The following is a 115,343-nucleotide window of genomic DNA, read 5'->3' on the forward strand; positions in this document are numbered from 1 at the left end:
GATTTCCTCATAGATCGCTTTTTCGATAAACGCGCATACGTCGGCATCGTTCATCGCCTCGCCCACCGTATCCAGTCCCGCCTGGAACGCCACCGGCACCAGCGCCGTGTGCGCGCCGTTGAGAATTGCCACTTTGCGCTCTTTGTACGGCTTAATGTCATCCACAATCCGCACGTTTAGCGGGAATTTGTCCAGCCGCAGTTCGCTGGCCAGAGATTCAGGCCCCTGAATAACAAACAGGTAGAAATGTTCCGCGGTATCAAGGAATCCGTCGTGATAGCCTAACTCAGCTTCCAGCACAGCCGCTTCGTCGCGCGGATAACCCGTTACAATCCGGTCAACCAGCGTGGAGCAGAAGCTGTTATGCGCATTCAGCCATTGAATAAATTCCGCTGGCAGTGCCCATGCCTGGGCATAGCGCAGCACCAGTTCACGCAGCGCTTCGCCGTTGTAGTCAATCAACTCGCACGGAATAACGACCCAGCCTTTGTCCGCGGCGCCGTTAAAATGGCTGAAGCGCTCAAACAGCAGCCGCGTCAGCTTCGCCGGATAGCTCACCGCTGGTGCATCTTCAAAACGATCGCCCGCGTGCCAGCTAATCCCCGCCTCGGTGGTGTTGGAGAAGACAAAACGCATCTCAGGATTATGTGCCAGTTTCAGAAACTCATCGTACTGGCTGTAAACGCTGATCTCACGATTTACAGAGCGGATAAGGCGCGCTTCGCTGACCGCCTCGCCCTGCTCATTCAGACCACGAATGATCGTGGTATACAGACCATCCTGAGTGCTTAATGAAGGCGGGAAGTCGCTTTGAATGGGGCGAACCACCACGACACCAGCATTGAGATCGGTATATTCGTTTAACAGGTCGATTTGCCAGTCGACAAACGCACGCAGGAAATTGCCCTCACCAAACTGAATGATACGTTCAGGGTAGAGAGCACCGGGGAAATCACGACGGTTAAGTGTGTTCACAATGGGGTCCTTTTATGATTAGTCGTACAGCCTGATAAGATTGGTATGATAACTTATCAAAGGTTTTCGACCAGAACCCCGCTTTTGATCAATTCATCACGTCATTGAGGGAAATAATCACAAGAACTTATAGAAGACAGATGTGGCGGTCATTGCGCCATCCGGCATCAGCGCATAGCGCGGGATCTCCCCGACCTTTTGCCAGCCTGCCCGCTGGTAGAAGGTCTCCGCTCCGCTACCGGTTGAGGTATCCAGCACCAGCACCGAGATGCCTCTGGCTCTGGCCTGCACTTCCAGTTCCTCCATCAGCGCCATCGCGGCCCCTTTACGGCGCGCTTTTTCATGAACCAGCAGCTTTGCCACATCGGCACGATGCGGCTGGTTTTCCGGCTGATCGGTAATCAGTTGCACGGTGCCAATCACGCCATCCTGCGAATCGATGCAGGCCAGCACGACGCGTTCGTTACGCTCTACGCTCCCGGCAATCCCCTGCCAGAACGCGCGGGCTTTTTCGGTACTGAAAGGCAACATAAAACTGACGGAAGCGCCACCGTTGACACAGTTTTCAAGGATATCGGCCAGCGCATCGAGGTGGGTGAGAATATCGTCCCGGGTGAGGGTTTTGATCTGCAGTGAGGTATTCATTCTTTTTCCTTACGTTGAATATCCTCACTTTGCATTTAACATCTTTGTAACGCAATCATGTCAGACATAGGCTTTTGTTATGTCATTTTGTATGCTTACGCTGCTGCTTCATGGCATACATTTTTTCATCCGCGTCTTTCATCCACTGCTGCAGATCGTTGCCGTTATGATCGAACTCGCTCAATCCCCAGGAAAAATGGAGAGACCAGGGATGCAGCTTGCGGGCATTGTAGTGTTCAACCTGCTCGGCAAGATACTGCATGGCAATCCAGGCCCCCTGCTCATCTGTATCGGCAAACAGCACGGCAAACTCATCGCCGCCAAAGCGAACCAGCAAATCCGCTTCACGGAAAGAGGTGCGCATCAATTCCGCCATGACTTTCAGCGCGTTGTCACCTTCCTCATGCCCGTAGCGATCGTTAATCTCTTTGAAGCGATCCAGATCCAGCCAGCCAAGGGTTAACGGCTCCGCCCGGCGTCTGGCCACGGACAGCGTGAAGCGGAGAAGCTGGTTAAAGCCCCGACGGTTGAACAGTCCGGTTAATTCATCAGTTGTCGCCGCACTGACGGCAGCAAATTCGTCTTCCGCCAGCGCGCCGAGGTCACCCAGCACGGCCAGATCGGCCGCCGAAAATTCACGGGGAGAATAATCAATCAGACAGAGCGATCCCACGCTCGCCCCGTCACGTAAACGCAGTGGAAAACCGGCATAGAATCTTACGCCGGGCTCACCGGCCACCAGCGGGTTATCGGCAAAACGATCGTCCTGACGCATATCGGCGACCACCAGCGGCGCTTCGCTGAGGATCGTATGACCGCAAAACGAGATATTACGCGGAACGGAACCAGGTGCCTGGCCGTCGGCCGACTTCACAATCAGCGAATGTTCATCAATCAGATTGACCATCGCCAGCGGGACCTGGAAGAAGCGTTTTGCCAGACGTGTCAGTCGGTCAAACGCCGGGGAGCCGTCGATCTCAAGCAGGCCTGACTCGCGCAGCGAGTTCAGACGTTCCATTTCATTTGCAGGGGTTGCAGGTGTTTTCATAACGTCTCCTGACGCAAAGCGTTACTCAAAGCGTAGCCTAAACAGAGACATTGTCAGTGCGCGAATATTCTGTTCTTACCGTCCCGCTTGGCGCGGTACAGGGCGTTGTCCGCGGCCTGTAACCAGTCGGTTACGCTTTTCATCTCTCTTGTGGCACAGGCAATACCGATGCTGAGCGTGCAATGCACCGTCTCCTGAGCCACCTCCTTTTTCATTGCAGCCGCATCCATAATGCGCCTGGCGACAACATGAGCCTCTTCCAGGGTGGTATCCGGCAGCAGAACCACAAACTCATCGCCGCCAAGGCGTGCGGGGGTATCGCTCGGGCGCGTCGACAGATGCAAAATTTGCGAGACGGTCGCCAGCAATGCATCCCCGACCTTATGACCAAAACGATCGTTAACGTCTTTAAAATTGTCGATATCGATAAACATCAGGGCCGATTCACGGCACGTCTGACGCAGTTTATTCAGTTCGTGGTCAATCCGCTTTTCAAGCAGACGCCGGTTAGCAATATCCAGCAGCGGATCCATCATCGCGATCCGCTCAAGCTCCCGACTCTTGATCCGCAGACGCAGCGCAATGCTGTCCGTCAATATGCTCAGTGCCAGCAGATAAATCGCAATCAGCGGCAGCGTGGCAAACATGGTGCGCTGCGAAACGTACATCTCTACCGCCATCCCCTGCGTCAGCCAGCTCACCAGGAAAACGCCCAGCATGGTGATGGCCGCCTTTTTCATCAGCGTAATCCCCCCTGCCGAGAGCCGGTCGGTCAGCATAATGGTGGCAATGACTACCGACGGCAGCGGATTGACCGCCATCATGGCGATCCAGAACCCCCCGGCTCCGGCGTCCAGCACCAGATTCTGATGCTCAGTCACCAGAGGCATCGCCGAATTTCGCGCCCGATACCAGGCAAGCGTAGGCCAGATAAATGCGTTTATTGCCAGTAAACACATCAGCCAGACTGAACGATTCTGTTCAATCAGCACGGAGAGGATGGGGATAAAACAGAGAAACGTGCCGAGAATACGCATCAGATACATACGTTTGACAAACCGGCTTCCTGGTACACGAGGGCTTCTACTGAGTTTGTCAGCTGCATTCATTCTGCGAATTTTCCGATAGCTTTCTTCCGGTATCTTATTGACGTTAAAAATACCTAGCAAGCAATTTATCCGCTATTCGTTATGATTCATTCCCGGCAGAATGCAGGCTGCGCTCAGGTTTCACTCTCCGGTGTCGGGATAATGGGTTCGTCTGACACACGCGCACTGGTGCGATTTCTCCCCGCTTTTTTGGATCGATAAAGATGATCGTCTGCTTCGGCCATCAGCTTGTTGAAAATCTCAGTCAGTTGCCAGGACTCCGCCTTCCCGCATCCAAGGCCGATACTGACGGTCAGATAGAGGGTTTGCTGGCGCCAGCTAAACGGATGACCGGCAATGGTGACTCTGATACGTTCCGCCAGCGCAAAGCCGTGTTGCGCGTCACCGGTATTCACCACAACCGCGAACTCTTCCCCGCCCATACGCGCCACCATGCCGTCGTCTCCGACAACCTGCTGCACCTCGCGGGCAAACGACGCCAGCACGCGGTCGCCACACTCGTGCCCATAGTTATCATTGATGCTTTTGAAGTAATCGATATCCAGCAGCATCACGGTCAGAAAACGTGAATGCCGGTGCGCCTCTTCCCGCTTTAACGCCTCATAGAGCCCGGAGCGCGAATACACGTGGGTCAGAAAATCATAATCCGCACGCAACGACACCTGGTGGATCAGCGAATTAATGGCCGCCATACTGACGGAGACCATAACCGGACAGATAGCCATGGTGGCAATCCCCAGCCGGGCGGAGAACATCATCGGAGTCGAGAGCGGCGTGCCCACGGCGATATTGATAAAGGAGTTGGCGACCAGGACGATCTCCACGCCTCCGGTCAGAAACGTCAGCAGACAGGTCGCGGGCAAGGAGTAGCGGACCGCACACCAGATCAGCGCCGGTAGCGGAAAGGCAAGGCTTCCCGCCCCGCCAATCACCACCGATGCCATCACCGAGACAATCAACGCAATGACCGGTAAAAGTTGCTCCAGACGCAGCCTGAATGCCCGCGTCGGCATACTGACCGTGAGCATACACGGCAAAATGAGCACGCCCGTTGAGAACTGCTCGCTAAACCAGTCGGCAAACAGCGGCCAGAAGGTATGGCTGTCGATCCCCACCGACCCGGTCGCGCCGAGCAGCGCGCACAGTAAGGCGGCGATCAGACAGTAATTGAACAGCCGCAGCGCATTGATAGGATCGGGGGTTTTCTTCATCAATCGCTTATCACGCACCACCAGCAACGCGACAACGACGATAAAGATCATATTCGACAGGTTAATGACCACCGAGGCCATTCCCCAGTTGGTAGTGACGGCGTCGTACATCAGCATGGCAACATACGACACCGCATAGTAATGCAGACGATTAAGATAGGTATAACGGGCAAAGACGCCTGCCATCACGCCGTTCAGCGGCCAGAACAGCGACAAGGCTTCGACCAGACGTAACTCCGCACCAATAAAATAGAACAAGGTGGTGAGAATAAAGATACCCGCCGCATTACGCAGCGGCGATTCAGGTCGAAAGAGCGTGAAGGCAGAGGGGTCTGAACGCATTAAATATCATTCCATATAATAACTTATGGCAACTAACTGACCCGTCACCACGAGGGGAAATCACTTAACGTGCATCTATAACACAATTACAACAGGATCAGCACTCGTCAACTTTTGGTGTTCATTTGCAACACCAGCCAGTGATGGATCACGCCCACGATATAATGCTGTTGCTGCGCGGTGAGCTGAACACCTTGCGGAATGTTGTGCCATTTCGCCAGACAGCCGCGACAGCAGGTGGCGGTCGCATGCTGGGCTATAAACACCGGATGGCCGCGCATCGGCGTCTGTTTTCCGTCATTGGCGGGGTGAGCGGGCGCAAGACGCTGAGCAATAAAATCGGCGGCATGCCGATCAATGGTATCGGCACCCTTGTCCCAGCAGTACTGCCGTTCTTTGGTGCCTAAGCGAAAGCGCGACCGAAAGGTCGATCGCGCCAGGCGAGAAAAAAGCGGATCCAGATCAGACATCAGTAAACGGAACGTCCCAGGCGTTGGGTCAGTTGCTCCAGAACCGCCACACCGGCCAGTGAATTTCCCGTCTCATCCAGCTCCGGGCTCCAGACGGCGATTGCCATCTCATGCGGTACAATGGCGACCACCCCGCCACCGACGCCCGACTTGGCCGGAAGACCGACACGCCAGGCAAATTCTCCCGCGTTCTGATACATCCCGCTTGTCGCCATCAGGGCATTGACCTGACGCGCCTGCAGCGGTGAAACAACGTCCTGATTAAGATGCGGAGCATGTCCCTGGTGGGCAAGAAACAGGAAAGTCTGCGCCAGCTCCACACAGCTCATTTTCAGCGCGCAGTAGTGGAAATAGTTTTGCAGTACGGTCGCCACATCATTATGGAAATTGCCGAAGGATTTCATCAGCCAGGCGATGGCCGCGTTCCGCGCAGAGTGATCAAACTCCGAGCGAGCCACCACCGGATCGTAGGCAATGTCGTCAACGCCTGAAAGCTGACGAACGATTTCAAGCATGCGCTGACGTGGCGCGCTGAGACGGCTTTGCAGCATATCGCAGACCACCAGCGCCCCGGCATTGATAAAGGGGTTACGCGGTTTACCCTGTTCAATCTCAAGCTGAAGCAGCGAGTTAAACGGCTGCCCGGAGGGATCTTTACCTACCCGCTGCCAGATCTCCTCTTCCTCGTACTGCCGCATGGCCGCGACCAGACTCAACACTTTCGAAATAGACTGGATGGAAAAACGTTCCGTGGCGTCACCGGCCTGGTAACGCTGTCCATCGATCGTACAAATTGCAATACCCAGCTTATTCCCGCTGACCGAGGCAAGGGCCGGAATGTAATCGGCAACCTTCCCTTTTCCAAGTAACGGACGAACCTGCGCCAGAATCTCGTCCAGCATCTCATTATGGATGACCGCAGCCACTCTCTTTGCTCCTTGCCCTCAGGCTAAAACGGGCTGCGAGTATAACAGACGCTTATGAGTTGCGTCAGGCACTGAGACGAAAACGCGAAACGGCCTGCAATAAAAGATCCGACTGCTTGTGCAGGCGCTCAGAGGCATCGGACGCGTCAGAAACGAGGCTGTCGGTCTGCCGCGACACCTGATTCAGCGCCTGAAGCTGGCGCGTCATCTGATGAATACTCTCCCCCTGACTCAGCGTGGCCGCCGAGATCTCATTCAGCAAACTGCTTAATGTTCCCACCAGCCCCGTGACCTGCTGCAGGTTGTCTTCCAGACGGTTAACGGCCCGGGAACCGTCTTCGATCCCCTGAAGGGAACGGTTGATAAGCTCCTGAATGGTCTGCGTCGAGTGGCTGCTCTTTCTCGCCAGCAGCCCCACTTCCCGGGCGACAACGGCAAACCCGCGCCCCTGGTTTCCCGCATGGGCCGCTTCAATTGCCGCATTCAGCGCCAGAATGTTGGTCTGAAACGCGACGCTGTCGATCATCGCCACGATCCCCCGCATCTCTGAGGATCGGTCGACGATCGCCTGCATCGACGCATTGACGGTCAACATCATCTGATCCCCTCCCGCAGCGACCTGGCGCGCCTCATCCGCCCGCGAGCTGGCAAGCTTCGCATAGCCCGTGTTGCCTTCCACGTGGGTTTCCAGGGTCGCGATATGCGCCGTCACGTCTTCCAGCTCTTTGGCCTGACGCGCCGACTGGTGATACAGCTTTTGATTGCCCTGCGCCAGCGCACCAATGTTTTCCACCATGGAGGTGGTGGCATCGCTGACCTGGGTCACCAGCTGCTGTAGCCCGTGCTGCATGGTGGCAATACTGTCGCTGAGCTGTGCAATTTCACGGTTAAAACGCGTCACGCCAGGAGGGGTACCGGAAAGATCGCCTGCGGCCAGCCGGTTGATATGCGCAATCAAGCGCCGCAACGGGGTAATCACCCATCGGGACATCCCGAACCAGACGGCAACTGCAATAGCGAGCAACAGAACAGGCGCAAGCAGGAACAACGTTTGCAGACCGGAGAGCTGCGCCATCAACGACTGACGCCCTTTGAGCGCCTGCTTCTCGCTTGCTTGCTGATAGCGGGCATAGTTGTCATTAAAGTCGGTCTGAAACGCCTGCGCCGGCACGGCAAAAAACGCATCGATGGTGTTGGTTTTCACCAGCCCTTCCGCCTGCTCTTTTATCGCGCCGTAAAAAAGCTGATAGCTGTTCACCAGGGCGTCATCTTTTGGCGGATTAAGCGCCAGCCAGGCATTCCACGCCTGCTGCGACACGGCCAGCGCCTGTTGCGCGTCGTCCATCAGGCTGTGCCAACTGCCCTCGGAGCCGGTCTCTTTATCCTGCATAAACCAGACGCCGGAGCGGTTAAGCAGATCGCTTGCAGCCAGCAGGGATACGCGAGCCAGATCCAGCTTGCTCTGCTGCTGGTACGCCAGCAGGTTTTGCTGCTCGTTGCGTTGCGCTTCTTTCAGGGAGGCATTGAGCAGGAACGACGAGGAGAGTTGCAGGGCGGAAAAGAGGCCGATAATACAAAAGATACCGGTCAGCAGGCCAAACTGGCGGGGGATAATGTGCTGCGCAATACGACGATAAATTTGCGTTAGGTTCATAATTTTCTTCAGTAACAAGACGTTAGACGCGTGCGAGTCTACGAAACGAAAATGACAGAACCATTGCAGAGAAATGACAGAGACCCTCGTCGTCAGGGTCTCTGTAAGGAGGGCGGGTTACACTCTGTTCTTCCACACCGTCTGCACGTTACAGAATTCGTGCAAACCAAAGTGGGAAAGCTCGCGGCCAAAACCACTCTTCTTCACGCCGCCAAAGGCCACGCGCGCATCGCTGGCGCTAAAGCCATTGATAAACACCCCGCCGCACTCCAGCTCGCGGGAGAATCTCCCGGCCAGCGCTTCGTCGGCGGTAAACACCGTGGCAGAGAGACCAAAGTCGCTGTCGTTGGCAAGCTGCAGGGCATGTTCCGCATCCTTCGCCACCGTAATCGCCGCCACCGGGCCAAACAGCTCCTGACGGAAGGCGGTCATTGTCGGGGTGACATGGCTCAGCACGGTTGGCGCGTAATAGTTGCCCTCCCCGCTGATTTTCTCGCCGCCCAGCAGCAGCGTGGCCCCTTGCGCGTGCGTGGCCTGCACCTGCTGATGCAGTTCGTCACGCAGATCGAAACGCGCCATCGGACCAATATCATTCTCTTCCCGATCCGGTGCTCCCATCTTCAGCGCCGCCACCGCCGCAACAAAACGCCGGGTAAAGTCATCGGCAATACCCTCTTCGATAATAAAGCGCTTTGCCGCCGCGCAAACCTGTCCGGTGTTCTGATAACGTCCCGTGACGGCCGCGCGAACCGCCAGATCCAGATCGGCATCATTCAGCACGATAAACGGATCGGAGCCGCCCAGCTCCAGAACGCATTTTTTCAGCGCCGCTCCCGCCTGAGCCCCTATCGCCGCACCTGCACGCACGCTACCGGTGACGGTTACCGCTGCGATACGACGATCGTTGATCGCCTGACTCACGCCATCATTGGTGGCATTCACCCAGCCAAAGACGCCTTGCGCAATACCGGCATCAGCAAAGATTTGCTCAATCAGCTCTGCAGAACCGAGGACGTTCGGTGCGTGTTTGAGCAGATAGCTGTTACCTGCCAGCAGGATCGGCACCGCACCACGCAGCACCTGCCAGAGCGGGAAGTTCCACGGCATCACCGCAAGAATCGGCCCCAGCGGACGGTATTCAATGACCGCGTTTTGATTTTCCACCAGCGTGGGCTCCGCACGCAGCATCGCCGGGCCATGTTCCGCATACCAGTCGCACAGACCCGCAGATTTGGCCACTTCCGCCCGCGCCTGCACAATCGGCTTGCCCATTTCCCGGGAGATCATCTGCGCCATCTCTTCCCCACGCTGGCGCAGTGCTGCCCCCAGGTCGCGCAGCTTTTGTGCCCGGTGTGAAACGCTTTCCCCGCGCCACTGGCGAAAACCGGCCTCAGCCAGGGTGATTGCCTGTTCGACCTCTTCGGATGTGGCCCAGGGATATGCGGCCAGCGTCTCGCCTGTTGCCGGGTTAACAGAGAGGGCATGCGTAGCAGATGAATAAGTCATGATGTTCTCCACGTAATATCGGTTGATTGATTGTGGCCCACTCTGCTATTTCTTAAAAATGAATAATACTAACCACCTTATTCACGAATCGAGAATGCTATGGATTTAACTCAGCTTGAAATGTTTAACGCCGTTGCCCTGACCGGCAGCATCACCCAGGCGGCGCAGAAGGTGCATCGCGTGCCGTCTAACCTCACCACCCGCATCCGCCAGCTTGAGGCCGATCTCGGCGTTGAGCTGTTTATCCGGGAGAGCCAGCGTTTGCGGTTATCTCCCGCCGGGCACAACTTTCTGCGCTACAGCAAGCAGATCCTGGCGCTGGTTGACGAGGCGCGGATGGTCGTCGCTGGTGATGAGCCGCAGGGGTTATTTGCCCTTGGCGCCCTGGAGAGCACCGCCGCCGTGCGGATCCCGGAAAGTCTGGCGGCGTTTAACCAGCGCTATCCGCGCATTCAATTCGCGCTCTCTACCGGCCCGTCCGGAACCATGATTGACGGCGTTCTGGAAGGCACCTTAAGTGCGGCGTTTGTCGACGGGCCACTTTCTCACCCGGAACTGGAAGGCATGCCGGTTTACCGGGAAGAGATGATGCTGGTCACTCCTGCCGGGCATGCGGCGGTGACGCGCGCCGCGCAGGTAAGCGGCAGCGACGTCTACGCGTTTCGCGCAAACTGTTCGTATCGACGTCATCTGGAAAGCTGGTTTCACGCCGACCGCGCCACGCCCGGGCGGATCCATGAGATGGAGTCGTATCACGGTATGCTCGCCTGCGTGATTGCAGGGGCGGGTATTGCGTTGATGCCCCGCTCAATGCTGGAGAGCATGCCGGGGCATCATCAGGTAGAGTCGTGGCCGCTGGCGGAGAACTGGCGCTGGCTGACCACCTGGCTGGTGTGGCGTCGTGGGGCGATGACCCGCCAGCTCGAAGCGTTTATAGCGCTGCTAAACGAACGTCGACAACCAGAGCCTTCTCCATAAACAGGCTCAGCGGATCGTCGACATACGGCGCAAACGCCGGACGGCGTTCATATCCGCACTGCTCATACAGGCGAATGGCGGCATTTTGCTTGATCCCTGTCTCCAGACGCACGGTGTGGCAGTGACGGCTCAGGGCTTCATCTTCGAGGGCGGCCAGCAGCGTCTCGCCCAGATGTTGCCCGCGATGGGCCGGATCAATATAGACCCGCTTCATTTCTCCGGTACCGTCGCCATTCAGCACCACGGCACCACATCCCACGGCCTGCAGCTGCGGGTCGCGAATGATCATCAGGATAAGCGAGGCTTCAGGCAGCGCAGCCAGATCGAGCAGATGATTGCTTTCAGCGGGATAGAGCTCGCTCTGATAGCGGTCAAGCGCCGCAATCAGCTTGAGGATATCCGGATGACGGGCAGATTCAGAGGTAATGGAATACATGGCAGGCTCCTTGCTTTTTTTGTGACACCAGATTTCAACATAGCGTCTGCCATCTGTTCGGACTTCATAGTTTTAACTTATGTCATGACGCCAGCGTCAGGCGGGTCTCAAGCTGTTCCAGCTGGGCCCGGGCGGCTTCATCCAGCCTGCTGTCGGTGACGATATCCGTCAGGGTGTTCAGGTGCGCCACATTAAACAGCGACCAAGCACCGTATTTAGAACTGTCCGCCAGCAGCACCCGACGTTTGGCATTGGCAATCAAATCCCGCTTCAGCGCGGCCTTCTCTTCCGTGGGCGACGTGATACCGCGGGTAATATCCCAGCCATTACAGCTGACGAAAGCCACATCAGGCCAGACATTCTGCAACAGCCGACGCCCGTGTTCCCCGATACAGGACTGGCTCGAATCATCGATACGGCCGCCAATGATCGTCACTTCAATCTGTTTAAACTCAGAGAGAAACAGCGCAATGTGCAGATCGCTGGTGATGACGCGAAGCGGCAGATGCGTGAGCTGACGCGCGAGTTCAATCATTGTGGTACCGGCATCAAGCACAATGGCATCCCCCGCGTTAACAAAGCTCGCTGCCGCGCAGGCGATGGCATGTTTTTCTGCCAGACTACGCTGCATTTTTTCGGACGTGGTCGGCTGGGAAGGAATAAACCGGTTAAGGGTAACGCCGCCGTGGGTTCGGCTGATGACGCCCTCCTGGTCAAGCTTAATCAGGTCGCGGCGGATCGTCGCCGGTGAGGCATCGGTGATCGCCACCAGCTGATCCACCGTGACCAGGTTGTGCCCTTTGAGGTAATCCATTATCTGCTCTAACCGGTTATATCCCTTCATATTATTCCCGTGTAATTTGCATAGCCAACTGAATAGACACCGTCATGCTCTCCGACCTGGCTTTACCGGTCCATGCAATATCGAACGCGGTTCCGTGGTCTGCAGAGGTGCGGATAAACGGCAATCCGGCGGTGATATTCACCCCGTCGTAAAAGCCGAGCAATTTTAGCGGAATATGCCCCTGATCGTGATACATCGCAACGACCATGTCATACATTCCTTCGTGGCATTGCATAAATACCGTATCCGGCGGGCACGGTCCGGTGACGGTAACCCCCTGCGCCTTCATCGCCGCAACGGCCGGGCCGACGATTGTGATCTCTTCATCGCCAAACAGGCCATTTTCTCCCGCATGCGGGTTCACACCCGCGACCGCAATACGAGGTGCGCTAAAGCCCACCCGCTTCAGGAAGGTATCCGCAATGCCGATGACGGTTTTTACCCGATCCTGATTGAGCGTATCAAGGAATTTACGCAGCGCAATATGGGTCGTGATATGAATGACCTTCAGCCGATCGGTGTACAGCACCATAGCGTAGTCTTTGCTGTGCGTCAGATGGGCCAGCAGCTCGGTATGCCCGGGGTAGTGATGTCCGGCCAGATGCAGCGCTTCTTTATTCAGTGGCGCCGTGGCAACCGCTTTCACGTCCCCCGCCATCGCCAGTTCCGTCGCGCGCTTCACGCAGCGATAGGCTAAATCCCCCGCCTGAGCCTGAACCACGCCGGGCTTCAGGGCATCAGGGTCGGCCAGCGGTTCGTCCAGCACGTTAATCACGTTGGGTGCGAAACGAGCCTCGCTGACCTGCTTGATGATATGGATGTCAGCCTGTCCCACGATCCCATCATCCAGCACCCGCCTGAGCGTGCGGGCACAGCCCACCACGACAACCGGGGCTCCCGTTAATTCGCTCCCGGTGAGGGATTTGATAATGATCTCCGGGCCAATGCCCGCCGGGTCACCCATGGTTACAGCAATAATGTTAGTCACTCAGTCTCTCCTCGATAAAATGCAACACCTCAAGCAGCGTCTCTTCTTTTCCGAAGCCCCCTGCTTTGGTCATTACCGGCTGGTGCCAGGCACAACCCAGAAATTTGCCGTAAGGGACGCATCCTGCGACGCGCCCTGTAATTTCAAATCCTTGCGCATCAAGCGCGCTGGCGACGGCCATTGCCACATCGCCGCCTGAGACATACAACGCATCCGGCGGACATGCCGTCAGTGCCTCTCGGGTAATCTCTCCCAGAAAGGCGCAGATCGTTTCACCCAGTTCGGTCCGGGTCATTTGATACTGCGCGCAAAGCCGCTCAACCTGATGTCGCGCCTCATGGTCCGGGCAGATATGAACGAGGCAGTGACGGCCCGCCTTCAGGGCCTGCGTGATGCGCATGAGCGCCTTCGCCGTCTCCCCCTTCAGCACATCATTAACATCAATGAACACCGACGAAACCGCAGGCTCAGCAGCGGCCAGCGCAATCTGGCGCTGAGCGATCTCACTCATTGATCCCACCACCGCCAGCAGCTGCTGACGCTTCACGGGGGCGAGATGGCGTGCCAGCGCATCACATAACCCGGCAGACCCGACCAGCAGCGGTGTCTGCGGACAGGTCAGCGCGGCGCCAATAATGGCGTCCAGATCCTCGTCACACTGGGCATCGACGATGAGCCACTCCGTTCCCTGCGCCAGTTCGGCTGCCAGCGTGTTCACGGTCACGGATTGACAACTCACGTTGGTAAACAGGTCAGCAATAGTGGCAGACGGGACGGGCGTTTTCGGATCGCTGGCAAATTCGGTTTCATCCACCGGAATGCCGTTCACCAGACACCTGCCGTGGCGCGTGATCCGCCCTGCCGCGGGATACGCTGGCGCCACAATCACCTGCCGTTTGCCGCTTACTGCCTTAAGGACCCCTGTTTCTGCCCCTACATTGCCGCGCAGCGTGGAATCAATCTTTTTGATGAGCCAGCGCGCCTCCGCAATATCCGCCCCCAGTACGGCCACTTTTTCGGCCGCCTCTGCTGCCCTCAGCGCACGGGAATCGGTATTAATGACCAGTGCATCCACCATCTGGGTAAAGGGTGTGTGGAATGCCACGCTGACCTTCTTACCGCTCAGCGCCAGGCTGACACCCGCATCGTTTGCACCGGTAAAGTCATCTGCGACGACAACGACGTCTCTGAACAGGTTGTTTTCTTTCATTCCCACTCCGGGCTCGTTTTTCCTGTTAATGATTATATTCAATCATGATTGATTATATGTGAGCAAGATCAAGTTAATCAGTTTGCGAATAAATTATAAATTTAGCCACACGATGACCATGAAGCGTCTTAATTGAGCGAAATCAATCATGGACACACAGACAGGAGAAAAGCGTGGTTACCCTCAACAGCACCATTATTAGCGGCGCAAATGCGCTCGCCGCCATCAGGCCATTACTCACCGATAACGCGCAGCTCTTGCTGGTCACGGACGGCAACATTGCGCGTCTGGAGGCGGCAAAACAGATCCGTTCAATTCTTGAAGAGGACAACCGCCGCGTCACGGTGATTGACACGGTGCCACCTGAACCCTCCCACCACGATGTCAGCCAGTTGCTCGCGGGGTTAAACGGCGGATCGTTTGATGTTGTGGTCGGGATCGGCGGCGGTAGCGTACTGGATGTGGCGAAACTGCTCTCCGTGCTCTGTCACCCGCTGTCGCCGGGGCTGGACAGCCTGCTGGCAGGGGTAAAACCGATGGCACGTATCTCCTCACTTCTGATCCCCGCCACCGCCGGAACCGGGTCGGAGGCCACGCCGAACGCTATTCTGGCGATACCGGAGCAAAACACGAAGGTTGGTATTATCTCCCCGGTCCTGCTGCCCGATTACGTCGCCCTGCTGCCGGAACTGACCACCAGCATGCCCGCGCATATTGCCTCCTCTACCGGAATCGATGCCCTGTGCCATCTGATTGAGTGCTTCACCGCCACGGTCGCCAACCCGGTCAGCGATAACGCGGCGTTGACCGGGCTCGCTAAGCTGCTGAAGAACATTGAAACGGCCTGCGCTGAGCCGGGTAACCTGCTGGCAAAGCTGGAAATGCTGTGGGCCTCTTATTATGGCGGGGTCGCGATTGCGCATGCCGGCACACATCTGGTTCACGCCCTGTCTTATCCGCTTGGCGGGAAATATCACCTGCCGCACGGCGTGGCCAACGCCATTCTTCTGGCGCCCTGCATGCGTGTGGTTCGTCCCCACTGCGTGACAAAATTTGCGCAGGTCTGGGATCTCGTGCCAGGCGCGGACAGCAGCCTGTCCGATGACGAAAAATCTCACGCGCTGGTGGAGTACTTTGCCGCGCTGGTTCGTCGTCTCAACCTGCCGGACAACCTTGAGTCCCTGGGCGTGCCGCGCGAAGACATCGCTTCCCTGAGCGATGCCGCCCTGAACGTTAAACGGTTAATGAACAATGCCCCCTGTCAGGTGAATCACGACGAGGTGCAGGCGATTTACCGGACACTGTTTCCTGAACATGCATAGTCAAGGAGTAAGAAATGCGTAACAACATCAAGGGCGTGCTGACGGCCATCGTCACCCCCTTTGACGCGGAAGGCGAACTCAACCTTCCCGGCTTAACGCGGCAGATCGCCCGCCAGCTGGACGCCGGAAACGGCATTTTTTGCGGCGGAACCAACGGCGAGTTCTTTGTCCTGAACGAAGCGGAAAAAATCGCGGTCACCCGGACCTGTGTGGAAACCGTCGCCGGACGCGCGCCCGTCGTGGCGCATATTGGCGAAATCTCCACCCGCGACACTATCCGGCTGGGAAAACAGATCGCTGCGCTGGGTGTGGATGCGGTTTCCGTCATCACCCCTTACTTCGTGCCGCTGAAACAGGCTGAGCTCATCGCACACTACACCGCCGTCGCTGACGCGCTAACCGTACCGGTCTTTCTGTACAACATTCCGGCGAGGACCGGCAACACACTTGAGCCCGCCACGGTACGGGCGCTGGCCGAACACCCCAACATTTCAGGTATTAAAGACAGTGCCGGGAGCTATGAAAGCCTGCGCGGTTTCCTCAACGCGGTAAGCGACATTGATGGGTTTGACGTGCTGAACGGACCGGATTCACTGATCCATCAGGGCTTCGTCGACGGATGTTCAGCCTGTATTTCCGGGCTGGCGAACGTGGCACCAGCGGCGATCAACGCCATCTGGTCACGCTTTAACGCGGGTGATGTTGAAGGTTCCCGGCAGGCGCAGGAGCGCGTCACCCGACTGCGCACCGGGCTCTACAGCGTGGCGTTTTCCCCTGCCGCCGTTAAAAAGGCCCTGCAAATCATGGGCGAGGATGTCGGAGAGAGTCGCTATGCCGTGGCGTTTAGCGAGCAGCAGTGCCAACAGATTCGCCAGATAGTGACAACGTCACTTAGCTAAACGGCGTTGGTTTCGTCAATAAGAATACCGGGTACCTGAGGTGCCCAGGATTCACTCGCCCTGAAGAGAGGCAAAGATGAATAATTTTACCGCTGAAGATACCCTGATCATTGTGGGCATAGTCATTGCCTACATCCTGTTCACCACCTGGCTGACCTTCCGGATCCGCAGTAAAAACTCCGGGGACTTTATGGAAGGCTCCCGTGCGATGCCGGCGTTTATTGTCGGGATCCTGCTGATGTCTGAGTATATCGGCGCTAAATCCACCATCGGCACCGCGCAGGCGGCGTTTGAGGACGGGTTTGCTGCGTCATGGTCCGTCATCGGGGCCGCGATTGGCTTCCCGCTTTTTGGTCTGTTGCTGGTAAAACGCATATACAACACCGGGAAAATCACCATCTCGGGTGCGATTGCTGAAAAATACGGTAACAGCACCAAAAACATTATCTCCCTGATCATGATCTATGCCCTGCTGCTGGTTAACGTGGGGAATTACGTCAGCGGCGCAGCAGCCATTTCCACCGTACTGAAAGTCAATCTGCCCGTTGCCGCCTTCATTACGGCTATCGTCAGTACCTTCTATTTCGCCTTCGGCGGCATGAAGGGGGTGGCGTGGGTAACCGTGCTGCACAGTGCGCTGAAATACTTCGGCATTCTGGCCATCATGGGTTTTGCATTATCCAAAACCGGCGGTTTCACGCCGATGATCGAAAACATGCCTGACTTCTACTGGACCTGGGATGGCAACATCGGCGCGTCGACCATTTTCGCATGGCTCATCGGCACCATTGGCTCCATCTTCTGCACCCAGTTTGTGATCCAGGCCATCTCCTCCACCAAAGATGTTAAATCGGCTAAACGCTCCACCTGGGTCGCGTTCTTCTTCTGCCTGCCGATCGCGCTGGCCATTGCGGTGATTGGCGTGGCGGCAAAATACCTGCATCCGGAGATCGACAGCCTGTATGCGATGCCGATTTTCCTGCAGGATATGAACCCGTGGATGGCCGGTCTGGTAACCACCTCTCTGGTGGCGTCCATCTTCGTCAGCGTCAGTACCGTGGCGCTCGCCATTGCCTCCCTGGTGGTAAAAGATTTTTATGTACCGATGCGCAACCCGACGCCCGAGCAGGAGTTTAAGGCCACCCGCTGGATCTCCCTGCTGATTGGTTTCCTGCCGCTGATTTTTGTTCTGCTGGTGCCTGAAGTGCTGAAGCTGTCGTTCTTTACCCGTGCCATTCGTCTGTCAATTTCCGTCGTGGCGGTCATCGCATTCTACGCCCCGTTCTTCCGCAGCACCCGCGGAGCCAATGCAGGGCTGATCGGCGCCTGCGTTGTAACCTCCGTCTGGTATCTGCTGGGCGATCCGTTTGGCATTAACAATATGTACATCGCCCTGCTGACCCCTGCGGTCATCATGGTCATCGACCGTCTCATTCCGGGAAAGGCACAGGGTAAAGCGCCAACCCCCGTTGAAAACAATGGAGTCTGATATGTCTGTAACCGTAACCCGCGACGGGATTATTCGCCCACAACAGGATACTCGCGTGGAGGCGGCGATGCTGCCTTCTGCCTGCCCACAAAACCACGCGGCAAATCTGCTGCCGCTGCCGGATGGTTCGCTGATGTGCGTCTGGTTTGGCGGTACCCAGGAGGGTATAGCGGATATCTCCGTCTGGGGTTCGCGCCTGTCACCGGGAAGCCAGCAGTGGAGTGAGGCAGAAAAACTGTCGGACGATGCCACGCGCTCCGAACAGAACCCGGTTCTGTTCCTGGCGCCAGATAACGTGCTGTGGCTGCTGTGGACCGCGCAGGTGTCCGGCAACCAGGACACCGCTATTGTGCGCTATCGCCAGTCCCGGGATCTGGGTAAAACCTGGGGGGAGATCGCGACCCTGCTCGATAAACCCGGCACCTTTATTCGTCAGCCGATTGTCGTGCTGGAAAACGGGAACTGGCTGCTGCCGGTGTTTTACTGCCGCACCCGGCCGGGTGAGAAATGGGTCGGAAACGATGATATCAGCGCGGTGAAAATCTCCGAAGACGGGGGCAAAACCTGGCGTGATGTCGAGGTACCGGACAGCCTGGGCTGCGTCCATATGAACATCACCCCGCTGCGCAATGGCACCCTGGTTGCCCTGTTCCGTAGCCGCTGGGCGGATAACATTTATTACAGCCAGTCAACGGACAACGGCGAAAGCTGGTCCGTGCCGGAGCCCACGGTATTACCCAACAACAACTCCTCTATCCAGGTGACAACGCTTGCCAGTGGCGAGCTGGCGCTGGTGTTTAACTTCATGAGCGCCGCCGGGGCGCAGGAGCGTCGCACCTCGCTGTACGACGAAATTGACGATGGCGATGGCCGTAAAGAGCCGGTTGTGACCCACGGTCGGGCCGCCTTCTGGGGTGCCCCGCGTGCGCCGATGACCGTCGCCATTTCGCCGGACGGAGGCAAAAGCTGGCCGTGGCAACGGCATCTGGACGAGGGAGACGGCTACTGCATGACTAACAACTCCCTGGAGAAACTGAATCGTGAGTTTTCCTATCCGAGCATTAAACAGAGCCCGGATGGCAGCCTGCATATCGCCTACACCTACTTTCGTCAGGCCATAAAATACGTACGGGTGACGCCCGAGTGGGTCAAGGAGTCAGCATGATTATCGGACATCTCAACGCCCTGCCGCTGGCAGGGTTACCGCCAGTGTTGTATGCCCTGCTGTCCCGCCCGGACTGCACGCTGCAGGCGCTTAGCGAACGCGACGACGGCCGCTGGCAGCCGGACAATGCCCCCTGGTTTTGCCAGATTGGTCCGGCGCAGACGCAACCGCGCGCGGAGCGGCATACGGAGTACCATCACCAGTGGGCGGATATTCAGGTTGTGCTGGCGGGGGAAGAACTCATCTATGCCGGCGCGCGCCCTATCGGCAAGCCGAATGACGAAGAGCGTAAAGCGGACCTGTTCATTGCCCGCTCACCGGCACACAGCGTCGGCATCCGCCTTGGCGCGGGTGACTTTGCGGTCTTTTATCCTGGAGAACCACACCAGGCGCTGTGCGCCAGCGGCGCACCGATGACCGTGCGCAAAGCGGTGTTTAAAGTTCCTCGTTCAATGCTGGAGGTCTGACATGCGTCACGCCGTCGTGACCGGAGCCAGCTCCGGAATTGGTGAGGCCATCGTTAAGCGTTTACTGGCGGAAGGCTGGCAGGTCACCGGACTCAGCCGCCGTGCCGTGATGCCGGATACCCCTGGCTTTACGGGGTTACGCGTGGATATCACCGACCCTGAGGCGCTGAACAGCGCCCTGCACGCCATCGCGACACCGCAGGCGGTGATCCACGCCGCCGGAATGATGGCCGCCGCCCCACTGGGGCAACTGGACAGCAGGGTTGGCGCGTCACTGTGGCAACTGCACGTTCAGGCCTGCGAAGCCCTGTTTAACCATTTCGCGCCCGCTATGGCCGCCGGTGGACGATTTGTGGCGATTGGCAGCAGAACCTCCCGCGGGGCGGCAGGCCGTTCGCAGTATGTTGCCACCAAGGCGGCGATGATAGGGATGGTCAGAAGCTGGGCGGCGGAACTGGCCCCGCGTGGGATCACCGCGAACGTGGTCGCGCCGGGGGCCACCCAAACGCCGATGCTTAGCGCTCCGGGGCGAGAAAGCTCACCGCCCACGTGTCCGCCCATCGGCCGTCTCATCACGCCAGAAGAGGTCGCGGGGCTGGTGAATTTCTTGCTCAGCGATGAAGCCGCCGCCATCACGGGCCAGGAGATGGTGATATGCGGCGGCGCCTCGCTCAGCTAGCGCAGGAAGATTCGCCCTTTCAGATAGAGCGTCGCCTGGCCGCCAATCAGCACACGGTCGCCCTTCAGTTCGCAGCGCAGATCCCCGCCACGGTACGAAACCTGGCGGGCGTTCATCGACGTTTTGCCCAGCTTCTCGCTCCAGTACGGTATCAGCATGCTGTGCGTGGATCCGGTGACCGGATCTTCCGGTACCCCTTCGCCCGGGCAGAAGAAGCGGCTGACGAAGTCATACTCCTCCCCCGGAGCCGTCACGCAGACCATTTTCCCCAGCGGCGCCATCGCTGCAATATCCGGGGTTAAGGCTTCCACCTGTTGCTGGCTCTCCAGCACCACCATGTAATCCCGTCCGACGCGGACCTCTTTAGCCTGGGCTATCCCCAGCGCGCTGAACAGGCCTGGCGGTGGATTGTCAACCATCTCGGTCGACCACGCAGGGAAATTGAGCGTCAGCCAGTCGCCGCTGCGTTTCACCGTCAGCTCACCCACGAAGCGCGTGGTGAAGGTGATTTCGGTATGCGGATAATCAAGGTATTCGAAAATCACGTGGGACGCCGCCAGCGTGGCGTGGCCGCACAGATTAATTTCATGCAGCGTAGTGAACCAGCGCAGCTCGAAGCCGGTGTCGGTACGCACGAAGAAAGCTGTTTCGGACTGGTTATGCTGCTGCGCCATTTTGAGCAGCGTCTCATCCGAAAGCCACTCTTCCAGCGGGCATACCGCCGCGGCATTGCCGCCAAACGCCCTGTCGCTGAAGGCATCCACCAGATAAAAATCAATTTCCTGCATTGTCTTTTCCTCTGTTGTTATAGGTATTTAGCGCAGAAAAACTGTGCCTTTCAAATAGAGTGACGCCTGCCCGCTCATCAGCACGCGCGAACCTTTCAGCTCGCACCGCACATCGCCACCCCGCGCGGACACCTGACGGGCAAACAGCGTGGTTTTACCCAACGTCTCACTCCAGTAGGGAATGAGCATCGTGTGTGCAGAGCCGGTCACCGGATCTTCCCAGACGGCAACGCCGGGTGAGAAGAAACGGCTGACGAAGTCATAATCCCCGTCGCCCCGCGCCGTAACGGCAACTTTATGTTCGCCTGGCGTCATGGCCGAAATAGTCGGTGTGAGCGCTTCAACCTGCTGGCGATCCTCCAGCACCACCACCCAGGCACGCCCTTTTCGGGCTTCGATGTAGTGGCTTATCCCCAGCGCCGCCAGCATCTCCGGCGGGGGCGTCTCTTCCTGTGTCGGGCATGCCGGGAAATCCAGCGTCAGCCAGTCCCCCTCCCGGCTCACCGTCAGGCGACCGGAAGCCGTTTCAAAATGGATACGCGGGTCTGGATAGTCCAGCTCACTGAACAGGACGTGAGCCGCAGCAAGGGTGGCGTGACCGCACAGGTTGACTTCGGTGAGCGTGGTAAACCAGCGTAGCTCAATGCCCCCTTTCGTACAGACGAAAAATGCGGTTTCCGACTGATTATGCTGTTGCGCCATTTTCAGTAACGTTTCGTCCGGCAGCCACGCTTTCAGCGGGCAAACGGCAGCCGGATTTCCGCCAAATGACACATTGCTGAACGCATCGACCAGATAAAAATCAATCTCCTGCACTGTCTTACCGCCTGTTTTTATTGGAGTGTTCCTTTATATTCAATGAAAACCACGCCCCCGGCTACCGCTTTGATAAGGTAAATATTGAGATCTGCATCACATAATGGTTGAGTTCTCGCCGTTCAAGGCTTTAAGATCGTCTCCTCTTCTTTAGCAACGAATCTCCGACATCCCTATGACAACGAACACAGTTTCCCGCAGGGTTGCGTGGCTACGCGTGGTCACGCTGGCTATCGCCGCGTTTATTTTCAACACCACAGAATTTGTTCCGGTTGGGCTGTTGTCTGACATCGCAGAAAGTTTCCAGATGGAAACGGCGCAGGTGGGCATTATGTTGACCATTTACGCCTGGGTGGTGGCATTGATGTCGCTGCCGTTTATGCTGCTGACCAGCCAGATGGAGCGCCGTAAGCTGCTGATCGGGCTGTTTGCGTTGTTTATCGCCAGCCACGTGCTGTCGTTCCTGGCGTGGAATTTTACGGTGCTGGTGTTAAGCCGCGTCGGGATTGCCTTTGCTCACGCCGTTTTCTGGTCGATCACCGCGTCACTGGCTATCCGGCTGGCGCCCGCGGGGAAACGCGCTCAGGCGCTGAGCCTGATTGCCACCGGGACCGCTCTGGCGATGGTGCTGGGCCTGCCGATTGGCCGCATCGTGGGGCAATACTTCGGCTGGCGTACCACGTTCTTCGCCATCGGTATGGGGGCGCTGATTACCCTGGTTTGCCTGATGAAACTGCTGCCGAAGCTGCCGAGCGAACATTCCGGCTCGCTGAAAAGCCTGCCGCTGTTGATGCGTCGTCCGGCACTGCTGAGCATTTATCTGCTTACCGTCATCGTGGTCACCGCCCACTATACGGCCTACAGCTACATTGAGCCGTTCGTTCAGGTCGTGGCCGGCTTCAGCGCCAACTTTGCCACCCTCCTGCTGCTGCTCCTTGGCGGGGCAGGCATTATCGGCAGTATTCTGTTTGGTAAGCTCGGCAATAAACACGCTTCAACGCTGGTGAGCAGCGCCATCGGTTTGCTGCTGGCGTGTCTGCTACTGCTGATGCCCGCGGCGGGCAGTGAAAGCCAGCTGGCGATCCTCAGCCTGTTCTGGGGCGTGGCGATCATGATTATTGGTCTCGGGATGCAGGTGAAGGTGCTGGCCCTCGCGCCGGATGCCACTGATGTGGCGATGTCGCTGTTCTCGGGCATTTTTAATCTGGGGATTGGCGCGGGTGCGCTGGTGGGCAATCAGGTGATCCTGCATGTCTCCATGTCGGCGATTGGCTATCTGGGGGCCATTCCGGCCGTGGTGGCGCTTATCTGGTCGGTGTTGATCTTCCGTAAATGGCCGGTGGCGCTGGAGGAACAGGCTCACCACGGGTGATGTCTGTTTGTGCCGGGTAAGCGCAGCGCCACCCGGCAAACACATCAATGATAGGTCTTAATAATCTCCAGCACGCCGTTAATAATAAACTGCACGCCCATACACACCAGCAAGAACCCCATCAGCCGGGAAATCGCCTCGATACCGCCCTTGCCTACCCAGCGCATAATCGCCCCGGAGCTGCGCAAGGAGGCCCAGACAATTACGCCGACCAGGGCAAAAATAAGCGGGGGTGCAACGGTCAGTACCCAGTCCGGGAACGTAGCGCTGTCACGCACCGTCGAGGCGGAACTGATGATCATCGCAATAGTCCCCGGCCCCGCTGTGCTCGGCATGGCTAACGGCACAAAGGCGATATTCGCGCTGGGTTCGCTTTCCAGCTCTTCGGATTTGCTTTTCGCTTCAGGCGATTCATGCGCTTTTTGCGCCGGGAACAGCATGCGGAAACCGATAAAGGCCACAATCAGCCCCCCGGCGATGCGCAGACCAGGAATGGAGATCCCGAAGGTATTCATCACCAGCTGACCGGCGTAGTAAGCAACCATCATGATGGCGAACACATACACGGAGGCCATCATCGACTGATGATTGCGCTCTGCGCTGTTCATATTCCCTGCCAGCCCCAGAAAGAGCGCTACCGTCGTTAACGGGTTAGCCAACGGCAGTAACACCACCAGCCCAAGACCAATTGCTTTAATCAAATCCACCATAATGTGTCGTTGTCCTTATCCATATTTACCACCGCAATTATAGGGTGAAAGTGTGACGTTGAGCCATGCACTCAACGTAACGATTATTTTCATCCGGGAACGATAACCCTGCGTTATCTGTATGATTTGAAAGACCCCAACAAAAGTTCATGAAACGTTTTAGCAATTCGTGGCATCCGCAGATCCATTCAGTTGACTTATACTTGCCTGAGCAATAATATCTGCCGTGACTAAACTACTTGCCAGGGCAACCATTGTGAAAAGCACCAGTGATATCTTCAACGACGTTGTTCCACTGGGTCGTCTTATTCATCTGGTTAACCAGAAAAAAGACCGCCTGCTGAATGACTATCTGTCGCCGCTGGATATCACCGCAACACAGTTTAAAGTGCTGTGCTCCATTCGCTGTCAGGTGTGCATCACCCCGGTTGAATTAAAAAAGGTGCTCTCTGTCGATCTGGGCGCGCTGACCCGCATGCTGGATCGTCTCGTCTGTAAAGGATGGATAGAACGAAGCCCTAACCCGAATGACAAGCGCGGCGTCCTGGTGACACTCACCAGCGACGGTGCGGATATGTGTGAGCAATGTCATCAATTAGTAGGACAAACACTGCATCAGGAACTAACAAAAAACTTAACGGCAGATGAAGTGGCAACGCTTGAGCTTTTGCTTAAGAAAATACTGCCGTAAACAGAAAAAGAGGTATGACGATGTCCAGACGCAATACTGACGCTATCACCATTCATAGCATTTTGGACTGGATCGAAGATAACCTGGAATCGCCGCTCTCCCTTGAAAAAGTGTCAGAGCGTTCAGGTTACTCCAAATGGCACCTGCAACGGATGTTCAAAAAAGAGACCGGTCATTCATTAGGTCAATATATTCGCAGCCGCAAGCTGACGGAAATTGCCCAAAAACTGAAAGAAAGCAATGAACCGATCCTTTATCTGGCGGAGCGTTACGGATTTGAATCGCAACAAACCCTGACGCGTACGTTTAAGAACTACTTCGACGTGCCGCCTCATAAGTATCGAATCACCAGCGTGCCGGGTGAATCCCGATACCTGTATCCGCTAAAACATTGTAGTTAATCATCGCCTGTAAAGACGTAACCGAGGAAATCATGAACCTTACCGCCTCCGCCGCCCTCGCCTTGCTGGTGCTGTTTTCCAGCCAGACCTTCGCGGAGCAAACACCCCGTGCAACGCAGCAAAATAATCATGATACGATGATTTTGCCGTCAGCACATGACCGGTCTCCCTATGATTTCAACCACATGGGGACTGGTAGCGACAAATCCGACGAATTAGGCGTGCCTTATTATAATCAGCACGGCTTCTGATTCGTTTTGCCCCGCCGATGCGGGGCTTTTTTCTGCCCTATCCCCGCACCCGCGTCGCCCGACGCACGCGCAAGCCAAACACGTTGATATACAGTCCGGCCATGATCAACACCGCCCCCAGCAGCTGTAATGCACTTAGCTTCTCATCCAGCAGGATTGCAGCGCTGGCCAGCCCGACGACCGGCACTAGCAGCGATAACGGCGCCACGCGCCAGGTTTCGTACCGCCCCAGCAGTGAACCCCAGATACCGTAGCCCACAATGGTGGCGACAAACGCCAGATAAACCAGCGACAGAATGGTGGTAAGGTCGATTTCAACCAGACTCTTCAGCATCACCGCGTGGCCGTCAAAAATCAGCGACGCGACCATAAACGGCACCACCGGGATCAGTGCGCTCCAGACCACCAGCGACATCACCTGCGGGCGTGCCTCATGCTGCATAATCAGCTTGTTGAAGATATTGCCGCAGGCCCAGCTCAGACCCGCCGCCAGCGTCAGCATAAAGCCCAGTAACGCCACATGCTGACCGTTCAGGCTGGCCTCAATCAGCACCAGCACGCCAAACACGGCTAAAGTGATCCCCGCCAGTTGTTTACCCTGCAAACGCTCGCCGAAGACAAATGCGCCAAGAATGATGGTAAAGAACGCCTGCGCCTGCAGTACCAGCGAGGCCAGCCCGGCCGGCATCCCGAATTTGATGGCACAGAACAGAAACGCAAACTGGCCAAAGCTGATGGTCAGGCCATAACCCAGCAGCAAGGTAAACGGAATTTTCGGGCGGGCAACAAAGAACAGTGCCGGGAACGCCACCAGCATAAAACGCAAGCCTGCCAACATCAGTGGGGGCATGTTATGCAATCCCACTTTAATGACCACAAAATTGAGTCCCCATACGATGACCACCAGCAATGCCAGCAGTCCGTCTTTACGCGTCATACCCTGCCCCTGATTTATTAATAATTTGTTAACACTTGAAGGTAACAGAAAAAAGCGCGTTACGAGAAGATCATTAATTCTGGCAGGCAGCTGAAGCACTTACGGATAAATTAGCCGCTATACAAGCCTCTTATGTCGTGATACTCCTTTTAGGACACAACTAAAAAAAGCATAAGCATTTGTCGGGCAGGAATATGAAACCATCTCTCAGGCGCTCAACCGCAGCGCTGCTGGCATCGTCATTGTTGTTAACCATCGGTCGTGGGGCCACGCTGCCGTTCATGACGATTTATCTCACGCGTGTGTTTAACATGAGCGTCGGGAATATTGGTTATGCCCTGACCATTGCGTTAACCATCGGCGTGGTATTCAGTCTGGGATTTGGCATTCTGGCCGATAAGTTTGATAAAAAGCGCTACATGCTGATCGCCATCGTGGCGTTTATCGCCGGTTTTGTGGCGATCCCGCTGGTCAATAACGTCACGCTGGTGGTGCTCTTCTTTTCGCTGATCAACTGCGCCTATTCCGTGTTTTCGACGGTGCTGAAAGCCTGGTTCTCTGACGTGCTGACCTCCAGTGAAAAAGCCCGCGTGTTTTCGCTGAACTACAGCTTTCTGAATATCGGCTGGACGGTCGGGCCGCCTCTCGGCACGTTTCTGGTGATGTACAGCCTGCAGCTGCCGTTCTGGCTGGCCGCGTTCTGTGCCGCCCTGCCGCTGGGGTTTATCCATTTCTTTGTGCAAAAAAGCGTTGCGTTAGATACCGCTGAGCAGAAGACAACGTGGCAGCCGTCGGTATTGCTGAAAGATCGGGCGTTATTCTGGTATACGCTCTCTGGCCTGCTCGCGTCATACGTCGGCGGGTCGTTTGCGAGCTGCATTTCGCAGTATGTCCTGGCCGCGCATGCAGACAGTGATTTCGCCGAAAAGGTGGTCGCCGTGGTCCTGCCCGTCAACGCCGCCGTGGTGGTGACGCTGCAGTACGCACTCGGTCGTAAGATCTCTGCCAGCAATATTCGCCCGCTGATGACCGCCGCGACGCTGTTTTTTATCGTGGGGCTGGGGGGCTTTATGCTCTCCGGGGAAAACCTGATTTACTGGGGCATCGCTGCCGCCATCTTTACGCTGGGTGAGATTATTTATGCGCCGGGTGAATACATGCTGATCGACAACATCGCCCCGCCGGGAATGAAAGCAAGCTACTTCTCCGCCCAGGCGCTGGGCTGGCTTGGCGCGGCAGCTAACCCGATGATCACCGGCATTATCCTGACCAACCTGCCGCACTGGTCATTGTTCGTGATTATGATGGCCGCCATTGTCGTTGCATGGTTGATGATTTTGCGTGGCATGAGCGTGAAAAATGAAGATAGCGTGTCGGGTGGCGCTGCGCTTACCCGACCGACAAAACCCTAATCGCAGGCCGGGTATGGCGTAGCCGTCACCCGGCCTGCAATAAAGCATCAGTGGTGCAACATCTCCTCCACCACCTGCTCTTTGTACATCTCGTTTGGATAATAGGTCGGCCAGTTATCCATCTCTTTCAGCAGCGCCTCGTGAGAGGTATTGCCCATAAAGATGTGGAAGTGGGAAGAGGCTTTTGGCGCAATGGTGTGGTCGCTGAACTGAACAAACTTCGGCGCCTTGCTGCCCGCGTCCTTACACTCAAACAGATAGCGAACACCTTTTTTGCCTGACGCGTAGGTCAGAATTTTGTAGCCGCTGTAATCATACTCACAGCGGCTGACCTCTTTACCTTTGTGGAATTCCATGACGTTATTTTCGATGCTGATAGCCTCCACGTCGGTGGCGTACCCCGTGCGGTAATAGGCTTTGATCTCGTCGAAGGTTTTATTGTCCTTCTGCGCCTTCTTTCTGAAGACCGGGTCCAGCGAGCCATCCAGCAGGAAGGGATAAACGGACTGCCAGGTGCCATCCCAGTCGGACAGTTTCCGGTCCTTAACGTCTTTATCTGCAAACACGCCGTTTGCCGCCTTTTGCTCCGCTTCGGTCATCTGGTGACCGTGTGAGTGGGCAAACAGTTGGCCGCTGACCAGCAGCGCCCCCAGAGTCATCGCAAATTTTCCAATATGTGCAGCCACAACAGTATCCTCACTCCGTTTTTATAAGAATGAGGATGTTATATTATAACATTTCAGATCGCAACCCGTCCGCGAACGCCCTCCTGCGCCATGTTTTCTCCCCGTCCTCGCTGGATAATAGTGCCGCGAGACATCAGCAGATAGCTGTCTGCCAGCGCTGCCGCAAAGTCATAAAACTGCTCAACAAGCAGGATCGCCATGTCCCCCCGGTCTGCAAGCTGGCGGATCACGTGGCCAATCTCTTTGATTACCGAGGGCTGAATGCCTTCGGTGGGTTCATCGAGGATCAACAGCTGCGGACGGCTCGCCAGGGCGCGTCCAATCGCCAGCTGCTGCTGTTGTCCGCCAGAGAGATCGCCTCCGCGTCGGTGCTTCATCTCTTTTAATACCGGGAAAAGCTGCCAGATCTCCTCCGGGACATGCTTTGCATCGCGGGCTGAGAAGCGCGACAGCCCCATGAGCAGATTCTCCTCCACGGTTAAGCGCGGGAAAATCTCACGTCCCTGCGGCACATACGCGACCCCAGACTGTACCCGCTGGTGCGGCTTGCTGTGGGTGATCTTTTTCCCCTGCCAGATAACCTCACCCGTTTTCGCCGGGATCAGCCCCATCAGACACTTCAGCAGCGTGGTTTTCCCCACGCCGTTGCGCCCCAGCAGGCAGGTCACTTCGCCGGTAATGGCCTCAAAGCTCACGCCGCGCAGAATATGGCTTCCACCGTAGTATTGATTCAGTTCGTTAACCTGTAACATCAAGGCTCCTTAGCGTCCCAGATAGACTTCAATTACCTGCTCGTTGGCCTGTACCTCGCGCAGCGAGCCTTCTGCCAGCACCTGTCCCTGATGCAGTACGGTCACGCGATCGGCAATGGTTTCAACAAACCCCATGTCATGCTCAACCACCATCAACGAGTGCTTGCCTGCCAGGGTCCGGAAAAGCTCGGCGGTATACTCGGTCTCCGCGTCCGTCATCCCGGCGGCGGGTTCATCCAGCAACAGCAGATGCGGATCCTGGACCAGCAGCATACCGATCTCGAGGAACTGTTTTTGCCCGTGCGACAGAAGCCCGGCGCGGCGGTCGCGTTCACCGGCCAGCCGCAGCAGGCCCAGCATCTCATCAATACGATCGCGCTGTTCGCCGTTGAGTTTGGCCCGCAGGCTTGTCCAGACGGACTTGTCGGTTTTCATGGCGATCTCAAGGTTTTCCCATACCGTCAGCGCTTCAAAGACCGTCGGTTTCTGAAACTTGCGGCCAATCCCCTGGCGGGCAATGGCGGCCGGTTCAAGCAGGGTCAGGTCTACGGACTGGTCATACACGGCTTTACCGCTTTTTGGCCGCGTTTTGCCGGTGATCACGTCCATCAGGGTGGTTTTCCCCGCGCCGTTTGGGCCAATCACGCAGCGCAACTCCCCCACGCCAATGTTCAGCGTGAGATCCGTCAGCGCCTGAAATCCATCGAAGTTCACGTTGATCTTATCCAGCTGCAGCACCGGGTCCGTCTGCTCGCGATAGCGATCTCCGGGCAGCTGGCGAGTAAATAATCCTTCGGCTGGCTGCATTATTTCTCTCCTTTACGAAACAGGCCGTAGACGCCGCGCGGTAAAAACAGCGTAACCGCGATAAAAATCAGCCCGAGAAACAGCTGCCAGTACTCCGGCATCGCGACGGTGAAGAAACTCTTCGCGCCGTTCACCAGCGCCGCGCCAATCACCGGGCCAACCAGCGTGCCACGGCCGCCCAGCGCCACCCAGATAGCGGCTTCAATGGAGTTGGTCGGCGACATTTCACCCGGGTTAATAATCCCGACCTGGGGGACATAGAGCGCCCCCGCCAGACCACACAGCACGGCGGAAAGCGTCCACACCAGCAGCTTAAACCCCTTCGGATCGTAGCCACAAAACGTCAGGCGGTTTTCAGCATCGCGTACGGCGGTCAGAATGCGGCCAAATTTACTCCTGGCGAGGGCAAAACCGGTGCCGAGCGTCAGGAGCAGCAGCATCACGGTCGCCAGAAACAGCGCGATACGGGTTGTGGTTGCGGTGACGGAAAAGCCCAGCAGCGTGGTGAAACCGGTAAAGCCGTTATTGCCGCCAAACCCGGTTTCGTTGCGAAAGAACAGCAACATCCCCGCGTAGGTCAGGGCCTGCGTCATGATCGAAAAATAGACCCCTTTGATTTTGGAGCGAAAGGCAAACCAGCCAAACACCAGCGCCAGCAGTCCCGGCACCATCACAATCAGTACCAGCGCCCAGGCAAAGTGCTGCGTCCCCCACCAGAACCACGGCAGTTCGCTCCAGGAGAGAAACGACATAAACGCGGGCAGGCCATCACCCGCGGCCTGGCGCATCAGGTACATGCCCATCGCATATCCGCCCAGCGCGAAGAAGATCCCGTGGCCCAGCGAGAGCATGCCGGCGTATCCCCATACCAGATCGAGCGCCACCGCAACGATGGCGTAGCACAGGATTTTGCCGATCAGCGTCAGCATCCAGGTCGACAGCGCCAGCGGATGGGTGGCGGGCAACATCGCAAAGAACGGCAATACCAGCAGACACGCCACCAGCAGGCTGCCTGCAATCTGCGTGGTGCGTGGCGCTTTTCGCGCCAGTTTTAAGGTAAGTGGCTGGCTCATCAGTCAGTGGCCCTCCCTTTCAGCGCAAACAATCCCTGCGGACGTTTCTGGATAAACAGAATGATGGCCACCAGAATGACGATTTTGCCCAGCACGGCCCCCATCTGCGGTTCAAGAATTTTGTTGAAGATCCCAAGGCCAAAGGCCGCCGCCACGCTCCCCGCCAGCTGTCCGACGCCGCCGAGCACCACCACCAGGAAAGAGTCGATAATGTAACCCTGGCCCAGTTCCGGCCCGACGTTGCCCAGCTGGGAGAGCGCCACGCCGCCTAAACCGGCAATGCCGGAGCCCAGACCAAACGCCAGCATATCGACGCGCCCGGTCGGCACCCCGCAACAGGCCGCCATGCTGCGGTTTTGCGTTACCGCACGCACGTTCAGGCCCAGACGAGTTTTATTCAGGACCAGCCAGGTAAAGAACAGCACCAGCAGCACGAAGCCCAGTACCACAATGCGGTTCCACGGCAGCGTCAGGTTGGTAAATACCTGCACCCCGCCGGACAGCCAGGCCGGGTTTGCCACCTCCAGGTTCTGTGCGCCAAACGTCATGCGTACCAGCTGGATCAGCATCAGGCTGATACCCCAGGTGGCGAGTAATGTCTCCAGCGGACGACCGTAGAGATGGCGGATCACGGTGCGTTCCAGAATCATCCCGATGCCGGCGGTCAGGCAGAAGGCGATGGGCAGCGCGACAACCGGATACAGCGCCAGCCACTGAGGCGTCAATCCGGCCATCACCTGCTGAACCATCCACGTGGCGTACGCCCCCAGCATCAGCATCTCGCCGTGCGCCATGTTGATGACCCCCAGCAGCCCATAGGTGATCGCCAGCCCCAGCGCCGCCAGCAGCAGGACCGAGCCCAGCGACAGCCCCATAAACGCCTGCCCAAGCAGATCGCCCCACATCAGTCGGTGCTGGATTTGACTCAGGCTCTCCCCGGCAGCGGCTCGCACGCGGGCATCCGGTTCGGTTTGCGTCTGGGTATACGGCATGAGTCGGGATGGCACGTCCGGGTCGTCAGATTGCCCGAGTCGTTCAATAGCCTGAAGACGCACGTCAGCCTGCGGGCTGGCGAGCTGGAGATTAGCCAGCGCCAGCAGCAGCGACTGGCGCGCCACATCGTCCGTTTCACTGTTTACCCGCGTTTGCAGGAGGCCGATCATTTCCGGCTGCGCATCCCGCTGTAACTGGCGCGCGGCGGCCCGCCGCTGCGTGACGTTGTCACTGATAAGTTGATGCGTAGCGTTGGCCGTGGCGGCCAGCACCCGCAGCCGGTTGGTCAGGCGTACGGCTTTGGTTTGCCCTTCTGCAGAAGGGGAATCTCCCAGCGCCACCATCTCGCCATTGCGTCGCGCAAAGGCATGCTTCTGGCTGTCGGCAAACAGATTTTCGTTTTGCAGCGCCTGCAGTAACGGCAGCCTTGCGGCATCCGGCGCGATGGCCCAGCGGGTCAGCATCTCAGCCTGCTGGCTGCGGCTGGCGGCAACAAATTGATCGGCATCCGATGCCTGCGCCATCCCTGGCAGCAGTCCGGTAAGCCATACAATAGCGATCATCATGCGCATGGCGTTCATGACTTTTCTCCCTGCGGTAATGGCTTAGTTGCTGGCGGTCTTCATCGGCTGGTCGGGCTTTTTATCGTTCCCGGCGATGAACGGGCTCCACGGCTGAGCGCGTACCGGCTCTTCCGTCTGCCAGACCACATTGAACTGACCGTTACCTTCGATTTCACCGATCATGACCGGCTTATGCAGGTGATGGTTGGTGGCATCCATGGTGAGCGTAAAGCCGGATGGCGCTTTAAAGGACTGTCCGGCCATGGCCGCGCGCACTTTATCCACGTCGGTGGTGCCTGCTTTCTCTACCGCCTGCGCCCACATATGGATCCCGACATAGGTGGCTTCCATCGGGTCGTTGGTGACCACGGTATCGGCGTTCGGCAGCTTATGGGCTTTGGCATAGGCTTTATAGTCCGCCACGAAGGCCTGGTTGGTCGGGTTATCGACGGACTCGAAGTAGTTCCATGCGGCCAGGTTGCCGACCAGCGGTTTGGTGTCAATCCCGCGCAGCTCCTCTTCGCCAACGGAGAATGCCACCACCGGGACATCGGTTGCTTTCAGCCCCTGGTTAGCCAGTTCTTTATAGAACGGGACGTTAGAATCGCCGTTGATAGTGGAGACCACAGCGGTTTTACCGCCTGTGGAGAATTTCTTGATGTTGGCGACGATGGTCTGGTAATCGCTATGCCCGAACGGGGTGTAGACCTCTTCGATATCTTTGTCTTCCACCCCTTTGGAGTGCAGGAAGGCGCGCAGGATCTTGTTGGTGGTTCGAGGGTAGACGTAATCCGTACCCAACAGGAAGAAGCGTTTGGCGCTACCGCCGTCTTCGCTCATCAGGTACTCCACCGCCGGAATAGCCTGCTGGTTTGGTGCCGCACCGGTATAGAAGACGTTCGGCGACATCTCTTCGCCCTCGTATTGCACCGGATAGAACAGCAGCCCGTTCAGCTCCTCAAACACCGGCAGTACGGATTTACGTGACACCGAGGTCCAGCAGCCAAACACCACGGCCACTTTATCCTGGCTCAGCAGCTGGCGGGCTTTTTCGGCAAACAGCGGCCAGTTAGAGGCCGGGTCAACCACCACCGGCTCCAGTTTTTTACCCAGCACCCCGCCTTTGGCGTTGATCTCGTCAATCGTCATCAGGGCGACATCTTTCAGCGGCGTTTCTGAGATCGCCATCGTGCCGGAGAGCGAATGCATAATCCCCACTTTGATGGTATCGGCCGCCTGTGCGCCAAAACTCATCCCCATAGCAACGACTGACGCAGACAACGCGAAGGCTTTTAATAATGTACGACGGTGCATATTTTCACTCCTGAAAAAGAACGCTGTGCGAAGACGTCCGTTACGGCATGGACGCGGAAAAATGTCTCAGCGAAGCAGGAGCAAAAAGGATGCCAGGATGAATAACGTGCTATTGCAGGATGTGTAACGCGGGATGTAAAGAGAACGACTCAGAATGGTACAGCGCTGCACTTTTATAATGCAGCGCTGTGACGACGGGGTTACCAGACTTCGCTGGCGATCTGCGTGACCAGACGCACTTTGTCCCACTGCTGGGCTTCACTCAGGGTGTTGCCCTCTTCAGTGGAGGCAAAGCCGCACTGCGGGCTGAGGCAGATCTGCTCTTTCGCCACGTATCTGGCCGCCTCCTCCAGGCGCGCCTTCACCCCTTCAGGGTTTTCCAGCTCGCCATTTTTGGTGGTGATCAGGCCAAGCACCACCTGCTGCTTGCCCGGGCGGACAAAGCGCAGCGGCGCGAAATCACCGCTACGGTCGTTGTCATACTCCAGGAAGAAGGCATCGACGTTCACCGTGCCGAACAGCACCTGGGCCACCGGCTCATAGCCGCCTTCGGAAATCCAGGTTGAGCGGAAGTTACCGCGACAGACATGCAGACCGATGGTCAGATCGTCTGGTTTACCTTCCAGCGCTTTGTTCAGCACGCGGGCATAGGTACGCGCCAGCTCATCGGCATCTTCCCCGCGCTCGCGGATCTGACGACGCTGGTCATCCGAACAGAGGTAGGCCCAGACGGTATCATCCAGCTGCAGATAGCGGCAGCCCGCGTCGTAAAATGCCCGGATGGCATCGCGCCAGGTGGTGGCCAGATCGTCAAAATAGTCTTTCAGATCCGGATACACCGTGGCATCAATGTCTTTGCGACCACCACGGAAGTGCAGCACGCTCGGGCTGGGAATGGTCATTTTCGGCTGCGCGTTGCCGCTGATGCTTTTCAGGTAGCGGAAGTCTTCCAGCATCGGATGATCGCCAAAGCCCAGCTTGCCAGTGACGCGCACGCCGTGCGCTTTGGTCTGCACGCCGTTGAACTGAATGCCCTGCTGTGAATCGTAACGCTCAACCCCCTGCAGACCATCAAAGAAATCGAAGTGCCACCAGGCGCGACGGAACTCACCGTCGGTGACCACGTGCAGGCCGCAGGCGCACTGTTGTTCGACCACCTGGCGGATCGCGTCATCTTCCACCGCGCGAAGCTGCCCGGCATCAATCTCACCGCGGGCAAACTGCTGGCGCGCCTGTTTGATGGCATCCGGGCGTAAAAAACTGCCGACTACATCGGCGCGGTATGGGGCGTGCTGTCGCTGCATGGAAATCTCCTCTGTCTGCCGGCGATAATTGCCAGCAGTGATAATTCATCTCTTGAAGATTTAGACTTCTGGATGTCTAAATGTCCAAAAAAAGATGACATACCTGCTGTATCCCGGCAAACGAGAAAATTTCACGACAGTTGAAAATTATTCATGTTCATAGCGCGGCAGCGGTTTCGCTACTGGCAAACGCGTACTGTTCGTCCTCCCAGCCGGTGATGCCGCCAATCATGATTTTCACCGGCAGTCCGAGACGCGCCAGCTTCAGCGCGGCTCTGTCCGCGCCGTTACAGTGCGGCCCGGCGCAGTACACCACGAACAGCGTATCGGCCGGCCACTGCGCCATGCGCGCCTCGGTGATCTGGCTCCAGGGCATATGTATCGCGCCAGGCACATGACGACGGGCAAACTGCTCAGGTTTCCCGACAACATGCAGCAACACAAAGTCCTGCTCGTTATTCGTCAGCGCATGGTGCACATCGGCACAGTCCGTTTCGACGCTCAGGCGACGCAGAAAATGGGTAACGGCTTCCTGCGGCTCGGCAGCCGGAAATTCAGTAACATAACTCATGATCCTTCCTCATCTTTGGCGTTTGTGTTAACACTACTCTATCCAGAAATTGATCACGTGAATGCGTCCGCTTATGCCAGAAAACAGCAAAAAGATGACAAACTTAAGACAGGTTTCCCGCCCGCAGGTGGTGGTACTGGCCTATGACGGTTTGTGTACCTTTGAATTCGGCGTGGCGGTGGAAATCTTCGGTTTGCCACGTCCCGAGCTGGGCGACGATTGGTATCGTTTTGCGGTGGCGGGCATTGATGACGGTGAGCTTCGGGCAACCGGTGGGATCCGCATCCTGACCGACGGGGGGCTTGATCTGCTGGCGTCGGCAGACCTGATCGTTGTGCCGGGCTGGCGAGGGATGGATGCGCCTGTTCCCGCGTCGTTGTGCGAGGCATTACGCCGGGCCAACGCGCGCGGTTGCCAGCTGCTTTCTATCTGTTCCGGGGTGTTTGTTCTGGCCGCGTCGGGTCTGCTGAACGGGCGCAAAGCCACCACCCACTGGCGCTATATTGAGGCGCTGAAAGCCCGTTATCCGGCGATCGGCGTGGTCGACGATGTGTTGTATCAGGATGAAGGCGATATTCTGACCTCTGCAGGAAGCGCGGCAGGCATCGATCTCTGTCTGCACGTGGTGCGACGGGATTACGGTATGGAAACCGCCAACAGTGTCGCGCGCCGTCTGGTGATTCCTCCCCACCGGGATGGCTCCCAGCCGCAGCAGCTGAGTCGCCCGGTGGCACAACTGCGGGAGAGCCAGCGTCTGGGACAGTTGTTCGACTTCCTGCACAATCACCTGAGCGTTTCTCACAGCGTGGATTCGCTGGCGCGTCGCGTCGGCATGAGCCAGCGCACCTTTCTGCGCCGCTTTCAGGCTGCCACAGGCACCACGCCTGCGCGCTGGCTGCTTAATGAACGACTCTTACGGGCGAAAGATTATCTGGAGAGCAGCCGTCTCAGCATCGACAGCATTGCTGAACAAACCGGTTTTGGTCAGGCAGCGACCCTGCGACACCATTTCCGCCAGCAGTTCGCGCTTTCCCCTGCCCAGTACCGTAAACAGTTTGCCCGCCCGCCACGCTGATGGCCGGTTCGCAGGCAAAAAAAACCGCCATTATCTGGCGGTAAATGCTTGCATGGATAGATTTGTATTTTCATGTCTACGTCCCGACACTCCATGCCGGGCAACGGATCAATAACAACCTAACATGCCTGAACTCAACAAAAGCTAAACAGAGCCATTAACCCGCTTTGGTATTAATTTGCAGGTAGCGCATCAGGCCCTGTTCCGCGCTCTGTTTTGCATCATCGTTAATCGCTTCCAGATAGAATGGACGCGAGACGCCATACGGTGCTTTATCTGCTGAGAAAACAGCAAACTGGAATGTTTTACCTTTCGACGGATTGGTACAGCCTAATTCCCAACGCTGGTCATCAATTTGCTTGCTATTACACGCCACGCGTCCGTAGTCGCTGGTTAAATAAGAACCGACCCGAGCTTCCGCTGACTGAATATAATCCGGTTCGCCACTCCAGTTAACGTTCATACCTACAACAGCCCCAACGGCAACCACCAGAAGCGCTATTGACATGACTTTTTTCATTGAATCAGATCCATTCCTTTGTCAGAGAAATCTTATTATATAAGATTAATACTTAAACCTCTGCCATATTTTGATACCAAATTTTAGGGTATGACAAAGATAATTCTTTTTTAGGAAAAATCTCACCAAGCGCAAAATATATCCTGTTCGCGCAACATGACATATTCTTTGCGCTAATTTGAAAATGCCAATAATAACCCTACGAAACTACATTCATGCTAGCGTGGCATTTTTATTGAAGGGGAAGTCCATGTTCAAAAAGGGGTTAACGCTTATTATGCTGGTCTGCGCCCTGTTTTCCGGCCAGCTGATGGCAGGACACAAAGGCCATGAATATTTGTGGGTCAGGAATGTTGATCATCAACTTCGGCACGAGGCAGACAGTGATGAATTACGCAGCGCAGCGGAGGAATCAGCGGAGGGTTTGCGCGAACATCACCTGTGGCAAAAATCGCGCAAACCGGGTACACACTTTCGTTAATTAATTACCCTTACGTTTCGGCAGGGTTTTCATCAGTTCGTCGGGGCTCACGGAGGCAACAATACTGCCCGGTGGTGGCATTTTGAATATATGGTTTTTCATTTTGCCGATAACGTGCATTTCACACGGACGACAATCAAATTTGAGGGTCAGCACCTCGTCACCATTCACCAGCTGCATTGGCGTGGCTTTCCAGCTCTTAATATTACCTTTCGCCTGTTTCGGGCAAAGATTAAAGGCAAAACGCAGACAATGTTTGGTGATCATCACCGGCACATCACCCTTCTCTTCATGCGCTTCATAGGCGGCATCAATTAACTGCACGCCGTGGCGATGATAAAACTCACGCGCTTTATGGTTATACACGTTCGCCAGGAAGGATAAATGTGACTCGGGGTAAACGGGCGCCGGCACGGTTTCCGCTTTGCGGCTGCCGCGCGGATAATTCGCCAGTCGCGCGTCATCCAGCATCTCTGCCGTTTCCCGGCGGAACTGGTTCAGCAGGCTATTTGGCACGAACAGCGCATCCGGCAGATTTACCGCAATGTTGCGCGCATAGTAAATGGTCTGCCCCAGCTTCGCCACGCCATCCTTCAGGCTATTGAGCGCTTTTTCTGCATTGTTCGCCACCTCAAACAGACCGTCGAGGGTATGCGTAACGCTGATGCCGTCTTCACAGGTCATGCTCAGGATCAGCTGCTCTTCCCAGCCACCTAACTCGATATCCACCGCAATGCGACGCTCGCTGGAAGTTTTCAGCAGCGCCTGCTGCCAGTTGTGATCGAGGTTACGGTTCAGCGCGGCGTTAGGACGTGCTTTATAGAGATCTGCAGGCATCTCGTTTGGCCAGACGCGATAGTGGTTTTCACCGGTCTTTTCGACCGTATTAGCACGGAAGCCCACGACTTCACGTTTGATCATCACGTTCAGACCATCCCCGTTCGCCAGCGGTTCGGTCACCGACACGTCGAGATAATCTTTGGCGACCTTCAGCACCTCACCCACCGGTAAACCGATAAACTTCGGTGAATCAAACGCGCCAATATCGCCTTTGCGGGCATTGACGAAGTAGTCTGTGCTGCCACGGTGGAAGGTTTTATCCGTCGACGGAATAAAGAAATGCTCGGTGCGACCGGCAGACGCGCGCGCCAGGTCACCGCGATCTTCAATGATGGCGTCCAGCATCTGACGATAATGGGCGGTAATGTTCTTCACGTAGCTCATGTCTTTGTAGCGCCCTTCAATCTTGAAGGAACGCACACCGGCATCAATCAGCGCGCCCAGGTTGGCGGTTTGATCGTTGTCCTTCATTGACAGCAGGTGTTTTTCGAACGCGACCACGCGGCCCTGATCGTCTTTCAGGGTATACGGCAGACGGCAGGCCTGAGAGCAGTCACCGCGGTTGGCGCTGCGGCCCGTCTGCGCATGGGAGATATTGCACTGCCCGGAATACGCCACGCACAGCGCACCGTGGATAAAGAACTCAATGGTGGCATCCGTCGCCTGGTGAATATCGCGGATTTGATTCAGGTTCAGCTCGCGCGCCAGCACGATCTGGGAAAAGCCCGCATCAGAGAGAAACTTTGCCTTCTCGACGGTGCGAATATCGCACTGGGTACTGGCGTGCAGTTCAATTGGTGGAATATCCAGCTCCAGTACGCCCATGTCCTGGACAATCAGGGCGTCCACGCCGGTGTGGTAGAGATCGGTGATCAGACGTTGCGCAGGCTCCAGTTCATCATCATGCAGAATGGTGTTCAGGGTCACGAACACTTTCGCCCCAAAACGGTGGGCGAACGGCACCAGCTCGGCAATATCGCTCAGGCTGTTGCTGGCGTTATGGCGGGCACCGAAGCCAGGACCGCCAATGTAGACGGCATCAGCCCCATGAAGGATCGCTTCACGGGCGATGGCGGCGTCGCGGGCCGGGCTTAAAAGTTCAAGATGATGGGATTGCAGGCGCATACTTCGTCGTTATCCGTTATGGTCAAAATGGCGGCTATTGTAGTCAGAAGTATGCATCAGCGAAACAGTTTTGCGAGGCTTTAGCGGGGATAATGAATCAGGGAGTGAAAATGCACCGGTCGGCTGCTGCTGTTGCGGTAGGCATGCGGTTTATCCCCGGCAAAACGCACGCCCTGGTCGGCGTAAAGGGTTCGCCATTCGCCGTCAATTTTCATCTCCAGTTCACCGCTTATCACCACCACGTGTTCAATCACCCCCGCCTCGTGCGGCGTGGATTCACTCAGGGCGTCGGGCGCCAGGGTGATGGAGAAATGATCGAACTTCAGCGTCTCGTCCCACGGGAACAGCGGTTTCACCACCATCGCCTGCTGCTGCGGGTCGAACACCGCCTGCCGGTCTGCTTCCGGCGTGATAAACGCCGAGAACGGAACATTCAGCCCCGTGGCAATTTTCCACAGCGTCGACACCGTTGGGCTGGATTCATTACGCTCGATCTGTCCCAGCATGGCTTTTGACACCCCCGTCTCTTCTGCCAGCTTTGACAGGCTCCAGCCGCGCGCCTGGCGCTGCGTCTTCAGTGTTGTAGCAAGATGTTGTGTGATGTCCATGATTCCTCCCGAGGCGGATAAGCATACCACTTGTACGCTATAACGCACAGTGTTACCTTAGTGCGGACGTTATAACGCACAACGGAGATTTTATGCGCCAGTCAGCCCCTCTTTTTCCCGCCATTCTTGCCGGATTCGTTGCCGTTCTGGTCGGTTATGCCAGCTCGGCCGCTATCATCTGGCAGGCTGCTGCCGCGGCAGGCGCGAGCGCACAGCAGATCGCCGGCTGGATGACCGCGCTGGGGTTCGGCATGGGGATCAGTACGCTCGCCCTGTCATGGTGGTATAAAGCCCCGGTGCTCACCGCCTGGTCAACCCCCGGCGCGGCGCTACTGGCTACCAGTCTGCACGGGATAACACTTGCAGAAACCATCGGCATTTTCATTTTCGCGAATGGGCTGATCTTACTGTGCGGCCTGACCGGACTCTTCGCCCGCCTGATGAAACTCATTCCCCATTCGCTTGCCGCCGCGATGCTGGCAGGCGTATTGCTGCGCTTTGGCCTGCAGACGTTCAGTCACCTTGACGGCCATTTTCTGCTCTGCGGCAGCATGATTGCGGCATGGCTGGTCGCCAAAGCGCTGGCTCCACGCTACGCCATTGTGGCGACGCTGGTCACCGGGAGCGTGGTGGCCTGGGCAAGCGGTGACGTTGTCACAAACAATCTCACCCTCTCCCTCGTCATGCCACAGTTTATTGCACCGGCGTTTAGCCTCACCAGCCTGGTCAGTATCGGCTTGCCCTTTTTCCTCGTGACCATGGCGTCGCAAAATGCGCCAGGCATTGCCACGATGAAAGCGTCGGGCTATCCGCTGGCGGTATCTCCGCTGATGATCGCAACCGGCGGGCTGGCGCTGCTGCTTTCGCCCTTCGGCGTCTACTCCATCTGCATTGCAGCCATTACCGCCGCCATTTGCCAGAGCCCGGATGCACATCCGGATGCCAGTAAACGCTGGCTGGCAGCGATGGCGGCAGGCGGCTTTTACCTGCTGGCGGGCGTATTCGGTGGATCCCTTACCGGGCTGATGGCGGCCCTGCCGCCGAGCTGGATCCAGACGCTGGCAGGCCTGGCGCTGCTGGGCACCATCAGCGGGAGTTTGTATCAGGCATTGCATAACGAAACGGAGCGTGACGCAGCGATTGTCACGTTTCTGATGACCGCCAGCGGTGTGACGCTGCTCGGGATTGGCTCGGCATTCTGGGGGCTGGTGCTGGGGGGCGTGTGCTTCGCCGTTTTATCACGCCTTCGCCGCGCGTAGCTGGGAAGGCGTCATCCCCATCACGCTGCGAAAGCGGTTGCTGAAATGGCTAGCGGAGTTAAAGCCACAGGCGAGTGCAATATCCGTCAGTGGCGTCGCCGTATGCTGCACCAGCGTTTTGGCTTTCTCCATGCGGCGCTGCATCACGTACTGGTGCGGTGCCAGCCCGGTTGACTGGCGGAACATGCGGGCAAAATGGTACTCGCTGAGCGCGGCCTGCGCCGCCAGTTCAGCCAGCGTCAGCGGCTGCGCCAGGTTCTCTTCGATAAAGGCCAGCACGTTGCGCAGCACAAACGGCGACAGCCCGCCGGTGACCACCGGCAGCTTCCACTGCACATTCGAATAGTTCTGCAGCAGATGGGTCAGCAGCAGTGTCGAGGCCGTGCTGAGCGTCAGCTGGTTGGCTTTTTGCTGCCAGTCGCAGCCGAGCAAAAACTGACGATAGAGCGCAGTAATTTTTGCATCGCTGCCAAAGATTTTTTCATCCAGCGTCAACGACAGCGGGCGTTTGTCCCAGATTTTTTCACCCACATCGCGCAGATGGTCATCGGTGCAGTAGAGATGGACAAACGACAGGTCATCGCGAATATCCCACGTCGATTCACTCTCTTTCGGCATCAGACAAAAACGATCCGGCCCACCGCCGTTTTTCCAGCCGCCCGGCGTTTTTTGATAGCTCTCGTAACCGTCCGCCACGTACAGGCTCAGGGTGTGATGATTGCTTTTCACGGTGATCGTGTCGCGCTTGTTGTACCACGCCGCCAGCTGGATACCGGAATTGAGCGCAACGGTTTCCCGCAGCACGGCGTTCTGTTGGCGGAGCGTTTCAAAGGTATCGTAAGCGTGTGACATAACCGTTAGCGCGTCTGTGAATCAGACTGTCAGTCTAAGAATTGTTGTCTTCCGTTGCCAGACCCCGGAACAGAAAAAAGCGCAAGATTTTGCAAGTCCACCGCAGGACGGTGAAAGCCTGTCGTTGCCCCCGTCGCCATACTCTGGGTTTCCGTGGTTTGAGAAGAGAGAAAACATGAACGCATTGTTATACGGACTGGTGGTGGTTATCTGGGGGACGACCTGGATTGCGATTTTTCTGCAGCAGGGTCCCGTGGCGGCTCCGGTGTCCATTTTCTGGCGTTTCGCGCTGGCCAGCGCCACGATGATGGTGGTTCTGCTTGCGCTGCGTCGCCTGCGTAAACTGGCGCTGCGGGATCATCTGTTCTGCGTGCTGCAGGGATGCTGCGTGTTTTGCTTCAACTTCTGGTGTTTTTACACGGCCGCGGCGCATATCAACACTGGCCTGGAGTCGGTGATATTTTCCATGGCGGTGCTCTATAACGCCATCAACAGCTTTATTTTCTTCGGGCAACGCCCGCCGGCACGTTTCTGGACGGCAGCCGCACTCGGTCTGGTGGGGATCATCACCCTCTTCTGGGACGATCTGCTGGCCAGCGGCTGGAGCGTATCGCTGCTGACGGGCATTGGCCTTTCCGCACTCGGCACCTATGGCTTCTCGCTGGGCAATATGATCAGCATGCGTCATCAGCGCAGAGGGCTTGAAACCATGACCACCAATGCCTGGGCGATGCTCTACGGCACGCTGGTGATGGGCTGCATTGCGCTGTTCAGAGGCGACAGCTTCGCGCCGCAATGGACCATGAGCTATATGGGAGCGCTGGTCTATCTGGCGCTGTTTGGTTCGGTGATAGCGTTTGGCGCCTACTTCACCCTGGTCGGACGCATTGGTCCGGGCAAAGCGGCCTACAGCACGCTGCTCTTCCCGCTGGTGGCGCTGTCCATCTCCACGGTGTATGAAGGCTACGTCTGGCACATTAACGGCATTATCGGGTTACTGCTGATTCTGGGCGGGAACATGGTGATGTTCACCAGGCCGGAAACCTGGTTCAGACGGTTGCGGACGGCATAAAAAAAACGGCCTGCGCTTGCAGGCCGTATGTGATTATTTCGCTGTTTTATGCACATCAAACATGGTGGCGTCCGTCGCCATGTCATCCACAACCTGTTTCAGCGTCGCAAAGCCCATTGGCGTATTTTCGTTCGCCAGTTCTTTGCCCTCACCTTTACGAACCACCTTCATGACCGGTTTGTTGGTCGCCGCATCAATCAACTCACCCTCGAAAAAGAGATGGGTATCCATGGTGCGATGGCCGGTTGCCATCTGCGTACCTGCCACCACCAGCGCAACAGGCACCACTTCATAGAACTGCAGACCTTCTTTCTGCGAGCTCACCCCGGTGATCGCCCCGCGGAAAATCAGGCTGTGTTTGCCCGGCGTCGTCACAATAGGCTTACGTTGGCCAATAGCCGTTTTCATTTTGGTGTTGGTATAAGCCAGAAGCTCATCCAGTGTTTTTTGACCAATCTGAGTCGTCGGTTTTGGTGCCGGATAATAGGTAATTGGCGTCCAGATAATACTGTCGTAATTCGCCTCGTTATAAGCAGGATCAACCCAACGCAGGGTTGGTTTACCCGTTGCGGATGTCGTTTGCTGTAATCCTGAATAGTCTTTTAAAAAGCCAGAATACTGCTCTGGCGCGGCGACTTTTGATGAACACCCCGCCAGCGCCAACAGACCAGAAAGCACTGCAACTTTAAAAAAAGTGTGAGTACGCATGATGGTTTTCCATGTTATCTGCAAGTATGCATTTGAAGTTATAGCAAAAGTCTGGTGGGTGCGTTGTGACAAAAAATGATGCTGAGAGCACAAATTGCGAAAAGTCTGCCCGGAGACGGTCCGGGCAGTGAAAAATTACTGATTAATATCCACCTGCCAGAAGATATGCTTGCCAAACGGATCGATTTCGTAGCCTGTCACCTCTTTGCGCACCGGTTCGAAAATCGTGGAGTGGGCAATCATCACCGCAGGCATCTGGTCATGCATCATTTGCTGCGCCTGTTTATACAGCGCCACGCGTTTATCATGATCGGTTATCGATTTAGCCTCGGCGATGATGTTATCAAACGGCTTGTAGCACCATTTGGCCGAGTTAGAACCGCCGTTTGCCGAGGTGCAGGTAAAGAGCGGACCAAAGAAGTTGTCCGGATCGCCGGTGGCCGTTGTCCAGCCCATCAGCGCGGCCTGGTGCTCACCGCCCTTCACCCGCTTCAGGTACTCGCCCCACTCGTAGGTGACGATTTTGGCCTGCACGCCCACCTTCGCCCAGTCCGCCTGAATCATTTCCGCCATGCGTTTCGCATTCGGATTATAGGGCCGCTGGACCGGCATCGCCCATAAATCGATGCTGACGCCGTTGGCAAAGCCGGCCTCTTTCAACAACGCTTTGGCTTTTTCGGGATCGTATTCGTAATCCTTCAGCTCGCTGTCGGCCCCCCATACCCCCGGCGGCAGCAGGTTTTTCGCCGCCGTGCCGGTGCCGTGGAACACGGCGTCAATAATGGCCGGTTTGTTGATGGCCATCGCCAGCGCCTGGCGCACTTTCACATTATCCAGCGGAGGCTTCTGGGTATTGAAGGCCAGGAAGCCGGTATTCAGCCCCGCCTTGCTCATGAGATTGATATCGTTGTTCGCCTTCATCCGCGGCAAATCGGCCGGGTTCGGGAACGGCATCACCTGACATTCGTTTTTCTCGATTTTGGCAAAACGGACCGACGCATCCGGCGTAATGGTAAACACCAGCCGATCCAGCTTCGATTTCCCCTGCCAGTAGCCCGGGAAGGCGGTGAACAGGATACGGGAGTCTTTCTGATACTGCGCCAGCTTAAAGGGGCCGGTGCCGATGGGCTCCATATCCACCTTCTCCGGCGTGCCCGCCTTGAGCATCGCGTCGGCATATTCCGCCGAAAGAATGGAGGCAAAATACCACGCCAGATCGGCGACAAACGGCGCTTCCGGGTGCGCCAGGGTAAAGCGCACGGTATGGTCATCCACTTTATCAATTGCCGTGATCAAGCTGCCAAATTCCAGACTTTCGAAGTTGGAATAGCTGCCGTTAGAGACGTTGTGGTACGGATGATTAACATCCTTCTGGCGCATAAACGAGAAGATCACGTCATCGGCGTTAAAGTCGCGCGTCGGCGTAAAGGACTTGTTACTCTGGAATTTCACCCCTTTGCGCAGATGGAAGGTATAGACCTTGCCGTCATCGCTCACGTCCCAGCGCTCTGCCAGGCTCGGCACCAGCTCAGTGGTGCCGGGTTTGAAATCGACCAGCCGGTTATAGACCGGCACCGCGCTGGCGTCCACGCTGGTACCCGAGGTGTATAACTGAGGATTAAAGTTTTCCGGTGACCCTTCGGAGCAATACACCAGCGTTTTCGCGGCCACGGTGGAACTGACCGTGAGCGCAGCGAGTGCCAGCGTTAACGTTGTGAGTTTGCTTTTCATCATTTATTCCTGTCTTTTAATTCGACGGCTAATTAATTCTTTTGCCATTTCATAAATAACATTAAAGTGATGTGGCAAACACCCGAAAAATAAATAAGGAAGAAAACACTATGGGCTCGTCGCTTTCCAGACAATTAACACAACGCTTTTTCCGTTATCTCGCCATCACCAGCCAGAGCGATCCAAAAGTCAGCACTCTCCCTTCCACACCAGGCCAGCACGAGATGGCGCGGGAACTGGCGAAAGAGCTGACACAGCTGGGCTTAGACGACATTGTGATTGATGAATTCGCCACGGTCACCGCGGTAAAAAAAGGCAATGTACCCGGCGCACCACGGATCGGATTTATTACCCATATTGATACCGTCGACGTAGGTTTATCACCGGATATTCATCCACAAATATTAACGTTCCGTGGTGAAGACCTCTGTCTGAATAAAGAGAAAGAGATCTGGCTCCGCGTTAAGGAGCATCCGGAAATTCTGGCCTATCCTGGCGAAGAGATTATTTTCAGCGATGGAACCAGCGTATTAGGCGCAGATAATAAAGCCGCCGTGACCGTGGTCATGACCCTGCTGGAAAACCTGACGTCGGCGCATCAGCACGGTGATATCGTGGTCGCGTTTGTGCCGGATGAAGAAATTGGCCTGAATGGTGCAAAAGCGCTGGACCTGAAGCGCTTCGACGTTGATTTCGCCTGGACGATAGACTGCTGCGAGCTGGGAGAGATCGTGTACGAAAACTTTAACGCGGCAGCGGCGGAGATTCGTTTTACCGGCGTCACGGCGCACCCCATGTCTGCCAGGGGCGTACTGGTGAACCCGCTGTTGATGGCGACAGACTTCATCAACCATTTCGACCGTCAGCAAACCCCGGAGTGCACCGAGGGGCGTGAGGGCTATATCTGGTTTAACGGAATGCAGGCCGGGCAAAACGAGGCCATACTGAAGGCAAACATCCGCGACTTCGATCAGGCACGTTTTGCCGCCCGTAAGCAGCAGATTGCCGACGTCGCGGCGCTGATTGCCGCCCGACACCCCACCGCAAACGTTGAGTTTCACATTGAGGATACCTACAGCAATATCAGCAATGCGATTGGGGAAGATCGCCGCGCCATCGATCTGATGTTTGCGGCTATGGAATCCCTCGGGATCACGCCGAAACCCATCCCGATGCGCGGCGGTACAGATGGCGCAGCGCTGTCCGCAAAAGGGTTACTCACCCCGAACTTCTTCACCGGCGCGCATAACTTCCACTCCAGATTTGAGTTTCTGCCGCTGTCGTCGTTCGAGGCCTCTTACCACACCGCCCTGCAACTCTGTCTGCTGGCCGCCCGTTAAGCGGGTTTACGCGCCAGCAGGGTGGCGAAGCGCAGCTTGATGCGGTTACCGTTCGCGTCGGTGCGGTGAAGTTCGCCGGGATCTTCGTTGTACTTAAGCAGATCCCAGCCTTCGTAATAGCGGCTCAGTTCGCCGGTTTTAAACGCAAACGGGAAGCCGACGGTGCAGGGATAATCCGCGGTGTCCATCGCCGCCACAATCAGGTTGTAGCCGCCCGGTTGCGTACAGCGCTGCATATTGGCGATCAAACCAGGGATGGTTTTCGCTTCAAGGAACATCAGCACCACGGTGGAAAGGATGAAATCGTATGCACCGTCAAAGCTGAGGTTGTTCAGGTCTTTGATTGCCGTCTGCAGATTCGCAATCCCTTCTGCCGCTTTGATGCGCTCGATGTTATCGATACTCATTGGGTTTTTATCCCACGCTGTCACATCGTAACCGTTGGCGGCCAGGTAAAGGCTGTTGCGGCCATTGCCGCAGCCGAGATCGAGCGTTTTGCCTGGCTTAACGATCCCTGCGCTGTACAGCACCTCTGAGTGGGTTCGGGTGAGTCCATATTTCTCTGTGAAGTAATTCTCATCAACTGTCATTGTTTTTCCTGAGTGCGCCAGTATTAAGATGCATTATAGATGCCATTTTAAGGAGTTTGCCCTGCGGTTGCCACCCTTTCGACAGGCGAAAAGTTTGCTACGTTTAACAGGATGCTTATCAGAGAGAACAGCATGAACAAATATCGCCTTAGCGACGAAACACGCCTGTGGCACTGGCAAAATGGGGAAACCAAATCCGTCACCCCCCTCAGGCAAATCATCGCCACCACCGATTTTAACGACGTGCTTTGCGGCACGAAAGGCGGATGGGTTGAGGATGAGCGCGCTCTGGCGCAGGACGGCCAGTGCTGGATCTACGACGAAAACAGCGTGGTCTTCGCCGGTGCGACCATCTCCGGTAATGCCCGACTCACCCTGCCGTGTGTGGTCAGCCATCACGCTCATATCAGTGGGAACAGTTGGCTGGACGGCGCGGAAGTGAGTCATGGTGCGCGCATAAGTGACAACGTCACCATTCAGAACTCCAGCGTGCGGGGTGAATGCCATATTTACGGTAATGCCCGTGTGCTGCATAACAGCATGATTATCGCGGCCAAAGGCCTGACACCAGACCAGGAGCAGATCCTTAAAATCTACGATAACGCCACCGTCAGCCAGTCGCGCGTGGTGCACCAGGCGCAAATCTACGGCGAAGCCATCGTCAATTATGCGTTTATCGAGCACCGCGCCGAGGTCTTCGACAAGGCCATTCTTGAAGGCAACGATCTCAACAACGTGTGGGTGTGCGACTGTGCAAAAGTGTACGGCAACGCGCGCCTGATTGCCGGGTTTGACGAGGATGCCATCCCTACCGTGCGTTACAGCTCTCAGGTGGCTGAGAATGCCGTTGTGGAAGGCAACTGCGTGATTAAACATCATGTGCTGATTGGCGGTCAGGCGTGGCTTCGCGGCGGCCCCATCATGGTTGATGACAAGGTGGTCATTCAGGGGCGGGCGCGGATCAGTGGCGATGTGCTTATCGAGCACCAGGTTGAAATCACCGACGATGCGGTCATTGAAGCCTTTGACGGCGAGAGCATTCATCTGCGCGGCGAAAAAGTGGTAAACGGGGAGAGTCGAATCACCCGCACGCCCCTGCTGGGCGCGCTATAGGGGGAAGATACCGGGATAATTTCGGATTTTGCTGCGGTCATTGCCCGTCACCCAAGCCCTCTCCCGGAGGGCGGATCCCCAGTAATTCATAAACAGAAGCAGCAACGCTGCCCTCAAATAACTGTGGGCATTCAGCGACGCCCTGGGTCCGGCTGTAAATCGCTGAGGCGTTTCCTGCAGGCCGGGGCGAGGCGCATGGATGCGCCGAGAGGGCGGCTTTACAGGGACGTTACATCCGCCCGTCCCCGATAAGCCGGAAGGAATAAGCCGAGGGCACCGCGAAGCGGCGATTTACCGCCGGGAGCCCGGGTCGCCAGGGTGGTGGCGACTGAGCCACCCTGGCACGTTCACAGGTTATGTCGTAACAGAGTAGCAAGGAACATAAAGTGAACGGAATGACCTCCACAGCCGTATGTTCCCCCTCACCCCAGCCCTCTCCCACAGGGAAAGGGGGCCGTCTGTGCAGGCATTATTTATGGGGATCCCTCAGCCCACAGGGAGAGGGAATCGATCGTTAACGCATTACCCGGTCGTCAACGTAATTACGTTTGTCCGGCGCCGGCGGGAAATACTGATACAGCCAGGTTTCACTGATGGCGTCGCCCTGACAGCGCAGGAACAGGCGCATATCCACGGGCTCTGTCGAATCCGACGTTGGATACCAGTCAAACAGAATGCGGTATCCGTCAAACGGCTCAACGTAAAGGATTTCCACCTGCTTCGCTTCACCGCTGGAGAGCGTGATCACCGGCTCAATTCCCTTCGGCGCAGCCGCTTTCAGATCGCCGCCCACAAAGTCGATGGCAAAGCGACGGGCCCACACTTTCGGGTAATGTTCACCCGGCGCCCAGCCTTCCGGGAACCCGCCCATACCGGTACGGGTGGCGAAGACATTGGCCAGCGGCGAACGCACCGGCGGCATAGCGCTCCAGTACAGGCGATATTTGAAGTCCAGCTCATCGCCCGCTTTAACCGCTTTTTCCGGCTGCCAGAAGCAGACCACGTTATCCAGCGTTTCACCCGTGGTCGGGATCTCCATCAGGCCAACGGCACCTTTACCCCAGTCGTTGCGCGGCTCAACCCACAGGCTTGGGCGTTTGTTGTACCAGCCCATCACGTCCTGATAGTGTGAGAAATCCCGGTCAAGCTGCAACAGACCAAACCCTTTCGGGTTTTTATCGACAAAGGCATTGAACTGCAGTTTCTGCGGGTTGTTTAGCGGACGACAAATCCACTCGCCGTTGCCCCGCCACATGGCCAGACGGTCAGAGTCATGGATCTGCGGATGAATGGTGTCGCACATGCGGCGTTCGTTATTGCCGCAGCTGAACATACTGGTCATCGGCGCGATGCCAAGCTGTTTGATCGCTTTACGCGCATAGAGATGGTTTTCCACCTCCATGATCACCTGGCTCTTCTCGCAGTGGATCACGAACTTATAGGCACCGGTAATGCTCGGGCTGTCCAGCAGCGTATAAACGGTAAAGGTGGTGTCGCCCGGTTTGACGGTTTCAAACCAGAAGGCGGTAAAATCAGGAAACTCTTCCGGCGTGTCGGTGAAGGTATCCACCGCCAGACCGCGCGCAGACAGGCCGTACTGGTACGTGTCGTCAACCGCACGGAAATAGCTCGCCCCGAGGAAAGAGACGATATCGCGGCGCGCCAGCTCTGGCGCTTTGAAGGCGCGGAAACCGGCAAAACCAAGGTCGCTCTGCCCTTCAAGCTGTTTGGTATCCACCCCGGTATCCCCGTAGCTGAACAGCTCCGGGCGGAAGTGGATCTCACGCGCCTGGGAGGTCGCCTGGTCCAGGGAGAACATCCGCACGCGGCGGCGGAACCCCATCCCCATATGGAAGAACTGCACGTCCAGCTGACGGCCGTCGATGTTATTCCACAGGGACTGCTTTTCATCGTACCGGATGGCGTTATAGGCCTGCGGCGTCATGGTTGCCAGCGTGTCCGGCAGCGGACGCGGCGCACCACCCCATGGGGTTTTCGCCAGGTCATGGGCCATGGATTGCAGTACGGAGAAGTCAAAACGACGGCTCTGACCATCAGCGATGTCAGAGTCAGCGGCATAGGCCGCTCTGGAGAACAGTGAAGCAAGGCCAGATGTGCCGCTCAGGGCTGCCATTGCCAGCGAACCTTGTAAAAAACGTCTGCGATTCATGCCTGGAAAAACGTCCTTATGGTCGTGTGAATGTGTTTCGCGCTCGGCGAAATGACGGCAAGAAAGAACGCACAGCCTAAACAAAAATGGTTAAGAATCCAATTGTTGGCCGGTGATTATATGCACAAAGTAAGAAATATTTTATGTCGACCAGAACGGCCCGAAAGTGGTGTAAAGAAAGCCTGGATAATGTGTATAAAAATGCCCCGGTGCGACATCGACAACCGGGGCGAAATGAGGTGGTTATTTTACGCTGACATCGATACCCGGGAAGTACTTATCAGCGAGTTTTGCGATCGTGCCGTCGGCACGAACTTTATCAATCGCGGCATCAAGCTGCTTTTTGGTGGCCTCATCCCCTTTGCGCAGCCCAAAGCCGATCCCGCTGCCGAGGATGGTGTCGTCAGACACCGGTTTGCCGATAAAGCCAAACCCTTTCCCCTGCGGCTTGCTCAGGAACCCTGCCTGCCCGGCCGCGGACATCACCAGCGAGGCGTCGATGCGGCCATTCAGCAAATCGCCCCACGCCATATTCTGATCTTTATACGACACTACCGTGACACCCTGCTTTTCCCAGTGCTCTTTGGCATAGGTTTCCTGAATTGATCCTTGCAACACGCCAATGGTTTTGCCCTTCAGCCCTTCAGGTGTCGCCTCTACCGCGGTACCGGCCTTGCCCACTAACTGCGAAGGGATGCGATAGATTGGTTGGGTAAAATCAATACTTTTACGCCGCTGTTCGGTGATGTTCATCGCCGAGTTAATGGCATCAAATTTTTTCGCCACCAGCCCAGGGATCAACGCATCAAAAGACGTTTCCACCCAGGTGCATTTCAGCGCTGCGGCTTTGCAAATGGCATTCCCCAGCTCAACGTCAAACCCTTCCAGTTCGCCGGAGGCATTGCGGCTCTCAAACGGCGGATATTCCGCTTCCAGTCCGTACCGCAGTTCGGTGGCCGCGAAGGAAGAAAACGTACACAGCAATCCCATGCCGACAACTAACGCGCGTAATTTCATCTCAAACTCCTTAGCGTGGTTTAACCCGACACAGGGCCTGGGCACCTGCCCGTAACGTCGCCTCATCTTTGGCAAAAGAGAGACGAATCAATTTATTGTCCGTACCGTCCGTATAGAAAGCGGACAGCGGAATGGTCGCGACACCGCATTCGACGATCAGCCGTTTCACCATCTCGCTGTCGGGCTCGTCGCTGAAATGGCTGTAATCTGCCAGCAGGAAGAACGAGCCCGCGCTCGGCAGCAGTTTAAACGGCGACTCAGCCAGCAAAGTTTGCAGCAGATCGCGCTTGCGCTGATAAAACGCCGCCAGCGACAGCCAGGTTTGCGGATCGGTCATATGTTCGGCAAACGCATGCTGCATTGGCGTATCGGCAGAAAACATCAAAAATTGATGCACTTTACAAATCTCTTCCATCAGCGCCGCTGGCGCAACACAGTAACCCACGCGCCAGCCGGTGACGTGATAGGTTTTTCCGAAGGAAGAGATAATGACGCTACGCTCCGCCAGTTGCGGATGAGTGGCCATACCGTGGTGTGGTTCACCGTCAAAGACGACGTGCTCGTACACTTCGTCAGACAAAATAATGATATCGGTATTGCGCGTCACGGCCACCAGCTGCTGCAGGTCATTCGCCGAGAACACCTGCCCGCTGGGGTTATGTGGCGTATTGATGATGATCATGCGCGTTTTGGGGGTGATGGCCGCGCGGACTTCATCCCAGTTGACGGCAAAATCCGGTACCGTCAGTTTGATGGCGACCGGGGTGGCGCCCTGCAGGCGGACAATCGGCGCGTAGCTATCAAATGACGGCTCGAAGTAGATCACTTCATCACCCGGATGCACCAGCCCGCTGATGGCGGAATAGAGCCCCTGGCTGGCGCTGGCGGTGACCAGCACCTCGCGACCCGGGTCATACGTGGTGCCGTAGAGGGTGGCAATTTTTTCCGCGATACGCTCCTTCAAAGGCTGCAGGCCGGTCATCGCCGCATACTGGTTATGCCCTGCCTCCATCGCGCGGGTGACGCCCGCGACCAGTTTCGGGTCGCAGGAAAAATTCGGTGCGCCCTGAGAAAGATTGATGGCGTTATGCTGAGCAGAAAGCTGGCCGATTACGGTAAAAATGGTGGTGCCCACATCAGGTAATTTGGAACGGGTTTGCACCGCTGTCTTCAGGGTCATCATCTGTCCTTTCTCATGGAGATTGCATAACTATTCAAACAACAACTCTGTTGTCGCGACAATCGAATTGTTGTCATAATAGCCATGAGAAAAACTCATAGCTGAGGTGTTTGTATGTCGCGCCGTTCGCTCCCCCTTAATGCCATCGACGCCTTTCTGGTTACCGCGCGTCATCTGAATCTCACCCATGCCGCCAGAGAGCTGTGTCTGACCCAGGGTGCCGTGAGCCGTAAAATCGCCGCCCTGGAAGCGTGGTTTGGCTTTCCGCTGTTTGAGCGTCATGCGCGCGGGTTGCGCCTTTCTTCCCAGGGCAGCGCCCTGCTTCCGGAACTGCAATCCGCCTTCGAACATCTCCTGACCGTGGCCGATCAGGCGCGCGCTCAGCAAACGGTGATCCGTCTGAAAGCGCCTACCTGCGCGATGCGCTGGCTGGTACCGCGCCTGCTGGACGTTGAACGCGAGCAGCCCGATCTGCAAATTGCGTTGACCACCACCACCGATCATAACGTCAATTTCAAAACCGAATCCTATGATGCGGCCATTGTGTTTGGCACCCACATGAGCGCAGGCGATCTGTTGTTTGAAGAGGCGTTAACCCCGGTGCTGAGTCCGCTGCGGGCAGGCGCTGCACTGAGCTCATTAACCTTTCTTCACCCGACACGGGACAAGACAGACTGGTCATTGTGGCTGGCAAAACAGGATGAGCCGGGCGTTGTTATGCACAAAAATCAACACTTCGACACGATGGATCTCGCTATTACGGCGGCGATTCAGGGGCTGGGCGTCGCCATTGCTGACGAAACGCTGGTGGCAGAGGATGTCCGCGCCGGAAGGCTGACGCGGCCTTTTGCGACCAGTATTAAAACCGGCGCGAGCTACCGGCTGGTGCTGCGTGAATCGCCAGGCACTGAAAATGGCCTGGCGGCGTTTCGTGCCTGTCTGCTTAATCGAGGCTGACGTGGTGCTTCATCACCCGTTTAAAGAGACTCATGCGGGCGCGCATAAAGCGGTTTTCAAGCTTAAAACCTGCATGTTTATTCACACCTATGCGTAACAACACGTCCCGTCCTTTGCGACAGGCTGGCCAGTGTGTCGGCCCGGGCAGGCTGTCACGATGGCCGGCATCCCGGGCAAAGCTCACCCAGTAGTCGGCCACCTGGGCCGCGAACTGTAGATCCCGATCGTTCACGTAGTGGCGGGAAGGTTCCACCTCTGCAAGGGTATCGAACACATACGGCACCTCATTGCCGTGCCAGGCACCGTTGATATAGGTGGCGTGTTCCGCTTCGGCCACATAGTCAAACCAGTAGCGCCAGCACGGCGCGCCAACGCGCTGCTGGGCCTGCATGACCACGTACCCCATCGTGGTAAACGCCATGTCCCGGCACACCTGCCGTCCCAGCTCTTCGTCGCCTTTCACGCCCGGATAGAGCAGCTTAATCAGCCCCAGACCAAAACGTCGCTCCCGGCGAAGCTTCTGAATCTGCCCGGCGAGATCGATGCCAAACACCGCCATCACGCTGGCCTCGTCGCTGTTCGAGCCAATCATGACCGGAACAGGATGCTGGCGGGCAGCGAAGAAGACATCCAGCATCGCCTCCGGCAGAACACAATCCCCGACGACAGGCGCCGGGGCGATATTCAGCGGCGCGGTCAGTGGCCAGAATGCCTCCGGTGGAATAGCACGCAGTTGCGCTGCTGAGGCGTTCTCCAGCCCCAGATGCGCGGCCACCGCTTCCCCTTTTTTCAGGGCCTGCTCGCGTGGAGTATCCGGCAAGGTATAGCCACTTTGCACAATCGCCTTATGGAATAACCCCTTCGCCAGCGGCGATGCCAGCAGAGACAGCACGCTGCGTGCGCCAGCCGATTCGCCAAACAGCGTGACGTTCTCAGGATCGCCCCCGAAGGCCGCGATATTATCCCGCACCCATTCGAGGGCGGCGATCTGGTCCAGCAGGGCAAAATTATGCACCACGCGATCTTCTTCCCCCTCCAGCGCAGGATGGGCGAAAAAGCCGAGATGGCCGAGACGGTAATTGATGGTGACAATAACCACGCCGCGTCCTGCCAGCGCTTTGCCATTGTAGGGTGGCAAGCCACCCGCGCCGATGGTGAACCCACCCCCGTGCAGCCACACCATCACCGGGAGCGGCTCAGCACGGTGAACCGGCGACCAGACGTTCAGATACAGGCAATCTTCAGAAAACTGGCCGGGATCGCCCCCACCCAGCTCCTGACAATATTCGCTGCTTTGCCAGCTTGAGGAAGAGAACGCCGACGCCTGGCGAACGCCGTCCCAGCGCTCGGGCGGACGCGGAGAGCGCCAGCGCCCATTGCCGACGGGTGGTGCAGCGTAGGGAATGCCGTACCACGCATGAACATTATCATCAGTAAAACCAGCCAGTGCGCCGTAGCGCGTTTCGACCACAGGGGCGGAGGGATATTGCATAACGACCTTCTTTTTCCATCACACCCCAGCAGAGTAACGATTTCAGAGCAAACCGCAACGCTGTTTGCTGCGCGTTTCCGCCTCCTGATACAGCGCGAACTCGTCATAGACCTGGCAGCCCAGCGCCGCTTCAAAGGCATCGCGGCTGGCGTTACCGTGGCTGCGCGCCTGGGTTTCATTCCCGAGATTGGACTGGAAAATCCCTGCGGCGCTGACCGGCAGGAAATCTTCGTAGGTGATCGGTTGGGCAACCACCCATCCGCGCTCAATTAACGGCTGCGGATCGTCACCGGGGCGAAACGCCTGGCGATGCGCTTCACCGGCTGGCGTCAGGCGATAGCGGAAATACGCCAGTTCCTGCCGGCGCATCATCAGCTCGCTGTCCGGGAAGGCGCTGAACACTTCACGCAGATGAAGCTGGTGTGTCAGGTTGTCTTTGCCGGTGCCAGACTCGGCGAGCAACCTGTCATAAAGCTCGCGACCTTTCGGCGTTAACGCGACCCCGCGCTGTTCAATTTCACCAAAGCGCGCGGTATGGGTGCCTTTATGTTCCCCGGCAAACAGCACCGGCTCTTCCAGCGCCTTGAAGCTGGTCTGGCGCAATAACACCGGCACCTCTCGGCGCGGCGGCCCTTCAATCAGAATTTTGGGTTCAATGCCGTATTTCGGCATCAGCTCCTGCACCCGGTCAATATCCAGCGTGCGTGGCGTAAGATGGTTAATATGGCAACCCGGGAAGCAGACCACATCCGCAATCAGGCGATGTTCATTATGCAGCGCCAGATAGGTCTCCTGATCGACCGTCGCATGACGGTGCCAGCGGAAGGTTTCTAACGCTTCCTGAACAAACTCCCGCGCCTGCGCCCCGGTGAACGCCCCCTCTTTTTCATGCAGTTCGATGAGTTCCAGACAGCGCGGCGTAAAGATGTTGCGGTGAGAGAGGATCTCCGCCGCCCGCTCGCGCAGGGCGACGTTTTCAATCAACTCAAGGCGCAGCAGTGAGGTAAAGATACGAAACGGGTTGCGGCACAGCGCCGCATCATCCACCGGACGGAATGCCGTTGAATGAACAGGGACGCCCGCCTGCGAGAGGTCGTAGTAGCTGACCGGGTACATGCCCATGATGGCAAACATGCGACGCAAGGTAGAAAGCTCTTGCGCGGTGCCAACGCGGATGGCTCCGTGACGCTCCACATTCAGGCGCGCCAGTTCATCTGCGTTGGCCAGTTGTTCGTGTAAAAGTGGATTATTTTCCAGAACCGCCAGGTTTACGTCCGCGACCAGCTCAAGCAAGGTGCCGTACTGCGGAACTTCCTGCTGGTACATCGCCGACATAGCCTGCGAAAAGTGTTCCCGAATATCATCAGCCGTGATGGTGTTCGCCATGGTGTCATGCCTCCAGTGAATATTACCTGGAGTGTAGAGAAACCCGTTCCTTCCGGGGGGAAGAATTTACGATTTGTGATCTTAAGACGACAGTGGTCAAACCGTGTGCTACCGACCCTGATCAGACCGTCGCGGAGGCCCTTTTCGTCTCGTCAATTTGACCAGGATTTTCCTTATAATTATTTATGAGACTGTTTTCTAGCTATAAAGGAGTATTTTCCGCGCCATCCTGACTAAGAAATAAACGAATCGCCACGTGTCTTATTTTTATCCTGAGCTTTCAGGTTTTTATCGCGAAGTTAGGATTAATCTTAGCGCTTGCTTACAAGTACCTCCCACTCATCCATATTTTTGCGTCAAGCGAAGCGTAAACCCTCCGATATTTCAAAATAACGCAACCGCTAATAGCGAAAGGCATTTGACGCATGCCACACAGCGACTACAGTTATTAATCGAACGACGAGTGATACGGAATATTTCTGTATCGTACTGACATAACCAATATATGAATATGAGGTTTAATATGGCAGAGCATCGTGGTGGTTCCGGTAATTTCGCTGAAGACCGTGAAAAAGCATCAGAAGCTGGACGTAAAGGCGGCCAGCACAGCGGTGGTAATTTTAAAAACGATCCGCAACGCGCATCTGAAGCGGGTAAGAAAGGGGGTCAAAACAGTCACGGCGGAGGCCGTAAATCTGATAACTCCTGATCTTATTTAACAGTCTTAATAATACCAGAGAGCATGCTGCGGGCCGACAGGCTCGCAGTACCCCCTTTACGTATTAACCGGAGCATAATATATGAATATGAAAAGTATCGAAGATGTCTTTATTCATCTCCTGTCCGATACCTACAGCGCTGAGAAGCAGCTAACCCGCGCCCTGAGCAAACTCGCCCGGGCCGCCTCCAGTGAAAAGCTGAGCGCCGCCTTTACCGCGCACCTTGAGGAGACGCAGGGTCAGATCGAACGTATCGATCAGATCATCGAACAGGAAGACGGTATCAAGCTTAAGCGCATGAAATGCGTCGCAATGGAAGGCTTAATCGAAGAGGCCAACGAGGTCATCGAAAGCACGGAAAAAAATGAAGTCCGTGATGCTGCGTTAATTGCCGCCGCGCAAAAGGTGGAGCATTACGAAATTGCCAGTTACGGTACCCTTGCCACTTTAGCAGAACAACTGGGCTATAAAAAAGCCGTTAAACTTCTTGCTGAAACGCTGGAAGAAGAAAAAGAGACCGATCTTAAACTCACCGATCTGGCCGTTGGAAATATTAACCAAAAAGCGCAAAAATAACGCTTTAACACAGGTTAAATAAAATGAGCATCAGTCCCAGGACAATTAAACGGTGCCATTTAACGGCAGCCATTATATGGTTCATTCTCGCTATCCCTTCCGTTATATGGTGGAAGAACAGCGTGTTGTGGGTCATTATTATCAGTATTTACGCCAATATTGTCGGCCATTTATCTGGCTACAGTGCCGCACGTGCCGATCAGGCTGCTGAAAGTGAGAACAAATAAGCGAACCCATAGAGGAAAATATTATGAATCACGTAGAACACTATCATGACTGGCTACGCGATGCCCATGCAATGGAAAAGCAAGCCGAATCTATGCTGGAGTCCATGGCCAGCCGTATCGATAATTATCCTGATGTTCGCGCCCGTATTGAGCAGCATATTAATGAGACAAAACGGCAAATCACATTGCTGGAGGAAATCCTCGATCGTAATGATATTTCTCGTTCGGTTTTGAAAGACTCAATGAGCAAAATGGCAGCGCTCGGTCAGTCCATTGGCGGCATGTTCCCGTCTGATGAGATCGTGAAAGGCTCAATCAGCGGCTATGTTTTCGAACAGTTTGAAATCGCCTGCTACACCTCCCTGCTGGCGGCGGCCAAAAAAGCGGGCGATACCGCCTCTGTACCCGCCATTGAGACCATTCTTGCTGAAGAGCGCGAGATGGCCGACTGGTTAATTCGCCATATTCCGCAAACGACGGAACAGTTCCTGCTGCGTTCTGATGCCTCAGGTGTTGAAGCGAAAAAATAACCCACAGGAGAGTGTATGTTTCGACACGTCAAACAGCTGCAATATACGGTTCGCGTTGCTGAACCGAATCCCGGCCTTGCCAATCTTTTACTGGAACAATTTGGCGGACCGCAGGGCGAACTGGCTGCCGCCTGCCGTTACTTTACGCAGGGGCTAAGTGATGACGATCCCGGCCGTAAAGATATGCTGATGGACATCGCGACCGAAGAGCTAAGCCACCTCGAAATTATCGGGACGCTGGTCGGCATGCTGAATAAAGGAGCCAAAGGCGCGCTGGCGGAAGGGGTTGAAAACGAAGCGGAGCTGTACCGGTCCATGACCGAAAATGGCAACGACAGTCACATCACTTCCCTTCTCTATGGCGGCGGTACCCCGCTCACCAACTCCGCGGGCGTCCCCTGGACGGCAGCCTACGTCGACACCATAGGTGAACCCACGGCTGATTTGCGCTCGAACGTCGCCGCAGAGGCCCGGGCAAAAATCATCTATGAACGGCTCATCAATGTGACGGACGATCCGGGCGTGAAGGATGCGCTGGCGTTTCTGATGACGCGTGAAGCAGCGCATCAACTTTCTTTCGAGAAGGCGCTTCAGTCTATCCGCAACAATTTCCCGCCGGGAAAACTGCCGCCAATCGAGGAATTCACCAACAAGTACTACAATATGTCTGAAGGTGGAGAGGTGCGCGGAAGCTGGAACAGCGATAAGCATTTCGATTACGTTGAGTCCCCCCAGCCTGCGGTTGATGGCGGAGATGGCAGTGCCAGCGTGACGCTCACGACCGAACAGGCAACCCTGGTGAAGGCGATGTCAGCCCGCACCAAATCCGATCCACATTCCGACCCGCTGACAGGTGCCGAGCTTGGCGCCGGTAAGAAAAAACCGTAATCGGTTTTGCCAGGCAGCCCCGGCTGCCTGGTGATCCTCGTGCCCCAACGTTCCAGAGGTACGGACCATGTTCGAACTCGATGCGTTTCATCTGGCGAGAATTCAGTTCGCTTTTACCGTCTCGTTTCATATCCTCTTCCCGGCGATCACCATCGGGCTTGCCAGCTATCTGGTGGTGCTTGAGGGCATGTGGCTGCGCACCAAAAATGACGTCTGGCGTTCGCTGTACCACTTCTGGCTGAAAATTTTTGCCGTCAACTTCGGTATGGGCGTCGTGTCCGGGCTGGTTATGGCTTATCAGTTTGGCACCAACTGGAGCGGATTTTCTCAGTTTGCAGGCAGCATTACCGGGCCATTACTGACCTATGAGGTGTTAACCGCCTTCTTCCTTGAGGCCGGCTTCCTCGGCGTGATGCTGTTCGGCTGGAACAAAGTGGGGCCGGGGCTGCACTTCTTTGCAACCTGCATGGTGGCGTTAGGGACGTTGATGTCCACCTTCTGGATCCTCGCCTCCAACAGCTGGATGCACACCCCACAAGGCTTCACGATTCAGAACGGTCAGGTGATCCCCGAAGACTGGCTGGCGGTGATCTTTAACCCCTCTTTCCCTTACCGGCTGATCCACATGTCCATTGCCGCGTTCCTGTGCAGCGCGCTGTTTGTGGGCGCGTCGGGAGCCTGGCATCTGCTGCGCGGTAACGACACCCCCGCCATTCGAAAAATGTTCTCGATGGCCATGTGGATGGCCCTGCTGGTCGCCCCTGTTCAGGCCGTGGTCGGGGATATGCATGGCCTGAATACGCTTGAACATCAGCCTGCCAAAATCGCCGCCATCGAGGGGCACTGGGAGAACCCGCCTGGCGAAGCCACCCCGCTGCTGCTGTTTGGCCTGCCGGATATGGAGGAGGAGCGCACCAAATACGGCCTTGAAATTCCCGCCCTCGGCAGCCTGATTCTGACCCACAGCCTGGATAAACAGGTTCCGGCGCTGAAAGACTTCCCGAAAGAAGACCGCCCGAACTCCACCATCGTCTTCTGGTCATTCCGCATCATGGTTGGTATGGGCCTGCTGATGATTGCCCTCGGTGTGCTGAGCCTGTGGCTACGCTACCGCCACCGGCTGTATCACTCCCGGCCGTTCCACTGGTTCGCACTCTGTATGGGGCCTGCCGGTCTGCTGGCACTGCTTGCTGGCTGGGTGACCACCGAAGTGGGTCGCCAGCCGTGGGTGGTGTACGGCTATCTGCGCACCATCGACGCAGTCTCCCTGCACAGTACGCTGCAGATGAGCATCAGCCTGCTGGCCTTCATCGTGGTCTATTGCTCGGTGTTTGGTGTGGGCTACGTATACCTTGTGCGTCTGATTAAAAAAGGACCGCAGCCAGTCGAGACGCTCACCTCCAACACCTCGGGCACCCCTGCCCGTCCGCTGTCTGCCGCTGAGTCTGTTCCGGAACAGGAGAGAAACTGATGGGCGTCGATATCTCTGTTATCTGGTTTGCCATCATCGTCTTTGCCACCCTGATGTACATCATCATGGATGGTTTTGATTTGGGGATCGGTCTGCTGTTTAACTTCGTGGGCGATGCCAGAGAGCGTGACGTAATGGTTAACAGCGTGGCCCCCGTCTGGGACGGCAACGAAACCTGGCTGGTACTGGGCGGCGCAGGACTGTTTGGCGCCTTTCCGCTGGCCTATGCGGTGATCATTGATGCGCTGACCATTCCCCTTACCGCTATGCTGATCGGCCTTATCTTTCGCGGCGTCGCCTTTGAGTTCCGCTTTAAAGCCACGCCCTCCCACCGCAAATTCTGGGACTACGCCTTCGCCGGGGGCTCGTTACTCGCCACCTTCAGCCAGGGTGTTGTCGTCGGCGCAGTGATTAACGGCTTTAACGTGGAAGGACGGCGTTTTGTGGGATCCGCCCTCGACTGGCTGACACCGTTTAACCTGTTCTGCGGCGTTGGTCTTGTGGTGGCCTACACGTTGCTTGGCACCACGTGGCTGATCATGAAAAGTGAAGGTGCGTTGCAGAACCGCATGCGCGAGCTGACACGCCACGTGCTGCTGGCGCTGATTGTGGTCATCGCGGTGGTGAGCATCTGGACACCGCTTGGCTGGCAGTACGTGGCCGAGCGCTGGTTTACCCTGCCTAATTTCTTCTGGTTCCTGCCGGTGCCCCTGCTGGTAGGCGTCTTTAGCCTGTGGATCTGGCGGCTGACCCGCAACCCGGCCAGCCACGCGCGTCCGTTCCTGTTGACGCTTGGGCTCATTTTCCTCGGTTTTAGCGGACTGGGCATCAGCCTGTGGCCGAACATAATTCCGCCGCGCATTAGCCTGTGGGATGCCGCGGCCCCGCCCGCCAGCCAGCTCTTTATGCTGGTGGGGACGTTACTGATTATTCCGGTGATTCTGGTGTACACCGCCTGGAGCTACTACGTCTTCCGGGGAAAAGTTTCTGATACAGAAGGTTATCACTGAGGTGCAGGATGGCAGGCTGGCATACACGAGCCATTATTTATCAGATTGATACCGCACTGTTTTACGATCTCAACGGCGATGGCTGCGGAGACATCGCCGGGATCATGGCCAAGCTGCGTTATATCCGCCGCATGGGGGCGACGGTTATCTGGATCACCCCGTTTTACCTCACCCCCTTTCTGGACGAGGGGTATGATGTCAGCGATCATCTGCAGGTCGATCCCCGCTTCGGAAATCTGGCCGATATCATCGCCTTTATCGAACAGGCACGTGAGCTGGGGATGCAGGTCATTATCGAGCTGTTGATCCAGCATACGTCGGACGCGCACCCCTGGTTTCAGGAAGCCCGGCGCAACCCGAAATCCCCCTTTCGCGACTATTATCTGTGGTCAGATAATGACGATGACGATACGCCCCCAATGTTCCCCGGGGTGGAAAAGAGCATCTGGACCTGGGATGACGAGGCGGGCCAATACTACCGGCACATGTTTTATCGTCATGAGCCGGACCTCAACCTCACCTCACCTGCGGTGATCAAAGAGATTGAGAACATCATTATTTTCTGGCTTAAGCTCGGGGTTTCGGGGTTTCGCCTGGACGCGGCGTCGCATCTTACCACCCAGGCCGGAGACGGTGATGAGAAAAAGGGGCTGTGGATCCTCGAACATCTGCGTCGCCTGATTACGCAGCATAACCCGCAGGCGATCCTGCTCGGTGAAGTGGATGTTGAGGTGGAGGCCTACAAAGACTACTTCGGCAACAACGACCGCCTGAATCTGGTCCTCAATTTCTGGCTCAACAAATATTTCTACGTCAGCCTGGCCAGAAAAAGCGCCCGCCCGCTGCGCAACGCGGTGAAGAAAATGATCGTCCCGCCGGACTCCTGCTGCTTTGCCAACTGGCTGCGTAACCACGACGAACTGGATCTGGAAGGGATCGGTAAAAAGGATAAACAGTTCGTCCTCGATACGTTCGCCCCGGACGAAGAGATGAACGTGTACCAGCGAGGGATCCGCCGTCGCCTCGCGCCGATGCTGAATGGCGACCAGAAGCGGCTGGCCCTGTGCCACGCCGTGCTGTTCTCCCTGCCCGGGGTGCCTGTTATGCGCTACGGGGATGAGATCGGCATGGGTGATGATCTGGACCTGGAGGAGCGTTATGCCGTACGCACGCCCATGCAGTGGGCGCCCTCGCAGGGCGGTGGCTTCTCTGACGCAGACCCGCAGAGCTTTATCGCGCCCATCATTGACCACGGGCCCTATCGTTATCAGAAAATTAACGTGGCAGATTCGCTATTGCACCGCAACTCGCTGCTGCACCGGATTATCGATATCGCCAACACGCGGTCTGAATTCCCGGAGATTGCCGTGGCGCCGTTTCATCTTATCGCCATCGATGATGATGCGGTGCTGGGGATTTACTACGAGGCTGAAGATCGCAGTATTCTGACCTTCGTTAATTTTAGTGATAAACCGGTGACCTTCACCGCCAGAGGGATCCGCCACGCCACCTGGACCGCCTGTCTGGCAGACAAACGCTACGAGGATGCGCTGGTCTGCGGCAAAACCGTTGAGCTGAATATAGGCGGCTACGGCTATCGCTGGTTCTGGACAAACCGTAGCGCGCTGCGCTGACTACTTTTTCCGGCTACGCATCAGGCGCGTTACCACGATCCCGGCAACGGCCAGGGAGCCTAACAGCACTTTCCCTGGCAGACCGGAGGTCACAGACGTGGCGCGCCCTTTCGCCTCACTGGAGAAGTGGCCGTGGATTTTATGCAGGTCGTTGACCGGCTGGTCGAGATAATCCCGCCGGTCTTCCGCGTTCAGCGTGTCAGTCATCTGCCCTTCCCAGGCTTTTTTCACCATCAGACGGTCGAGGAAGCCGGGAAAGAGGAACTGACCCACAATCGACTGAATGGTACTGCTGCCCACCCACAACTCACGCAGGGGTTTTTGCGCCACGTTATAAATCGCGCGGGCGGCGACTTCTGGCTCAAAGACTGGCGGCACCGGGCGCATCGCCCAGGCAAACTTATTCCGCGCCCATTCGAACTGCGGCGTATTGAGCCCCGGCATCTGTACCATGGAAAGCTGCACCCGGCTATTCTCATGCATCAGCTCGGTACGCACCGCATCGGTAAATCCCCGGATCGCCGCTTTGGCACCGCAGTAGGCCGATTGCAATGGAATGGAACGGTAGGCCAGCGCGGAGCCAACCTGAATAATAATGCCCCGATCGCGCGGCACCATGAGCTCCAGGGCGGCACGGGTACCGTTCACGTAGCCGAGGTAGGTCACCTCCGTGACGCGGCGAAATTCATCCGGCGTGAGGGTCCGAAACGGTGCCAGCACCGCCCCCATGGCATTATTGACCCACACATCAATCGCCCCAAGGCGATATTCAATCTCGTTGGCGGCATCCACCACCGCCTGGCTGTCGGCCACATCTGCCTGCACGGCAAGCGCATTGACGCCAAAACGGCGTAGCTCTTCCTGGGTAGAGTGCAGGCTGGTTTCATCCCGGGCGATAAGCCCCACATCGTAGCCTGCTTTTGCAAAGTGCAGCGCCGTGGCTTTTCCCACACCCGCCGTCCCGCCAGTAATGACAATCACAGCCATAAAACCTCCGCGATAGTTTAGCCCGACAATTTCGTTACTAATTCAGCCAGCGAGTAATGCACCGCTTTTTCCACCACATCCTCGCAGTCGCCGGAAAAGAGCACCCTGCTCGTTTCTGTCTGTCCGTTGATATTCCAGGCAAAGCACACGGTTCCCGCCGCCGTGCCGTCATCCCCCCCTTCTGGTCCGGCATACCCGCTGATGGCGATACTGATATCGGCCTCGGCAAGGTCGCGGATACTGGCGGCCATCTCGGTCACGGTCTGTTCACTGACGGCGGTAAACCGTGCGAGGGTATCCGGGCTCACGCCCAGGATCCTTTCCTTCGCGCTATCGCTGAAGACGACCAGCCCCACGTCATAAAAATCGGCGGTGTTTTCTTCCGCGCAGAGTGCCACCGAAAGCTTGCCACCGGTGCAGGACTCGGCGGTGGTTAAGCGAAGCCCGGAATCGATTAATTTACTCGCCAGCTTTTTCGTCAACTCCGCCACGGTAATATTGTTGTCGTGGTAAAGATTGCTCATAGAGGTGCCTCTTAATTTTCATAAGGAATAATTGAGATATGTCCATTACGCTCCAGAATGGCATATTTAATTTCACTGAGTTCTGTAATGCCATTATTCTGTCGGGCCGACACCAGAATATCATCGCATGAGACATCGACTTTCTTGAGTTTATCCGCTAACGGCGCACCGTTCTCCACCAGAATAACGGGGGTGCCATCGAGAATATTCTCTACCGGAGAAAAATACTTTTTCATCAATCCGAAGATAATATCCACCACCACCAGTGTGGTGATCGTTATCATCGCGCCCGTGACCGAAAAATCCTCCCCCAGCAGCGCCTGTTGGGTCGCTTCACTGATAATTAAGAGAAGAATAAGGTCAAAACTGGTCATCTGCAGCAGCGCACGCCGCCCGGCTACTTTAAAGACCACGACCAGAAACAGGTAAATCGCCAACGCCCGAAAGACCATATCCATGGCAGCCTCCTAGGGGTAAATAAATTGCCAGAAATGAATTTCCGGCAGGGTGTTTACGCGGATGACGTTGTTCCATTTGCCGGCTTTTGAGGGGGTTATAAATAACCAGACCGAAAAATGTTCTGAAATTTCAAGGTGATTATAGACGAAGTAGAGGGTGTTCCCGCGGCTATACATGCTGTCTGGCTGTGGCCAGATGCTGCCAGGCTCGTAAGCGTCGCCGGACTCGCTGGTCAGACTGACCGTGTATTTGCCCTCAGTCGTTACCGGAAAGGTAAGTTCCAGTCGTGATTCGGTTTGCCGCCGTCCAAAGCGCTCATAGTTAAGGTTGAGCGATTTCGCTGAATTTGCTTTCTCCGTATCACTCACCATCCCGCTTGAAAACAGACCGGCAATCGCCGCGATGATAATACTCAGCAACACAATAAATCCCACCTGCCGAAATGCATATTCAAACCTCAGCAAGCGATAACTCTCATTTATCCCGGGTAACTTTTCATTTTTATCATTCATGGCAGCTATCACCGTTTCGCTTATTTACCAAACGTTCTGTTTTGTATGGCGAATGTTTTTAAGACTTATCACATTTGCCACATAAAGGAATAGCAACAATACTTAATAAGTCAAGACACCTAAAATGAAGGATATCAGATGAAATTATCACTTATTTCCGCTTTTTTGATATTTCTGGTGCCAACCGCCTGGGCTGATAATAACGGTGGGTTACAAAAAGGCGAAGCGCCCCCACCTCCGCATGCGCTGGACAGCGGTTATCGCGGCACGGATGATGCCCGCATTATGACCATCGACCAGGCTCAACAAATGCACGATGGTGCAACCATTTCATTACGCGGCAACCTTATTGACGGCAGCGGCGATAAGTATGTATTTCAGGATAAAACCGGAAAAATCGACGTTATTATTCCGCAAGCCGTCTTTGACGACAGAACGGTCAAACCTGACCAGATGATCAGCATTAACGGTTCGCTGGATAAAAAATCCTCACCTCCCGTTGTGCGTGTCGATCGTCTGCAAAAATAACTCAGCGAAGCGTTAACGCTGCAATTATCCATCAAATCTCACCCCTTGACCTGTAAGGAGTCAGCTATGAGTGATATTACACAACGTACGAACGCTTACCCGCAGCCCCCTTTCCCGGAACAGCCGCAGACGCCGCCGGGGCTGGCCTCTGAGATGCAACCCGTTCCCGATCACGGGGAAAAGAGTTACAAAGGACACGGTCGACTGGCGGGCAAAAAAGCGCTGATCACCGGCGGTGACTCCGGTATTGGCCGCGCAGTGGCGATTGCCTATGCCCGCGAAGGCGCGGATGTGGCCATTAACTATCTGCCTGAAGAAGAGAAAGACGCCGCCGAGGTCATCGACCTGATCAAGGCCGAAGGACGTAACGCCGTCGCGCTACCGGGGGATGTCCGGGATGAAACCTTCTGCCAGAACCTGGTGGAGGAAGCGGTGGCTAAACTTGGCGGACTGGACATTCTGGTGAACAACGCCGGTCGCCAGCAGTATCGGGAATCGCTGGAAGAGCTCACCACCGAAGATTTCGACGCCACGTTTAAAACCAACGTGTATGCCCCGTTCTGGATCACCAAAGCGGCGCTTCGCCATCTGAAAGCCCCTGCGGCAATTATTAACACCTCCTCCGTGCAGGCGGTAAAACCGAGTCCTGTCCTGCTGGACTATGCCCAGACCAAAGCCTGCCTGGCAGTGTTTACCAAATCCCTTGCCAAGCAGCTTGGGCCGAAGGGCATCCGCGTTAATGCCGTGGCACCCGGGCCATACTGGACGGTGCTGCAATCCAGCGGTGGCCAGCCGATGGAGAAAGTGAAGCAGTTTGGTGGTGACACACCGCTGGGCCGTCCGGGCCAGCCGGTGGAGATTGCACCTTTATACGTCACGCTGGCGTCTGATGAGTGTTCCTTTACGACCGGCCAGGTATGGTGTTCCGACGGCGGTGATGGCGTGATTTAACGTTTCCCTGCCCGAATGTGCAATAAATGAACAAGGACGTTCAGCCCCCGCCAAAAACATGTTGTAACTCAAACAGATCAAATGTTAAAAATATTTTGCTATCAAGTTATCAAAATTAAACAACTTAGCTTGTCACCCGCATCGCTCTGTTTTTAACATCGCCTATGGAAAAAAATGGTCTGTTCAGTCAGCGCATACGCTTGCGCCATTTGCATACATTTGTGGCCGTCGCTCAACAGGGAACGCTGGGGCGTGCGGCTGAAACCCTTAACCTGAGCCAGCCTGCTCTCTCAAAAACGCTTAACGAGCTGGAACAACTGACCGGCGCCCGTCTGTTCGATCGCGGTCGCCTGGGGGCTCAACTCACCCTCGTCGGCGAGCAGTTCCTGACGCACGCGGTGAAAGTGCTTGATGCCCTCAATACCGCCGGACAGGCGCTGAACCGTAAAGAGGAGCAGACGCACGAGATTGTGCGCGTGGGTGCCCTGCCTACGGCGGCGCTGGGCATTCTGCCGCCGGTGATTGGTCAGTTTCACAAACAGCAAAAGCATACGACCCTGCAGGTCGCCACCATGAATAACACCATGCTGCTTGCGGGACTAAAATCCGGCGAGCTGGATCTGGGTATCGGACGAATGTCGGATCCTGAACTGATGGTGGGTCTGAATTACGAACTCTTGTTCCTGGAATCCCTGAAGCTGGTGGTACGCCCTAACCATCCTCTTTTACAGGATACGGTCACCTTAAGCCGGGTGATGGAGTGGCCAGTGGTGGTGTCACCAAAAGGTACGGTTCCACGGCAAAATGCCGAAACCTTACTGCAGATGCAAGGCTGTACGCTACCGACGGGCTGTATTGAAACCCTGTCAGCTTCCCTTTCACGCCAGCTCACCGTGGATTATGACTACGTCTGGTTCGTGCCTTCCGGCGCGGTGAAAGATGATTTACGCCAGGGCACGCTCACCGCACTGCCGGTGACCTCGCCCGGTGCCGGTGAACCTATTGGCATTCTAACCCGCGTTGATACGCCGCTCTCCTCAGGTGCACAGACGCTGCTGAGCGCGATACGTAAGTCGATGCCTGCCTGATTCCTTTCCCCTTGCCCTAACCCTCTCCCCCCCGGGGCGAGGGTCATTCCTGCGTTCTAATCAATTAATGCGAAATCATTCATTAACAATTGCGTAAAACAATTTAACAGTTCTATCATAGCGGCGAATTCACCAAATGGTTCGTAAATCATTTGTTTGACCCGAATTCAATCGTATTAATCATTATCCCCGCTGCATTTATTACCCACCTGGTACACATTCGGCACACCGTTGTGCCGTGCAGCGGGGGATCTAAAGGAGATAGAGATGGCATTTGGCAACGCGCCACGTGGGATACCCCGTATCCTGCAGTGGCTCCTTGCCGGACTGATGGCGATTATCGGTCTGGCCGTTGGCGGGTTGGGTTTTAAACTCGTCACCGTAGGCGGAAGTGGATACTTCCTGATCATGGGCGTGGTGATGGTGATTGCCGCGATCCTGATTTTCATCAACCGCAGCAGCGGGATCGTGCTATATGGCATCGCGTTTGTCGCGTCGCTATTCTGGGCGGTAAGCGATGCCGGCTGGGATTTCTGGCCGCTCTTCTCACGCCTCTTTACCTTTGCGGTTCTGGCGTTCCTGTGTGCCCTCGTCTGGCCGTACCTGCGTGCGGCAAACGGTGAGACGCCGGTGAAAAAAGGCCCTGCCTTTGGCGTGGCGGCGCTGCTCGCCGTGGCAATGCTGGTTAGCCTCGGCTGGATGTTCAAACCTCAAACCCTGGTGGCAGCGAATGAGCCGGTGCCGGTGAAACCGGTCGCGGCTGGGGAACAGCAGAAGAACTGGGAACACTGGGGTAACACCACTCACGGGGATCGTTTTGCGGCCCTTGACCAGATTAACAAGCAGAACGTCAACGAGCTGAAAGTCGCCTGGGTTGCCCATACCGGGGATATCCCGCAGAGCAACGGCTCCGGTGCGGAAGACCAGAACACGCCGCTGCAGATCGGTGACACGCTCTACGTCTGTACGCCATACAGTAAAGTGCTGGCGCTCGACGTGGACTCCGGTAAAGAGAAATGGCGTTATGACGCCAAAGCCACGGCCCCGAACTGGCAGCGCTGCCGCGGTCTGGGGTATTTTGACGATCATGCAAACGTGACAACGTCACAGGCAAATACACAGCCTTCCGCCTGCCCGCGTCGTCTGTTCCTGCCCACCACCGATGCGCGCCTGATTGCCATTAATGCGGATAACGGTAAAGCCTGCGAGGACTTTGGTGACAAAGGCACCGTGGATCTGAGCGTGGGCATGGGTGAAATCAAACCGGGCTACTATCAGCAAACCTCTACGCCGCTGGTGGCAGGAAATGTGGTGGTGGTCGGCGGACGCGTGGCGGATAACTACTCCACCGGTGAACCGCCGGGCGTGGTGCGCGCCTATGACGTTCATACCGGTAAACTGGCCTGGGCGTGGGATCCGGGTAATCCGAACCTGACTGGCCTGCCGCCGGAAGGCCAGACCTACACGCGCGGTACGCCGAACGTCTGGTCTGCGATGTCGTATGACGCAAAACTCAACCTGATCTATCTGCCAACCGGTAACGCCACGCCAGATTTCTGGGCCGGGGAACGTACCGCGCTGGATGATAAATACAGCTCTTCCATCGTGGCCGTTGACGCCACCACCGGCCAGGTCCGCTGGCATTTCCAGACCACCCACCACGATCTGTGGGATTTCGATCTGCCTTCTCAACCGCTGCTGTACGATCTGCCAGACGGTAAAGGCGGAACCACGCCGGTACTGGTGCAGACCAGTAAACAGGGCATGATCTTTATGCTCAACCGCGAAACCGGCAAACCGGTGGCGAAAGTAGAAGAACGCCCGGTCCCGGTGGGTAACGTGCAGGGCGAACGCTACTCCCCGACGCAGCCGTATTCCGTTGGGATGCCGATGATTGGCAACCAGACCCTGACCGAATCCGACATGTGGGGCGCGACGCCTGTCGACCTGCTGCTGTGCCGCATTCAGTTTAAAGAGATGCGCCATCAGGGGGTCTTTACCCCGCCGGGTCTCGATCGTTCCCTGCAGTTCCCTGGCTCACTGGGCGGGATGAACTGGGGCAGCGTCTCGGTCGATCCGAACAACGGCCTGATGTTCGTCAACGATATGCGTCTGGGTCTGGCCAACTACATGGTACCGCGCGCCAGCGTGGCGAAAGACGCCAGCGGGATTGAGATGGGTATTGTGCCTATGGACGGCACGCCGTTCGGCGCCATGCGCGAGCGTTTCCTGTCACCGCTGGGTATTCCGTGCCAGAAACCGCCGTTTGGCACGATGTCCGCGGTTGACCTGAAATCCGGCAAGCTGGTGTGGCAGGTTCCGGTGGGCACCGTGGAAGATACCGGCCCGCTGGGCATCCGCATGCATATGCCGATCCCGATCGGGATGCCGACCCTTGGCGCGTCACTCTCCACCCAGTCTGGCCTGCTGTTCTTTGCCGGTACTCAGGATTTCTACCTGCGCGCGTTCGATACCGCCACCGGAAAAGAGATCTGGAAAGACCGTCTGCCGGTCGGCAGCCAGTCCGGGCCAATGACCTACGTTTCACCGAAAACCGGTAAACAGTACATCGTCATTAACGCTGGCGGCGCCCGCCAGTCACCGGATCGCGGTGATTACGTTATCGCGTATGCGTTACCCGATAAAAAGTAAGCGATGAAAAAAGGGACCGAAAGGTCCCTTTTATATGCCCGGTGGCGACTCAGAACGTCTCCCAGTTATCCCCGTTATTCACAACCGCCGGACGTAGTGCAGCAGGTTTAACTGCCGCAGAGCTCTGCGGTTCAGTACGCCCCTGAGTCTTGCCGCTCAGGCGAAATGCGCCCACCGCCTCGGTCAGACGTGCACCCTGTTCTTCCAGCGACGCCGCCGCGGCGGAAGCCTCTTCCACCAGCGAGGCGTTCTGCTGGGTTACTTTATCCATCTCAGAAATCGCCTGGCTCACCTGTACAATGCCGCGGCTCTGTTCATCAGACGCGGCGGCGATCTCCAGCATAATGTCCGTCACGCGTTTAACCGCTTCGACGATTTCATTCATGGTGTTACCAGCAGCAACAACTTCACCCGAGCCCTGGTCAATCAGCGAAACGGATTCGTTGATGAGACTTTCGATCTCTTTGGCGGCATTCGCACTGCGACTTGCCAGAGTACGCACTTCGCTTGCCACCACGGCAAACCCGCGCCCTTGCTCACCCGCACGCGCCGCTTCTACCGCCGCGTTGAGCGCCAGAATATTGGTCTGGAAGGCGATACTGTTAATCACGGCGGTAATTTCGGAAATCTTCTTCGAACTGGTGGAGATATTGCCCATGGTTTTCACCACCCCGGAGACCATCTGGCCACCCCGGCTGGCTTTACCGGAAGCGTCTTCTGCCAGCTTGCTGGCATGGTGCGCGTTATCGGCGTTCTGTTTCACGGTTGCGGTGAGCTGCTCCATGCTGGCCGCCGTCTGCTCAATGGCCGCGGCCTGCTGCTCGGTACGGGAAGAGAGATCGGTGTTGCCTGCGGAGATTTCGCTGGTGCCACGATAGATCTCTTCCGCCCCCTGACGCACGGTACCGACGGTATTCTCCAGCGAGTGCTGCATGGTTTGCAGGTCGCGCGTCAGGCGGCCAATTTCGCTGCGTCCGGCCACATCGTCCGGCATGGTCAGGTCGCCTTTGGCGATATTTTCAATGCGTTTCGCGGCGCGCTGCAGCGGGGTGATCACCGTGCGACGCAGCACGACAAAGGTCATGGCCGTCAGCACCAGCGCCAGGGCAAACGCGCCCACCATAAACATCAGGCCCAGCTGTGTGCGGCTGTGTGCCTTAACCGTCAGGGCGTTCGCGCGCTCGGTGCGGATCTTTATCGCCTTCAGCAGCACGGCGTTGTAGGCGTCATCCAGCGGGCGGGCGCTTTCGTTTTCATGGTTAATGATGGCTTCAAACATGCCATTTTTAGCAAACTTAAGCATCGGCTGCAGGCCTGCGATATAGGCGTCATAGCGTGTTTTCAGATCGGCATCCAGCGCTTCATCCTCAGGCGTACGAACCGGGCGATTGATGTAGGCGTTAAACCCTTCCTGAGACTGCTTGATCCGTTTTTCCGCCTCAGCGATGTTTTGCTTCATTGCATCCATTTCCGCGATACGGCTCGCCGCCCCGGCGTGGATCATATTGATACGCGCGGTGCGCAAATGATTAGAGCTGTTTGATAGCCCCATACGCACCTGAATTTCAGACGTGACATCCTGCTGATCGGTGTCGGCCTGTAAAAGGAAATAACCCGCCAGACCTGCGCTCAAGGCAAATAGCAGAATAATGCCACCGAGAATGGAGGAAAACAGCGGAACCAGCCTGATGTGATGCAAGAAGCCCAGCTTGCGCTGCGCTGGCATCGAAGTAGTGTTGTCCATGACCGTCGACTCTCTTGTAGGTAAGATGCGTAAAAACACGCCTGTTAGATAGTCATCGGCACGGCTGAGATTTAGATTACGGCTAAAAACGCCGCACTGGTCACACTTTAGAGAAGATTATTAAAGAAACGCCAGCGGCGAAAAACCGCTGGCAGAAGAGTTACTTGTCGCCGAAATGAATGACGGTACGGATGGATTTACCTTCGTGCATGAGATCGAACGCGTCGTTGATCTGCTCCAGCGGTAAACGGTGGGTAATGAACGGATCGAGCTGGATTTTCCCGGCCATCGCATCTTCCACCATACCCGGCAGCTGCGTGCGCCCTTTCACGCCGCCGAACGCTGAGCCACGCCATACGCGCCCGGTTACCAGCTGGAACGGACGGGTTTTGATCTCCTGACCCGCACCGGCCACGCCGATGATGATGCTCTCGCCCCAGCCTTTGTGGCAGCATTCAAGCGCGGAACGCATCACGTTCACGTTGCCGATACATTCGAAGCTGAAGTCCACGCCACCGTCAGTCATCTCAACAATGACCTCCTGAATCGGTTTTTCGTGATCTTTCGGGTTCACGAAATCCGTCGCACCCATTTCACCCGCCAGTTTGAATTTTTCCGGGTTGGTATCCACCGCAATGATGCGACCGGCCTTCGCCTGAACTGCACCCTGAATCACCGCCAGACCAATCCCGCCAAGACCGAACACCGCCACGGTGTCGCCCTCTTTCACTTTCGCCGTGTTGTGTACCGCGCCAATCCCGGTGGTGACGCCGCAGCCCAGCAGACAGACCTTATCCAGCGGCGCCTGCGGGTTCACCTTCGCCAGTGAGATCTCCGCGCAAACGGTGTATTCACTGAAGGTGCTGGTGCCCATGTAGTGGTAAACCGGCTCGCCGTTATAGGAGAAACGGGTGGTACCGTCCGGCATCAGGCCCTTGCCCTGAGTGGCGCGAACCGCCTGGCAGAGGTTGGTCTTACCGGATTTACAGAACTTACACTCGCCGCATTCTGCAGTGTACAGCGGGATCACGTGGTCGCCCGGCTTCAGGCTGGTCACGCCTTCGCCGACTTCCACCACCACACCGCCCCCTTCATGGCCGAGCACCGCCGGGAAAACGCCTTCCGGATCGTCACCCGACAGCGTAAAGGCATCGGTATGGCATACGCCAGTGTGGGTAATTTTGATCAGCACTTCGCCCTTCTTCGGCGGTGCAACGTCGATTTCAACGATTTTGAGCGGCTGGCCTGGGCCAAATGCGACGGCTGCGCGAGATTTCATAGTGTCTTCCCTTATTGTGTGGTGTGTGGGTTTATTTTAGATAAGCGCGCAGCAAATGGCCGACTTCTGCCATGCGCACGGCTCGCTGATCTGGCGTGGTTTCCCCCGTCACCAGCTCATCTTTGAGGTGAATTTCGACCATTTCGCCCATCAGGCCATTGGCAGCACCACGCACGGCGGCAATTTGCTGCAGGATAGCCAGACAGGGGTCGCCCGACTCCAGCGCGCGTTCAAGGGCATCAACCTGGCCCCGAATGCGACGAACGCGAGTGAGGATACGTTTTTTATCTTCGGGTGAGTGCGGCATACGGCCTCCTGATACTATAGGGGGGTATGGTACCTTTTTTAGCAACCTTATGTAAACATTAAGTTTTCTATGGTTATCATGCATTTACCCGACGTAGCGAAAAGACACTACCGGACATAAAGAGACATTTTACTGCCCCCCAATTGCCCCCAAACCGTATTTTGCCCCCAAATTTGCCCCCAAAAACCTGCCTCCACTCAGCCCTTCACATCACCGGACTATCGTCAAATTCCATTGTTCGCATGTCATTCACCGCGTGCAAAATAAAGCTGAAAATTCCGTCATTACCTTCTGTGTTTGGTCCTTTCGGCCGTCACCCCAGGCTTTCCAGGTGCTTATATGGGTGAGTTAAGGTGAAGGTGAAGGTGAAGGTGAAGGTGAAGGTGAAGGTGAATATTTTTCAATTAATTAAGAAGAGCTTCATTTCTTTGAATGAATCCGAAATTAAAACGGCAACCTGAATCGCCACGGATAATCTAGACACTTCCGAGCCGTTGATAATACTGGTTTTCATATTCTGTCGGTGACATCTGATTGCTCGAACCATGCCGACGCTTACTGTTATAAAACATTTCGATGTAACCAAAAATATCGCTGCGGGCTTCTTCCCGCGTTCCGTAGATCTTTTTCTTTATCCGTTCGCGTTTCAGCAACTGGAAAAAGCTTTCTGCAACCGCATTATCGTGACAGTTACCGCGACGGCTCATGCTCCCCTCCAGGCCATGTGATTTCAGGAACGACTGCCACTCATGGCTTGTGTACTGACTGCCCTGGTCCGAGTGAACCAGCACCTGTTTTTGGGGATTACGCCGCCATACAGCCATCAGCAGTGCGTTCAGGACAATGTCCTTTGTCATCCGGGATTGCATTGACCAGCCGATAATTTTGCGTGAGAACAGATCAACAACCACAGCAAGATACAGCCAGCCTTCGTGGGTCCTGATGTAGGTTATGTCCGTTACCCAACGCTTATCCGGAGCATCCGGATTGAACTGTCGCTGGAGCCTGTTGGGCGATACGATACTGGCCTCGCCTTTGCGTGCCCGCGGGCTCCGGTACCCGACCTGAGCCTTTATCCCGGCACGATTCATCAGTCGCCAGACTCTGTTCACTCCGCACTGTTGCCCGCTATCCCGCAAGTCCAGATGGATCTTGCGATAACCATAAACGCAACCGGACTCCAGCCAGAACTGTTTGATCTGTCCCGTCAGTCTCAGATCTACCTGGTGGCGCTGAGAATACGGTTAGGCGTAAAAGCCACTGGGATGAACATCCAGCACCCTGCAGAGCAGACGAACAGGCCAGCAACGGGAGTTGTCACGAATAAAGGCGTACCTCAGTCGGACAGCTTTGCGAAGTACGCCGCAGCTTTTTTTAATATGTCCCGTTCGTCAGTAACCCGCTTCAACTCCTTCTGGAGTCGGCGGATCTCGGCCTGAGCATCTGACTGTTCTTTATTAGTGGATGAGTCCGGACCGAACTTCTTTATCCAGGCGTAAAGGCTGTGGGTGGTGATATCGAGACGTGTTGCAACGCTGGAAACAGAATGACCGCGATCAATAACCTGTTTGACTGCTTCAATTTTAAACTCTTCGGGATAACGTTTACCGCTCATGGGCACCTCTCTTTAAGTCATCTTAAATGACTCCGAGGTGTCTGTTAAACCCGTGGCGATTCAGGGCATAAAAAAACCGCCATTAGGCGGTTAAACATAGGAAACTAAAATCTTAGGTCATCTACCAATCAAGAAATTGTCTCAAACTTCAACATTTCACTGTCAATAATAGCCTTTACATCAGCAGTCAATTTACGAAAGATAGGGGTTATCTCGCCATCATATTTCTGAGTGTTATAGAATTTATTTTCATTTATTATTTGCACCACTTGATCTAATGTACTGGAAACACTAGCACTTTCTTTATGTTCTGGTTTTAAAAGTAATTTTATTTTCCATGATTGAGAACACATATCTTGGAGGTGACTGGTTCTCATATCCGAAAAAAATTGTACTTTTTGCATATCAGTTTTGGCACTTGACCGCTCATGATGCACAAAATTAGATGCATTCATAACTCCTTGAAAACTAGCCAAATAATTAGAAGTAGTATCCCGCAAATCATTTACCCAATCTTTTCTATTTGCTGTGACAATTTGAGCTTTTAGCGCCGAGCTAGCAAGCTCACTTTGCTGATTTAGCTGGGCTTTTAGTGACTTAGAATTATGCCTCAGAGCTAAATACGCAACCAATGCAGGTAGCGCCCCGCCAATAAATGCGGCAATTATGGTATCTGACAGAATCGTATTGTCCGCGTTTTCAATAATTATTTTTGGAATTTTATCTAATGCCAGCTTCGCATTATAGAAAATTTCAGCACTGTTAAATGGAAAAGGTATGCCTTGCCAGCTCATAGTTCCTCCTTTGTGATGGAGGAATAATACCAGATTTACAGGGAAGCACACTACCCAACAAACCACCCCAAGTTAGTTGGACGGCGTAATGTGCTTTCCTGATGAATCACTCTATCAAGTTCCAAAGGGTGCCTTTTGTGGCACGCAAAATCGAGTAGATTAGATCTGATGCTTGGTGAAGATTACCAACCTGGTAATTAATGTTGTGATTCCACTTTGGCCCATGGAACAAATTGTTCCGGAGTCGGAAGCAGAAAAAGAGACATACCATCAATTTTTGGTCAGTCTGTGGTTCCGCTAGCTTTAGAGTCGAAGTTACTGCTGCTTGAAGCCTAGCCGAAGTTGCAGGTCTTTGCCTCCATTGTTCACAACCGCATAGCGATAAGAAATCACCTGTCACTTCATTATCTTGAAGGTAGCGATTTTGGCAATAGCTATAAACACGATCAAGGCATTCAATATCATCAAATCCATGAGCCAATAATTTATTGGCATACTCTTCAGAAAGCCCCTGCTTCCCTTCAAAGTCGCAAATCTTTGCCTCAAAAAAAGAAAACAATGTGGTAAAGCGCAGTATGGCCACATGGGTGGAGTGTTCTATATAGTTCCCACCATCAAAAAGCGCATTAAATTCAGCTTCGAATTGCTCCATGAATAACACCGATGCTTCGATAGAGAAAAACCCGCGTGTTGCGGGCTAATACAATTTTGGCAAAATATCAAAATTAGCATTAAATATGGCATAAAGTGTCGGGTTTTGCAATCCCTCCCCTAGTAGCAACGTATCCACCCTACTTTGAGCATTGCAAATGAAGTAGAATAAATACTAGGTAAAAACCTCTCGACAGAAGAAGGTAAACTATCATAATCAAAACGTTTTAATAAGCATAAAAGGGGTCACAGAAAAATATGTCTCTACCAGTCCTTTATAAATACACAAGTTTTGAAAACGGAATGAAATCCATTCAAAACCAAAAATTTAAATGGTCGTCAATAAAGAAATTCAATGATCCTTTTGAGTCAAGATTCTACACTCAAAATAATATTAACACCAAAGTAAGGCTAGCTGCACTAACAGCATCTATTAAAGGTGGATTCTACCTTCCTCCTGATGTTAAAAAATTATTCATCGAAGCGGAAAAGAAAAGCAAGCTTGAGTTTACAAAAATAACGGAGTTATCAGATAAAATAAAAAGGAAAATAAATGAGTATAATAAACTTACTCCAAGCGCTTACGATGAAATTGAAAGAATAATATGGAATGAAACAAAATCATCTTCTCTTTTAAAACAAATATATGATAAGTCAATTGATTTTTCTAACACGGCTAGAGAAATGATTGAAAGAGAGTTTGGAATATTGTGCCTTAGTAAATCATTTAACAACCCATTAATGTGGGGGCATTACGCCTCAGATCACGATGGTATAATGTTTGAGTTCGATTTCTCAAAAATACCAGAAATGTCAATGCTTTACACAAGCATAAAGAAAGTGCATTATCAGCGCGATTATCCTGAAATGTCTTTTTCAACCTTACTAGGTCTAAACAATGAACTTTTCCCAGAGCAAGGTGAAGAATTCATGAGAATTCTCTCATTCACTAAGCACGATGCATGGGAGTATGAACAAGAATACAGATCTCTAGCTAGCAACAATGCACTCGATGAAAATAATCTTTCGCGTATTCCGAAGGCGTGTTTCAAATCGATAACCATTGGTTGCTCCGCTGATAGCAGCAGTATAGAACTGATAGCAGACTTAGCAAGAAAAGAGTTACCGCTTACTAAAATTTATCATAACCAGTTAGACCCTAAAAATTATAACTTAATTAGATTAGAAATATAGTGAATACAACGATGCAATAGCTCCATTGCTATTGCATCATTTTTTATTACTCATAAAGATTATATTTAAGCCTTCACAGTCAAGTTCGCTCACTATTTCTTTTAATCGCTCCCACCCTTTGGAGTAAGTCTGATACCATGTATCCCCATGAACCGATAAAAAACCAGCAAGGACAGTACATCTGAACGCGAACTTCATCGAGAACAAGCAAATCGACGCGCAACGTTTGCTTCATCAGTTGGGCCTCTGTTTTTCCATCACTGAACCCCGCTTTGAACTCGGTCATGAGGTCAGCAACGGTAATAATCAGAACGCTTTTGTGCTGAGCCAGGAGAGCATTTCTTATCGCTGCAGCAAGATGGTTTTTACCCGTTCCAGGGCTGCCACTGAAAACGAAACAAGCGCAGCCGGATCCGAAATTGTTAAGCCAGGACTTTGCATAAGACAACGCTTTGTGCTGGCCATCATTCTCTATCGAATAATTTTTGAACGAGCAGTTTTGATAACGTTCACGAATGCCCGAACGCCCGAATGTCTTTTCTAACCTGGTACGGCTGTTCTGCTGGTTCAGCTTTTCTGAGTGCTTGCGCGCCTCTTCCTGTTACCATACCATAAGCTCCTCAGCACTGGAGAGCTTGGGATGTACTCCGGCAGGGACAATTTTCTGAAGCCGTTTTAACACGTCAGCCATATCCGTGAAGCCGTCAGGAACTGAGCTATCTGGTTTTGAAACGCTGGTAATGTCAGGTCGGCTCGTCTGAGCCATGTTGAAATTGCTTGGCGGGTATAACCCCTGATACTCCCGAGCGATGCTGTGACGAATGACCACTTCAGGCGGAATGCCCTGGCTTCGCTATCTATCCAGCTCCCTGATCGAGCCTTTAGCACCCTGAGGAGTTTTTATCGGCTTACGTAATGCCTTGCGATACTCCACCCACTCAACCCATAACGCGCAGGAGATCCAATCAGGAAGTTCAACCGCGAGAGGATCGAATTTAGTTTTCGCCAAATTCCCCTTGGGGGGATTAAGGGGGGTTTTAGGTTCTTTGACTGGATCTAATAACTGACTGATTATGGTTGAATCTTCTGCACCCTCCCCCCCTGCACCATTTGCACCAGGGGGTGCAGCTCCTTCACCCTCCCACCCTGCACCATTTTCACCATAGGGTGCAGCTCCTGCCCCCTGCTTTTGAGCCTGTTTCTGATAGGGTGCAGGATTTTCACCCTCATTGTTAAAGGTCAGGTGATAGATATTGGATCGATTAACGCCGCTTGAATCTCTTCGCTCTTCAACACTAACAAATCCATCCTTCACGAGTTGCCGGATATGTGTCTGAACTGAGCGAGAAGATAACCGCATACGATCTGGCAATGGTAACCAGAAATGTTATACACCGTTATAAACTGGTAGTTTCTACGGGAGATCAGTAATGAGCAAGGCTGATGATGTCAGAGCGCTGGTGAATAAGTATTTCTGGGTAATGCCTGACGAGGCATCTCTGAGCACTGGTAGCAAAAGTATATTACCCGAAGAGGCCAGTGACTTTCTTGAAGAGTATGCAGATCAGCTTTCGGTTGATATGAGTACTTTTGATTTCCGTCACTATTTCCCTAACGAAGGGATTCGTTTTCTTCCTAATGCAATCCTCCCAAAATACCTCAAAACCGACCACCATGATCCCGCTCCGCTCACCATTAGTATGTTGATTGCTTCTGCCGAAGCAGGACGCTGGCTGTATTAAATTCTGAAGTGACCAGTACAAAGAATCACCCCGGCACTAAACCGGGGAAAATTCGCTGGTGGTAAAACATGTACTTCTATTAATCGCGTTTGACAGGAGGGGCTGGCCATTCGATATCTGGCGCAGTTCTGACATCAACCCGACTTAATAAAACACGGTATTTCTCCCATTCAACCAGACGCGCTATTTCCTCGTCTGTCGCCATACCGTTCCAACAGCTTTCATAGGGTGATCAGGTCCTTGAAGCGCATTATCATACATAAGTAAATCTGAATAATTTCTCTTTGAAATGCTGGCCTCTACATTCGAATTCAGCCATTTTTTATGGCTAAGCCAAAAAAAAGCGTCAGTAGCACCCTTTATTCGGTGGAATAGATAAGCAGCATTGATAATAATTCAAAAAGCCTTCTAAACCTTAAACCTGATAACAGGTTGAAATGAAATGATTTCCGGCATGATTAAGTTTTCCTTAATAATAAAGGCTTCTACGGAATCGTATTTTTTGCGCTCATAACCTGTAAACGGTCAAAATCAAACCACTCCCTTACTCATTAGATAAATAATTCAAAACAATTATTGAAACCATATTTTCGCAAGCCATTGTTATATATAAATAAAAAGCAAAACAACCTAAAATAACGATCAATATCAATGAGTTACAACATTGATCGATGTCTGATCACGTGCTAAACCTAAATCCAGGTAACAATATCTTATGGAGAAGAGTATGATGTCGTGGCGAGTATTAAGTTCTGTCATTTGCCCTAACACAGGAATCGTTTATTCGCATATTGTTGGTTTGAAATTATTAAGATTAATCATATGGTACGAGAGTGACATCTATCTTTTGCCCGGAGACAGAATACATACAACGAAAAATGGAATTTTTGTAAATGGCGTGTTTAACCAAATTTCCCTTTATAACGTCTCGCCATACAATGAGAACCTGTGGTACGAAATAAAAAACAAAATGGCCTGTCCTTTCAATAAAAATCTGGATTCTGAAGACTGCTCATACGCTGAGCATTGCAATGCGCGCAAATGCCCACACGGATTTGAGACAACCCCTTTGATAATAAGCGTGCCTCGCGATAGCTAATCATTTATGAGTTAACTTTTGGATCCGCGGCCCCCTCTTACAGGGACCGCATGCTTAACATTTATTATACTGAGATACCAACTGAAACCCTATCAGTTACGGCCCCCGCGCGCCTGTCGATGACTTGCGGCAGGCGCGAGGCCATATCTCAAATAACATACGTTATTAATCATTTGGTTTGGTATTATTTATACTTTTATTCATCCTGGTGGCAGAGGTCTTCTACCACACCTTTTAACTAAACGTTAAATGTTACGCGCGGAGATCTCTGCTTTTGTTAATCTGTATAGCTCATCTTGTAACCTATTAAGCGCATTATTCTCTTCTCGCAGCATTTTGCCGTTATTTTGCAGTATTAAGTCGTTAAAAGACCCTGCCGCTGCGAAAATAGACCTGATACCTAACAAGGCCTGATCATAATCAGAGTCCAGCTGTTCGCGAAAATAGATGAGTTTCTTTGACCAAACACTTTCATTACATGAAACAAGCAACTCAATGATTTTATTGAGTAAAAGCCGAATATCCGATTTCATTTCAACCCCCCAAAATTAACTGTTTCCACGCCTGGAATTTCCCAAGGCGCAGGGATGACAACCTGCTCAGTACCCCCAGGGAAAATATCAGACTGGTAGCCTACCTCTCCGACATACACCTTCGAGCCTGCAGGAATTTTTATCTCATAAAAACTATCTATCACGGATTCAGAACCGTCTGGCCATTTTGGCAACACCGCCTTATCGACACGTGTTTGTAGTACCCCTAAAGGTCGTTCATAGCTGAAAAATCGGCCCAACTCAGTGCCGCTTTGACCCCCTCTAAAAAAAGTGGTGTCCTGGGACAATGTTATTTCCTTATAAGCTCCGCCTGAGAATGTTTCAGCAAAGCGTTCGCTCAATGGTCCTGGCTTTATCATCGAATATTCCCCCTCGACTTTTCCCAGAACATGGAGATTGCTAAGCTCACTCGCTGCCCCCAGTCTACCAAGCCCAAGACCCGCAGCAACCGAAGTCGCAGCAATAATCATCCCTTTATTGTCCATAACCTGATTGTAACCCGCTGGCGCATCGCCACCGAGCTGCTGGGCGGTCTGGTGGAATCCCTCGATGTTGCCATTATAAATCCCACCCGCGGCCAGCAACCGACCTGCAGTTTTGCTGTTGATGGTCTTTGCTGCCTGGGCATGTTGCGTCGATGCCGCCGTACGAACGTGATAACCAGGGCGTTTCAGCTGCCGAGAAATGAGGTAACTGAGCCGGGTTTGAAGGAACAAAGGCAGGTCATTGCGAAGGTCACCGGATGTTGTCAGCACGCCCGAAATGGCATGCCCGGTTACGTCTTTTCTCAGCAGAACGAGCTTTCCGGATTTGATGTCGTTAAGCGTGTCACGGTAAGCCATCCAGGGTTGCTGCCAGTGGAACGGTTGATAACGGCTGACAAACCGCGTGTAGCCCTGCGGTAAATTCCACTCCTGTATGATGCGGTTTGGCAGTGCTGTATCTGCCAGGTCTGCTGCCGCCTTGTCCGGGTGAATAATGTGAGGAATGTCCTCAAGGTAGATGTCGTCCAGTGACATGGCCTGGCTGTGATGAAGCATGGTGTCCCTGTAGCGCTGCCGTTAAGTGCCCCATTATTGCTCATTCCGGACACCTGTCAAACATCCCCTATTTAATCTGCAACCGCAGAAACGAACACGCCCTTTCCTGCGCTCACCCGACTTTCATTTCTGTTGCTAATCTTTGCAACTCTTCTTTCAGCCAGCGGGTTGCGCCCCGCTGACCGCTGCGTTTATGGGAGTAAATTTTCACGTCAAATTTTTGAATAGAGAACGGTAAGGTAAAAATGTTGATATTCACTGCCGCCTTCAGCTTTTCGGCCGCATAGCGGGGAATGGCCATCAGCAGATCGCTTTGCGCCACGATAAACGGTGCGCTGAGCATCGACGGGGTTTTGATCGCAATGTGCCGGGTATAGCCGAGCTCCTCCAGGCGTAAATCCAGCACGCCCTGCTTCTCATTCCAGGGGGTGACTACGAGATGGCGAGCCGCGAGATAATCCTCCAGCGTCAGACGCGTCCGGCTTGTGTTGCTGATGACCACATACTCATCTTCAAACCAGCTTATCTCCTCCAGTTCAGGATGGCGGATCTCCTCCGCCGTACTGAAACCGAGCGCCAGATCCACTTCGCCCGCCAGCAGCTCCGTCAGCGCGGGGCTGTGTGGCAGATAGCGCAGCTCAAAACGCAAACCCGGCGCCGCATCCTGCAATGTGTGCATCAGGGCCGGGAATATACAAAGCGCGGTAAAATCTGTAATCGCAATGTGCAGGCTCTCGCTACTTTTGGTCGCGTCAAACTCCGGCTGCGGGGTAAGCTCATGATTAAGGAACGACAAAGCAGAAGCAATGGACGGCGCGAGCTGTGTGGCATACACGCTGGGTGACATGCGGTGCCCTTCCCGAAAAAATAGCGGATCGTTCAGCGTCGTTCGCAAACGTGACAGCGCATGGCTCAGTGCCGATGTGCTCATCGCTAACTCATCGGCTGCCAGGCGAACCGAACGGTGACGGTAAATGGCGTCGAAAACGGGCAGCAGGTTTAAATCAAGACGTCTCAGGGCGGGATGCATAATATTCATCGTTTGTTGATTTCATTGCACTTAATTCTTCGGACAATACACCGTATGCTTAGCGCCATCAATCGCAAAACATGCAGGAACAACCATGAGCATTACTATTCGTCAGGCCCGCCCCGAGGATGCGGCGGCCATTTACGCCATGATTTATGAGCTGGCGGTCTATGAAAAAGCGCCGGAAGAAGTGATCACCACGCCGGACGAGATCCGCGAAACCCTCTTTGGCGCAGACAGTAAAACCGAAGCGCTAATCGCGGAGTATGAAGGTAAGATCGCTGGCTATGCCGTGTTCTTAACCAGCTATTCAACCTGGCTTGGCCGCAACGGTATCTATATGGAAGACCTGTATGTATCCCCGGATTATCGCGGTAAAGGCGCGGGAAGAGCCTTGCTGAAACATATTGCGCAGCTCGCCGTAAAACGTCAGTGTGGTCGTCTGGAATGGAGCGTACTGGACTGGAACCAGCCAGCGATTGATTTTTACCTGAGCATTGGCGCCCTGCCGCAGTCCGAGTGGGTGCGCTATCGCCTGGATGGAGAAGCGCTGCGGACATTCGCCGGATAAACGCGTCGCGCTGAGCAGAGATCCCGGCTGTGCGGGATCTATGCTACAATTCCATAAATTTCATTAACATATTGTTGAATACCATGAGCACAGCCCCTTTCATTCGTCCTCAACTTACCCTGCCAGACGGCGCTGACAAACTGCTGCTGCACTGCTGCTGCACTCCTGCTGTGCGCCCTGCTCCGGCGAAGTGATGGAGGCCATTCAGGCCTCGGGCATTGATTACACCATCTTCTTCTATAACCCCAATATCCACCCGCAAAAGGAGTACCTCATCCGTAAGGAAGAGAATATTCGTTTTGCTGAAAAACACGGCGTGCCCTTTGTCGATGCGGATTACGATACGGATAACTGGTTTGAACGCGCAAAAGGGATGGAATGGGAGCCTGAACGTGGGATCCGCTGCACCATGTGCTTCGACATGCGTTTCGAACGCACGGCGTTATACGCGGCGGAAAATGGTTTCAGCGTGATCAGCAGCTCCCTTGGCATCTCGCGCTGGAAGAATATGCAGCAGATCAATGATTGCGGTCATCGTGCAGCAGCCCATTATCCGGGCATGGTTTACTGGGATTATAACTGGCGCAAACAAGGCGGCTCATCGCGCATGATTGAGATCAGCAAGCGCGAACAGTTCTATCAGCAGGAGTACTGCGGGTGCGTGTATTCACTGCGGGACAGCAACCTACACCGCAAGTCTCAGGGACGCCCTCTCATCAAAATCGGCAAACTGTTTTATGGCAAAGAGGAATCCGACGAGTAAGACAGCATTCCAGGGGAGACATATCCGAAAACGCGCCTGAATCAGCATTGTGCCTCTCAGATGGCCAAATAGCGGCTATCCTTTAAGTTATCCACAAAAGGAGGTAACAATGTCTGATTTCGACGCTGATAAAAATGCACAGTACGCTGGTGATAAAGCGAAAAATAAACTCGACGAACTGACAGGCTCTGCACAGCAGCAGTTTGGTGAATTCGTTGACTCCCCCAAACATCAGGTGAAAGGTGCAGCACGTAAATATGCTGCGCAGGCCAGTGATGCCGTTTCTGATGTCACTGAAGCGGTCAGAAATAATCCGCTTACCGGCCTGATTGCGGCTGGGGCAGTGGGTATTGTTCTTGGCCTGTTACTCGGCCGTAAATAATTTCAGGCCCCACGGGGCCTTATTTTTCACTAACTAAACATCCGTACCATACGATCTAATTCCTCTTCTTTTACAGCACGAGAAAGATAATATCCCTGGAAACTTTTCACACCTAACGCCACCAGCTTTTCAAATTTTTCCGCGCTATCAACTCCTTCTGCAATACATTCGCTGCCGGTCATGTCACTGTAAATCTGAATCGCTTTAATAAGATTATAATCATTATCATTAGCAACAAACTGCCCGACAATATCCCGGTCAAGTTTTAAGCCATCAAAATGAACCTGTCTTATCGGGAACATAGTCTGATGGCTGGAGAAGCAATCATCTAAAAACAACCTACAGCCCGTACTGCGCAGGCGACGCATGGTTTCCGGGATGGTTTTATCCTTTGTGACATCAATATCTTCAGCGAATTCAAAGACCAGGTTCCCGGCCCACTGGGGGTTAAGTAGCATCTTTATGGCCTTTTTGGCCATTTCGGGTAAGGCATTCCCGGCCGCAAGTTGTGGCGGAATATTGATCGAAAAATAGTATTTCCCGTTATATTTGTTGATGCCAGAAATAGCAGCATGAAGCACCAGCGCAGTGATGTTTAGCCATAATTCACGATTTTTCACCTCAGCCAAAAAATGGGCTGGCTTGAGGATTTTACCGTTTTTATTCCAGCGTAACAAAATTTCAAAACCCACACCTTTTTTATATTTATCAGTAATGATTTGATAGGCAGGGAATATTTCTCGTTTAAGCAACGCGTTAAAAACATCCACCTCGGTACTGGACAGCGGCTCTCTTTTAGTCTGTCTGCCTACCGCTCCTTCAGAAGAATAGCCTTTAGGATCGTTAAGCCACAGGTGAATTAATTGCAGTTTTCTTAAACCTTCCTTACGGTGGGTATAGACCGTTTTATTCGTCAGCCCGAGCTTTTCGCACTGCTGATTAACGGACATTCCCCGGTAGAAGTTTAATAAAACATCTAATTCTCTTTGTGTCAGTCCTTTTTGATGCCCTTTATCACTGCCATCCAGATGACTATTCCGTAATAAGCGAGAACGCTCCTTGTGCGCGCCGGTTGCGTTCTGGTGATGATCACCAATAGCAGTCAGAGTGGCGATGCGTATCTGAGAAAGTTTGTGATTATTATTCAAGAGGCTACGCAGGGTTCCGTACAGCCAGCTGTCAGGAATATCACCATACAGGGTGACCTGGCGGATGACGGGAAGCGTATTGAGAATATCGGCAAGCCGTTTCAGGCTCTCCAGAAGATCCACGATCGCTTTGCCGGGAAAGACCGAAATGGTAGCTTCATGATTTCTGATAATATTACAGACATCTTCCCGGTTGGCGGTGTCGCCATCAAAACGTATATGTGACGCAGATATCCCCTGCTGTTCAAGTAACAGTTGATACCCCTGGAACGTAAAACTGCAGGCTGAAATTACAAATACCTGTGCATGACAATCAGTATTCTTGTGAGATTGGTTTTGAATCATAATGCGCTCCTGGGTACAAAAACACCGTTACCCTGGTCAATAACGACCAGCAAATCGACACTAAACACGTTCGAAAAAGTCACAAGCCTGAATATAACCTGCGTAACAGGTTAATTTTATCTTACCGCTGAACGTTAATACACTGTTATCAACCTTTCCCCCTGCAACATCTTTGCGTTAATCACCGTCCACATCCATATGCAAAGCAAATATAACAATCTTTGCAAATAACGACGGAAAATATTTTCCTCGCAGGGTATAATGAAAATTCCGAAAAAGAAGTCTGGATACTTCATTACATCGGCTTGCTCAAAAAAGAGAAAAAACGCTATGGATAATCATATCTCATCCAGGGCCTTGCTACATCGAAGGGACGTCATTAAGAACAACCCGCGGTTTAGCGAGGCAATAACAGAACACTACAAAATTAATGACAGCATCTATAAAAAACAACCCTTGTTCTACAAAACCATGCTTCAGGAATCACGGTTCAATATCATCCTTTCCATGTGTTGTTTTATTTTCGGTAATCAGGCTGAATCCGTATCAGAGATAAAGGAATTATGTTCGCGATACAAAATCGCCAGCCCAAACAGCGTCATCGCCATCATTACCCTACTGAGAACCACCGGGCGTATTAAGACCTGGCGCTGTACGGAAGATCGCCGCAAGACACGCATCGCCCCCACGCAAAAAGGACTGGATGAACTCAAGCGTTACATGACTGGCGCATTTATCCCCGTCAGCATTCTTTACCCGACATTTAATATCAACATTAACCTGTTAGATAATGATGTGTTACGAAATAATTTTTTCCGGCGGGCGGCAGAGTATCTGTTTCGTGGTTTAACGTTCAGGGCTGTTTTGCCTGAGGTGGGATTGTTTATTGATAAGGATGGCGGTCGAATGATTATGCTTTATATTTACTTACAGGCTGTTAAAAATCAAACTGCCCATGGCGCGATAATCGATTATTCACCTGGCACGCTGGCAAAAGAATTTTTTGTCTCCCGGATCCATGTTGCCCGTATTATTAAAGCCGCACAGGAAGCGGGATATCTTAAAGACAGAGGCGATGGCCGTATGACCATTTACCCTGCATTTATTCAACTCGTTGAAAATTATGCCGGGCTATATTTTGCCTACGTCACGCACTACATTAACGTTGTTCCCAAAGAGCGGCGCCCGAATGGCAACGTGACATCCACGGTATAACCACTGGGCGTTCGGTTTCCCGAACGCCCTTTTCATTAACGTTCCCGCAACGCTTCTTTTGCCTTGTTCAGCGGTTTCAACAGATAATCGAGGATCGATTTACTGCCCGTTTTAATATCGACCGTCGCAATCATCCCCGGAAACACAGGGAAATCTTTACCCTGCTTATTGGTCAGATGGTTACTGTCGGTACGGATATAGACGCGATAGTAGTAAACGTCTCTCTTGACCTCATCCTGAAGGGTATCCGGTGAAATCATGGTCACCTCACCTGCCAGCCCGCCGTAAATCGAGTAGTCATAGGCGGTAATTTTTACCAGCGCTTTTTGACCAGGATGGATAAACGCCACATCACGCGGCGAAATTTTGGCTTCAACCACCATCTGATCGTCAAGAGGCACCAGACTCATCAGTTTACCATTCGGTGGGATGACGCCGCCGACGGTCGTGACGTCGATATCCTTCACAATCCCACGAACCGGGGCATTGAAGGTCAGCCGGGTCAGCGAATCCTCACGCCCTTTCATCACCGAGCGCTGGGCTTCGATCTCCGCATTCGCTTTCGCCAGCTCTTCACGGGCGCGCACGTAATACTGGTTTTTCATTTCGGTGATTTTGTTCTCAAGCTCATTTTTTTGCCGCTCAAGACGTAGCACCGCCACCTTGCTCGCCGCCCCCTGGGTGACCAGCGGACGGGTTAACGACAGCTCACGCTGAACAAGTTCAGCCCCCTGACGTAAACCCGCCAGCCCTTTTTCAAGACTTTCCCGGCGGGACTGGTAGAGCGCCGTTTCCTGTTTGACCAGCTCAACGTCGTCATCCAGCTCTTGCGGAAACGCGAGTTCCGTGTCGTTGACTTCCGCCTTCAGGCGGGCAGCCGTTGCCAGCGCGGCGTTCAGACGAGACTCACTCTCCAGCACGCTGGACTCTGTTTTGGTCCGGTCAAGCTGAGCCAGCTGCTGACCACGTTCGACGATGTCACCTTCGCGCACCAGCAGGCTATGGATAATACCCCCTTCCAGCGACTGGATGACCTGCTCGTGGGAAGACGGTATCACTTTGCCGTTGCCGGTGGTGACTTCATCGAGCTGGAACAGGCTCGCCCAGGCGATAAATACCGCAAGCAGTGCGAACAGGGACCATGCCACCCACGTGGAGCGCGGCAGACGCGGCTCTTTCAGGCGGCTGTTGTAGCGGGATACATCATTCATGCCATACCCTCCCTGACCACTGCGGCCGGTTTCAGGGTCGCGGTACGCTGAGGCGCCTTTTGCGGAGCCATCCCATGCTGACGCAGGATCGCGTCGCGCGGACCGTCCATGACCACTTTCCCGTTTTCCAACACGATGATACGGTCAACCAGATCCAGAATCGGCAGCCGGTGTGTTGCCACCACCAGCGTCCGGCGCTTGCCCAGCCATTGCTGTAAGTGCTGTATAAACTGTTTTTCGCTCATCTCATCCAGCCAGGCGGTAGGCTCGTCCAGCAGGAGAATGTTGGGCGACGTAATCAGGGCGCGCGCCAGCAGTAACGCCTGACGCTGACCACCGGATAACCCGGCCCCCCCTTCATTGATGATGTAGTTCAGCCCCATTTTCTGCTTGCGGACAAACTCCAGCGCACCGCTGTTGACCAGTGCCTGATGAATCTCCTCGTCGGTGGCAAGCGGATTGCCCATCACAATATTGTCGCGCACGGAGCCAAAGAACAGCCGCGCCTGCTGGCTGAGCAACTGCATATCCCGGCGCACGTCGGCGGTGTCGAGATGGTTTAAGGCGATATCGTCCAGCAGAATGCTCCCCTGCTGCGGTTCCTGCATCCCGGCCAGAAGCTGCAGCAAGGTGCTTTTACCGGAGCCGTTGCGCCCCAGCACCGCCACCCGTTCACCGGCGCGGATCTGCAGCTTGCTGATGTTCAGCACGGTCAGTTTTTCCTCTTCGTCGTACCAGAACCCCACGTCCTCAAGCGCATAGTCCCCGCGCAGATGGGCTTTATGGACCTTTTTGCCTTGCTGAGGATCGTCAATCGGGCGCTGCATCAGGTCGTCCAGCCCCTTGCGCGCCACCTTTGCCGACTGCCAGCGCGAGAGCACGCCTGAGATCTGCGACAGCGGCGCGATAGTGCGCGACGCCAGAATCGAGGTCCCTACCAGCGCACCGGTGGTCATGTCGCCGCTGATGACCAGATAACACCCCACCAGCAATACCACCGCGTAGACAATCGACTGCACCTCCTGGGTCCAGGTCAGGAGCAGCCCTGTCAGCCAGCGCTGTTTCATCCCGACGCTGGCCGCCACATCGTTGGTGTTGTTCCACTGATTCTGAAAACGCTGTTCGGCGCGCATCAGCTTGATGTCCTCAATGCCCTGCACCGCCTCCACCAGGGTGGCGTTACGAATGGCGGATTCACGCATCCCTTCGCTGGAGAGTTTTCCCAGCGGGCGCTGCACCAGCAGGCCGGGGATCAGCAGAAGCGGTACGGCGAGCAGAACCACCAGCACCAGCGGACCGCCAATCATCCAGATAATAAAGACAAACAGCAGGAAGAACGGCAGATCGGAAATCGCCGCGATGGTGGTGGAGGTAATCAGCTCGCGCACCGACTCCAGCTCGCGGATCTGGGCGATAAACGAGCCGGTCGATTTGGAGCGGGCCCCGTTTTTGATCCGCAGCGCGTGGGCAAACACCCGCTCGGAGATCCGCAGGTCAGCGCGTTTTCCCACCACATCCGAAATATGTACGCGCAGCATGCGCATAATGAACTCGAACACAATGGCGATCATCACGCCGCCAAACAGTACCCATAGGGTGGCTTCAGACTGCGACGGGACCACTCTGTCATAGACCTGCATGGAAAAGATCATGCCAGAAAGCGCCAGCACGTTGGCGACCAGCGCCACCAGCATGATATCGCTGTAGCGCCGCCAGTCTTTCAGCGCCAGCTGCCAGAACCAGTTTTTCTCATACGGTTTGATGTAGTCATCCACGCGGGCATCCGGTGTGGATTCCAGCGGGCGCAACACCAGCAGCGTTTTCAACCGCGAACCGAGCGCTTCCCGTGTCAGCGTTGTCTCCAGCCCGCCGTCGCCGCTGAATTGCAGGCTGACGTTGCCATCGTTGTCCATGCGGTTAATGACCGCGATTTGGCCACCGGTGAACTCCGCCAGCAGCGGCAGACGCCACGGGTCGAGGGATACCGCTTCAGCCGCCACCACACGCATCCCGAGCCCAAGCTGGCGCGCCATCTCCTCCAGCACCAGCTGGCGCGGAGACTGACTTTCATGGTTAATCGTGACCCGAACGTGCTCCGCCGATAAGTCCAGCCGATAGTGCTTCGCGATGGTGAGCATGCCCTGCAGCCAGGGTTCGTACTGTGGATGTGTCTTCATAATCTCCGGGTTAACGCAATTCGTCTAAAGAAACGCAAAAGGCCGCGAGGATCGCTCCCCGCGGCGTAGTTTTACGCAATTAACAGCTGATGGTTCGCCAGCAGCGTTGCCAGATCCGTCTGGACGCCGTTCAGGGTCACCAGCGTGGTGGGCGAGAACTGACCGCCCGTCCCGTCGAGGTCAACCTGGATCTCGGTATTGCTGCCGTTTTGCACCACGCGGATGTAATCGGTGATGTTGCCCGCGCTGCTGTCCAGCGTGGCCACGCCGTTCACGTAGCTCGCCGAGCCGGTGCCGGTATAGCCGCTGCCGGAGAGCAGGTCGCGCAGGTCAATACGATCCGTGTCCGCCGTCCCTTCCCAGGTACCGACCGTAAAGCCGTTCACCACGTCGTGCCCGTTACCGCCCGTCGCATCCGTCGCGTTGATCAGCTTGTAGAGCAAGGTATCGTGACCGCCGCTGCCGATGTTGAAGGTGTCGTTCCCGCCGCGGCCTTCGAACTGGTTATCACCGCTGTTGCCGGTAATGACGTCGTCGAAGTTCGAGCCGTTAATTCCCTCAATGTTGAGCAGTCGTGACGTACCGAACCCGGTGTCCTGTGCGGTAGAGAGGCGCAGGTCAACGGTCACGCCGGAGGTCGCATTGCGATAATCCACCACGTCCATCCCGCCGGTGTTGCTCCAGGTGTCGTAGTCGGAATGGGTATTCCAGCCGCCGGAGCCGTTATAGGTATAGGTGCCATCCTCTGCGATAAAGGTGTCGTTATACCCGGTCCCGGTAAGGGTCCCGCTGTGACCGCCGGTGGCCGCTTCGGCCGTGAGAACGTAGCCCTCTTTGCCGTTGCCCGCTTCCAGACCGTTCCAGGTGACGTTATCCGACACGCCGTTGGTGATCTTGACGATCTCTGCCGAGTAGGTCTCGTTCGGATCCAGTCCGTAGAAACTCACCAGGGCAGAGGTATCGTTCGAGCCGATACCGGACTGGGCATTGATGATCTGCGACGCCACCAGTACGCCCGCGGCGTTGTACAGGTTGACCGTGTTGCCGTAGTAGGCGTTGATGCCCTCGCTGTCGACAATGTGCAGGTGCATCGCGGTGCCGTCGGCAATGGTTTTGCTGTTTTGTACCAGCACCACCTTGCCATTCTGCTGCGACACCAGCAGATCCTGCGCGCCGTCCCAGTTGTAATCCACCGCGGCCACGCCGGTCGCGTAAGCAATACCGGACGCCAGCTGGCCTGATGTCCAGCTTGAGCCGTAGCCGTTGTTGGTGAACAGAGTCGCCGTCTGCGAGCCGCCGTAGGTGCTGAGCTTGATGATGTCCATCTGCCCGTCACCGTTCCAGTCCACCGCCACCGACAGATAGCCAGCCGTGGCGTTAGAGGCTTCAACCGCGCTCTTGGTCGTGGACAGCTGTCCTGCGCCATTGTTGTAGTAAATCACCCCACCGTTGTTGTTGTAGCTGCTGCCCAGGTACAGATCCATGTAGCCGTCGCCGTTGAAGTCTGCCCACGTCATGGAGGCTGCCGTGGTAGTATTCGAGGCGTTTGCCACAAACACGTTCGTCAGGTTCTGACCGATAGAGAGCGTGCCGTTGCCGTTGTTGTTGATCACGGTTAACGAGTACGCGCCGCTGCGGTTGGTGTGCTGAACAATATCCACCGTACCGTCGTTATTCAGGTCAACGCCGGAGATTTCACGCCCGGAGTCAAACTGACCGTAGAACCCGCCTTCACCGCCGGTGCCGTCCGGCGACAGGACGCCGTTGTTGTTCACCAGATAGGTCAATGAGTCCATACCGGCATCGCCGTACGCCAGATCCAGATAGCCATCCCCGGTTTTGTCGTAGGCAATCACGCCGCCGTACCAGATGGTGGTGCCCATCGCCAGCTGGCTGGCGTTATAGGTGCTGCCATCGTAGGTCCACATCACCTGCGTAGAGCCCGCGTAGGTATTTTCCGTCGCGAAGATATCCTGCGTGCCGTTACGGTCGAAGTCAGCGGCGGTCTGGCTCACCACGTAATAGCCGCGGGTGTTGGTCAGCGTATTGCCAGCATAGGTCGAGCTATCGCTGCTGGAGTAAGACTGGCCGTTAGCAATGATATTCCACAGGCCACTGCTGTTCGTGCCGACGGTCATGGTCGAGTTGTTGCTGTTCCCCGCGGTGGTCGCCCAGTCGGTATTCACGGTGGTGGTATCAATCACCAGGCTGCCATTGGCAATACCGGTGGTGTTACCGTTGCCCGCGCTGCTCTTCACCTGTGCTGTGACGCTATAGCTCGCCACGCCCAGCGCATCGCTGTCCGGGATCTGCAGATACCAGGTGTTGTGATCCGGGTCGACGACGACCGCACCGCCCGTCTGGGAGGTGTAGGTTTTACCGTTCACAATCACCACCAGATATTCCCCGTTCACCAGGTCTGCGGAGACCGTACCGCTGACAATCGGCGTGGTATCGGAGGTGGTCTGGGCGGTAATTGCCGCTGTGGTGGTCGGCACGCGGGTATCGACGTTCAGCACAAACCCGTCCGATTCCGTGTAGTTACCGGCTTTGTCGGTGACGCGCACAATGTAGGTGTGGTTGCCATCGCTCAGGCCGTTGTCCTGGAAGGACCAGCTGGCGCTGCCGTTCATGGTCACCTGACCGAGCAGAATGCCGTCGCGATAGAGCTGCACAATTTCACCGTCGTCCGGGGCGCGGTTCAGCGTACCGTTGATCAGCGGCGAGGTATCATCCGTCGCCACCGACGCGCCGTAAGTGCCCTGACGCTCGCCTTCACCATCGGTGTAGCTCACCACGCTACCCACGGTGGTTGGCGGCGTGGTATCCACCGTCACCACCTGCGACGCGGTGGAGCCAACGTTGCCCGCCTGGTCGATAATTCGTACCTGGTAGGTGTAATCCCCGTCAGGCAGATCGCGGGTATCGGTGTAGCTCCAGCGCTGGTTCGTCACCGTGGTGTCAATCCACGTATTGCCGCCGTCGAGGCTGATCTGCACCCGCTCGTCGCTCGCCAGCGCGCTGCCCAGCGAACCGTTGATGGTCAGCGTGGTGTCCATGGTGATGAAATCACTGCCGGACTGCCCGGTATCCTCGCTGATGCTGTCGATGGTGACGCCGTACTGCGGCGCCTGGGTATCCACCGTCACCGCCTGCGAGGTGGTTGCTCCGACGTTACCCGCCTGGTCAACAACCCGCACCTGGTAGTTGTAGCTACCGTCGATCAGGGTACGCGTATCGTTATAGCTCCACTGCGTGCCGCTCACGGTGGCGTAGACCCAGGTGGTGCCGCCATCCATGCTCACCTGAACGAACTCACCCGCCCCCAGCTCCGCACCGAGCGTGCCGTGCAGGGTGTACGAGGTCGAGCTGGTCAGGAAGTCGTTGTTGTCGAAGCCGGTATCGACGGTGATGTTATCCACGCTCACCGTAATCGCCGCATCCGGGGCGACCGTATCGACGGTCACCTGCTGATGGGCGCTGGCGCCTACGTTACCAGCGGCATCGACCACGCGAACGTAGTAGTCATAGGTGGCGTTACCCAGCGTGCGACCGTCCACGTAGTACCAGGAGTTGCCGGTGACGTTAACGTTTTGCCAGGTCACGCCGCCGTCGATGCTGATCTGCGCGTATTCCCCGTCGGCCAGCGTTGCGCCGAGCGAGCCGTGCAGCGTCAGGGACGTATCGTTAGTGATAAAGTCGCTGCCGCTCAGGCCGGTATCATCGCTGATGCTGTCGATGGCGATCGTTTTGCTGGCATCCGGTGCAACCGTATCAATGGTCACCACCTGGCTGGCGGTGGCGCTGATGTTCCCCGCATCGTCAATGACGCGCAGCTGGTAGTTGTAATCCCCGTCAGCCAGCGTGCGGCCATCAACATAGGTCCAGCTCAAACCGCTGACGCTGACGTCGGTCCAGGTAACGCCGCCGTCGAGGCTAATCTGTGCATGGTCACCGCTGCCCAGCGCCGCGCCCAGCGTCCCTTTCAGGCTGATCTGCGTGTCGCTGGTGATAAAGTCGCTGCCGGACAGACCGGTATCCTGGGTGATGGAATCAACCGTGATCGTCGTGGCCGCAGGCGCGGTCAGATCAATCACCACGTCCTGGCTATCCGTTGCCCCCACGTTGCCCGCATTATCGACAACACGTACCTGGTACTGGTACGTACCGTCGGTCAGGGTGCGGCCGTCGGTGTAGCGCCAGGTTGTGCCGATCACGCTCAGATCACTCCACGTGGCCCCACCGTCCAGGCTGATCTGCGCCTTCTCGTTGTTGCCGAGTTGCGCGGTCAGCGAACCGTTGACGACCACCTGACTGTTATTGGTGATGAAATCAGTCGCGCTCAAACCGGTGTCGTTTTGCAGTGAATCAATGCTGATCCCCATCGACGGCGCGGTGAGATCCACGGTGACGGTGTGGTTGTCGCTGGCGCTGTTGCCGATGGTGTTGCTGACCTGCGCGTTAATCACGTACGAACCGCCGTCCGCCAGCGCGGCCACATCTGCGCTGCCGAGCGTGTAGCGCCAGCTGCCGTCATTCTGCACGGTCGCCGTATAGGTTTTACCGTTCAGCGTAATGGTCACCGTCTGGCCCGCCGGGGCGTCGGTGGTGCCGCTGACAGTCAGCGGCGTGCCGTGCTCGGCGGCGTTGACGATATCGTCCTGCGCAAAGGTGTTAATGGTGATGGTTGGGACATCGCCGTTCAGCGTCACGTCGTGCGTTGCGCTGCCCGGGTTGCCCGCCTTATCGCTCACCGCAGCCGTAATGGTGTAATCCCCGTCGCTCAGGCCGAGGAAATCACGGCCCGGCACGAAGACCGACCACGAACCGTCTGCCGCGACGGTCGCCTGATAACTGTGCCCGTTGAAGGAGACGATCACCGTCTGGCCCTGTTCCGCCGTGGTGGTGCCGCTAATGGTCTGGCCCGCCAGCTGTTCCGCGTTGTTGACGATATCGTCATCGGCCACGGTGCTGATGGTCACGGTTGGCGCAACGGTGTCTACCGTTAAGGTATGCGTGGTTTGACCGTTATTACCCGCCTTGTCGTTCACCGACGCGGTGACCGTCAGCGCGCCTTCGCTCAGGCTGGCAAGATCGGCGGCCGGAACGTCCAGCGTCCAGGTACCGTCGTTGGCCACCGTGGCGGTATAGGATTTACCGCCCAGCGTGACGGTGACGCTCTGGCCCGCTTCCGCGCTGGAAGAGCCGTGTACGGTAAGCGGCTGCTGCGCTTCCGCCGCGTTCAGAACGTCGTCGCCGGACAGCGTGGCAATGCTCACCACCGGCGCAGTGGTGTCCACGCTGATGCCGTGCGTCGCCGACGCGCTGTTGCCCGCGCTGTCCTGCGCCGACACGGACACCTGATAGCTCTCGCCATCGGCCAGGGCGCCCACGTCTGCGGCCGGAACGGTGGTCGTCCAGCTGCCGTCGCTCTGGATGGTGGCCGTATAGCTCTTGCCGTTAAGCGTCACGGTAACCTGCGTGCCGCTGGCGAACTGGGCGCTGGAGCCGTTAATCACCAGTGACGAACCGGCTTCAGCCGCGTTGATGACGTCGTCACCGCTAATGGTGTTCACCGTCAGCGCCACGGAGGCCGTATTCACCACCACATCGTGGGTCTGGGTGCTGCTGTTGCCCGCGCTGTCGGTAATGGTCGCGCTGAGGGTCACGGTGCCGTCGGTCAGTGCGGAAATCACGCTGGCCGGAACGCCCACGCTCCAGCTGCCGCTGGCGTCAACGGTGGTGGTGTACTGGTTCGAACCGATGGTGATAACCACCTTATCGCCGACGCTCGCGCCGGTTGCGGTGCCGCTGACGATCTGCGCCTGACCGTGCTCCACGCTGTTGATGACGTTATCGCCCGCCACGACGTTAAAGCTAACGGTCGGCGGCGTGGTATCAAGCGTAATCGCTTTGCCCGCGCTGCCCGGGTTACCCGCGGCGTCGCTCACGCTAACCTGTACGGTGTAGCCGTTATCCGCCAGTGCGGACAGGTCGGTGCCCGGTACGTTCACGCTCCAGAGGCCACCCTGCTGTACCTGCGCGGTATAGCTCTTACCGCCCAGCGTCACGGTGACGGTCTGCCCGACTTCCGCCGTGGTGGTGCCGGAAATGGTCACGCCCGCAGCGGCTTCGCTGCCGTTAATCACGTTATCGCCAGCGACCGTATCAATGCTTACGCCTGGCGCGGTCGTATCTACGCTGTACTCGCGGCCCGCCGAGGCGCTGTTGCCGTTGACGTTGGTGACGCTCACCTGCACGCTGGCCTCGCCATCCTTCAGGCCCGCCAGATCCATGGACGGCACGGTGGCGGTCCAGTTGCCGTCGGCATCGACGGTGGCGGTGTAAGACTTGCCGCCAAAGGTGATGGTAACGGTCTGGTTTTCTTCCACGTTGCTGGTGCTACCGGAGAGCACCAGATCCGCACCTTTCTCCGCCGCGTTAATCACGTCGTCGGTGGCAATCGCATCAATGCTCACGGCGACCGCTGCCAGATCCACGTTCACATCGTGGTTAATGGAGACCGGGTTACCCGCGGTACTCTGGCCTGCCACGGTCACGGTGACCGTACCGGCCGCCAGGGCCCCGACGTCTGCCGCCGGGATCGCCGCACTCCAGGTGCCGTCGGCCAGCACCGAAGCCGCATAGGTTTTGCCATTCAGGGTCACGGTGAGCGTTGTGCCCGCCGCCAGCCCGTCGCTGGAACCGGTGACGATCAGGTTCTGGCCATGCTCGATGCTGTTGATCACATCGTCGCCCGCCACGGTGTCCACACGCAGACCCGGCAGGTTGGCGTCGATGGTGATATCGCGTTCGCCCGCACCGGTGTTGCCGTGGCCGTTGGTGACGGTCGCTGATACCGTCAGGTCGCCGTTGCCGAGCGCGGTCAGGACGTCGGATGGGACGTTAACAGACCAGCTCAGATCGCTCTGCACCGTCGCGGTGTAGCTGTTGCCGCCAATCGTCACGGTTACGGTATTACCCGCTTCGGCATTCGCCACGATACCGCTGATGGTCTGGCCTGCCGCCACTTCCGCCGCGTTGATGACGTTGTCGCCCGCCACGGTGTTGATGGTGACGGTCGGCAGCGCGGTATCGACCAGCAGGTTCGCGGTCGTGCTGATGCTGTTACCCACGCCGTTGGTGGCGGTCGCATTCAGGGTGTAGTTCGCCTGACCCAGCCCCGCCAGATCGGCGGCCGGAACCGTCAGGCTCCAGGTGCCGTCCGCCGCCGTGGTGGCCGTGTAGTTTTTACCGTTCAGGGAAACGGTCACCACGGTACCTTCCGCCAGGTTGGCGCTGGTGCCGCTGATGCTCAGATCCTGGCCTTTCTCCACCGCGTTCAGGACGTTGTCATCGCTGATAGCGTTGAAATTGACTGAAGGCAGACCGGTGTCCACAGTCACGCTATGGGTGCCGGAACCGGTATTGCCCGCCGCGTCAGTGACGGACGCCGTGACGGTCACGCTGCCGTCGCTGAGGCCAGAAATAACGTTGGCGGGTACGCCCACGCTCCAGTTGCCCGCCGCGTCGAGCACGGTGGTGTAGCTCTGGCCGCCAATCGTCACGGTGACCTTATCACCCGGTGCCGCACCGGTGGCGGAGCCACTGACGATCTGCGCCTGCGCGTGCTCGGCCACGTTAATCACGTCGTCACCGGCAATGGTATTGATGGTCACCTGAGGCACGGTCAAGTCCACCGTCAGATTATGATCAACCGACGCCGGGTTACCCGCCTTGTCGCTGACCGATGCGGTGACGGTCACGCTGCCATCGCTGAGCGCCGCCAGATCCGCCGCCGGAACGCTCAGCGTCCAGCTGCCGTCCGCGCCTGCGGTTGTGGTGTAATCTTTGCCGTTCAGCGTCACGGTCACCGTCTGGCCCGCTTCTGCGGTGGTGGTGCCGGACACGGTCAGATCGGACTGCGCTTCAGCGGCGTTCAGAATGTCGTCGGCCGCCAGGATGTTGATGGTCACGGACGGCGCGGTGGCATCCACGCTGTACTCACGGCCCGCCGAGGCGCTGTTGCCGTTGACGTTGGTGACGCTCACCTGCACGCTGGCGTCGCCATCCTTCAGGCCCGCCAGATCCGCCGCTGGCACGGTTGCGGTCCAGTTGCCGTCGGCATCGACCTGCGCGGTATAGATTTTACCGCCCATGCTCAGGGTGACGGTCTGCCCGGCTTCCACGTTGGTGGTGGCGCCAGACAGCACCAGATCCGCGCCCTTCTCCGCCGCGTTAATCACGTCGTCGGTGGCAATGGCGTTGATGCTGATGGCAACCGTTGCCAGATCCACGGTGACATCATGGCTGATGGTAATCGGGTTACCCGCCGTGCTGTCGCCGGTGACGCTGATCTTCACGGTGCCTTCCGGCCACGTGCTCACGTCCGCCGCCGGGACTGCCGCGCTCCAGGTGCCGTCCGCCAGCACCGTTGCGGAATAGTCTTTCCCGTCGACGGTCACAGTCAGCGCGGTGCCAGGGGTAAGCCCGTCGCTGGAGCCGGTGATAATCAGGTTCTGGTTGTGCTCGATGGTGTTGATCACATCATCGCCCCCCACGGTGTCCACACGCAGGCCCGGCAGGTTGGCGTCGATAGTGATGTCGCGTGCGCCAGAGCCGGTATTGCCGTGGCCGTTGGTAACGGTCGCGGTGACGCTCAGGCTGCCGTTGCCGAGCGCGGTCAGGACGTCGGACGGCACGTTCACGGACCAGCTCAGATCGCTCTGCACCGTCGCGGTGTAGCTGTTGCCGCCAATCGTCACGGTTACGGTATTACCCGCTTCGGCATTCGCCACGGTACCGCTGATCGTCTGGCCTGCCGCCACTTCCGCTGCGTTAATCACGTTATCGCCCGCCACGGTGTTGATGGTGACGGTCGGCAGCGCAGTGTCGACCAGCAGGTTCGCACTGTTGCTCACGCTGTTGCCCACGCCGTTGGTGGCGGTCGCATTCAGGGTGTAGTTCGCCTGACCCAGCCCCGCCAGATCGGCAGCCGGAAACGTCAGGCTCCAGGTGCCGTCCGCTGCCGTGGTGGCCGTGTAGTTTTTACCGTTCAGGGTCACGGTCACCACGGTACCTTCCGCCAGGTTGGCGCTGGTGCCGCTGACGTTCAGATCCTGACCTTTCTCCACCGCGTTCAGGACGTTGTCATCGCTGATAGCGTTGAAATTGACTGAAGGCAGGCCGGTATCAATGGTCAAGTTGTGGCTGCCGGAACCGGTGTTGCCCGCCGTGTCAGTGACTGACGCCGTGACGGTCACTGTGCCGTCGCTGAGGCCGGAAATCACGCTCGCCGGTACGCCCACGCTCCAGTTGCCCGCCGCGTCCAGCACGGTGGTGTACGTCTGGCCACCAATCGTGACGGTGACCTTATCGCCCGGTGCCGCACCGGTGGCGGTGCCGCTGATGATTTGTGCCTGGCCGTGTTCTGCGATGTTAATGACATCGTCGCCCGCGATGGTGCTGATGGTCACCTGAGGCACGGTCAAGTCCACCGTCAGATTATGATCAACCGACGCCGGGTTACCCGCCTTGTCGCTGACCGATGCGGTGACGGTCACGCTGCCGTCGCTGAGCGCCGCCAGATCCGCCGCCGGGACGTTCAGCGTCCAGTGACCGTCTGAACCGACCGTTGCAGTGTAGTCCTTGCCGTTCAGCGATACGGTTACCGTCTGTCCCGCTTCGGCGGTGCTGGTACCGGAGATCGCCAGGTCAGATTGTGCCTCCGTGGCGTTGAGGATGTCGTCCAGGGCAATCGTATTAATGGTCACGGACGGCGCGGTGGTGTCCACGCTGTACTCGCGCCCCGCAGAGGCACTGTTGCCATTGTCGTTGGTGACGCTCACCTGCACGCTGGCATCGCCGTCCTTCAGGCCAGTCAGATCGGCCGCTGGCACCGTGGCGGTCCATTTACCGTCAGCACCCACGGTTGCAGTGTAGAGCTTGCCAGCTAAGGTGATCGTGACGGTCTGGTTTTCTTCCACGTTGCTGGTGCTGCCGGAGAGCACCAGATCCGCGCCCTTTTCAACCGCGTTAATCACATCGTCTGTGGCAATGGCGTCGATGCTGATGGCAACATTTGCCAGATCTACCGTCACGTTGTGACTGATGGACACCGGGTTACCTGCGCTGCTTTGCCCTTCAACGGTCACGGTGACCGTTCCTGCAGCCAGTGCGCCGACATCCGCTGCCGGGATCGCCGCGTTCCAGGTGCCGTCGGCCAGCACGGTCGCCGGATACGTTTTACCGTTTACGGTGACGGTCAAGGTGGTACCTGCGGTCAGGCCATCGCTGGATCCGTTCACAATCAGGTTTTGACCGTGTTCGATGCTGTTGATCACGTCGTCACCCGCCACGGTATCCACGCGCAGGCCCGGCAGGTTAGCGTCTATCACGATTTCGCGCTCGCCCGTTCCGCTATTGCCCACATTGTTGGTCACGCTGGCGCTCACCGTCAGTTCGCCGTTACCCAGCGCCGTCAGGACCGATTCCGGCACATCGACGGACCAGGTCAGATCGTTCTGCACCGTTGCGGTCCAGGTGTTGCCGCCAATCGTCACGGTCACGGTGTTGCCTGCTTCGGCATTCACCACCTTACCGCTGATGGTCTGACCTGAGGCCACTTCCGCTGCGTTAATGACGTCGTCACCTGCAATGGTGTTGATGATCACCCCCGGCAGTACGGATTCCACGTTCACGGTGTGCGACGTGCTGGTGCTGTTGCCGACGCTGTCCGTTGCCGATGCGGTAACGGTGTACAACGCTTCACCCAACGCGCCGACCTGATCCGCCGGAACGGTGGTGGTCCATTTCCCGTTGCTGTCGACCATCGCGCTGTACGCTTTGCCGTTCAGCATCACGGTCACTACCGCGCCTGTCGCCAGGCCGGAAGCCGTACCGGAGATCGTCAGATCCTGGGTTTTCTCGGTGTTGTTGATCACATCGTCACCGGAAACGGTGTCAATGGTCAGTACCGGCGCGGTCAGGTTCACCTCCACGCCGTGCGTGGCGCTGTTGCTGTTGCCCGCTTTATCGGTCAGCGCCGCGGTAATAGTGTAATCCCCGGCCGCCAACGCGGTGACGTCCGCCGCAGGCACGCCCACGCTCCAGTTGCCTGAGGCATCCAGGGTGGCGGTGTAGGATTTGCCGTTGAGGGTAACGGTGACCACGTCGCCCGCCGCCGCGCCGGTTACGGAACCCGTGACAATCAGCGCCTGCGCATGCTCGGCGCTGTTGATCACGTCGTCGTCGGACACGGTGTTAATGGTTAGCTGTGGCACTGTGGTATCCACCAGCACATCGCGATCCGCAGAGGCCGGGTTACCCGCTTTATCGGAGACGGCGGCACTGATGGTGTAGTTGCCGTCGGTAATCGCGCCCACGTCTGCAGACGGCACGGTCACGCTCCAGCTGCCGTTCGTTTGTACGGTGGTGGTGTAGTCCACGCCGTTCAGGGTCACGGTGACGGTCTGGCCCGCTTCGGCGTTGGTCACGCCGTTAACGACCAGATCCTGCTGCGCTTCGGCCGCATTGATGATGTTGTTGTCGCTGACAATTTCAATAGATACCGTCGGCGCGGTGGCGTCCACGCTGTACTCGCGGCCTGCCGACGCGCTGTTGCCGTTCACGTTGGTGACGCTCACCTGCACGCTGGCATCGCCGTCCTTCAGGCTGCCCAAATCGGCGGACGGTACGGTCGCCGTCCAGTTGCCGCTGGCATCGACCGTCGCGGTGTACGACTTGCCGCCGAAAGTGATGGTAACGGTCTGGTTTTCTTCCACATTGGTGGTCGAGCCGGACAGCACCAGGTCCGCGCCTTTCTCTGCCGCGTTAATCACGTCGTCGGTGGCGATGGCGTTGATGCTGATGGCAACGGTCGCCAGATCCACCTTCACGTCGTGGCTGATGGAAACCGGATTGCCCGCCGCGCTCTGGCCTTCCACGGTCACGGTGACCGTGCCCGCATTCAGCGCGCTGACGTCTGCCGCAGGAATGGCCGCCGTCCAGGTGCCATCCGCCAGCACGGTAGCCGCGTAGGTTTTACCGTTGACGGTGACCGTCAGCGCAGACCCGCTCGCCAGCCCGTCGCTGGAGCCGGTAATAATCAGGTTTTGCGCGTGTTCGATGCTGTTGATCACATCATCGCCCGCCACAGTATCGACGCGCAGGCCCGGCAGGTTGGCGTCAATAGTAATGTCGCGCTCGCCAGTTCCGGTGTTGCCGTGGCCGTTGGTGACGCTGGCTGACACCGTCAGTTCGCCGTTACCGATGGCGGTTAAGACCGTGGACGGCACGTTGACCGACCAGCTCAGATCGTCCTGAACCGTCGCGGTATAGGTATTGCCGCCGACTGAAACAGTGACAGTGTCACCGCTCGCCGCGCCGCTCACTTTGCCGCTCAGGGTCTGCCCGGCAGCCACTTCCGCTGCGTTAATGACATCGTCCGTGGCAACAGGGTTGATGGACACCTGCGGCAGCGCGCTGTCGACCAGCACGTTATGGCTGGTGTTTGCACTGTTGCCTGCGGTGTCGGTTACGCTCGCCGTCACGCTGTAGTTCGCTTCCCCCAGAGCCGACACGTGAGCAGCCGGAACGGTCACGCTCCAGTTGCCGCTGGCGTCGGTGGTGGCCGTATAGCTGATACCGTTCAGGGTCACCGTAATGGTGGTGCCGTCCGGCTGGTTGCTGGTGCCGGACACCAGCAGATCCTGACCTTTCTCGGTCGCGTTGATCACGTCGTCAACCGCCAGGGTATTGATGGCAACCACCGGCGCGGTCAGGGAGACGTCAAACTCGTGCGTCGCGGTGGTGCTGTTGCCGGCTTTATCGGTGAGTGTCGCGGAAATCGTCTGGTCGCCGTTTGCCAGCGCGCCCACGTCCATCGCCGGAACGCCCACGCTCCAGCTGCCGGACGCATCCAGCATGGCGGTGTAGTCTTTGCCGTTCAGGCTCAGGGTAATCACGTCGCCCGCCTGCGCACCCGTTACCTTACCGGAGACGATCAGCGCCTGGCCGTGCTCGGCAATATTCACGACGTCGTCGCCCGCAACGATGTTGAACGAAATCTGCGGTACGGTGGTGTCGACCAGCACCGAGGAGCCCGCGCTGACCGGGTTGCCTGCCTTATCGGACACGCTCGCCGTTACCGCCGCGCTGCCGTCGGTGATGCCTGCCATATCCGCCGCCGGAACGTCGAGCGTCCAGCTGCCGTCCGCCTGCACCTGCGCGGTGTACTGATTGCCGTTGAAGGTCACGGTGACCGTCTGGCCTGCTTCGGCAGTAGAGGTGCCGCTCAGGGTCAGATCCTGTGCCGCCTCTGCCGCGTTCAGCATATTGTCATTGCTGATGGTGTTGATGGTCACCGTCGGCGCGGTGGTATCGACGCTGAATTCCTGCGCCGAAGACGCCGCGTTGCCGTTCACGTTGGTGACGCTGACCTGCACGCTGGCGTCGCCGTCTTTCAGGCTGCTCAAATCAGCTGACGGTACGGTCCAGGTCCAGTCGCCGTTGGCATCCACCGTGGTGGTATAGGTTTTACCCGCGAAGGTGATGGTCACGGTCTGACCCGCTTCAACGTTGGACGTGGTGCCGGAAAGCACCAGGTTCTGGCCTTTTTCCGCCGCGTTGAGCACGTTATCGTCGGTCACGCTGCTGATGGTGATGGCGACAGGCGCGAGATCGACGTCCACGACGGTCCCGATAGCCACCGGGTTGCCGGAGGCATCCTGCGCGCTTGCCTTGATATCCAGCGAACCGTCCGCCCACTGGGACACATCCGCCGCCGGCACCGCCGCCTGCCAGGTGCCGTCCGCCAGTACCGTTGCGGAATAATCTTTGCCGTTGATGGTCACGGTCACGGTGCTGCCCGCCGCCAGATCGCTACTGGTACCAGACACAATCAGGTTCTGCGCGTGTTCAATCACGTTAATCACGTCATCACCTGCGACGGTATCAATCCGCAATCCCGGGAGCTGGGCGTCGATGTTGAAGTCGAGAGAAGAGGAGCCGGTATTGCCGTGCGCGTTGGTCACGCTGGCGGATACGGTGAGGTCGCCGTTGCCGAGCGCGGTAAGCTGGCTCTCGCTTAACGGCAGGCTCCAGGTGAGATCGTCCTGCACGGTAGCGGTATACGTCTGGCCGCCAAGGATAATAGTGACAGTGTCACCTGACGCCGCGTTCGTCACCTTACCGGTCAGGGTTTGTCCTGCCGCCACTTCCGCTGCGTTAACGATATTGTCGCCCGCCAGGGTGTCGATCGTCACCACCGGCAGCGAGCTGTCCACCAGCACATCGTGTGAGGTTGAGGCGCTGTTGCCTACGCTATCCGTGACGCTCGCCGTCACGGTGTAATGGGCTTCTCCCAGCGCGCTAACGGCCGAGGCCGGTACGGTCACGCTCCAGTTACCGCTGGCGTCAGTAGTGGCGTTGTAATTGATGCCGTTCAGGTTAACGGTGATGCTGGTCCCTTCTGGCTGGTTACTTGTGCCGGAGAGCAGCAGATCTTCACCCTTCTCGGTCGCGTTAATCACGTCGTCCGCCGCCAGCGTGCTGATGGCGATAACAGGCGTCACGGTATTCACCACCACATCCAGTGAACTGCTTCCGGTATTGCCGGATCGGTCGGTCACGGAGACATCGATGGTCCAGGTACCGTCCGTCAGACCCTGCACGACGGACGCGGGCAGGCCAAGGCTCCAGTTGCCCGCCGCATCCACCACCGTGGTGTAATCGACGCTGTTAATGGTGATGGTCACCCGATCGCCCGCTGCCGCACCGGTGACCGAGCCGCTCAGGATCTGCGCCTGTGAATGCGCGAGCTGGTTAACGGTATTGGTATCGGTGACAAAGTCGTTGATGGTTACCTGCGGGACGGTCGCATCCACCAGCCCAACGCGGTCTGCGCTGCTGCTGTTGCCCGCCACGTCACTCACGGTTGCCGTCACCGTGACGGTGCCGTCGGTCAGAGCGCCGACATCCGCAGCCGGTACGTTCACCGTCCAGGTCCCGTCACTCTGGACGGTGGTCTGATAGTGCTTGCCATTCAGCGTAACGGTAACCGTCTGTCCCGCCTCAGCATTGCTGCTGCCGCTTAAGGTCAGATCCTGCTGCGCTTCGGCCGCATTAATGATGTTGTCGTCGGTCAGGTTATCGATCGTAATGGACGGCGGTAAGGTATCCACGGTCACCACGCGCGACGCGTCGGCGCTGTTGCCACTGACGTTCGTCACGCTGACGCTGACCTGCGCGCGTCCGTCGATCAGCGTCTCCATGGCGCTGGCCGGCACGGTCAGGCTCCAGGAGCCGTCCTGCTGCACCTGCGCGGTAAAGGTCTGGTCGGCGAATTTCACCACTACGGTCTGCCCCGCTTCCACGCCCAGCGTCTGGCCCGACAGCACAAGATCGGCACCTTTTTCAGCCGCATTCAGCCTGTCATCGCTGCTGATGGTATCGATGGTCACCGCCACGGCGTTCAGATCGAGTTCAATCGGGTGTTCAGCCGCAACGGTATTGCCCCAGGCATCTACCGCGCTGACGCTAACCGTCATGCCGCCCGCCGTCCAGGCCTGCAGGTCCGCCGCCGGAACGCCGATCTGCCAGTTGCCGCTGGCGTTAACCGCGGTAACGTACTCAACGTTGTTGATGGTGACGACAATCTGCGTCCCCGCGACCAGATGGGTACTGGAGCCGGTGACGCTCAGATCCTGCTGCTGTTCAATGGCGTTAATCACGTCATCGCCGGAAATGGTGTTCACGCGCAGGCCCGGCAGCTCCGCGTTGATATTGATATCACGCTCGCCGGTCCCGGTATTGCCATGCGCGTTAGTGACGGAGGCGCTGAAGGTCAAATCGCCGTCGCCGAACGCCTGAAGATCCGCTGACGGGATTTTCACGCTCCAGGTCAGATCGCTGCCAACCGTTGCGGTGTAGCGCTTGCCGCCGACGGTGACAGAGACGGTATCGCCTGCCGCCGCGCCGGTAACGCGTCCGCTGAGGGTTTGATCGACGCCCGCTTCGGCGTTATTGACCAGGTTGTCGCCCGCAAACGTATTGATAATGACCTGCGGCAGCACGGTGTCCACCAGCAGATTCGCCTCGGCAGAGCCGCTGTTACCCACGCTGTCGGTGCCGCTGACGCTCACGGTGTAAAGGGTGTTCGCCAGATTCAGCACGTCAGAAACCGGCACCTGAACCGTCCAGATACCGTTTTCAACCGTGGCCTGATAGTCAACGTTGTTTAACGTGACGGTGATGGCGCTGCCGTTCGGCAGGTTGCTGGTGCCGCTCAGGCTCAGGGGCTGCATCGCCTCCTGCGCGTTCAGGACATTATCCTGGCTGATGGCGTCAATCGTGAATTCCGGCGGGTTGCCGCTCAGCGTCACGCCGTGCGTCGCGCTGCCGGTGTTGCCCGCAGCATCAGTGACGGAGACAGAAATCGTGTGGCTGCCCTCACCGAGTGCGCCGATGACGGAGGCAGGCACGCCGACGCTCCAGCTGCCGTCGGCAAGCACCACGCCGGTAAAGCTCTGGCCGCCAACGGTCACGGTCACCACGTCGCCTGCCGCCGCGCCGCTCGCCTTCCCGGAAACAATCTGCGCCTGGCCCTGCTCGCTGGTGTTCAGAATGTCGTCACCCGCGACGGTGTTGATCGTCACAACGGGAGCGGCGGTATCAACCGTGAAATCGGCAGTGGTGGAAGAACCGTTACCCGCTTTGTCGCTGACGTTGACCGTCAGGGTGTGTCCGCCGTTAGCCATCGCCTGTACTTCACCGGCAGGAAGCGTGACGGACCAGGTGCCGTCGCTGCCCACGGTCGCCGTGTGATTTTTACCGTTCAGCGTGACCGTCACAATCTGGCCCGCTTCCGCATCGGTTTTACCGCTAATCGTCAGCGGCTGATTATGTTCAGCGGCGTTAATGATATTGTCCTGCGCGATCGCGTTCACGGAGAGCGCAGGCGCAACGGTATCGACGCCAATCGTCTGACTGCCGCTCACGATATTACCCGCCGCGTCTTTGCCGCTCACGTTGACCGTCCAGGTGCCGTCGCCCAGCGCCTGCGCGTCTGCGGCAGGCACCTTCACGCTCCACGCGCCATGGGTGCCCACGTTCGCGGTATAGGTTTTGCCGTTCAGCGTGACGGTCAGTTCCGTTCCCTGCGCCAGGTTTTTGCTGGCACCCGAGAGCGTAAAGCCTGCAGATTGCTCGCTGGCGTTGATGACGTTATCGCCCGCCGTTGTTGCCAGCGTTACGCTCGCCTCGGCAGTGTCAACGGTCACCGTGATGCTACCTGCGGAGGTGGTTTTACTGCCGTCGATTTGCACCACTGACCAGGTATGCTCCCCGTCAGCCTGGGTGGGAAGTTGTACTGTCCAGGTCCCCTCTTTACTGACCATGGCGCTGGCAATGGTGCTGCCGCTGCTGTCTTTGATCTGAATGGTCGCACCCGGCTGGCCGGTACCGCTAAAGGTTGGTGTGTTATCGTCAGTGATCGCTTTTGCACTCAACACACCCTGCTTGTCACCCGTATTATCGGTGAGCAAAAAGGTCGGCGTTGCGCTCTCAACGTCTTTCGTATTATCAATAACTTTCGTTTTTGTTTCCCCGTCACCCCCGTGCGCAAGCAGTGCACCGATGGCACCGCCGCCTAATGCCGCCCCCGCAATCCAGCCCCACGGTGCATCGCTCAGCAAACTGCCCTGCTCAAGGAAGGGTTCAATGCTGCTGATTGGTGTGGCCTGTGCGGTCAATTCGGTAACGGCTACGCCTGACGCTTCCCCGGCATCGGCAAAAGAAATATGTGTTAATTCCTGATTATCGTTAAATACCAGTTCGGACTGGTTATGGGTTTCAGGATCTTCAACAAAATAGTTATTGCAGCGAATAACGCTGCCATCTTTCATATAAATGAGCAGGTCTTTTCCCTGGCGGACGTAACGCACCACGTCCTGAGCAGAACCCTGGATTTCAATCACGCTCGGCGATGAAATGGAGACCGACAGATTACCTTCGCCGGTTAATTTCGTTTTCTCCGCCGTTTTGCGAATGATGACATCAACAACTTTAATGTTACTCATATTTCTCTCCTTGCAGGTGCACGGATTCCTGTGGATATGTCCACCAGATGGATGTAGCTATCCCTGGGAAAATTCACCCATTATTTTCAGACTTATTTCGCGCAACAATGCGCGTATTTTTTCAACTCAAATCGGGTAATTTTGCGGCAGCGTTTTTCTCAATTCCAATAAGCGGCATAAGATTATCAACAGCGGCAGCGTAATTAATTGCCGAACTCCAGCCATCATATTCCGCGATTATTTTCGCGGAGGTGGCCTGCCAGACGTCCTGTTCAACGCTGAGCAAATCATTAATGCTGCGCTTGCTCAGGGTATATTCATTTCGGTAGACCTCGCGCGCACGTAACGCACTCTCCAGTTGCAACGCTCCAGCGGCCATTCTTCCGCGCGCGCCGGTCCAGTCTGCCTGCGCGACGGAGGCTTTTTGCAACACATCGAATCGCGCCTGATCGACCTGAGACGACGCCATCGCCCTGGCCCCTTCAGCCTGACGGACGCGTGCGGACACGGCTCCCCCCTGATAAAGGGGCGCATCGATATTGAGCTGTATCTGGTCATCCCAGTAAGAACGGTTATCGGACTCATAACGCGTGCGTCCTCCTTTCAGGCTTAAGGTTGGCCAGTGCTGAGATTTTGCGGTTTCCACGCCATACTGGGCAGAACGTTCCATATTCTGCGCGGCCATCACTGCCGGTATCAGTGAATAATCAATCTGGTTAACGGCATCCTGTTCAACGGCGAGCTTCGCAGGCACCGGTGAATAGGATTCAGCCTGCATGCCCGTCAATACCGCCAGTCTGGCGCGGGCACTGTTTAACGCGGCGCTGTACTGTTCAACCGTCGCCTGCATTCCGGCGATCCGTGTGCGAGTCTGCAGTTCATCGGAGGTTGAACTTACGCCCGCATCCGCGCGCAGTTTCGCCAGTTGCTCCACGTTTTTGAGGGCCTGAACATTCTCTTTAGCCGCCTCTAACAGATCGCTGTAGCGTTTGACTTCCACATAGCTCAGCGCGGTTTTTTCCGCCACCGCTGAGAGCGTCTCCATCAACTGGTAACGATAGCTATCACGTCGCGCAGAAGACTGGCTGATACTGTTATTCGTCTTTCCAAAATCATAGATAAGCTGCGTGAGGCTCAATCCCCAGGCCGCGGAATTTCTCAGCGATCCGCTGGAATCGGTGGTCTGGCTATGGCCTGTACTGCCGTTCAGCGATATTTGCGGCATCCATCCGCTACGCGCTTCATCTATTTGCGCCTGACCAATACCTAATTGTGCCGCCTGTTGGTTGACCGACGGATCGCGATCGATGGCAAACAGGATACTTTCTTTTAACGTTGTCTTTGGAATCGGGGCAATACCCACCACACCGCTATTGGCATTGGCTGTATTGATGCCTATCGAAATTAATATCAGCGTTGCGGATATTCGTAACGACTTATAATTTCGCCATATCGTCATTTATATCTCCCTGAGTTTACGTGTTGTTCAACCATTTACCCAAAAAGAGGTATAGATATTCAGACAAATATTACTCACCCCCCGTCGTAAATTTTGGGTAAAAGCTCCCTATACCCATTTCCATTGGAGATGAGAGCCGTTCTGTGTCCTATATAAAATTAAGAATTTACTTACTTCTTAAACTGGTTGGCAGCATAACAAAATGTGGTATAAGCAACTACACCCACAATGTTATCGTGGTGTTACAAATAAGAAAAATCATGGGGTTTCTGGACAAAGTCTTAAAAATGGCTTTTCAAGTGAAACAAACAAAGTCCTTGTTATTTAAGTGAAATTAGAAATTCGTCGGATGTACATTTTTGCGTTAATTTCATGGCGCGTCAGACACAAAGATTTTCAAAGAACTGTCAATTTAAGTAACTGCCCCATCTCTTTTGGGATCAAAAGCTATACAGGCTGAATATTTTGGCACATTATCTCTTAAATTAATTTATTAATGAAATAAAACACCGATAAACGATTGCTAACTGGTTACATAAACCAAACAGTCAGAATAAACATCGTCATAACATACTGATTACCCCTCGCAACCGTACACTTATATTTAATCAATATAAAATCAATAATCACTGCTTTGAACTAAAAAGACGTTCCCCTTCCCTCTGCGACAAAATGCTGTATTATGCAAACTATTGCGACATTTTGCAGGATTCATCCTATGCACAAAACCGCCCGTCAAAAATATGTGCTCGAGATCATCAGCGAGCAGGGACAGGCCAGTATCACCGAGTTGGCGGAAAAGCTGCAGGTTTCAGCCGATACCATTCGCCGGGATCTGACAGACCTCGAAAAACAGGGGCTGGCGCAGAAGAACCACGGGGGCGCTATCGCGCTGAATCTCTCGGCCATGAATCGCCAGGGCAGAAACACGCTCCTGCCGGACACCAAACAGCGGCTGGGAAAACAGGTGGCACAGTCTGTTCCGGCGGGTTCAACGCTGTTTCTGGATGCGGGCAGCACGGTCATGGCGGTTGCCACTTTTCTTCAGGGGCCGCTGACGGTGATCACCACCTCGCTGGATATCGCCCACTATTTTAGCGACCGGGAGGATATCGACCTGATCCTGCTCGGCGGGAAGTGGGATCAGAAGCAACGCCTGTTTGCCGGCGGTGCTACCCTCTCCCTTCTTTCGCGGTATCGGGCGGATATCGCCATTCTCGGCGCCTGCGCCCTTCATTCATCACTCGGTCTGAGTGCCAGTACAGAGGCTGATGCCGAGGTAAAACGGGCGATGCTTGCCGCCAGCCAGGCGCACTGGATCGTCGCGGACCATCTGAAAGTCAACCGCTGTGAACCGTACCTGGTATGCGGGTTAGAAGAAATTCATCAACTGTTTTTAGATCGTCCCTGGCCTGAGCTTGGGGACCAGAGCGCAGTGCATGTCACGGTTTGCGCGCATCAACGTGGAGAAGGTCATGAGTAAAATGAAGACAATTAACATTGCGCTGATCGGGTATGGATTTGTGGGTAAAACCTTCCATGCCCCGCTGATCCAGGCTGTGGACGGGCTTAAACTGGCGGTGGTTTCTTCTCGCGACGCGGAAAAGGTCACGCGCGATCTGCCGGACGTGCAGGTGGTCGCCACCCCGGAAGAGGCCATCACGCATCCGGACGTCGACCTGGTGGTGATCGCCTCCCCGAACGCGACCCATGCGCCGCTGGCCACGCTGGCCCTGAACGCAGGAAAACATGTGGTGGTGGATAAGCCTTTCACGCTCGATATGCAGGAAGCGCGCGATCTGATCGCCCTGGCGGATGAAAAGCAGCTTCTGCTTTCCGTGTTCCATAACCGCCGCTGGGACAGTGATTTCCTCGGCATTAAGGACGTTATTGCGCAGGGCACCCTCGGCAAGGTGAAACTGTTTGAGTCGCACATCGATCGCTTCCGCCCGGAAGTGCGCGTGCGCTGGAGAGAACAAAACGTACCGGGAAGCGGACTGTGGTTTGACCTCGGTCCGCATCTGATCGACCAGACGCTGCAGCTCTTTGGTCTGCCTCAGTCGGTACAGGGGAATATCGCGACGCTGCGCGACGGTGCCGAAGTTAACGACTGGGCGCATGTGGTTTTAAATTACCCTCAGCATAAGGTCATCTTGCACGCCAGCATGCTGGTCGCGGGTGGCACCGCGCGCTTTACCGTTCATGGCGACAAGGGCAGCGTAGTGAAAGCCCGTATCGATCAACAGGAAGCGCAGCTGCTGGCCGGCGTCGTTCCGGGCAGCGAAACCTGGGGTGAGGACAGCGACAGTATGGTGTTCTTCGGGGCTGACGGCGCGCCGCAGACGATTTCCACGCCGAAAGGCGATCAGCGTCAGTATTACATGAATGTGCGCGATGCTCTGCTCGGGAAGATTGCCAATCCGGTTCATCCTGTCGAGGCGTTAGCGGTGATGGCGGTGCTGGAAGCGGCGGTGAAATCGTCAGAGGCCGGGTCAACCCAGGGGCTGGCGTTAACGGCTGAAGAGCGTGCTCTGCTGCAATAAAAAACGGGTTTTGTAGGCCGGGTAAGCGCAACGCCACCCGGCGAGAAAGGCGGCAAAAGTCTTGAGGACTACTGCCGCTTTTTCGGCATCATGCGCAGCAGCGTATTATCTTTCCAGAAATAGTGATGCATCAGCGCCGCCGCCGCGTGCAGGCCAATGACAAAATAGCCGAGGTTCGCCAGCGTCTCGTGCCACTCTTTTAGCCCATCAGCCAGCTCAAAGTTGGATTCCGCCGCGTGCGGCATGGCGATGCCAAAGGCAAACCAGTCGTTTCCACGGTTATACATCATCACCAGGCCAATCAGCGGCAAAGCAATAAACAGCAGA

Annotated in this window: 96 protein-coding genes and 4 pseudogenes (2 of these 100 running past the window's edge); 40 read left to right on the forward strand and 60 right to left on the reverse strand. The window is 55.9% G+C overall.

Annotation, left to right across the window (positions count from 1 at the left end; all coding sequences use genetic code 11):
• The 9 genes from ACTJJI_RS20535 to sad all read right to left on the reverse strand — a co-directional run.
• Window positions 1-975, reverse strand: partial view of a tagaturonate reductase gene (locus tag ACTJJI_RS20535; RefSeq protein WP_440655447.1) — the 5' portion only. It extends 477 nt beyond the left edge of the window; 975 of the gene's 1,452 nt are visible here — the first part of the coding sequence; its start codon is at window positions 973-975; the stop codon falls past the left edge of the window.
• Between the two features lie 117 nt (window positions 976-1,092).
• Window positions 1,093-1,620, reverse strand: coding sequence for a GNAT family N-acetyltransferase (locus tag ACTJJI_RS20540; RefSeq protein WP_063411952.1), 528 nt, complete (start codon window positions 1,618-1,620; stop codon window positions 1,093-1,095).
• Window positions 1,621-1,702: 82 nt separating this feature from the next.
• Window positions 1,703-2,668 (reverse strand): sensor domain-containing diguanylate cyclase, encoded by a 966-nt coding sequence (locus ACTJJI_RS20545; protein WP_014831923.1) that lies wholly within the window; start codon window positions 2,666-2,668, stop codon window positions 1,703-1,705.
• Window positions 2,669-2,721: 53 nt separating this feature from the next.
• Window positions 2,722-3,714 carry a sensor domain-containing diguanylate cyclase gene (locus tag ACTJJI_RS20550; RefSeq protein ID WP_014831922.1) on the reverse strand — a complete coding sequence of 331 codons (993 nt, stop codon included), beginning with the start codon at window positions 3,712-3,714 and terminating at the stop codon, window positions 2,722-2,724.
• 176 nt (window positions 3,715-3,890) lie between these two features.
• Window positions 3,891-5,330 (reverse strand): diguanylate cyclase, encoded by a 1,440-nt coding sequence (locus ACTJJI_RS20555; protein WP_440655450.1) that lies wholly within the window; start codon window positions 5,328-5,330, stop codon window positions 3,891-3,893.
• Window positions 5,331-5,437: 107 nt separating this feature from the next.
• Window positions 5,438-5,800 (reverse strand): DUF4186 domain-containing protein, encoded by a 363-nt coding sequence (locus ACTJJI_RS20560; protein WP_014831920.1) that lies wholly within the window; start codon window positions 5,798-5,800, stop codon window positions 5,438-5,440.
• A complete protein-coding gene (gene glsB / locus ACTJJI_RS20565; protein ID WP_014831919.1) occupies window positions 5,800-6,726 on the reverse strand; it encodes a glutaminase B in 927 nt (308 codons plus the stop codon). Before glsB ends, ACTJJI_RS20560 begins: the two co-directional genes overlap by 1 nt.
• 64 nt (window positions 6,727-6,790) lie before the next feature.
• On the reverse strand, window positions 6,791-8,380 hold the full coding sequence (locus ACTJJI_RS20570; protein WP_440655453.1) for a methyl-accepting chemotaxis protein: 1,590 nt from the start codon (window positions 8,378-8,380) through the stop codon (window positions 6,791-6,793).
• 117 nt (window positions 8,381-8,497) lie between these two features.
• Window positions 8,498-9,886 carry a succinate-semialdehyde dehydrogenase gene (gene sad / locus ACTJJI_RS20575; RefSeq protein ID WP_440655455.1) on the reverse strand — a complete coding sequence of 463 codons (1,389 nt, stop codon included), beginning with the start codon at window positions 9,884-9,886 and terminating at the stop codon, window positions 8,498-8,500.
• A 99-nt stretch (window positions 9,887-9,985) separates the two neighbouring features.
• Between sad and ptrR the strand changes: the two genes are divergently transcribed.
• Window positions 9,986-10,864, forward strand: a complete 879-nt coding sequence (ptrR, locus tag ACTJJI_RS20580) for a putrescine utilization regulator PtrR (RefSeq protein WP_323282803.1) — start codon at window positions 9,986-9,988, stop codon at window positions 10,862-10,864.
• Here ptrR and ACTJJI_RS20585 read toward each other — a convergent pair.
• The 4 genes from ACTJJI_RS20585 to dtnK form a co-directional block, all read right to left on the reverse strand.
• Window positions 10,818-11,300 (reverse strand): GNAT family N-acetyltransferase, encoded by a 483-nt coding sequence (locus ACTJJI_RS20585; RefSeq protein ID WP_014831915.1) that lies wholly within the window; start codon window positions 11,298-11,300, stop codon window positions 10,818-10,820. The genes ptrR and ACTJJI_RS20585 overlap by 47 nt on opposite strands.
• Window positions 11,301-11,382: 82 nt before the next feature.
• The gene (locus ACTJJI_RS20590) at window positions 11,383-12,144 is read right to left on the reverse strand and encodes a DeoR/GlpR family DNA-binding transcription regulator (RefSeq protein WP_014831914.1); all 762 of its coding nucleotides are present in this window, start codon (window positions 12,142-12,144) and stop codon (window positions 11,383-11,385) included.
• 1 nt (window position 12,145) lies between these two features.
• On the reverse strand, window positions 12,146-13,132 hold the full coding sequence (locus tag ACTJJI_RS20595) for a D-threonate 4-phosphate dehydrogenase (protein WP_163281133.1): 987 nt from the start codon (window positions 13,130-13,132) through the stop codon (window positions 12,146-12,148).
• Window positions 13,125-14,342, reverse strand: a complete 1,218-nt coding sequence (gene dtnK, locus ACTJJI_RS20600; RefSeq protein ID WP_440655458.1) for a D-threonate kinase — start codon at window positions 14,340-14,342, stop codon at window positions 13,125-13,127. The genes ACTJJI_RS20595 and dtnK overlap by 8 nt, the downstream gene beginning before the upstream one ends.
• Window positions 14,343-14,515: 173 nt before the next feature.
• Here dtnK and ACTJJI_RS20605 point away from each other — a divergent pair, with 173 nt between their 5' ends.
• The 6 genes from ACTJJI_RS20605 to ACTJJI_RS20630 all read left to right on the forward strand — a co-directional run bounded on the left by ACTJJI_RS20605 (window position 14,516) and on the right by ACTJJI_RS20630 (window position 20,363).
• On the forward strand, window positions 14,516-15,664 hold the full coding sequence (locus tag ACTJJI_RS20605; RefSeq protein WP_046887465.1) for an iron-containing alcohol dehydrogenase: 1,149 nt from the start codon (window positions 14,516-14,518) through the stop codon (window positions 15,662-15,664).
• Between the two features lie 14 nt (window positions 15,665-15,678).
• Window positions 15,679-16,563, forward strand: a complete 885-nt coding sequence (locus ACTJJI_RS20610; RefSeq protein WP_262787387.1) for a dihydrodipicolinate synthase family protein — start codon at window positions 15,679-15,681, stop codon at window positions 16,561-16,563.
• A gap of 76 nt (window positions 16,564-16,639) precedes the next feature.
• Entirely contained in the window at window positions 16,640-18,052 is a 1,413-nt protein-coding gene (locus ACTJJI_RS20615) for a sodium:solute symporter family protein (RefSeq protein ID WP_440655461.1), read from the forward strand.
• 1 nt (window position 18,053) lies between these two features.
• Window positions 18,054-19,217 (forward strand): sialidase family protein, encoded by a 1,164-nt coding sequence (locus tag ACTJJI_RS20620; RefSeq protein ID WP_440655463.1) that lies wholly within the window; start codon window positions 18,054-18,056, stop codon window positions 19,215-19,217.
• Entirely contained in the window at window positions 19,214-19,684 is a 471-nt protein-coding gene (locus ACTJJI_RS20625; protein WP_014831908.1) for a YhcH/YjgK/YiaL family protein, read from the forward strand. The genes ACTJJI_RS20620 and ACTJJI_RS20625 overlap by 4 nt, the downstream gene beginning before the upstream one ends.
• A gap of 1 nt (window position 19,685) precedes the next feature.
• Window positions 19,686-20,363: an SDR family NAD(P)-dependent oxidoreductase gene (locus ACTJJI_RS20630; RefSeq protein WP_440655465.1), complete on the forward strand. Its 678-nt coding sequence runs from the start codon at window positions 19,686-19,688 to the stop codon at window positions 20,361-20,363.
• Here ACTJJI_RS20630 and ACTJJI_RS20635 read toward each other — a convergent pair.
• The gene (locus tag ACTJJI_RS20635; RefSeq protein WP_014831906.1) at window positions 20,360-21,151 is read right to left on the reverse strand and encodes a PhzF family phenazine biosynthesis protein; all 792 of its coding nucleotides are present in this window, start codon (window positions 21,149-21,151) and stop codon (window positions 20,360-20,362) included. The two genes, ACTJJI_RS20630 and ACTJJI_RS20635, sit on opposite strands and share 4 nt — an antisense overlap.
• Before the next feature lie 27 nt (window positions 21,152-21,178).
• Window positions 21,179-21,967, reverse strand: a complete 789-nt coding sequence (locus tag ACTJJI_RS20640; protein WP_047361935.1) for a PhzF family phenazine biosynthesis protein — start codon at window positions 21,965-21,967, stop codon at window positions 21,179-21,181.
• Between the two features lie 175 nt (window positions 21,968-22,142).
• On the opposite strand from ACTJJI_RS20640, the gene ACTJJI_RS20645 reads away from it, so the two are divergent.
• A complete protein-coding gene (locus tag ACTJJI_RS20645; RefSeq protein ID WP_014831904.1) occupies window positions 22,143-23,339 on the forward strand; it encodes a sugar transporter in 1,197 nt (398 codons plus the stop codon).
• A gap of 44 nt (window positions 23,340-23,383) precedes the next feature.
• Here the strand turns inward: ACTJJI_RS20645 and ACTJJI_RS20650 are convergent, their stop codons facing one another.
• Window positions 23,384-24,049 (reverse strand): MarC family NAAT transporter, encoded by a 666-nt coding sequence (locus ACTJJI_RS20650; protein WP_440655468.1) that lies wholly within the window; start codon window positions 24,047-24,049, stop codon window positions 23,384-23,386.
• A 256-nt stretch (window positions 24,050-24,305) separates the two neighbouring features.
• Between ACTJJI_RS20650 and marR the strand changes: the two genes are divergently transcribed.
• The 3 genes from marR to marB are packed head-to-tail and all read left to right on the forward strand — an operon-like array spanning window position 24,306 to window position 25,392.
• Window positions 24,306-24,740, forward strand: a complete 435-nt coding sequence (gene marR / locus ACTJJI_RS20655) for a multiple antibiotic resistance transcriptional regulator MarR (RefSeq protein WP_014831902.1) — start codon at window positions 24,306-24,308, stop codon at window positions 24,738-24,740.
• A gap of 20 nt (window positions 24,741-24,760) precedes the next feature.
• On the forward strand, window positions 24,761-25,141 hold the full coding sequence (gene marA, locus ACTJJI_RS20660) for an MDR efflux pump AcrAB transcriptional activator MarA (RefSeq protein WP_008502237.1): 381 nt from the start codon (window positions 24,761-24,763) through the stop codon (window positions 25,139-25,141).
• 32 nt (window positions 25,142-25,173) lie between these two features.
• Window positions 25,174-25,392 (forward strand): multiple antibiotic resistance protein MarB, encoded by a 219-nt coding sequence (gene marB, locus ACTJJI_RS20665; protein WP_096928013.1) that lies wholly within the window; start codon window positions 25,174-25,176, stop codon window positions 25,390-25,392.
• A 37-nt stretch (window positions 25,393-25,429) separates the two neighbouring features.
• Here marB and eamA read toward each other — a convergent pair whose 3' ends face one another.
• Window positions 25,430-26,329 (reverse strand): O-acetylserine/cysteine exporter, encoded by a 900-nt coding sequence (gene eamA, locus ACTJJI_RS20670; RefSeq protein ID WP_014831900.1) that lies wholly within the window; start codon window positions 26,327-26,329, stop codon window positions 25,430-25,432.
• A 194-nt stretch (window positions 26,330-26,523) separates the two neighbouring features.
• Between eamA and ydeE the strand changes: the two genes are divergently transcribed.
• A complete protein-coding gene (gene ydeE / locus ACTJJI_RS20675) occupies window positions 26,524-27,741 on the forward strand; it encodes an efflux MFS transporter YdeE (protein WP_046887473.1) in 1,218 nt (405 codons plus the stop codon).
• A gap of 47 nt (window positions 27,742-27,788) precedes the next feature.
• Here the strand turns inward: ydeE and zinT are convergent, their stop codons facing one another.
• From zinT to ACTJJI_RS20715, 8 genes are all read right to left on the reverse strand, one after another.
• Window positions 27,789-28,427, reverse strand: a complete 639-nt coding sequence (gene zinT / locus ACTJJI_RS20680) for a metal-binding protein ZinT (protein ID WP_440655472.1) — start codon at window positions 28,425-28,427, stop codon at window positions 27,789-27,791.
• Between the two features lie 53 nt (window positions 28,428-28,480).
• Window positions 28,481-29,179 (reverse strand): urea ABC transporter ATP-binding subunit UrtE, encoded by a 699-nt coding sequence (urtE, locus tag ACTJJI_RS20685; protein ID WP_014831897.1) that lies wholly within the window; start codon window positions 29,177-29,179, stop codon window positions 28,481-28,483.
• A 9-nt stretch (window positions 29,180-29,188) separates the two neighbouring features.
• On the reverse strand, window positions 29,189-29,986 hold the full coding sequence (gene urtD / locus ACTJJI_RS20690) for an urea ABC transporter ATP-binding protein UrtD (RefSeq protein ID WP_153907085.1): 798 nt from the start codon (window positions 29,984-29,986) through the stop codon (window positions 29,189-29,191).
• Complete coding sequence (gene urtC, locus ACTJJI_RS20695; protein WP_014831895.1) at window positions 29,986-31,059, reverse strand: urea ABC transporter permease subunit UrtC; 1,074 nt, start codon at window positions 31,057-31,059, stop codon at window positions 29,986-29,988. The genes urtD and urtC overlap by 1 nt, the downstream gene beginning before the upstream one ends.
• A complete protein-coding gene (gene urtB / locus ACTJJI_RS20700) occupies window positions 31,059-32,633 on the reverse strand; it encodes an urea ABC transporter permease subunit UrtB (protein WP_440655474.1) in 1,575 nt (524 codons plus the stop codon). The genes urtC and urtB overlap by 1 nt, the downstream gene beginning before the upstream one ends.
• A gap of 24 nt (window positions 32,634-32,657) precedes the next feature.
• Window positions 32,658-33,929, reverse strand: coding sequence for an urea ABC transporter substrate-binding protein (gene urtA, locus ACTJJI_RS20705; protein ID WP_153907082.1), 1,272 nt, complete (start codon window positions 33,927-33,929; stop codon window positions 32,658-32,660).
• A gap of 200 nt (window positions 33,930-34,129) precedes the next feature.
• Entirely contained in the window at window positions 34,130-35,233 is a 1,104-nt protein-coding gene (locus ACTJJI_RS20710) for a cobalamin-independent methionine synthase II family protein (protein WP_062676619.1), read from the reverse strand.
• Between the two features lie 157 nt (window positions 35,234-35,390).
• Window positions 35,391-35,804, reverse strand: coding sequence for a rhodanese-like domain-containing protein (locus ACTJJI_RS20715; protein WP_013096638.1), 414 nt, complete (start codon window positions 35,802-35,804; stop codon window positions 35,391-35,393).
• 73 nt (window positions 35,805-35,877) lie between these two features.
• Here ACTJJI_RS20715 and ftrA point away from each other — a divergent pair, with 73 nt between their 5' ends.
• Window positions 35,878-36,879 carry a transcriptional regulator FtrA gene (ftrA, locus tag ACTJJI_RS20720; protein ID WP_043951766.1) on the forward strand — a complete coding sequence of 334 codons (1,002 nt, stop codon included), beginning with the start codon at window positions 35,878-35,880 and terminating at the stop codon, window positions 36,877-36,879.
• Window positions 36,880-37,036: 157 nt separating this feature from the next.
• Here ftrA and ACTJJI_RS20725 read toward each other — a convergent pair whose 3' ends face one another.
• Complete coding sequence (locus ACTJJI_RS20725) at window positions 37,037-37,399, reverse strand: hypothetical protein (protein WP_014831891.1); 363 nt, start codon at window positions 37,397-37,399, stop codon at window positions 37,037-37,039.
• A 250-nt stretch (window positions 37,400-37,649) separates the two neighbouring features.
• Here ACTJJI_RS20725 and ACTJJI_RS20730 point away from each other — a divergent pair, with 250 nt between their 5' ends.
• On the forward strand, window positions 37,650-37,880 hold the full coding sequence (locus ACTJJI_RS20730; RefSeq protein ID WP_014831890.1) for a DUF2554 family protein: 231 nt from the start codon (window positions 37,650-37,652) through the stop codon (window positions 37,878-37,880).
• Here ACTJJI_RS20730 and ACTJJI_RS20735 read toward each other — a convergent pair whose 3' ends face one another.
• Both ACTJJI_RS20735 and ACTJJI_RS20740 read right to left on the reverse strand, forming a co-directional pair.
• Entirely contained in the window at window positions 37,881-39,845 is a 1,965-nt protein-coding gene (locus ACTJJI_RS20735) for a peptidase U32 family protein (protein ID WP_440655475.1), read from the reverse strand.
• Between the two features lie 80 nt (window positions 39,846-39,925).
• Complete coding sequence (locus ACTJJI_RS20740; RefSeq protein ID WP_046887479.1) at window positions 39,926-40,453, reverse strand: helix-turn-helix domain-containing protein; 528 nt, start codon at window positions 40,451-40,453, stop codon at window positions 39,926-39,928.
• Window positions 40,454-40,545: 92 nt separating this feature from the next.
• Here ACTJJI_RS20740 and ACTJJI_RS20745 point away from each other — a divergent pair, with 92 nt between their 5' ends.
• Window positions 40,546-41,712, forward strand: coding sequence for a benzoate/H(+) symporter BenE family transporter (locus ACTJJI_RS20745; RefSeq protein ID WP_232943256.1), 1,167 nt, complete (start codon window positions 40,546-40,548; stop codon window positions 41,710-41,712).
• On the opposite strand, the gene ACTJJI_RS20750 is transcribed toward ACTJJI_RS20745, so the two are convergent.
• Complete coding sequence (locus ACTJJI_RS20750) at window positions 41,692-42,564, reverse strand: helix-turn-helix domain-containing protein (RefSeq protein WP_013096645.1); 873 nt, start codon at window positions 42,562-42,564, stop codon at window positions 41,692-41,694. The genes ACTJJI_RS20745 and ACTJJI_RS20750 overlap by 21 nt on opposite strands.
• Window positions 42,565-42,739: 175 nt before the next feature.
• On the opposite strand from ACTJJI_RS20750, the gene ACTJJI_RS20755 reads away from it, so the two are divergent.
• Window positions 42,740-43,636 carry a DMT family transporter gene (locus ACTJJI_RS20755; RefSeq protein ID WP_014831885.1) on the forward strand — a complete coding sequence of 299 codons (897 nt, stop codon included), beginning with the start codon at window positions 42,740-42,742 and terminating at the stop codon, window positions 43,634-43,636.
• A gap of 33 nt (window positions 43,637-43,669) precedes the next feature.
• Here the strand turns inward: ACTJJI_RS20755 and ACTJJI_RS20760 are convergent, their stop codons facing one another.
• Window positions 43,670-44,344 (reverse strand): DUF3313 domain-containing protein, encoded by a 675-nt coding sequence (locus ACTJJI_RS20760; protein ID WP_014831884.1) that lies wholly within the window; start codon window positions 44,342-44,344, stop codon window positions 43,670-43,672.
• A 135-nt stretch (window positions 44,345-44,479) separates the two neighbouring features.
• A complete protein-coding gene (locus ACTJJI_RS20765) occupies window positions 44,480-46,075 on the reverse strand; it encodes an ABC transporter substrate-binding protein (RefSeq protein ID WP_440655507.1) in 1,596 nt (531 codons plus the stop codon).
• Window positions 46,076-46,185: 110 nt separating this feature from the next.
• On the opposite strand from ACTJJI_RS20765, the gene pepT reads away from it, so the two are divergent.
• The gene (gene pepT / locus ACTJJI_RS20770; RefSeq protein WP_182381714.1) at window positions 46,186-47,415 is read left to right on the forward strand and encodes a peptidase T; all 1,230 of its coding nucleotides are present in this window, start codon (window positions 46,186-46,188) and stop codon (window positions 47,413-47,415) included.
• Here pepT and tehB read toward each other — a convergent pair.
• The gene (gene tehB / locus ACTJJI_RS20775) at window positions 47,412-48,005 is read right to left on the reverse strand and encodes a tellurite resistance methyltransferase TehB (protein ID WP_014831881.1); all 594 of its coding nucleotides are present in this window, start codon (window positions 48,003-48,005) and stop codon (window positions 47,412-47,414) included. The genes pepT and tehB overlap by 4 nt on opposite strands.
• A 132-nt stretch (window positions 48,006-48,137) precedes the next feature.
• Between tehB and ydcK the strand changes: the two genes are divergently transcribed.
• Complete coding sequence (gene ydcK, locus ACTJJI_RS20780) at window positions 48,138-49,118, forward strand: YdcK family protein (RefSeq protein WP_063411934.1); 981 nt, start codon at window positions 48,138-48,140, stop codon at window positions 49,116-49,118.
• Window positions 49,119-49,632: 514 nt separating this feature from the next.
• Here the strand turns inward: ydcK and ACTJJI_RS20785 are convergent.
• The 3 genes from ACTJJI_RS20785 to ACTJJI_RS20795 form a co-directional block, all read right to left on the reverse strand.
• Window positions 49,633-51,288, reverse strand: coding sequence for a glucan biosynthesis protein D (locus tag ACTJJI_RS20785; RefSeq protein WP_014831879.1), 1,656 nt, complete (start codon window positions 51,286-51,288; stop codon window positions 49,633-49,635).
• Between the two features lie 243 nt (window positions 51,289-51,531).
• Window positions 51,532-52,305 carry an ABC transporter substrate-binding protein gene (locus tag ACTJJI_RS20790; RefSeq protein ID WP_014831878.1) on the reverse strand — a complete coding sequence of 258 codons (774 nt, stop codon included), beginning with the start codon at window positions 52,303-52,305 and terminating at the stop codon, window positions 51,532-51,534.
• Window positions 52,306-52,315: 10 nt separating this feature from the next.
• Window positions 52,316-53,485 carry a pyridoxal phosphate-dependent aminotransferase gene (locus ACTJJI_RS20795; RefSeq protein ID WP_014831877.1) on the reverse strand — a complete coding sequence of 390 codons (1,170 nt, stop codon included), beginning with the start codon at window positions 53,483-53,485 and terminating at the stop codon, window positions 52,316-52,318.
• Between the two features lie 114 nt (window positions 53,486-53,599).
• Here ACTJJI_RS20795 and ACTJJI_RS20800 point away from each other — a divergent pair, with 114 nt between their 5' ends.
• A complete protein-coding gene (locus ACTJJI_RS20800) occupies window positions 53,600-54,442 on the forward strand; it encodes a LysR family transcriptional regulator (protein ID WP_014831876.1) in 843 nt (280 codons plus the stop codon).
• On the opposite strand, the gene ACTJJI_RS20805 is transcribed toward ACTJJI_RS20800, so the two are convergent.
• Window positions 54,429-55,934 (reverse strand): carboxylesterase/lipase family protein, encoded by a 1,506-nt coding sequence (locus ACTJJI_RS20805; RefSeq protein WP_440655476.1) that lies wholly within the window; start codon window positions 55,932-55,934, stop codon window positions 54,429-54,431. The genes ACTJJI_RS20800 and ACTJJI_RS20805 overlap by 14 nt on opposite strands.
• A gap of 42 nt (window positions 55,935-55,976) precedes the next feature.
• Window positions 55,977-57,320 (reverse strand): 2-oxoadipate dioxygenase/decarboxylase HglS, encoded by a 1,344-nt coding sequence (hglS, locus tag ACTJJI_RS20810; RefSeq protein WP_063424718.1) that lies wholly within the window; start codon window positions 57,318-57,320, stop codon window positions 55,977-55,979.
• 523 nt (window positions 57,321-57,843) lie between these two features.
• On the opposite strand from hglS, the gene ACTJJI_RS20815 reads away from it, so the two are divergent.
• From ACTJJI_RS20815 to ACTJJI_RS20850, 8 genes are all read left to right on the forward strand, one after another.
• Window positions 57,844-58,029, forward strand: coding sequence for a general stress protein (locus ACTJJI_RS20815; RefSeq protein WP_004150795.1), 186 nt, complete (start codon window positions 57,844-57,846; stop codon window positions 58,027-58,029).
• 91 nt (window positions 58,030-58,120) lie between these two features.
• Window positions 58,121-58,615, forward strand: a complete 495-nt coding sequence (locus ACTJJI_RS20820) for a YciE/YciF ferroxidase family protein (RefSeq protein ID WP_014831873.1) — start codon at window positions 58,121-58,123, stop codon at window positions 58,613-58,615.
• A gap of 23 nt (window positions 58,616-58,638) precedes the next feature.
• The gene (locus ACTJJI_RS20825; protein WP_043951627.1) at window positions 58,639-58,842 is read left to right on the forward strand and encodes a hypothetical protein; all 204 of its coding nucleotides are present in this window, start codon (window positions 58,639-58,641) and stop codon (window positions 58,840-58,842) included.
• A 23-nt stretch (window positions 58,843-58,865) separates the two neighbouring features.
• Window positions 58,866-59,372, forward strand: a complete 507-nt coding sequence (locus tag ACTJJI_RS20830) for a ferritin-like domain-containing protein (RefSeq protein WP_014831871.1) — start codon at window positions 58,866-58,868, stop codon at window positions 59,370-59,372.
• A gap of 15 nt (window positions 59,373-59,387) precedes the next feature.
• Window positions 59,388-60,260: a manganese catalase family protein gene (locus tag ACTJJI_RS20835; protein ID WP_014831870.1), complete on the forward strand. Its 873-nt coding sequence runs from the start codon at window positions 59,388-59,390 to the stop codon at window positions 60,258-60,260.
• A gap of 67 nt (window positions 60,261-60,327) precedes the next feature.
• The gene (locus tag ACTJJI_RS20840) at window positions 60,328-61,731 is read left to right on the forward strand and encodes a cytochrome ubiquinol oxidase subunit I (protein WP_014831869.1); all 1,404 of its coding nucleotides are present in this window, start codon (window positions 60,328-60,330) and stop codon (window positions 61,729-61,731) included.
• On the forward strand, window positions 61,731-62,741 hold the full coding sequence (gene cydB / locus ACTJJI_RS20845; protein ID WP_014831868.1) for a cytochrome d ubiquinol oxidase subunit II: 1,011 nt from the start codon (window positions 61,731-61,733) through the stop codon (window positions 62,739-62,741). Before ACTJJI_RS20840 ends, cydB begins: the two co-directional genes overlap by 1 nt.
• A gap of 8 nt (window positions 62,742-62,749) precedes the next feature.
• On the forward strand, window positions 62,750-64,375 hold the full coding sequence (locus ACTJJI_RS20850; RefSeq protein ID WP_046887489.1) for an alpha-amylase family protein: 1,626 nt from the start codon (window positions 62,750-62,752) through the stop codon (window positions 64,373-64,375).
• Here ACTJJI_RS20850 and ACTJJI_RS20855 read toward each other — a convergent pair whose 3' ends face one another.
• Genes ACTJJI_RS20855 through ACTJJI_RS20870 form a run of 4 tightly spaced genes read right to left on the reverse strand, consistent with a single transcriptional unit; the run spans window position 64,376 to window position 66,857 of the window.
• Window positions 64,376-65,362 (reverse strand): SDR family oxidoreductase, encoded by a 987-nt coding sequence (locus ACTJJI_RS20855; RefSeq protein WP_440655477.1) that lies wholly within the window; start codon window positions 65,360-65,362, stop codon window positions 64,376-64,378.
• Window positions 65,363-65,379: 17 nt separating this feature from the next.
• Entirely contained in the window at window positions 65,380-65,886 is a 507-nt protein-coding gene (locus ACTJJI_RS20860; protein ID WP_046887490.1) for a 2-oxo-tetronate isomerase, read from the reverse strand.
• An 11-nt stretch (window positions 65,887-65,897) separates the two neighbouring features.
• Window positions 65,898-66,344 (reverse strand): DUF421 domain-containing protein, encoded by a 447-nt coding sequence (locus tag ACTJJI_RS20865; RefSeq protein ID WP_440655478.1) that lies wholly within the window; start codon window positions 66,342-66,344, stop codon window positions 65,898-65,900.
• Between the two features lie 9 nt (window positions 66,345-66,353).
• Entirely contained in the window at window positions 66,354-66,857 is a 504-nt protein-coding gene (locus tag ACTJJI_RS20870) for a hypothetical protein (protein ID WP_046887491.1), read from the reverse strand.
• A 138-nt stretch (window positions 66,858-66,995) separates the two neighbouring features.
• Here ACTJJI_RS20870 and ACTJJI_RS20875 point away from each other — a divergent pair, with 138 nt between their 5' ends.
• The 4 genes from ACTJJI_RS20875 to ACTJJI_RS20890 all read left to right on the forward strand — a co-directional run bounded on the left by ACTJJI_RS20875 (window position 66,996) and on the right by ACTJJI_RS20890 (window position 72,076).
• Window positions 66,996-67,385 (forward strand): YdeI family stress tolerance OB fold protein, encoded by a 390-nt coding sequence (locus ACTJJI_RS20875; RefSeq protein WP_440655479.1) that lies wholly within the window; start codon window positions 66,996-66,998, stop codon window positions 67,383-67,385.
• A 66-nt stretch (window positions 67,386-67,451) separates the two neighbouring features.
• Entirely contained in the window at window positions 67,452-68,336 is an 885-nt protein-coding gene (locus tag ACTJJI_RS20880; RefSeq protein ID WP_014831861.1) for an SDR family oxidoreductase, read from the forward strand.
• Window positions 68,337-68,500: 164 nt separating this feature from the next.
• Window positions 68,501-69,424 (forward strand): LysR substrate-binding domain-containing protein, encoded by a 924-nt coding sequence (locus tag ACTJJI_RS20885; protein WP_014831860.1) that lies wholly within the window; start codon window positions 68,501-68,503, stop codon window positions 69,422-69,424.
• Between the two features lie 267 nt (window positions 69,425-69,691).
• Window positions 69,692-72,076, forward strand: a complete 2,385-nt coding sequence (locus ACTJJI_RS20890) for a glucose/quinate/shikimate family membrane-bound PQQ-dependent dehydrogenase (protein ID WP_118282648.1) — start codon at window positions 69,692-69,694, stop codon at window positions 72,074-72,076.
• Window positions 72,077-72,125: 49 nt separating this feature from the next.
• Here ACTJJI_RS20890 and ACTJJI_RS20895 read toward each other — a convergent pair whose 3' ends face one another.
• The 6 genes and pseudogenes from ACTJJI_RS20895 to ACTJJI_RS20920 form a co-directional block, all read right to left on the reverse strand.
• Window positions 72,126-73,820, reverse strand: coding sequence for a methyl-accepting chemotaxis protein (locus ACTJJI_RS20895; protein WP_014831858.1), 1,695 nt, complete (start codon window positions 73,818-73,820; stop codon window positions 72,126-72,128).
• A 160-nt stretch (window positions 73,821-73,980) separates the two neighbouring features.
• Window positions 73,981-75,099, reverse strand: a complete 1,119-nt coding sequence (locus tag ACTJJI_RS20900; protein WP_014831857.1) for an S-(hydroxymethyl)glutathione dehydrogenase/class III alcohol dehydrogenase — start codon at window positions 75,097-75,099, stop codon at window positions 73,981-73,983.
• Window positions 75,100-75,130: 31 nt separating this feature from the next.
• Complete coding sequence (locus tag ACTJJI_RS20905; RefSeq protein WP_013096678.1) at window positions 75,131-75,406, reverse strand: metal/formaldehyde-sensitive transcriptional repressor; 276 nt, start codon at window positions 75,404-75,406, stop codon at window positions 75,131-75,133.
• Window positions 75,407-75,882: 476 nt separating this feature from the next.
• Window positions 75,883-77,021: pseudogene (locus ACTJJI_RS20910) on the reverse strand (IS3 family transposase).
• A gap of 128 nt (window positions 77,022-77,149) precedes the next feature.
• Window positions 77,150-77,815: a hypothetical protein gene (locus tag ACTJJI_RS20915; protein WP_083021879.1), complete on the reverse strand. Its 666-nt coding sequence runs from the start codon at window positions 77,813-77,815 to the stop codon at window positions 77,150-77,152.
• Between the two features lie 106 nt (window positions 77,816-77,921).
• Window positions 77,922-78,467: a hypothetical protein gene (locus ACTJJI_RS20920; protein ID WP_333086623.1), complete on the reverse strand. Its 546-nt coding sequence runs from the start codon at window positions 78,465-78,467 to the stop codon at window positions 77,922-77,924.
• Between the two features lie 257 nt (window positions 78,468-78,724).
• Between ACTJJI_RS20920 and ACTJJI_RS20925 the strand changes: the two genes are divergently transcribed.
• Window positions 78,725-79,660, forward strand: a complete 936-nt coding sequence (locus tag ACTJJI_RS20925; RefSeq protein ID WP_440655480.1) for a DUF2971 domain-containing protein — start codon at window positions 78,725-78,727, stop codon at window positions 79,658-79,660.
• 79 nt (window positions 79,661-79,739) lie between these two features.
• On the opposite strand, the gene ACTJJI_RS20930 is transcribed toward ACTJJI_RS20925, so the two are convergent.
• Window positions 79,740-80,108 (reverse strand): ATP-binding protein, encoded by a 369-nt coding sequence (locus ACTJJI_RS20930; protein WP_440655481.1) that lies wholly within the window; start codon window positions 80,106-80,108, stop codon window positions 79,740-79,742.
• Window positions 80,109-80,513: 405 nt separating this feature from the next.
• On the reverse strand, window positions 80,514-80,975 hold the full coding sequence (locus ACTJJI_RS20935) for a hypothetical protein (RefSeq protein ID WP_440655482.1): 462 nt from the start codon (window positions 80,973-80,975) through the stop codon (window positions 80,514-80,516).
• A 115-nt stretch (window positions 80,976-81,090) separates the two neighbouring features.
• On the opposite strand from ACTJJI_RS20935, the gene ACTJJI_RS20940 reads away from it, so the two are divergent.
• Window positions 81,091-81,402 carry a DUF1493 family protein gene (locus tag ACTJJI_RS20940; RefSeq protein WP_083022031.1) on the forward strand — a complete coding sequence of 104 codons (312 nt, stop codon included), beginning with the start codon at window positions 81,091-81,093 and terminating at the stop codon, window positions 81,400-81,402.
• A gap of 79 nt (window positions 81,403-81,481) precedes the next feature.
• Here ACTJJI_RS20940 and ACTJJI_RS20945 read toward each other — a convergent pair whose 3' ends face one another.
• Window positions 81,482-81,607: a tail fiber assembly protein gene (locus ACTJJI_RS20945; RefSeq protein ID WP_416173924.1), complete on the reverse strand. Its 126-nt coding sequence runs from the start codon at window positions 81,605-81,607 to the stop codon at window positions 81,482-81,484.
• Between the two features lie 525 nt (window positions 81,608-82,132).
• Here ACTJJI_RS20945 and iraM point away from each other — a divergent pair.
• Window positions 82,133-82,501: an anti-adapter protein IraM gene (iraM, locus tag ACTJJI_RS20950; protein ID WP_014831849.1), complete on the forward strand. Its 369-nt coding sequence runs from the start codon at window positions 82,133-82,135 to the stop codon at window positions 82,499-82,501.
• Window positions 82,502-82,746: 245 nt separating this feature from the next.
• Here the strand turns inward: iraM and ACTJJI_RS20955 are convergent, their stop codons facing one another.
• The 3 genes from ACTJJI_RS20955 to ACTJJI_RS20965 form a co-directional block, all read right to left on the reverse strand.
• Window positions 82,747-83,034, reverse strand: a complete 288-nt coding sequence (locus ACTJJI_RS20955; RefSeq protein ID WP_440655483.1) for a DUF6966 domain-containing protein — start codon at window positions 83,032-83,034, stop codon at window positions 82,747-82,749.
• Window positions 83,031-84,095 carry a hypothetical protein gene (locus ACTJJI_RS20960; RefSeq protein ID WP_440655484.1) on the reverse strand — a complete coding sequence of 355 codons (1,065 nt, stop codon included), beginning with the start codon at window positions 84,093-84,095 and terminating at the stop codon, window positions 83,031-83,033. Before ACTJJI_RS20960 ends, ACTJJI_RS20955 begins: the two co-directional genes overlap by 4 nt.
• Before the next feature lie 112 nt (window positions 84,096-84,207).
• Complete coding sequence (locus ACTJJI_RS20965) at window positions 84,208-85,134, reverse strand: LysR family transcriptional regulator (protein ID WP_063412441.1); 927 nt, start codon at window positions 85,132-85,134, stop codon at window positions 84,208-84,210.
• Window positions 85,135-85,219: 85 nt separating this feature from the next.
• On the opposite strand from ACTJJI_RS20965, the gene ACTJJI_RS20970 reads away from it, so the two are divergent.
• The 3 genes and pseudogenes from ACTJJI_RS20970 to ACTJJI_RS20980 all read left to right on the forward strand — a co-directional run bounded on the left by ACTJJI_RS20970 (window position 85,220) and on the right by ACTJJI_RS20980 (window position 86,841).
• Window positions 85,220-85,696 carry an N-acetyltransferase family protein gene (locus ACTJJI_RS20970; RefSeq protein WP_440655485.1) on the forward strand — a complete coding sequence of 159 codons (477 nt, stop codon included), beginning with the start codon at window positions 85,220-85,222 and terminating at the stop codon, window positions 85,694-85,696.
• A gap of 83 nt (window positions 85,697-85,779) precedes the next feature.
• Window positions 85,780-86,459 (forward strand): annotated as a pseudogene (locus ACTJJI_RS20975) (epoxyqueuosine reductase QueH).
• 109 nt (window positions 86,460-86,568) lie between these two features.
• On the forward strand, window positions 86,569-86,841 hold the full coding sequence (locus ACTJJI_RS20980) for a DUF883 family protein (protein ID WP_013096686.1): 273 nt from the start codon (window positions 86,569-86,571) through the stop codon (window positions 86,839-86,841).
• A 29-nt stretch (window positions 86,842-86,870) separates the two neighbouring features.
• Here ACTJJI_RS20980 and ACTJJI_RS20985 read toward each other — a convergent pair whose 3' ends face one another.
• Window positions 86,871-88,334: an EAL domain-containing protein gene (locus ACTJJI_RS20985; protein WP_440655486.1), complete on the reverse strand. Its 1,464-nt coding sequence runs from the start codon at window positions 88,332-88,334 to the stop codon at window positions 86,871-86,873.
• A 330-nt stretch (window positions 88,335-88,664) separates the two neighbouring features.
• Between ACTJJI_RS20985 and ACTJJI_RS20990 the strand changes: the two genes are divergently transcribed.
• The gene (locus tag ACTJJI_RS20990; protein ID WP_257256936.1) at window positions 88,665-89,549 is read left to right on the forward strand and encodes a MarR family transcriptional regulator; all 885 of its coding nucleotides are present in this window, start codon (window positions 88,665-88,667) and stop codon (window positions 89,547-89,549) included.
• A gap of 35 nt (window positions 89,550-89,584) precedes the next feature.
• On the opposite strand, the gene ACTJJI_RS20995 is transcribed toward ACTJJI_RS20990, so the two are convergent.
• The 5 genes and pseudogenes from ACTJJI_RS20995 to ACTJJI_RS21015 form a co-directional block, all read right to left on the reverse strand.
• Window positions 89,585-90,760 carry an HlyD family type I secretion periplasmic adaptor subunit gene (locus ACTJJI_RS20995; RefSeq protein WP_440655487.1) on the reverse strand — a complete coding sequence of 392 codons (1,176 nt, stop codon included), beginning with the start codon at window positions 90,758-90,760 and terminating at the stop codon, window positions 89,585-89,587.
• The gene (locus tag ACTJJI_RS21000) at window positions 90,757-92,937 is read right to left on the reverse strand and encodes a type I secretion system permease/ATPase (RefSeq protein WP_440655488.1); all 2,181 of its coding nucleotides are present in this window, start codon (window positions 92,935-92,937) and stop codon (window positions 90,757-90,759) included. Before ACTJJI_RS21000 ends, ACTJJI_RS20995 begins: the two co-directional genes overlap by 4 nt.
• 71 nt (window positions 92,938-93,008) lie before the next feature.
• Window positions 93,009-110,666: pseudogene (locus ACTJJI_RS21005) on the reverse strand (Ig-like domain-containing protein); the annotation flags it as partial.
• A 3-nt stretch (window positions 110,667-110,669) separates the two neighbouring features.
• A pseudogene (locus tag ACTJJI_RS21010) lies at window positions 110,670-111,014 on the reverse strand (BapA/Bap/LapF family prefix-like domain-containing protein); the annotation flags it as partial.
• A gap of 121 nt (window positions 111,015-111,135) precedes the next feature.
• Window positions 111,136-112,473 carry a TolC family outer membrane protein gene (locus tag ACTJJI_RS21015; RefSeq protein ID WP_440655489.1) on the reverse strand — a complete coding sequence of 446 codons (1,338 nt, stop codon included), beginning with the start codon at window positions 112,471-112,473 and terminating at the stop codon, window positions 111,136-111,138.
• Between the two features lie 718 nt (window positions 112,474-113,191).
• Between ACTJJI_RS21015 and ACTJJI_RS21020 the strand changes: the two genes are divergently transcribed.
• Window positions 113,192-113,956 (forward strand): DeoR/GlpR family DNA-binding transcription regulator, encoded by a 765-nt coding sequence (locus tag ACTJJI_RS21020; protein ID WP_014831838.1) that lies wholly within the window; start codon window positions 113,192-113,194, stop codon window positions 113,954-113,956.
• Window positions 113,949-115,016 carry an oxidoreductase gene (locus tag ACTJJI_RS21025; protein ID WP_248061742.1) on the forward strand — a complete coding sequence of 356 codons (1,068 nt, stop codon included), beginning with the start codon at window positions 113,949-113,951 and terminating at the stop codon, window positions 115,014-115,016. Before ACTJJI_RS21020 ends, ACTJJI_RS21025 begins: the two co-directional genes overlap by 8 nt.
• A 68-nt stretch (window positions 115,017-115,084) precedes the next feature.
• On the opposite strand, the gene cybB is transcribed toward ACTJJI_RS21025, so the two are convergent.
• Window positions 115,085-115,343: the end of a cytochrome b561 gene (gene cybB / locus ACTJJI_RS21030; RefSeq protein ID WP_014831836.1), read on the reverse strand. Its footprint extends 272 nt past the window's final position; 259 of the gene's 531 nt are visible here — the last part of the coding sequence; its start codon lies off the right edge, out of view — the gene reads right to left on this strand; the stop codon is at window positions 115,085-115,087.

This window comes from Enterobacter sp. 22466 (genome assembly GCF_052044775.1).
Taxonomy (GTDB): domain Bacteria; phylum Pseudomonadota; class Gammaproteobacteria; order Enterobacterales; family Enterobacteriaceae; genus Enterobacter; species Enterobacter dissolvens.

Bases quoted from the DNA above. Each gene is read 5' to 3' on its own strand.
- hglS (WP_063424718.1), bottom strand. From the start codon at position 57,320: ATGGCGAACACCATCACGGCTGATGATATTCGGGAACACTTTTCGCAG.
- ACTJJI_RS20890 (WP_118282648.1), top strand. From the start codon at position 69,692: ATGGCATTTGGCAACGCGCCACGTGGGATACCCCGTATCCTGCAGTGG.
- ACTJJI_RS20860 (WP_046887490.1), bottom strand. From the start codon at position 65,886: ATGAGCAATCTTTACCACGACAACAATATTACCGTGGCGGAGTTGACG.
- ACTJJI_RS20760 (WP_014831884.1), bottom strand. From the start codon at position 44,344: ATGCGTACTCACACTTTTTTTAAAGTTGCAGTGCTTTCTGGTCTGTTG.
- ydeE (WP_046887473.1), top strand. From the start codon at position 26,524: ATGAAACCATCTCTCAGGCGCTCAACCGCAGCGCTGCTGGCATCGTCA.
- urtC (WP_014831895.1), bottom strand. From the start codon at position 31,059: ATGAGCCAGCCACTTACCTTAAAACTGGCGCGAAAAGCGCCACGCACC.
- cydB (WP_014831868.1), top strand. From the start codon at position 61,731: ATGGGCGTCGATATCTCTGTTATCTGGTTTGCCATCATCGTCTTTGCC.
- ACTJJI_RS20970 (WP_440655485.1), top strand. From the start codon at position 85,220: ATGAGCATTACTATTCGTCAGGCCCGCCCCGAGGATGCGGCGGCCATT.
- ftrA (WP_043951766.1), top strand. From the start codon at position 35,878: ATGCCAGAAAACAGCAAAAAGATGACAAACTTAAGACAGGTTTCCCGC.
- ACTJJI_RS20795 (WP_014831877.1), bottom strand. From the start codon at position 53,485: ATGACCCTGAAGACAGCGGTGCAAACCCGTTCCAAATTACCTGATGTG.
- ACTJJI_RS20805 (WP_440655476.1), bottom strand. From the start codon at position 55,934: ATGCAATATCCCTCCGCCCCTGTGGTCGAAACGCGCTACGGCGCACTG.
- ACTJJI_RS20995 (WP_440655487.1), bottom strand. From the start codon at position 90,760: ATGAATGATGTATCCCGCTACAACAGCCGCCTGAAAGAGCCGCGTCTG.
- ACTJJI_RS20915 (WP_083021879.1), bottom strand. From the start codon at position 77,815: ATGAGCTGGCAAGGCATACCTTTTCCATTTAACAGTGCTGAAATTTTC.
- ACTJJI_RS20650 (WP_440655468.1), bottom strand. From the start codon at position 24,049: ATGGTGGATTTGATTAAAGCAATTGGTCTTGGGCTGGTGGTGTTACTG.
- ACTJJI_RS20825 (WP_043951627.1), top strand. From the start codon at position 58,639: ATGAGCATCAGTCCCAGGACAATTAAACGGTGCCATTTAACGGCAGCC.
- urtA (WP_153907082.1), bottom strand. From the start codon at position 33,929: ATGCACCGTCGTACATTATTAAAAGCCTTCGCGTTGTCTGCGTCAGTC.
- sad (WP_440655455.1), bottom strand. From the start codon at position 9,886: ATGACTTATTCATCTGCTACGCATGCCCTCTCTGTTAACCCGGCAACA.
- ACTJJI_RS21015 (WP_440655489.1), bottom strand. From the start codon at position 112,473: ATGACGATATGGCGAAATTATAAGTCGTTACGAATATCCGCAACGCTG.
- ACTJJI_RS20725 (WP_014831891.1), bottom strand. From the start codon at position 37,399: ATGAAAAAAGTCATGTCAATAGCGCTTCTGGTGGTTGCCGTTGGGGCT.
- ACTJJI_RS21020 (WP_014831838.1), top strand. From the start codon at position 113,192: ATGCACAAAACCGCCCGTCAAAAATATGTGCTCGAGATCATCAGCGAG.
- ptrR (WP_323282803.1), top strand. From the start codon at position 9,986: ATGGATTTAACTCAGCTTGAAATGTTTAACGCCGTTGCCCTGACCGGC.
- ACTJJI_RS20885 (WP_014831860.1), top strand. From the start codon at position 68,501: ATGGAAAAAAATGGTCTGTTCAGTCAGCGCATACGCTTGCGCCATTTG.
- eamA (WP_014831900.1), bottom strand. From the start codon at position 26,329: ATGACGCGTAAAGACGGACTGCTGGCATTGCTGGTGGTCATCGTATGG.
- ACTJJI_RS20965 (WP_063412441.1), bottom strand. From the start codon at position 85,134: ATGAATATTATGCATCCCGCCCTGAGACGTCTTGATTTAAACCTGCTG.
- ACTJJI_RS20620 (WP_440655463.1), top strand. From the start codon at position 18,054: ATGTCTGTAACCGTAACCCGCGACGGGATTATTCGCCCACAACAGGAT.
- ACTJJI_RS20590 (WP_014831914.1), bottom strand. From the start codon at position 12,144: ATGAAGGGATATAACCGGTTAGAGCAGATAATGGATTACCTCAAAGGG.
- ACTJJI_RS20900 (WP_014831857.1), bottom strand. From the start codon at position 75,099: ATGAAATCTCGCGCAGCCGTCGCATTTGGCCCAGGCCAGCCGCTCAAA.
- tehB (WP_014831881.1), bottom strand. From the start codon at position 48,005: ATGACAGTTGATGAGAATTACTTCACAGAGAAATATGGACTCACCCGA.
- ACTJJI_RS20745 (WP_232943256.1), top strand. From the start codon at position 40,546: ATGCGCCAGTCAGCCCCTCTTTTTCCCGCCATTCTTGCCGGATTCGTT.
- ACTJJI_RS20945 (WP_416173924.1), bottom strand. From the start codon at position 81,607: ATGGCGACAGACGAGGAAATAGCGCGTCTGGTTGAATGGGAGAAATAC.
- ACTJJI_RS20710 (WP_062676619.1), bottom strand. From the start codon at position 35,233: ATGCAGCGACAGCACGCCCCATACCGCGCCGATGTAGTCGGCAGTTTT.
- ACTJJI_RS20765 (WP_440655507.1), bottom strand. From the start codon at position 46,075: ATGAAAAGCAAACTCACAACGTTAACGCTGGCACTCGCTGCGCTCACG.
- marB (WP_096928013.1), top strand. From the start codon at position 25,174: ATGAACCTTACCGCCTCCGCCGCCCTCGCCTTGCTGGTGCTGTTTTCC.
- ACTJJI_RS20615 (WP_440655461.1), top strand. From the start codon at position 16,640: ATGAATAATTTTACCGCTGAAGATACCCTGATCATTGTGGGCATAGTC.
- ACTJJI_RS20870 (WP_046887491.1), bottom strand. From the start codon at position 66,857: ATGAATGATAAAAATGAAAAGTTACCCGGGATAAATGAGAGTTATCGC.
- ACTJJI_RS20940 (WP_083022031.1), top strand. From the start codon at position 81,091: ATGAGCAAGGCTGATGATGTCAGAGCGCTGGTGAATAAGTATTTCTGG.
- ACTJJI_RS20645 (WP_014831904.1), top strand. From the start codon at position 22,143: ATGACAACGAACACAGTTTCCCGCAGGGTTGCGTGGCTACGCGTGGTC.
- ACTJJI_RS20865 (WP_440655478.1), bottom strand. From the start codon at position 66,344: ATGGATATGGTCTTTCGGGCGTTGGCGATTTACCTGTTTCTGGTCGTG.
- ACTJJI_RS21025 (WP_248061742.1), top strand. From the start codon at position 113,949: ATGAGTAAAATGAAGACAATTAACATTGCGCTGATCGGGTATGGATTT.
- ACTJJI_RS20990 (WP_257256936.1), top strand. From the start codon at position 88,665: ATGGATAATCATATCTCATCCAGGGCCTTGCTACATCGAAGGGACGTC.
- ACTJJI_RS20980 (WP_013096686.1), top strand. From the start codon at position 86,569: ATGTCTGATTTCGACGCTGATAAAAATGCACAGTACGCTGGTGATAAA.
- ACTJJI_RS20960 (WP_440655484.1), bottom strand. From the start codon at position 84,095: ATGCTTCATCACAGCCAGGCCATGTCACTGGACGACATCTACCTTGAG.
- marA (WP_008502237.1), top strand. From the start codon at position 24,761: ATGTCCAGACGCAATACTGACGCTATCACCATTCATAGCATTTTGGAC.
- ACTJJI_RS20875 (WP_440655479.1), top strand. From the start codon at position 66,996: ATGAAATTATCACTTATTTCCGCTTTTTTGATATTTCTGGTGCCAACC.
- ACTJJI_RS20850 (WP_046887489.1), top strand. From the start codon at position 62,750: ATGGCAGGCTGGCATACACGAGCCATTATTTATCAGATTGATACCGCA.
- ydcK (WP_063411934.1), top strand. From the start codon at position 48,138: ATGAACAAATATCGCCTTAGCGACGAAACACGCCTGTGGCACTGGCAA.
- ACTJJI_RS20880 (WP_014831861.1), top strand. From the start codon at position 67,452: ATGAGTGATATTACACAACGTACGAACGCTTACCCGCAGCCCCCTTTC.
- ACTJJI_RS20635 (WP_014831906.1), bottom strand. From the start codon at position 21,151: ATGCAGGAAATTGATTTTTATCTGGTGGATGCCTTCAGCGACAGGGCG.
- ACTJJI_RS20855 (WP_440655477.1), bottom strand. From the start codon at position 65,362: ATGGCTGTGATTGTCATTACTGGCGGGACGGCGGGTGTGGGAAAAGCC.
- dtnK (WP_440655458.1), bottom strand. From the start codon at position 14,342: ATGAAAGAAAACAACCTGTTCAGAGACGTCGTTGTCGTCGCAGATGAC.
- ACTJJI_RS20735 (WP_440655475.1), bottom strand. From the start codon at position 39,845: ATGCGCCTGCAATCCCATCATCTTGAACTTTTAAGCCCGGCCCGCGAC.
- ACTJJI_RS20740 (WP_046887479.1), bottom strand. From the start codon at position 40,453: ATGGACATCACACAACATCTTGCTACAACACTGAAGACGCAGCGCCAG.
- pepT (WP_182381714.1), top strand. From the start codon at position 46,186: ATGGGCTCGTCGCTTTCCAGACAATTAACACAACGCTTTTTCCGTTAT.
- ACTJJI_RS20755 (WP_014831885.1), top strand. From the start codon at position 42,740: ATGAACGCATTGTTATACGGACTGGTGGTGGTTATCTGGGGGACGACC.
- ACTJJI_RS20585 (WP_014831915.1), bottom strand. From the start codon at position 11,300: ATGTATTCCATTACCTCTGAATCTGCCCGTCATCCGGATATCCTCAAG.
- ACTJJI_RS20895 (WP_014831858.1), bottom strand. From the start codon at position 73,820: ATGGACAACACTACTTCGATGCCAGCGCAGCGCAAGCTGGGCTTCTTG.
- ACTJJI_RS20820 (WP_014831873.1), top strand. From the start codon at position 58,121: ATGAATATGAAAAGTATCGAAGATGTCTTTATTCATCTCCTGTCCGAT.
- ACTJJI_RS20625 (WP_014831908.1), top strand. From the start codon at position 19,214: ATGATTATCGGACATCTCAACGCCCTGCCGCTGGCAGGGTTACCGCCA.
- ACTJJI_RS20905 (WP_013096678.1), bottom strand. From the start codon at position 75,406: ATGCCGCACTCACCCGAAGATAAAAAACGTATCCTCACTCGCGTTCGT.
- ACTJJI_RS20985 (WP_440655486.1), bottom strand. From the start codon at position 88,334: ATGATTCAAAACCAATCTCACAAGAATACTGATTGTCATGCACAGGTA.
- urtD (WP_153907085.1), bottom strand. From the start codon at position 29,986: ATGCAGCCAGCCGAAGGATTATTTACTCGCCAGCTGCCCGGAGATCGC.
- ACTJJI_RS20750 (WP_013096645.1), bottom strand. From the start codon at position 42,564: ATGTCACACGCTTACGATACCTTTGAAACGCTCCGCCAACAGAACGCC.
- urtE (WP_014831897.1), bottom strand. From the start codon at position 29,179: ATGTTACAGGTTAACGAACTGAATCAATACTACGGTGGAAGCCATATT.
- ACTJJI_RS20560 (WP_014831920.1), bottom strand. From the start codon at position 5,800: ATGTCTGATCTGGATCCGCTTTTTTCTCGCCTGGCGCGATCGACCTTT.
- iraM (WP_014831849.1), top strand. From the start codon at position 82,133: ATGTCGTGGCGAGTATTAAGTTCTGTCATTTGCCCTAACACAGGAATC.
- ACTJJI_RS21000 (WP_440655488.1), bottom strand. From the start codon at position 92,937: ATGAAGACACATCCACAGTACGAACCCTGGCTGCAGGGCATGCTCACC.
- ACTJJI_RS20835 (WP_014831870.1), top strand. From the start codon at position 59,388: ATGTTTCGACACGTCAAACAGCTGCAATATACGGTTCGCGTTGCTGAA.
- ACTJJI_RS20555 (WP_440655450.1), bottom strand. From the start codon at position 5,330: ATGCGTTCAGACCCCTCTGCCTTCACGCTCTTTCGACCTGAATCGCCG.
- ACTJJI_RS20545 (WP_014831923.1), bottom strand. From the start codon at position 2,668: ATGAAAACACCTGCAACCCCTGCAAATGAAATGGAACGTCTGAACTCG.
- ACTJJI_RS20955 (WP_440655483.1), bottom strand. From the start codon at position 83,034: ATGAAATCGGATATTCGGCTTTTACTCAATAAAATCATTGAGTTGCTT.
- ACTJJI_RS20790 (WP_014831878.1), bottom strand. From the start codon at position 52,305: ATGAAATTACGCGCGTTAGTTGTCGGCATGGGATTGCTGTGTACGTTT.
- ACTJJI_RS20815 (WP_004150795.1), top strand. From the start codon at position 57,844: ATGGCAGAGCATCGTGGTGGTTCCGGTAATTTCGCTGAAGACCGTGAA.
- ACTJJI_RS20550 (WP_014831922.1), bottom strand. From the start codon at position 3,714: ATGTATCTGATGCGTATTCTCGGCACGTTTCTCTGTTTTATCCCCATC.
- ACTJJI_RS20800 (WP_014831876.1), top strand. From the start codon at position 53,600: ATGTCGCGCCGTTCGCTCCCCCTTAATGCCATCGACGCCTTTCTGGTT.
- ACTJJI_RS20730 (WP_014831890.1), top strand. From the start codon at position 37,650: ATGTTCAAAAAGGGGTTAACGCTTATTATGCTGGTCTGCGCCCTGTTT.
- ACTJJI_RS20920 (WP_333086623.1), bottom strand. From the start codon at position 78,467: ATGGAGCAATTCGAAGCTGAATTTAATGCGCTTTTTGATGGTGGGAAC.
- ACTJJI_RS20715 (WP_013096638.1), bottom strand. From the start codon at position 35,804: ATGAGTTATGTTACTGAATTTCCGGCTGCCGAGCCGCAGGAAGCCGTT.
- ACTJJI_RS20570 (WP_440655453.1), bottom strand. From the start codon at position 8,380: ATGAACCTAACGCAAATTTATCGTCGTATTGCGCAGCACATTATCCCC.
- ACTJJI_RS20840 (WP_014831869.1), top strand. From the start codon at position 60,328: ATGTTCGAACTCGATGCGTTTCATCTGGCGAGAATTCAGTTCGCTTTT.
- ACTJJI_RS20785 (WP_014831879.1), bottom strand. From the start codon at position 51,288: ATGAATCGCAGACGTTTTTTACAAGGTTCGCTGGCAATGGCAGCCCTG.
- ACTJJI_RS20610 (WP_262787387.1), top strand. From the start codon at position 15,679: ATGCGTAACAACATCAAGGGCGTGCTGACGGCCATCGTCACCCCCTTT.
- urtB (WP_440655474.1), bottom strand. From the start codon at position 32,633: ATGAACGCCATGCGCATGATGATCGCTATTGTATGGCTTACCGGACTG.
- ACTJJI_RS20830 (WP_014831871.1), top strand. From the start codon at position 58,866: ATGAATCACGTAGAACACTATCATGACTGGCTACGCGATGCCCATGCA.
- ACTJJI_RS20925 (WP_440655480.1), top strand. From the start codon at position 78,725: ATGTCTCTACCAGTCCTTTATAAATACACAAGTTTTGAAAACGGAATG.
- ACTJJI_RS20540 (WP_063411952.1), bottom strand. From the start codon at position 1,620: ATGAATACCTCACTGCAGATCAAAACCCTCACCCGGGACGATATTCTC.
- ACTJJI_RS20630 (WP_440655465.1), top strand. From the start codon at position 19,686: ATGCGTCACGCCGTCGTGACCGGAGCCAGCTCCGGAATTGGTGAGGCC.